Annotated in this window: 98 protein-coding genes and 1 tRNA gene (1 of these 99 only partly in view); 41 read left to right on the top strand and 58 right to left on the bottom strand. The window is 72.4% G+C overall.

What is annotated here, in order from left to right; translation table 11 throughout:
* The 5 genes in view from AB0J69_RS26385 to AB0J69_RS26365 are tightly spaced (at most 17 nt apart) and all read left to right on the top strand, a layout consistent with a single transcriptional unit that may run on beyond the window.
* Window positions 1–1,363 carry the 3' portion of a DUF5060 domain-containing protein gene (locus tag AB0J69_RS26385; protein WP_364122333.1) on the top strand. 11 nt of this gene lie to the left of the window's left edge, so the window shows 1,363 of its 1,374 coding nt (coding positions 12–1,374); its start codon lies off the left edge, out of view; its stop codon occupies window positions 1,361–1,363.
* A gap of 2 nt (window positions 1,364–1,365) precedes the next feature.
* Complete coding sequence (locus tag AB0J69_RS26380; protein ID WP_364122331.1) at window positions 1,366–2,367, top strand: DUF5605 domain-containing protein; 1,002 nt, start codon at window positions 1,366–1,368, stop codon at window positions 2,365–2,367.
* Complete coding sequence (locus AB0J69_RS26375) at window positions 2,364–4,385, top strand: hypothetical protein (protein WP_364122329.1); 2,022 nt, start codon at window positions 2,364–2,366, stop codon at window positions 4,383–4,385. Before AB0J69_RS26380 ends, AB0J69_RS26375 begins: the two co-directional genes overlap by 4 nt.
* On the top strand, window positions 4,382–5,734 hold the full coding sequence (locus tag AB0J69_RS26370; RefSeq protein WP_364122327.1) for a glycoside hydrolase family 28 protein: 1,353 nt from the start codon (window positions 4,382–4,384) through the stop codon (window positions 5,732–5,734). The genes AB0J69_RS26375 and AB0J69_RS26370 overlap by 4 nt, the downstream gene beginning before the upstream one ends.
* 17 nt (window positions 5,735–5,751) lie before the next feature.
* The gene (locus AB0J69_RS26365; protein ID WP_364122325.1) at window positions 5,752–6,108 is read left to right on the top strand and encodes a VOC family protein; all 357 of its coding nucleotides are present in this window, start codon (window positions 5,752–5,754) and stop codon (window positions 6,106–6,108) included.
* A 22-nt stretch (window positions 6,109–6,130) separates the two neighbouring features.
* Here the strand turns inward: AB0J69_RS26365 and AB0J69_RS26360 are convergent, their stop codons facing one another.
* A complete protein-coding gene (locus tag AB0J69_RS26360) occupies window positions 6,131–8,002 on the bottom strand; it encodes a beta-L-arabinofuranosidase domain-containing protein (protein WP_364122323.1) in 1,872 nt (623 codons plus the stop codon).
* 128 nt (window positions 8,003–8,130) lie between these two features.
* On the opposite strand from AB0J69_RS26360, the gene AB0J69_RS26355 reads away from it, so the two are divergent.
* Entirely contained in the window at window positions 8,131–9,840 is a 1,710-nt protein-coding gene (locus tag AB0J69_RS26355; protein ID WP_364122321.1) for a hypothetical protein, read from the top strand.
* A complete protein-coding gene (locus AB0J69_RS26350; protein ID WP_364122319.1) occupies window positions 9,825–12,509 on the top strand; it encodes a family 78 glycoside hydrolase catalytic domain in 2,685 nt (894 codons plus the stop codon). The genes AB0J69_RS26355 and AB0J69_RS26350 overlap by 16 nt, the downstream gene beginning before the upstream one ends.
* Before the next feature lie 3 nt (window positions 12,510–12,512).
* Here the strand turns inward: AB0J69_RS26350 and AB0J69_RS26345 are convergent, their stop codons facing one another.
* Window positions 12,513–14,225 carry an acyltransferase gene (locus AB0J69_RS26345; protein WP_364122317.1) on the bottom strand — a complete coding sequence of 571 codons (1,713 nt, stop codon included), beginning with the start codon at window positions 14,223–14,225 and terminating at the stop codon, window positions 12,513–12,515.
* Between the two features lie 39 nt (window positions 14,226–14,264).
* Complete coding sequence (locus tag AB0J69_RS26340; protein WP_364122315.1) at window positions 14,265–17,534, bottom strand: glycoside hydrolase family 2 TIM barrel-domain containing protein; 3,270 nt, start codon at window positions 17,532–17,534, stop codon at window positions 14,265–14,267.
* A 192-nt stretch (window positions 17,535–17,726) separates the two neighbouring features.
* Between AB0J69_RS26340 and AB0J69_RS26335 the strand changes: the two genes are divergently transcribed.
* From AB0J69_RS26335 to AB0J69_RS26315, 5 genes are all read left to right on the top strand, one after another.
* Window positions 17,727–19,223 (top strand): alpha-L-fucosidase, encoded by a 1,497-nt coding sequence (locus AB0J69_RS26335; RefSeq protein ID WP_364122313.1) that lies wholly within the window; start codon window positions 17,727–17,729, stop codon window positions 19,221–19,223.
* Window positions 19,224–19,241: 18 nt separating this feature from the next.
* Window positions 19,242–21,785 (top strand): family 78 glycoside hydrolase catalytic domain, encoded by a 2,544-nt coding sequence (locus AB0J69_RS26330; protein WP_364122311.1) that lies wholly within the window; start codon window positions 19,242–19,244, stop codon window positions 21,783–21,785.
* Window positions 21,786–21,793: 8 nt separating this feature from the next.
* Complete coding sequence (locus AB0J69_RS26325; protein ID WP_364122309.1) at window positions 21,794–22,834, top strand: hypothetical protein; 1,041 nt, start codon at window positions 21,794–21,796, stop codon at window positions 22,832–22,834.
* Between the two features lie 116 nt (window positions 22,835–22,950).
* Window positions 22,951–24,342 (top strand): glycoside hydrolase family 28 protein, encoded by a 1,392-nt coding sequence (locus AB0J69_RS26320; protein ID WP_364122307.1) that lies wholly within the window; start codon window positions 22,951–22,953, stop codon window positions 24,340–24,342.
* A gap of 40 nt (window positions 24,343–24,382) precedes the next feature.
* Window positions 24,383–24,583, top strand: a complete 201-nt coding sequence (locus AB0J69_RS26315; protein ID WP_364122305.1) for a hypothetical protein — start codon at window positions 24,383–24,385, stop codon at window positions 24,581–24,583.
* Between the two features lie 5 nt (window positions 24,584–24,588).
* On the opposite strand, the gene AB0J69_RS26310 is transcribed toward AB0J69_RS26315, so the two are convergent.
* The 3 genes from AB0J69_RS26310 to AB0J69_RS26300 all read right to left on the bottom strand — a co-directional run bounded on the left by AB0J69_RS26310 (window position 24,589) and on the right by AB0J69_RS26300 (window position 27,251).
* A complete protein-coding gene (locus AB0J69_RS26310) occupies window positions 24,589–25,269 on the bottom strand; it encodes a hypothetical protein (RefSeq protein WP_364122303.1) in 681 nt (226 codons plus the stop codon).
* Window positions 25,270–25,352: 83 nt separating this feature from the next.
* Window positions 25,353–26,639 (bottom strand): ArsB/NhaD family transporter, encoded by a 1,287-nt coding sequence (locus AB0J69_RS26305; protein WP_364122387.1) that lies wholly within the window; start codon window positions 26,637–26,639, stop codon window positions 25,353–25,355.
* 153 nt (window positions 26,640–26,792) lie between these two features.
* Window positions 26,793–27,251, bottom strand: coding sequence for a CBS domain-containing protein (locus AB0J69_RS26300; protein ID WP_364122301.1), 459 nt, complete (start codon window positions 27,249–27,251; stop codon window positions 26,793–26,795).
* Window positions 27,252–27,508: 257 nt separating this feature from the next.
* On the opposite strand from AB0J69_RS26300, the gene AB0J69_RS26295 reads away from it, so the two are divergent.
* Window positions 27,509–28,558: a histidine kinase gene (locus AB0J69_RS26295; RefSeq protein ID WP_364122299.1), complete on the top strand. Its 1,050-nt coding sequence runs from the start codon at window positions 27,509–27,511 to the stop codon at window positions 28,556–28,558.
* Entirely contained in the window at window positions 28,555–29,205 is a 651-nt protein-coding gene (locus AB0J69_RS26290; RefSeq protein WP_364122297.1) for a response regulator transcription factor, read from the top strand. Before AB0J69_RS26295 ends, AB0J69_RS26290 begins: the two co-directional genes overlap by 4 nt.
* Window positions 29,206–29,266: 61 nt before the next feature.
* Here the strand turns inward: AB0J69_RS26290 and AB0J69_RS26285 are convergent, their stop codons facing one another.
* The gene (locus AB0J69_RS26285; RefSeq protein WP_364122295.1) at window positions 29,267–30,373 is read right to left on the bottom strand and encodes an FAD-dependent oxidoreductase; all 1,107 of its coding nucleotides are present in this window, start codon (window positions 30,371–30,373) and stop codon (window positions 29,267–29,269) included.
* Window positions 30,374–30,464: 91 nt separating this feature from the next.
* On the opposite strand from AB0J69_RS26285, the gene AB0J69_RS26280 reads away from it, so the two are divergent.
* Window positions 30,465–30,812 carry a helix-turn-helix domain-containing protein gene (locus AB0J69_RS26280; RefSeq protein WP_364122293.1) on the top strand — a complete coding sequence of 116 codons (348 nt, stop codon included), beginning with the start codon at window positions 30,465–30,467 and terminating at the stop codon, window positions 30,810–30,812.
* Between the two features lie 7 nt (window positions 30,813–30,819).
* On the opposite strand, the gene nrfD is transcribed toward AB0J69_RS26280, so the two are convergent.
* The 9 genes from nrfD to AB0J69_RS26235 all read right to left on the bottom strand — a co-directional run bounded on the left by nrfD (window position 30,820) and on the right by AB0J69_RS26235 (window position 40,878).
* Window positions 30,820–31,722, bottom strand: a complete 903-nt coding sequence (gene nrfD / locus AB0J69_RS26275) for an NrfD/PsrC family molybdoenzyme membrane anchor subunit (RefSeq protein ID WP_364122291.1) — start codon at window positions 31,720–31,722, stop codon at window positions 30,820–30,822.
* Window positions 31,715–32,542 (bottom strand): 4Fe-4S dicluster domain-containing protein, encoded by an 828-nt coding sequence (locus AB0J69_RS26270; RefSeq protein WP_364122289.1) that lies wholly within the window; start codon window positions 32,540–32,542, stop codon window positions 31,715–31,717. Before AB0J69_RS26270 ends, nrfD begins: the two co-directional genes overlap by 8 nt.
* A gap of 1 nt (window position 32,543) precedes the next feature.
* Entirely contained in the window at window positions 32,544–33,389 is an 846-nt protein-coding gene (gene fdhE, locus AB0J69_RS26265; RefSeq protein ID WP_364122287.1) for a formate dehydrogenase accessory protein FdhE, read from the bottom strand.
* Window positions 33,389–35,812 carry a formate dehydrogenase-N subunit alpha gene (gene fdnG, locus AB0J69_RS26260; RefSeq protein WP_364122285.1) on the bottom strand — a complete coding sequence of 808 codons (2,424 nt, stop codon included), beginning with the start codon at window positions 35,810–35,812 and terminating at the stop codon, window positions 33,389–33,391. Before fdnG ends, fdhE begins: the two co-directional genes overlap by 1 nt.
* 12 nt (window positions 35,813–35,824) lie before the next feature.
* Entirely contained in the window at window positions 35,825–36,412 is a 588-nt protein-coding gene (locus AB0J69_RS26255) for a hypothetical protein (protein ID WP_364122283.1), read from the bottom strand.
* A 95-nt stretch (window positions 36,413–36,507) separates the two neighbouring features.
* Window positions 36,508–37,167, bottom strand: coding sequence for a hypothetical protein (locus tag AB0J69_RS26250; protein WP_364122281.1), 660 nt, complete (start codon window positions 37,165–37,167; stop codon window positions 36,508–36,510).
* A 94-nt stretch (window positions 37,168–37,261) separates the two neighbouring features.
* Window positions 37,262–39,157: a selenocysteine-specific translation elongation factor gene (selB, locus tag AB0J69_RS26245; RefSeq protein WP_364122279.1), complete on the bottom strand. Its 1,896-nt coding sequence runs from the start codon at window positions 39,155–39,157 to the stop codon at window positions 37,262–37,264.
* The gene (gene selA, locus AB0J69_RS26240; RefSeq protein ID WP_364122277.1) at window positions 39,148–40,770 is read right to left on the bottom strand and encodes an L-seryl-tRNA(Sec) selenium transferase; all 1,623 of its coding nucleotides are present in this window, start codon (window positions 40,768–40,770) and stop codon (window positions 39,148–39,150) included. The genes selB and selA overlap by 10 nt, the downstream gene beginning before the upstream one ends.
* 15 nt (window positions 40,771–40,785) lie before the next feature.
* Window positions 40,786–40,878 (bottom strand) — tRNA-Sec (locus AB0J69_RS26235).
* A 22-nt stretch (window positions 40,879–40,900) separates the two neighbouring features.
* On the opposite strand from AB0J69_RS26235, the gene selD reads away from it, so the two are divergent.
* Together selD and AB0J69_RS26225 are read left to right on the top strand one after the other, a co-directional pair.
* Entirely contained in the window at window positions 40,901–42,007 is a 1,107-nt protein-coding gene (selD, locus tag AB0J69_RS26230; protein ID WP_364122275.1) for a selenide, water dikinase SelD, read from the top strand.
* Between the two features lie 87 nt (window positions 42,008–42,094).
* Window positions 42,095–42,634, top strand: coding sequence for a hypothetical protein (locus AB0J69_RS26225; protein WP_364122273.1), 540 nt, complete (start codon window positions 42,095–42,097; stop codon window positions 42,632–42,634).
* Between the two features lie 5 nt (window positions 42,635–42,639).
* On the opposite strand, the gene AB0J69_RS26220 is transcribed toward AB0J69_RS26225, so the two are convergent.
* Entirely contained in the window at window positions 42,640–43,527 is an 888-nt protein-coding gene (locus AB0J69_RS26220; protein ID WP_364122271.1) for a MurR/RpiR family transcriptional regulator, read from the bottom strand.
* Window positions 43,528–43,683: 156 nt separating this feature from the next.
* Here AB0J69_RS26220 and AB0J69_RS26215 point away from each other — a divergent pair, with 156 nt between their 5' ends.
* From AB0J69_RS26215 to AB0J69_RS26195, 5 genes are all read left to right on the top strand, one after another.
* Complete coding sequence (locus AB0J69_RS26215) at window positions 43,684–45,060, top strand: MFS transporter (protein ID WP_364122269.1); 1,377 nt, start codon at window positions 43,684–43,686, stop codon at window positions 45,058–45,060.
* Window positions 45,057–45,488 (top strand): GAF domain-containing protein, encoded by a 432-nt coding sequence (locus tag AB0J69_RS26210; protein WP_364122267.1) that lies wholly within the window; start codon window positions 45,057–45,059, stop codon window positions 45,486–45,488. Before AB0J69_RS26215 ends, AB0J69_RS26210 begins: the two co-directional genes overlap by 4 nt.
* Entirely contained in the window at window positions 45,485–46,690 is a 1,206-nt protein-coding gene (locus AB0J69_RS26205) for an amidohydrolase family protein (RefSeq protein ID WP_364122265.1), read from the top strand. Before AB0J69_RS26210 ends, AB0J69_RS26205 begins: the two co-directional genes overlap by 4 nt.
* 51 nt (window positions 46,691–46,741) lie before the next feature.
* On the top strand, window positions 46,742–47,536 hold the full coding sequence (locus tag AB0J69_RS26200; RefSeq protein WP_364122263.1) for an alpha/beta hydrolase: 795 nt from the start codon (window positions 46,742–46,744) through the stop codon (window positions 47,534–47,536).
* Window positions 47,537–47,609: 73 nt separating this feature from the next.
* Window positions 47,610–48,188 carry a hypothetical protein gene (locus AB0J69_RS26195; protein ID WP_364122261.1) on the top strand — a complete coding sequence of 193 codons (579 nt, stop codon included), beginning with the start codon at window positions 47,610–47,612 and terminating at the stop codon, window positions 48,186–48,188.
* A gap of 40 nt (window positions 48,189–48,228) precedes the next feature.
* Here AB0J69_RS26195 and AB0J69_RS26190 read toward each other — a convergent pair whose 3' ends face one another.
* From AB0J69_RS26190 to AB0J69_RS26180, 3 genes are read right to left on the bottom strand one after another with little or no spacing between them, the layout of a single operon-like run.
* Complete coding sequence (locus AB0J69_RS26190) at window positions 48,229–48,900, bottom strand: GntR family transcriptional regulator (RefSeq protein ID WP_364122259.1); 672 nt, start codon at window positions 48,898–48,900, stop codon at window positions 48,229–48,231.
* Entirely contained in the window at window positions 48,897–50,018 is a 1,122-nt protein-coding gene (locus tag AB0J69_RS26185) for a CoA transferase (RefSeq protein ID WP_364122257.1), read from the bottom strand. The genes AB0J69_RS26190 and AB0J69_RS26185 overlap by 4 nt, the downstream gene beginning before the upstream one ends.
* Complete coding sequence (locus AB0J69_RS26180; protein ID WP_364122254.1) at window positions 50,015–51,448, bottom strand: aldehyde dehydrogenase family protein; 1,434 nt, start codon at window positions 51,446–51,448, stop codon at window positions 50,015–50,017. Before AB0J69_RS26180 ends, AB0J69_RS26185 begins: the two co-directional genes overlap by 4 nt.
* Window positions 51,449–51,517: 69 nt before the next feature.
* Here AB0J69_RS26180 and AB0J69_RS26175 point away from each other — a divergent pair, with 69 nt between their 5' ends.
* The gene (locus AB0J69_RS26175) at window positions 51,518–52,681 is read left to right on the top strand and encodes an acyl-CoA dehydrogenase family protein (RefSeq protein ID WP_364122251.1); all 1,164 of its coding nucleotides are present in this window, start codon (window positions 51,518–51,520) and stop codon (window positions 52,679–52,681) included.
* 6 nt (window positions 52,682–52,687) lie between these two features.
* On the opposite strand, the gene AB0J69_RS26170 is transcribed toward AB0J69_RS26175, so the two are convergent.
* From AB0J69_RS26170 to AB0J69_RS26130, 9 genes are read right to left on the bottom strand one after another with little or no spacing between them, the layout of a single operon-like run.
* A complete protein-coding gene (locus AB0J69_RS26170; RefSeq protein WP_364122248.1) occupies window positions 52,688–53,752 on the bottom strand; it encodes a C45 family peptidase in 1,065 nt (354 codons plus the stop codon).
* Window positions 53,752–54,345, bottom strand: coding sequence for an FMN-binding negative transcriptional regulator (locus AB0J69_RS26165; protein ID WP_364122245.1), 594 nt, complete (start codon window positions 54,343–54,345; stop codon window positions 53,752–53,754). The genes AB0J69_RS26170 and AB0J69_RS26165 overlap by 1 nt, the downstream gene beginning before the upstream one ends.
* Before the next feature lie 4 nt (window positions 54,346–54,349).
* On the bottom strand, window positions 54,350–55,336 hold the full coding sequence (locus AB0J69_RS26160) for a P1 family peptidase (protein WP_364122242.1): 987 nt from the start codon (window positions 55,334–55,336) through the stop codon (window positions 54,350–54,352).
* A complete protein-coding gene (locus AB0J69_RS26155; protein ID WP_364122240.1) occupies window positions 55,333–56,070 on the bottom strand; it encodes a dipeptide/oligopeptide/nickel ABC transporter ATP-binding protein in 738 nt (245 codons plus the stop codon). Before AB0J69_RS26155 ends, AB0J69_RS26160 begins: the two co-directional genes overlap by 4 nt.
* Complete coding sequence (locus AB0J69_RS26150) at window positions 56,067–57,023, bottom strand: ABC transporter ATP-binding protein (RefSeq protein ID WP_364122237.1); 957 nt, start codon at window positions 57,021–57,023, stop codon at window positions 56,067–56,069. Before AB0J69_RS26150 ends, AB0J69_RS26155 begins: the two co-directional genes overlap by 4 nt.
* Window positions 57,020–57,838, bottom strand: coding sequence for an ABC transporter permease (locus tag AB0J69_RS26145; RefSeq protein WP_364122234.1), 819 nt, complete (start codon window positions 57,836–57,838; stop codon window positions 57,020–57,022). Before AB0J69_RS26145 ends, AB0J69_RS26150 begins: the two co-directional genes overlap by 4 nt.
* Window positions 57,835–58,803: an ABC transporter permease gene (locus AB0J69_RS26140; protein ID WP_364122231.1), complete on the bottom strand. Its 969-nt coding sequence runs from the start codon at window positions 58,801–58,803 to the stop codon at window positions 57,835–57,837. Before AB0J69_RS26140 ends, AB0J69_RS26145 begins: the two co-directional genes overlap by 4 nt.
* A gap of 2 nt (window positions 58,804–58,805) precedes the next feature.
* Window positions 58,806–60,428: an ABC transporter substrate-binding protein gene (locus AB0J69_RS26135; RefSeq protein WP_364122228.1), complete on the bottom strand. Its 1,623-nt coding sequence runs from the start codon at window positions 60,426–60,428 to the stop codon at window positions 58,806–58,808.
* 15 nt (window positions 60,429–60,443) lie between these two features.
* Entirely contained in the window at window positions 60,444–62,342 is a 1,899-nt protein-coding gene (locus tag AB0J69_RS26130; protein WP_364122225.1) for a primary-amine oxidase, read from the bottom strand.
* 212 nt (window positions 62,343–62,554) lie between these two features.
* Here AB0J69_RS26130 and AB0J69_RS26125 point away from each other — a divergent pair, with 212 nt between their 5' ends.
* A complete protein-coding gene (locus tag AB0J69_RS26125; RefSeq protein ID WP_364122222.1) occupies window positions 62,555–63,802 on the top strand; it encodes a LacI family DNA-binding transcriptional regulator in 1,248 nt (415 codons plus the stop codon).
* A 97-nt stretch (window positions 63,803–63,899) separates the two neighbouring features.
* Here the strand turns inward: AB0J69_RS26125 and AB0J69_RS26120 are convergent, their stop codons facing one another.
* Window positions 63,900–64,565, bottom strand: coding sequence for a lytic polysaccharide monooxygenase (locus AB0J69_RS26120; RefSeq protein ID WP_364122219.1), 666 nt, complete (start codon window positions 64,563–64,565; stop codon window positions 63,900–63,902).
* Window positions 64,566–64,947: 382 nt separating this feature from the next.
* Between AB0J69_RS26120 and AB0J69_RS26115 the strand changes: the two genes are divergently transcribed.
* Window positions 64,948–65,532: a Uma2 family endonuclease gene (locus tag AB0J69_RS26115; protein ID WP_364122216.1), complete on the top strand. Its 585-nt coding sequence runs from the start codon at window positions 64,948–64,950 to the stop codon at window positions 65,530–65,532.
* A gap of 119 nt (window positions 65,533–65,651) precedes the next feature.
* Here the strand turns inward: AB0J69_RS26115 and AB0J69_RS26110 are convergent, their stop codons facing one another.
* From AB0J69_RS26110 to AB0J69_RS26100, 3 genes are read right to left on the bottom strand one after another with little or no spacing between them, the layout of a single operon-like run.
* A complete protein-coding gene (locus AB0J69_RS26110) occupies window positions 65,652–66,347 on the bottom strand; it encodes a response regulator (protein ID WP_364122213.1) in 696 nt (231 codons plus the stop codon).
* A 44-nt stretch (window positions 66,348–66,391) separates the two neighbouring features.
* The gene (locus AB0J69_RS26105; RefSeq protein WP_364122211.1) at window positions 66,392–67,510 is read right to left on the bottom strand and encodes a hypothetical protein; all 1,119 of its coding nucleotides are present in this window, start codon (window positions 67,508–67,510) and stop codon (window positions 66,392–66,394) included.
* A complete protein-coding gene (locus tag AB0J69_RS26100; protein WP_364122208.1) occupies window positions 67,507–68,661 on the bottom strand; it encodes an ATP-binding protein in 1,155 nt (384 codons plus the stop codon). Before AB0J69_RS26100 ends, AB0J69_RS26105 begins: the two co-directional genes overlap by 4 nt.
* Before the next feature lie 315 nt (window positions 68,662–68,976).
* Here AB0J69_RS26100 and AB0J69_RS26095 point away from each other — a divergent pair, with 315 nt between their 5' ends.
* The 3 genes from AB0J69_RS26095 (at window position 68,977) to AB0J69_RS26085 (ending at window position 71,661) form a co-directional block, all read left to right on the top strand.
* Window positions 68,977–69,741, top strand: coding sequence for a protein phosphatase 2C domain-containing protein (locus tag AB0J69_RS26095; RefSeq protein WP_364122205.1), 765 nt, complete (start codon window positions 68,977–68,979; stop codon window positions 69,739–69,741).
* Window positions 69,742–69,767: 26 nt separating this feature from the next.
* Window positions 69,768–70,559, top strand: a complete 792-nt coding sequence (locus AB0J69_RS26090) for an SAM-dependent methyltransferase (protein WP_364122202.1) — start codon at window positions 69,768–69,770, stop codon at window positions 70,557–70,559.
* A gap of 112 nt (window positions 70,560–70,671) precedes the next feature.
* Window positions 70,672–71,661 carry an endonuclease/exonuclease/phosphatase family protein gene (locus AB0J69_RS26085; RefSeq protein ID WP_364122199.1) on the top strand — a complete coding sequence of 330 codons (990 nt, stop codon included), beginning with the start codon at window positions 70,672–70,674 and terminating at the stop codon, window positions 71,659–71,661.
* 39 nt (window positions 71,662–71,700) lie between these two features.
* Here the strand turns inward: AB0J69_RS26085 and AB0J69_RS26080 are convergent, their stop codons facing one another.
* Entirely contained in the window at window positions 71,701–74,028 is a 2,328-nt protein-coding gene (locus tag AB0J69_RS26080; RefSeq protein WP_364122196.1) for a glycoside hydrolase family 3 N-terminal domain-containing protein, read from the bottom strand.
* A 318-nt stretch (window positions 74,029–74,346) separates the two neighbouring features.
* Here AB0J69_RS26080 and AB0J69_RS26075 point away from each other — a divergent pair, with 318 nt between their 5' ends.
* A complete protein-coding gene (locus AB0J69_RS26075) occupies window positions 74,347–75,777 on the top strand; it encodes a vanadium-dependent haloperoxidase (RefSeq protein WP_364122193.1) in 1,431 nt (476 codons plus the stop codon).
* 127 nt (window positions 75,778–75,904) lie between these two features.
* Here the strand turns inward: AB0J69_RS26075 and AB0J69_RS26070 are convergent, their stop codons facing one another.
* Window positions 75,905–76,093, bottom strand: a complete 189-nt coding sequence (locus AB0J69_RS26070) for a hypothetical protein (RefSeq protein ID WP_364122190.1) — start codon at window positions 76,091–76,093, stop codon at window positions 75,905–75,907.
* Between the two features lie 262 nt (window positions 76,094–76,355).
* On the opposite strand from AB0J69_RS26070, the gene AB0J69_RS26065 reads away from it, so the two are divergent.
* The gene (locus AB0J69_RS26065) at window positions 76,356–76,775 is read left to right on the top strand and encodes a hypothetical protein (RefSeq protein WP_364122187.1); all 420 of its coding nucleotides are present in this window, start codon (window positions 76,356–76,358) and stop codon (window positions 76,773–76,775) included.
* Window positions 76,776–77,156: 381 nt separating this feature from the next.
* Here the strand turns inward: AB0J69_RS26065 and AB0J69_RS26060 are convergent, their stop codons facing one another.
* From AB0J69_RS26060 to AB0J69_RS26015, 10 genes are all read right to left on the bottom strand, one after another.
* Window positions 77,157–77,900 carry a methyltransferase domain-containing protein gene (locus tag AB0J69_RS26060; protein ID WP_364122185.1) on the bottom strand — a complete coding sequence of 248 codons (744 nt, stop codon included), beginning with the start codon at window positions 77,898–77,900 and terminating at the stop codon, window positions 77,157–77,159.
* Between the two features lie 99 nt (window positions 77,901–77,999).
* Window positions 78,000–79,043: a LacI family DNA-binding transcriptional regulator gene (locus tag AB0J69_RS26055; protein ID WP_364122182.1), complete on the bottom strand. Its 1,044-nt coding sequence runs from the start codon at window positions 79,041–79,043 to the stop codon at window positions 78,000–78,002.
* Window positions 79,044–79,048: 5 nt separating this feature from the next.
* Complete coding sequence (locus AB0J69_RS26050) at window positions 79,049–83,047, bottom strand: carboxypeptidase regulatory-like domain-containing protein (protein WP_364122179.1); 3,999 nt, start codon at window positions 83,045–83,047, stop codon at window positions 79,049–79,051.
* A 52-nt stretch (window positions 83,048–83,099) separates the two neighbouring features.
* Window positions 83,100–83,801, bottom strand: coding sequence for a cupin domain-containing protein (locus tag AB0J69_RS26045; RefSeq protein ID WP_364122176.1), 702 nt, complete (start codon window positions 83,799–83,801; stop codon window positions 83,100–83,102).
* Window positions 83,798–84,700: a PmoA family protein gene (locus tag AB0J69_RS26040; RefSeq protein ID WP_364122173.1), complete on the bottom strand. Its 903-nt coding sequence runs from the start codon at window positions 84,698–84,700 to the stop codon at window positions 83,798–83,800. Before AB0J69_RS26040 ends, AB0J69_RS26045 begins: the two co-directional genes overlap by 4 nt.
* Entirely contained in the window at window positions 84,697–85,788 is a 1,092-nt protein-coding gene (locus AB0J69_RS26035) for a Gfo/Idh/MocA family oxidoreductase (protein WP_364122170.1), read from the bottom strand. The genes AB0J69_RS26040 and AB0J69_RS26035 overlap by 4 nt, the downstream gene beginning before the upstream one ends.
* Window positions 85,789–85,822: 34 nt before the next feature.
* The gene (locus AB0J69_RS26030; protein ID WP_364122167.1) at window positions 85,823–87,106 is read right to left on the bottom strand and encodes an extracellular solute-binding protein; all 1,284 of its coding nucleotides are present in this window, start codon (window positions 87,104–87,106) and stop codon (window positions 85,823–85,825) included.
* Window positions 87,107–87,128: 22 nt separating this feature from the next.
* A complete protein-coding gene (locus AB0J69_RS26025; RefSeq protein ID WP_364122164.1) occupies window positions 87,129–87,956 on the bottom strand; it encodes a carbohydrate ABC transporter permease in 828 nt (275 codons plus the stop codon).
* On the bottom strand, window positions 87,949–88,851 hold the full coding sequence (locus tag AB0J69_RS26020; protein ID WP_364122385.1) for a sugar ABC transporter permease: 903 nt from the start codon (window positions 88,849–88,851) through the stop codon (window positions 87,949–87,951). The genes AB0J69_RS26025 and AB0J69_RS26020 overlap by 8 nt, the downstream gene beginning before the upstream one ends.
* Window positions 88,852–89,223: 372 nt before the next feature.
* The gene (locus AB0J69_RS26015; protein WP_364122162.1) at window positions 89,224–90,267 is read right to left on the bottom strand and encodes a LacI family DNA-binding transcriptional regulator; all 1,044 of its coding nucleotides are present in this window, start codon (window positions 90,265–90,267) and stop codon (window positions 89,224–89,226) included.
* A 154-nt stretch (window positions 90,268–90,421) separates the two neighbouring features.
* Between AB0J69_RS26015 and AB0J69_RS26010 the strand changes: the two genes are divergently transcribed.
* Both AB0J69_RS26010 and AB0J69_RS26005 read left to right on the top strand, forming a co-directional pair.
* Window positions 90,422–91,693, top strand: a complete 1,272-nt coding sequence (locus AB0J69_RS26010; RefSeq protein ID WP_364122159.1) for a serine hydrolase domain-containing protein — start codon at window positions 90,422–90,424, stop codon at window positions 91,691–91,693.
* Window positions 91,694–91,810: 117 nt separating this feature from the next.
* Window positions 91,811–92,227, top strand: a complete 417-nt coding sequence (locus AB0J69_RS26005; protein WP_364122156.1) for a hypothetical protein — start codon at window positions 91,811–91,813, stop codon at window positions 92,225–92,227.
* A 45-nt stretch (window positions 92,228–92,272) separates the two neighbouring features.
* On the opposite strand, the gene AB0J69_RS26000 is transcribed toward AB0J69_RS26005, so the two are convergent.
* From AB0J69_RS26000 to AB0J69_RS25960, 9 genes are all read right to left on the bottom strand, one after another.
* Entirely contained in the window at window positions 92,273–93,268 is a 996-nt protein-coding gene (locus AB0J69_RS26000) for an aminoglycoside phosphotransferase family protein (RefSeq protein WP_364122153.1), read from the bottom strand.
* A 27-nt stretch (window positions 93,269–93,295) separates the two neighbouring features.
* Complete coding sequence (locus AB0J69_RS25995; RefSeq protein ID WP_364122150.1) at window positions 93,296–93,640, bottom strand: amidohydrolase family protein; 345 nt, start codon at window positions 93,638–93,640, stop codon at window positions 93,296–93,298.
* A gap of 118 nt (window positions 93,641–93,758) precedes the next feature.
* Window positions 93,759–96,662 carry a M36 family metallopeptidase gene (locus AB0J69_RS25990; RefSeq protein ID WP_364122147.1) on the bottom strand — a complete coding sequence of 968 codons (2,904 nt, stop codon included), beginning with the start codon at window positions 96,660–96,662 and terminating at the stop codon, window positions 93,759–93,761.
* A gap of 269 nt (window positions 96,663–96,931) precedes the next feature.
* Window positions 96,932–97,882: a DUF6569 family protein gene (locus AB0J69_RS25985; RefSeq protein ID WP_364122144.1), complete on the bottom strand. Its 951-nt coding sequence runs from the start codon at window positions 97,880–97,882 to the stop codon at window positions 96,932–96,934.
* The gene (locus AB0J69_RS25980; protein ID WP_364122141.1) at window positions 97,879–99,171 is read right to left on the bottom strand and encodes a vWA domain-containing protein; all 1,293 of its coding nucleotides are present in this window, start codon (window positions 99,169–99,171) and stop codon (window positions 97,879–97,881) included. The genes AB0J69_RS25985 and AB0J69_RS25980 overlap by 4 nt, the downstream gene beginning before the upstream one ends.
* An 88-nt stretch (window positions 99,172–99,259) precedes the next feature.
* Window positions 99,260–100,459, bottom strand: coding sequence for an endonuclease/exonuclease/phosphatase family protein (locus AB0J69_RS25975; protein WP_364122138.1), 1,200 nt, complete (start codon window positions 100,457–100,459; stop codon window positions 99,260–99,262).
* A 78-nt stretch (window positions 100,460–100,537) separates the two neighbouring features.
* The gene (locus AB0J69_RS25970; protein ID WP_364122135.1) at window positions 100,538–101,155 is read right to left on the bottom strand and encodes an NAD(P)H-dependent oxidoreductase; all 618 of its coding nucleotides are present in this window, start codon (window positions 101,153–101,155) and stop codon (window positions 100,538–100,540) included.
* Window positions 101,152–101,349, bottom strand: coding sequence for a hypothetical protein (locus AB0J69_RS25965; RefSeq protein WP_364122133.1), 198 nt, complete (start codon window positions 101,347–101,349; stop codon window positions 101,152–101,154). Before AB0J69_RS25965 ends, AB0J69_RS25970 begins: the two co-directional genes overlap by 4 nt.
* Window positions 101,342–102,154: an ABC transporter ATP-binding protein gene (locus tag AB0J69_RS25960; protein ID WP_364122130.1), complete on the bottom strand. Its 813-nt coding sequence runs from the start codon at window positions 102,152–102,154 to the stop codon at window positions 101,342–101,344. Before AB0J69_RS25960 ends, AB0J69_RS25965 begins: the two co-directional genes overlap by 8 nt.
* A gap of 113 nt (window positions 102,155–102,267) precedes the next feature.
* Here AB0J69_RS25960 and AB0J69_RS25955 point away from each other — a divergent pair, with 113 nt between their 5' ends.
* From AB0J69_RS25955 to AB0J69_RS25920, 8 genes are all read left to right on the top strand, one after another.
* The gene (locus tag AB0J69_RS25955) at window positions 102,268–102,603 is read left to right on the top strand and encodes a putative quinol monooxygenase (RefSeq protein ID WP_364122127.1); all 336 of its coding nucleotides are present in this window, start codon (window positions 102,268–102,270) and stop codon (window positions 102,601–102,603) included.
* Between the two features lie 369 nt (window positions 102,604–102,972).
* Window positions 102,973–104,220, top strand: coding sequence for an ROK family protein (locus AB0J69_RS25950; RefSeq protein WP_364122124.1), 1,248 nt, complete (start codon window positions 102,973–102,975; stop codon window positions 104,218–104,220).
* A complete protein-coding gene (locus tag AB0J69_RS25945) occupies window positions 104,217–105,026 on the top strand; it encodes an ABC transporter permease (protein ID WP_364122121.1) in 810 nt (269 codons plus the stop codon). Before AB0J69_RS25950 ends, AB0J69_RS25945 begins: the two co-directional genes overlap by 4 nt.
* Window positions 105,023–105,802 (top strand): ABC transporter ATP-binding protein, encoded by a 780-nt coding sequence (locus AB0J69_RS25940; RefSeq protein WP_364122118.1) that lies wholly within the window; start codon window positions 105,023–105,025, stop codon window positions 105,800–105,802. Before AB0J69_RS25945 ends, AB0J69_RS25940 begins: the two co-directional genes overlap by 4 nt.
* Window positions 105,803–105,830: 28 nt before the next feature.
* On the top strand, window positions 105,831–106,799 hold the full coding sequence (locus AB0J69_RS25935) for an aliphatic sulfonate ABC transporter substrate-binding protein (RefSeq protein WP_364122115.1): 969 nt from the start codon (window positions 105,831–105,833) through the stop codon (window positions 106,797–106,799).
* The gene (locus AB0J69_RS25930) at window positions 106,796–108,265 is read left to right on the top strand and encodes a sulfatase-like hydrolase/transferase (protein ID WP_364122112.1); all 1,470 of its coding nucleotides are present in this window, start codon (window positions 106,796–106,798) and stop codon (window positions 108,263–108,265) included. The genes AB0J69_RS25935 and AB0J69_RS25930 overlap by 4 nt, the downstream gene beginning before the upstream one ends.
* 296 nt (window positions 108,266–108,561) lie before the next feature.
* On the top strand, window positions 108,562–109,482 hold the full coding sequence (locus AB0J69_RS25925; protein WP_364122109.1) for a hypothetical protein: 921 nt from the start codon (window positions 108,562–108,564) through the stop codon (window positions 109,480–109,482).
* Window positions 109,483–109,484: 2 nt separating this feature from the next.
* Window positions 109,485–109,805: a hypothetical protein gene (locus tag AB0J69_RS25920; protein ID WP_364122107.1), complete on the top strand. Its 321-nt coding sequence runs from the start codon at window positions 109,485–109,487 to the stop codon at window positions 109,803–109,805.
* On the opposite strand, the gene AB0J69_RS25915 is transcribed toward AB0J69_RS25920, so the two are convergent.
* The 4 genes from AB0J69_RS25915 to AB0J69_RS25900 form a co-directional block, all read right to left on the bottom strand.
* Window positions 109,763–110,569, bottom strand: a complete 807-nt coding sequence (locus AB0J69_RS25915; protein ID WP_364122104.1) for an ABC transporter permease — start codon at window positions 110,567–110,569, stop codon at window positions 109,763–109,765. The two genes, AB0J69_RS25920 and AB0J69_RS25915, sit on opposite strands and share 43 nt — an antisense overlap.
* Window positions 110,566–111,396: an ABC transporter permease gene (locus tag AB0J69_RS25910; protein ID WP_364122101.1), complete on the bottom strand. Its 831-nt coding sequence runs from the start codon at window positions 111,394–111,396 to the stop codon at window positions 110,566–110,568. The genes AB0J69_RS25915 and AB0J69_RS25910 overlap by 4 nt, the downstream gene beginning before the upstream one ends.
* Entirely contained in the window at window positions 111,393–112,601 is a 1,209-nt protein-coding gene (locus AB0J69_RS25905; RefSeq protein WP_364122098.1) for an ABC transporter substrate-binding protein, read from the bottom strand. Before AB0J69_RS25905 ends, AB0J69_RS25910 begins: the two co-directional genes overlap by 4 nt.
* Before the next feature lie 75 nt (window positions 112,602–112,676).
* Window positions 112,677–113,714 carry an ABC transporter ATP-binding protein gene (locus AB0J69_RS25900; RefSeq protein ID WP_364122096.1) on the bottom strand — a complete coding sequence of 346 codons (1,038 nt, stop codon included), beginning with the start codon at window positions 113,712–113,714 and terminating at the stop codon, window positions 112,677–112,679.
* A gap of 109 nt (window positions 113,715–113,823) precedes the next feature.
* Here AB0J69_RS25900 and AB0J69_RS25895 point away from each other — a divergent pair.
* Window positions 113,824–114,132 (top strand): winged helix-turn-helix domain-containing protein (locus AB0J69_RS25895; RefSeq protein ID WP_364122383.1); only part of this gene is annotated, 309 nt, incomplete at its 3' end.

The following is a 114,132-nucleotide window of genomic DNA, read 5'->3' as shown; positions in this document are numbered from 1 at the left end:
GGGCGTCCACGAGATCGAGCTGGCCGGGCCGTCCGACGGCAACCCCTTCGCCGACGTTCGCCTGTCGGCCCGGTTCCAGCTCCGCAATCGCATCGTCGAGGCCGACGGCTTCTACGACGGCGACGGCGTCTACCGCGTCCGGTTCATGCCGGACGCGGTGGGTCCGTGGAGCTACACCACCGTGAGCAACGTGACCGAGCTGGACGGGCGCGCGGGCACCTTCGAGGTCTCGCCCGCCGCCGAGGGCAACCATGGCCCCGTGCGCGCGTCCGGCACCGACTTCGAGTACGCCGACGGCACACCGTACCTGCCGTTCGGGACGACCGCGTACCACTGGACGCACGACATGGACGAGGAGCGCGAGCGTCAGACGTTGCGGACGCTGGCCGGCTCGCCCTTCAACAAGCTGCGCATGTGCGTGCTGCCGACCGGCGCGATGACGCCACCCGAGGTGCCGTTCGCCGGGCAGGACCCCGACGGGCTGGACAAGACCCGGTTCAACCCGGTCTTCTTCCGCCACCTGGAGGCCCGCGTCCGCGACCTCCTGGAGCTCGGCATCGAGGCCGACATCATCCTCTTCCACCCGTACGACGGGGGGCTGCGCGGCATCGAGGACATGGGGCGCGAGGCGGACCACGCCTACCTCCGGTACGTCATCGCCCGCCTGGCCGCCTACCGCAACGTGTGGTGGTCGGCCGCCAACGAGTACGACTTCAACCGGGCCAAGACCGTCGAGGACTGGGACGACATCCTGCGCACGATCCAGCGGCTGGACCCGTACGAGCACCTGCGCTCGATCCACAACGGCACCCGCATGTACGAGGTCGCGACCCTGTACGACAACACCAAGCCCTGGGTGACGCACCAGAGCATCCAGCACTGGGACGCCACGCCGACCGGCGAGTGGCTCGCGGCCTGCGGGAAGCCCGTGGTGCTCGACGAGATCTCCTACGAGGGGAACATCGGCAAGCGCTGGGGCAACGTCACCGGCGAGGAGCTGGTGGACCGGTTCTGGGAAGGCATGTCACGCGGCGGCTACGTGGGGCACGGGGAGTCGCTGGCCGGCCACCAGGAACGGGCGTGGATCGGCAACGGCGGCGGCCTGTACGGGGAGAGCCCGGCCAGGATCGGCTTCCTGCGGCGGATCATGGAGGAGCGCCGCGACGGGACCGTCCTGCGTTACCTCGGGCGGCGGCGACCCGCCCACGTCACGGTGGAGCTGCCCGCGGGCGACGGCTACCGGGTCGAGCTGATCGACGCCTGGAACATGACGATCACCCCGGTGGACGGCGTGCACCGGGACCGGGTACGGGTCGGGCTGCCATGCCGGCCGTACCTGGCGCTGCGGATGACGAGGGTTTGACGATGATCATCGATGGGATGGCGACCACCGCGCTCGGCTGGCACCTGCACGACGAGAAGCGGCGGGCGCGGACGCTCGCCACGCTGGAGTCGTCGCCGTTCGACCGGGTGCGGATGGCGGCGCTGGCGTCCCGCTGCTCGCTCGACTCGCTGGAGGAGCGGGTGGCGGAGCTGGGCGCGATCGGCGTGACGGCCGAGCTGGTGCTGCTGCGGCCCGGCGAGGGGGTCACGGACGTGGCGGCGGCCGTCCGTTACGTGGCGGAGGTGGTGCCGAGGCTGGCGGCGTACCCGAACGTGTGGTGGTCGCTGACGGACGACCCCGCGGGCTTCCCCGCTTTCACGGAGCACGACTGGGTGCGGCTGGCCGACCTGGTGGCCGAGGAGGACCCCGGGCACCACCCGCTGTCCATCACCGTGGAGGCCGGGTCGCCGCTGCTGTGGCGGCGGTCGTTCACGCACGGCAGCGTGCGGGCGCGCAGCCCGCGCGACGCGTGGGTCCGGACGCGGGACCATCACCGGCCGGTGGTGATGGACATGTGCGGGTACGAGGGCGACGCGGACTCCCCCTGGCTGAGCCTGACTCCCGAGGAGGTCGTGGCCCAGGCGTGGGACGGGGCGGTGCGGCGGCGGCGCGTGACGCATGGGGAGTCGTACCTGGACGACGACGGGCTGACCTGGTCGGAGGACGGGGGCACGCTGGTCGGCTCGGCGGTGGCCCGGCTCGGGTTGCTGCGGCAGGTCCTCTCCGCGGTGCCCGCCGAGGCCCGCTACCGGGACCGGGACGCGCCGATGCTGGGGGTGCCCGGGGAGTTCTGCCTGGAGTTCTGCGGGGAGCACCGGTTTCCCTCGCGGGAGTACGACCTGCCTCCGGGGCGGTACGAGGCCGAGGTGATCGACACGTGGGAGATGACGGTGACCCCGTGCGGGGTGCTGGAGGGGCCGGCGGTACGGGTCCCGCTGCCGGGCACGGCCGGGCAGGCGATCCGGCTGCGACGGCTGCCATGACGGCCCCCACGACCCCCGCCGGCTCGGCTCCCGCCATCGCCGAGCCCGGTGGGAAGGTGGTGGAGGTGGTGGACGGGCCGGAGGGTCCCGAGGTGCGCCTCAGCCGCCGCGACGCCGGCGCCCCGCACCTGCGGGCTCCCCTGCGCGGCCTGCTCACCGCCTCGACCGGCCGCCCGTGGCGCGTCGCACCCGCCGAACCGGGCACCGTCCACCTGCGCGAGGGCGGGGACACGGTGGCGGTGACGGCGCGGGCCGGGGTGTTGACGGCGGATCTGGAGCTCGCCTTCGGCCCCGACGGCCTGCTCACCCTCACGACCACCTGGCGCAACGACTCCGAAGCCGAAATCACCGACGTGGCGGCCGGGCTCCTGCTGCCTCTCCCCACCGCCGACGCCCACGTCACCATGCCCGGCGTCCTCTACAACGGCAATCCCTCCTCCGACCCGCACCGGAGGGTCCCGCGCATCGAGCGGGGCGGCGGGTTCGTCTGCGAGGAGGACCGCCTGCCCATCCCCGCCGTGAACGCCGCCTGGGACGGCCGTTACGTCAGCCTCTTCGCCCACCCCGAGCCCGCCCGCTCGGAGCGGGACGGCACGGTAGCCTACGGCTCGCTGGGGGTCATCCGGTCAGCGGACCTGACGGTGACGGCCATGTCCGGGGTGATCATGTTCGACGGGCGGCCGGACGTCTGCTACGTCAGCAAGGCCGAGGTGGCGGACCGGCCGATCGGCTACCGGGACCTCGCCCCGGGCGAGACGATCAGCACCCGGCACACCCTGGACTGGGGTGAGGTGGAGCCGCGCGGCCTCGGCTTCAGGAAGCTCATCCACACCAGCCTCTACCAGGACGAACCCGCCAGGCCGCTCCAGGCGCGCGACATCGTCCGGCTCAAGGCCGGCGCCATGGACGCGCGCTGGACCGGCGACGGCTACCTCGCCTACGACGGCGCCCGGCACGGCCGTCCCCGCTCGTACCTGTACGGGTGGACCGGCCAGTGCATGAAGCTGGCCCGCTGCGACGCGCTCCTGGGCCGGGTGGAGCGGGCGCGGCGCGCGGCCGGCTTCTACGTCGAGGGCAGCGCGACACCCGTACGCGGCCTGCGGCACGGCCGTTACCTCGTCGACGACGCCCGGTGGGAGATGTTCCGCCGGGACGGCCGGGAGTTCGTCTCCAGCCGCGCCCACGGGGAGACCATCGCCGACCTGGCCGGGCTGGCCGTCCAGTTCAGGGACGCGGGCCTGGAGGTGCCGCCGGAGTGGGAGGAGGCGGTGGCGGACGCCGCCGCGCTCTTCTGGCACACGAGGCTGCCCGAGGGCGTCGTCCCGCTCGGCTGGACCCCGACGGGCGTTCCGGTCTCCTCGATGGTCAGCGCGGCGGGGATCGCGTGCGTGCAGGCGATGCTGGGGGCGTACCGGCTGAGTGGCGAGCGCGTGTGGCTGCTGCGCGCCGAGGAGGTGCTGAGCCGCTACCACCGGCTGTACGCCGCCACGTTCGAGCGGCCGTTCGCGCACGCCACCCTGGACGCCTCCGGGGAGGACAAGGAGGCCGGGATGTACTTCTTCCTGGCCGCGTACGAGATGTACCGGCTGACGGGCCGGGAGCTGTACGCGCGGTGGGCGGAGGTGGCGGCCGACTGGCTGCTGACGTTCGTCTACGTGTGGTCGCCCGAGTTCGACCGGGGCAGCACGTTCGAGCGGCGCGGCTTCAAGGCGTGCGGCTGGCCCGCGGTGAGCGTGCAGAACCACCACCTCGACGTGTTCTTCCCGACCTCGGAGCTGAGGGAGTTCGGCCTGACCACCGGCCGTCCTTGGTACGCGGAGCGGGCGGAGGCGATCCTGCACGCGACGGGCCAGGGCATCTGCCGGGAGCCCGGTGACTGGGGTTTCGAGGTGCCCGGCGAGCAGGGTGAGGGGTTCTTCCAGACCAACTGGCAGCGCAAGGGCGAGGCGAACACGTGGAACCCGTCCTGGGTGATCGCGCTGCCCCTTTACCACGCGCTGCGGATCGGAGGGTCATGAACGAGGCAGAGGCCTGGCGGTACGCGGACCGGCTCCGGGACCGGGTGCGCCCGCCGCGCTTCCCCGACCGCTGGTTCGACGTCACCGACTTCGGCGGCGGCATGGACAAGTGGCCGGACAAGTGGACGGGGGCGTTCCGCGCCGCGATCGAGGCGTGCCACGAGGCGGGCGGCGGCCACGTACGCGTGCCCCCGGGGACGTACCCCACCGGGGCCATCCACCTGCTCAGCAACGTCGACCTGCACGTGGAGGCCGGCGCGACGATCCTGTTCAGCACCGACCCCGCCGACTACCTCCCGGCCGTCTTCACCCGCTTCTCGGCCATCGAGTGCTACAACTACTCCCCCTTCGTCTACGCCTACGGCCAGGAGAACATCGCGATCACCGGGAGCGGCGTGCTCGACGGCAACGCCGGGCCCGGACACTGGTGGCCGTGGGTGGGCACGCCGGAGTTCGGCTGGCTCCCCGGCACGCCGCACGAGGCCGAGGACTGGGCCGAGCTGCAGCGGCTGGCCGCCGAGGGGGTGCCGGTCGCGGAGCGGGTGTTCGGCGCGGGCCACTACCTGCGGCCGAACATGATCCAGCCGTACCTGTGCCGGAACGTGCTCGTCGAGGGCGTCCGGATCGTGCGCTCGCCGATGTGGGAGATCCACCCGGTGCGCTGCGAGAACGTGCTGGTCAGGAACGTGTCGATCTACTCGCGCGGGCCCAACAACGACGGCTGCGACCCGGAGTCGTGCCGCTCGGTGGTGATCTCGGGCTGCGTGTTCGACGTGGGCGACGACTGCATCGCCATCAAGGCGGGGCGGGGCCCGGACGGGCGGCGGGTCGGGGTGCCGTGCGAGGACGTGCTGATCGAGGACTGCGAGATGCGGTACCGGTACGGGTCCGTCGCCATCGGCACGGACACGACCGGCGGGATCCGGAACGTGTTCGTGCGCCGCTGCCGCTGGGGCGGGCCGGGCCTCTATTTCGGGCTCTACATCAAGACGAACTCGGTGCGCGGCGGCTTCGTGGAGAACGTCTTCGTCGAGGACGTGGAGATCAGCGAGCTGACCAAGGAGGCCGTCTCGATCGACCTGTACCACGGGGACGGGCACACCGGCGACGATCCCCCGCCGGTGCGCAACATCCACGTGGCCGGGGTGCGCAGCGACCGGACGCGGAGCGCGTACCTGCTGCGGGGGTATCCCGAGCAGCCGCTACGGGACGTCACGATCAGGGACAGCTCGTTCGCGCGGGTGCTGCGGGCGGACGTGGCCAGCGACGTGGCGGGGTTGTCGGTCGCGCGGGTCACGGTCGGAGGTGACGGATCCGGCCACAATCCGGCAGCAAATCATCCGGAATAGCGAATATGTTGCCTGACATGGCTATCGGTCGATTCCCCGGCATCGTCATTGATTGTCCGGATCCAGGGGCTCTTGCCGCCTTCTACGCCGCGGTGCTGGGCTGGCAGGTCAAGGCGGCCCCGGACTGGGCGGAGCTGCGGTCGGATGACGGCGACTGCATCTGCTTCCAGCAGGTGGAGGGTTATGTCGCGCCCACGTGGCCGACTCAGGACGTGCCCCAGCAGATGCACTACGACATCGTCGTCGACGATCTCGACGTCGCCGAGGCGGCGGTGCTCGAACTCGGGGCGGTCAAGCACGAGCACCAGCCCGGTACGACCTTCCGGGTGTTCCTCGACCCGGCGGGGCATCCCTTCTGCCTGTGCCTGACCTGACCCCGCCGGGCGGTGACCGGGGTCAGTGCATCGGGGCCCAGACCGTCATCGGACCCGCGCCGCGGTTGGCCCAGGCGTAGTACGGGACGAACGTGAGCTCGACCGGGCCCGTGTGCTCCGGCTCCCGGGGTCCGGTCGCGGTGCGGTAGGGGAAGCCGTCGTCGTCCGGCCGGTGCTCGTGGGCCCGGCCCCGGGCCAGGACCGGGACCACCTCGGCGGGCAGGCCGGGAACCGGGGGACCGTCGCGCAGGTCGGGGGAGGCCACGCACAGGTCGTCCACGATGACCCCCGGGTGGTCGGTCTGCTCCAGGCAGTAGACCAGGGGGCCGCGCTCGACCGCCACCTGGCCCCGGGCCACGTCGAGGCGCGGCACGGCGGTGGTGAGGCGGGGGCGGACGGCGAGGTCCAGGGTGATCCGGTCGCCCGGCTGCCAGGCGCGCCGGACGCGGTGGTACCCGGCCGCCGGGTCGTCGTTCACCAGCGCCTGGTCGGCCCAGGACGGGATGCGCAGGGACAGGGTCCACGGCCGGGCGGGGGTCTCGCGGACGGCGATCTCGACGCGGCCGTCCCACGGGTAGTCGGTCTCCACCTCCAGCAGCACCTCGCCCGCCCGGATCGTGCCCCCCGCGTACAGATGGACCTGGACGCCGTCCCCGTCCTGGGTGGCGCGGTAGTGGTCGAGGGAGGCGAGCAGGCGCATCACGTTGGGCGGGCAGCAGGCGGTGCCGTACCAGTCCTGGCGGCCCCGGGCGGGGGAGCGGCGGTCGTCGGGGTTGGCGCCGGCGCGGACCCGTAGCGCGTTGACGTAGAAGAAGCGGTCGCCCCCGAGCGAGACGCCGGGCAGGACGGCGTTGTGGAGGGTGCGCTCCATCAGGTCCGCGAACGCGGGCTCGCCGGTGGCCAGCAGCATGCGCCAGGACCACTGGACGCTGCCGACGGCGGCGCAGGTCTCGCAGTACGCGGTCTCCGGGGCCAGCTCGTGCGGACCGCCGAACTGCTCGCCGTACCAGACGGAGCCGAGACCCCCGGTCAGGTACGTCCTGGTGGCCACCATGTCCCGCCACTGGCTCTCCAGGGCGGTCAGCAGTCCCCGGTCGGCGGTCTCCACGGCGACGTCGGCCGCCCCGGCGGCCAGGTACACGGCGCGTACGGCGTGGCCCTCGACCGCGGTGGCCTCCCGCAGCGGCACCCGGTCCTGGCGGATGCCCGGCCCGTGGTGGCCCTTGAGCGGCAGGCGGGACCGGCCCCGGGTGGCGATCATGCGGGCGGCCAGGTCCAGGTAAGGGCGGGCGCCGGTCTCCCGGTACAGCTCGGCCAGGCCCGTCTCGATCTCCGGGTGCCCGTCGAGCGCGTCCGGCGGCAGGTCCTTGACCAGGTGGTCGGCGAAGCGGGTGGCCACGCGCAGCAGCGTGTCGTCACCGGCCGCCCGGCGGCCCGCGACGGCGGCCTGCATGAGGTGGCCGGCGCAGTAGAGCTCGTGGCTGGAGGCCAGGTCGGAGTAGCGTGCCCGGCCGGTGAGCTGAGTGTGGGTGTGCAGGTAGCCGTCGGGGCGCTGGGCGGCCGCGACCAGCTCCGCCGCCCGCGCGTACGCCCCGGCCAGGCTCTCGTCGTCGGCCCTGCCGCGCTCCCAGGCCACGGCCTCCAGCCACTTGTAGACGTCGGAGTCGGCGAAGACCTTGCCGCGGTGCTCCCCTCCGGCACCGCGGGCGGCCAGCTCCAGGTTGGCGAAGGCGCCCGACTCGCGGATCCGCTCGCCGCCCAATGGGATCGTCACCTCGCGGTTGACCCGCTGCCACGCGCCCCAGAAGCCACCCTCGACGCGCCCTCCGGAGGACACAGGTCTCAGGGCCACGGCCGCCTCCGGGCGCGGCCGCACCACCGAATCATCGCTCATGCCGCCATCCTCCCTCAGTCCGACATATCCAACAAGATACGAATATTCATGCAAACCTTGACGTCACCTCCACGGCGAAGGAGGGTGAAGAGGAATCTATGCAGCATTGAATATCTATACGAGGTGACATGCCTGAGATCCCCGACACGGTGTTGCTGGAGGAACGGGCCGAGCTGGCGATGAACGCCGTGGCCGGCCTGCCCGACGAGGACATGGACGGCATCCCGTACTTCATGGCCGACCTGCTGGCCCGCCCGGCGTCGCTGCGGCACGGCGACTGGGACTGGGGCTCCAGCCACGGCCGGCTGCTCGACGCCTGCCTGCTCGCCAGGCACATGACCGGCAAGGACACCTGGCGGGAGGTCGAGGCGGGGTTCAGGCGGCGGCTGGCCGGCTTCTTCGGCGAGGACGGGCTGAGCTACCGGCGGGCACGCCCGGAAGCAGGCTGGCCGGCCAACGCCAACCTCATCGACCAGCGGGCCGTGCTCCTGGCGCTGACCACGTGGTACGTGTCCGACGGCGCCCCCGAGGCACGCCGGCTGGCCGACCGGCACGTGGCCGCGCTCAAGCGGATCGCGATCAAGGAGCGGGACGTGTGGTTCTACCCCGCCTCCGAGTACACGCCCGGCGGCTGGCCCTCCCCCAACGCGATCGCGCTGCACCTGGCCCCCGACCCGGCCTCGTTCAGCGGGCGGCTCATCATGCCGCTGCTGCGCTACCACCAGGCCACCGGGAACGAGGACGCGCTGGAGCTGTGCGGCTGGTTCGCCCGGCTGATCGTGCACAAGAGCGGGGTGTACGACGAGGACGGCGGCTTCAACGCGGCCCGCGCCTACCGCAGCGGCCACTTCCACACCCGGCTGGGCACCCTCGAAGGGCTCGCCCGCTACGCCCGCCACACCGGCGACCACGAGCTGACCGCCTTCGTCCGCCGCAGCTACGACTGGGCGCTCGGCCAGGCCACCGCGTTCGGCTGGACCCCCGGCGACCTGGCCGACCAGCGGTACGAGCACGAGAGCTGCTCCCTGGTGGACCTGATCGGCACCGGCACCACGCTGGCGCGGTCGGGGCACTCCCGCTACTGGGGCGTGGTGGAGCGGTTCCTGCGCAACCACCTGGTGGAGTCGCAACTGCTGGACCTGAGCTGGGTCGAGTCCGCGCCCGACGCCTCGGGCGACGAGCCGGGCTGGGTGACCCACGTACGGGTGGGCGAGCGCGTACGCGGTGCCTTCGCCGGCTACGGCGCCCCCAACGACTTCGTCTGCGACGTCGAGCTCGGCCGCGGGCACACCGCCGACGTGCAGGCGTGCTGCGTCGGCTCCGGCGTGCGCGGCCTGTTCTGGGGCTGGAACTCGATCGTCACCGCGGACGACCGGGTGACCCGGGTCAACCTGCTCCTCACCCGGGCCACCCGCCAGGTCACCGTGCTCAGCCACCTCCCCCATGAGGGCCGGGTGGACCTCGACGTGCACGAGGACCTGCGGGAGCTGCGGATCCGGGTGCCCGACTGGGCCGGGTACGCCAAGGTGGGCGTCTCCCGTCCCACCGGTGACGTCGACGGCGCACAGGCCGGGGCGTGGGCCCCCGACGGCTACCTGTCGATCCCCGCCCCACGGAGGGGCGAGCGCGTCACCGTCACCTTCCCCGTGCCGGAGACGACGAGCACCGAGGTCGCGGCGGGCCGCGAGTACCAGGTGCGCTGGCGCGGCGACGACGTCATCGGCATCAGCCCCGAGGGGACCGCCCGGCCGATGTACACCGGGCGCAAGGTCCATCCCACGGCGCCCGGACGCGAATACGCGCTCACCCGCCCCGTGACGGAATGGACGTGGTCCTGATGAGCTGGTCGCTCCCCGAGGTGCCCTCATCCGCACGGCTGCGGCCGTACGACCTGCGCTGCGAGCACCGCCGCACCCCGCTCGGCATCGGCACCCGCACGCCCCGGCTGGCCTGGCGGCTGGCCTCCGACCGCCGCGGCGACGCCCCGGCGGGCCACCGGATCAGGGTGCACGGCCCCGGCGGCCTCCTGGCCTGGGACAGCGGGTGGATCTACGGACAGGGCGTCAGCGCCGACTACGGCGGGGCGCCGCTGGTCTCGTTCGCCCGCTACACCTGGCAGGTCGAGGTGCGCGACGGCGAGTCCGCGCGGTCGTGGTTCGACACCGGCGTGCTGCATCCCGACGAGTGGGCGGCGGCCTGGATCGCCCACGACCCCGAGACCGAGCCGCCCTTCGAGCCGCCCACCGACGACCGCGAGCCCCGCACCGCCCGCACGGCGCACCTGCCGGCGCCCCGCTACTTCCGGAGGGAGGTCGGCCTGCGGCCGGCGACCGCCGTCCGGATCGCCTGCACCGCCCGCGGCCTGTACGAGCTGCGCGTCAACGGCCACCGCGTGGGCGACGGCGAGCTGACCCCCGGGTGGACCGACTACCGGCAGCGCGTCCCCTACCAGGTCTACGACGTCACCGACCTGGCCGGGGACGGGCCGCTGTGCGTGGGGGCGGTGCTGGCGGACGGCTGGTGGTCGGGCAGCCTCGGCTGGGACGGCCGGCAGCAGGCCCAGCGCTACGGCCGGCACCCGCAGCTGCTGGTCCAGCTCGTGGCCGAGCACGCGGACGGCACCCGCACCGTGGTCGGCACGGACGGGCGGTGGCGGGAGACGACGGGCCCGCTGCGCTACGCCGACCTGCTCATGGGCGAGTGGTACGACGCCCGCCTGGAGCACGACGGCTGGGACCTGCCCGGCTTCGACGACTCCTCCTGGGCCCCGGCGCGGGTGGCGGACACCGGGCACGCCGTCCTCGTGCCGTCCGCCGCCGAACCCGTACGGGTGACAGAGGACCTCGTACCCGCCGCAATCCGCGCTCATGACGGCCGCACCATCGTGGACCTCGGCCAGAACATCGCCGGCCGGGTCCGGCTGACGCTGCGCGGCGCCGATCCCGGTACCCGCGTCACGCTCCGGCACGGGGAGGCGCTCACCGACGACGGCGGCCTCTACACCGCCAACCTGCGCTCCGCCGAGGCCACCGACCACTACGTGGCGGCCGGGCGGGCGGAGGAGACGTTCGAGCCGCGCTTCACCGTGCACGGCTTCCGCTACGTCGAGATCAGCGGGCACGCCGACATCGAGGTGGTGGGCCGGGCGATGCACTCGGACACGCCGGTGGCGGGCGAGTTCTCCTGCTCCGACGCCATGGTGCGGCAGCTCATGAGCAACCTCCGGTGGAGCCAGCGCGGCAACTTCGTGTCCGTGCCGACCGACTGCCCGCAGCGGGACGAGCGGCTCGGCTGGACCGCGGACGCCCAGGTGTTCCTGCCCACCGCCTGCTACAACGCGGACGTGGCGGCGTTCTTCACCGGCTGGCTGGCCGACCTGCGCTGCGCGCAGACCGGCGAGGGCGCGGTGCCGGACGTGGTGCCGCACGTCATGACCGAGCGGCACGGCACGCCCGGGTGGGGCGACGCGGCGACGGTCGTGCCGTGGCACCTGTACGAGGTGTACGGGGACGAGCGGATCCTGCGCGACAGCCTGCCGAGCATGCGCCGGTGGGTGGACCACGTCGAACGGCACAACCCCGGCCTCGTCTGGCGGAACCGGGTCGGCAGCCACTACGGCGACTGGCTGCAGGCCGGGGTGCGGACCTCCCGCGACGTCATGGCCACCGCGTACTTCGCGCTGAGCGCCGACCTGACGGCGCGGGCGGCCCGGGTGCTGGGCGACTCCTCGTCCCATGCCCGGTACGCCGATCTCCGGGCCCGCATCGGGGAGGCGTTCGCCCGCGAGTTCGTGTCCCCCGACGGGCGGATCACCGGCGACACGCAGACCGGCTACCTGCTGGCGCTCGCGCACGGCCTGGTCCCCGCCGGCCTCGTGTCCGCCGCTGTCGCGCACCTGGTGGCGGACCTGGAACGGCGGGGGCGGCGGCTGACGACCGGGTTCGCCGGGGTGGGGCTGCTCGGGCCGGTCCTGTCGGCGTACGGGCACGCCGACCTGGCGTACGCGCTGCTGCACGACGACCGCTACCCATCCTGGGGCTACTCGATCAAGCGCGGGGCCACCACCATCTGGGAGCGGTGGGACGGGTGGACGGAGGAGGCGGGCTTCGGGCCCGTGGCGATGAACTCCTTCAACCACTACGCGCTGGGCTCGGTCGGGGCGTGGCTGTACGGCGGGGTCGCGGGGCTCGGGCAGGAGGAGGGGTCGGTGGGGTTCCGCCGCCCGCTCATCCGGCCGCTGGCCGGGGGGACGCTGCGGTGGGCGTCGGCCGCGTACGAGACGCCGCTGGGGCGGCTGGCGAGCCGGTGGGAGGTGGACGGGGGCACGTTGCGGCTGGACGTGCTGATCCCGCCGGGCGCCCTGGCCACCGTCCATGTGCCGACGACGGACCCCGCGTCGGTCCGCGAGTCCGGGGACGCGGTGGCCGGGATCGCCCGGACCGGGTCGGCCGTGGTGTGCCGGGCCGGGTCCGGGCGGCATTCGTTCACCGCGGCGTGGGATCGATGACGCTCAGGCCGGGTGGTGGATCGCCGGCTCCGGGCGGTGGACGCCCCGGGGACGGTAGCCGAGGGTGTCGGAGATGCCCAGGTAGTCGGCCAGCAACCAGATGATGGCCAGCCACATCTCCGTACCCTGCAGGCCCGGCGTGCGCGCCGCCCCGCTCCCCCGGGTCAGGGCGAAGCTGAGGCCCGCGCCGTCGTGCCAGCCGCCCAGCGCGCGAGCCAGGTTCTCCCTGGCCCACGCCTCGCCCTCCGCCCTGCGGTGCCGGGTCTGGCGGCCCGTCAGCCACAGGGGATGGATGACGTCGAGGACGTTGCAAGCGTTGCCGGTGTCCGGGCCGAAGTAGCGGGGGTCGCGGGCCTGGGCGAGCACGGTGTCCACGGCCCGCTCCGGGTACGGCAGCGGCAGCCCGAACTGGGCGAACGTGCCCCTCGTCAGCCGGTAGAAGCCGTTGACCACCTGGAGCCAGCCGGCGTCCCCGTCCGGCTCGCCCCACATGCCGTGGGCCTGGCGGCACCGGGTCAGCAGCCAGCCGTACAGCGTCTCCAGGTTCTCGCCGCCCAGGTCGAAGCCGGCGAGGTTGCGGTAGAGGCCCGTGCCGAACGCGTCCACCCACGACCCCGCCGTCCACGCCTGGCGTGCCCAGTCCAGGCCGTCCAGGGTGCTGATCAGGTCCTTCGGCGCCAGGTCGGACACCGCGCGGATCGGGTGGCGGAAGCGGGTGCCGAGCAGGTCGAGCGCGTACCCGACGGACAGGACATGGTACGCGGCGACGCCCTCCAACTCGGGCCGCCCGCCGCCCGCCTGGTCCCGCGCGCCGCCCGCCTGGTCCCGCCCGCTGCCCGCCTGGTCCCGACCGGCGTCCGCCGCCTCCGGTGAGCCCGGGGCGCCGATCTCCGGGACCAGGCCGGTGGCCGGGTCCTGACGGTCGCGCAGGAAGGCGATGACCTCCTCGCGGGCCGGGGCCGGCGGCGGGCCGCCGAGCAGCAGGTCGGCGATCTCCACGGCGTCGCACCACGCGCGTACGGTCGGCTCGGCGCCGGGGCGGTCCACGTACCGCTCGCCGGTCCAGCAGCGGGCGAGCACGTCCTCGGCCTGCTCCCTGGCGCGGTCGGCGAACGCGGTGAGCCGCCTCTCCAGGTCCTCCCCCGCGGCGGGCCGCGCGCCGCGGCGGTCACGGATCGGGCGGGCCGGGTTGCCCGCCACCATGGCCCACGCGGGCACGTCCTTGGTGACGACCGAGCCCGCGCCGATGACGGCGTGGTCGCCGATCGTCACGCCGTCGAGCACGACGACGTTCGAGCCGATCCACACGTCGTCGCCGACGCGGATGCCCTTCGAGGTGATCGGCTGGCGGAAGACCGGCCGGTCCGGCGCGGTCCCGTGGTTGAAGCCGAGCAACGACGTGTGCGCGCCGATCCGCACCGCCGTACCGAGCACCACGTCGCCCCGCACCACCGCGTACGGGTTGATCGTGCAGTCGTCGCCCATCGTGATGTCGTCGGTGACGTACGCGTGCGCCGCGATGTAGCAGAAGTCGCCCATCCGCAGGCGTTCGGTGTGCACGGCGGCCAGCGGGGAGACGAACGCCTTCCCCGCGGTGTCGAGTCCGGCCCTGGCCCGCAGCCCGGCCAGGTGGCTCTCCTGGGCGCGCCGCTCCTCCTCGCTCGCGTGGTCCCAGAACAGCCACGGGCAGAAGTCGAACTTGGACGGTTCTGTCATGCCGTCAGCATCCTCTCGGCTCGATCCATCGAGAACGGCTCAATCCACCACGGACAGCGTCATCGACCAGGTGTAGGGCCGGACCGCCAGCCGGTACCGCCCGGGCAGCGCCGGCCCGCAGGAGGCGCTGCCGATGCCCTGCTGGCCGTGGTCCAGGTTCAGCCAGACGCGGCCGGAGTCGGTCAGGTCGTGCGGGCGGCGGGCGGCCTGCAGCGCCTCGCTCGTCCAGCGGCGGGCGGTGAAGTCCAGGTGCGGCTCGCCGTCCACGCGCAGGATCGGCAGGCCGGGACCCGACAGCTCCAGCCAGCGGGTCTCGACGTGGTTGCCGTTCTCCTGGGGGACGACGTACGGGGTCTGGAGGGCGTCGATCGAACGGGCGTAGCGGCCGACCCGGGCGGCGGCCCGGCTGTCGGCGTACGACTCGCCCGGGCCCCGGCCGAACCACATCACGTCGGTGTAGCCGCCGGGCAGGGCGAACCGGGCTCCCACGCGGGGCGGGCTCACGGTGAGGTGCCCGTAGGCGGTGTCGTGCCAGTCGCCCACGGGGTCGGCCTCGATCCGGAGGTGGAGCGCGCCGTCCTGCCAGCGGTAGGTGCAGGTGGTGCGGAAGCCGAGGGTACGGGTGGCGGGGCCGCTGCGGCCGCGGACGACGATCGTGCCGTCGTCGGGTCGCTCGATGCCGCCGCCGCGGTGCAGGAACCGGTCGAGGCCGACCGCCTCCCAGTCGGCTGCCAGGGCGTTCCTGGGGCCCTGGCCGCGGTCGTTCTCGGTGGGGGCACGCCACACGTCGAACGTGGGGCCGTCCAGCTCCAGGCCGCCGAGGCGGCGCAACCGCCCGGTCGTGGCATCGAACGCCGCCCCGCCGAGCCGCACCTCCCCCGGCCCGCTTCCCTGGGCGCCGGCGCCCCGGTCGCCGGGTGGGGAGCCGTCCGGCGAGATCGGGCTCTGGGCGGGCTGCGGGTCCTTGGCCGGGTCGAGGCGGGCGACGGCGTCGAGGCGGGCGCTGACGGCGTCGACGTGGCTGCTGACGGCGCCGGGGCGGTCGGTGACGGCGCCGAGAGGCCGGTCCGGCGGGGTGAGGCGGCGGCCGGCCAGGTTGCGGCGGCGGCCGGGGGGCCGGCGGCGGGGGGACGTGCCGAGGCGAGCCTGGCCGAAGGCGATCACGTGGCCCGCCGGCGCCCAGCGGGTGTCGGCGGCGAGCACCGCCTCGACCGTGAGCCAAACCTCCCCACCCCCCGCCACCCCGGACACCGTCTGGCCGGACGCCGCCTGACCGGAGGCCACCTGACCAGGAGACGCCTGACCGGGAGAAGCCTGACGGGGAGAAGCCTGACCGGGGGACGTCTGACCGGGGGACGTCTGACCGGGGGCGGGGGACGTCCCGGGCCGGGACTCGTCCGGGACCGCTGCGGCCGGGAGTGGCACGCGGACCGACGATCGGGCCGGGCAGTGGGGCACGGTGAGCGGGCCGGTGGCCGACCGTACCCCGTCCACCTCCACCCGCCACCGGAACTCCAGGTGCCCGAGCGAGACCGCGTCGTACTTGTTGGCGACCACCACCGACGCCCCCTCCACGGTGATCCCGACCGGTTCGATGGCCTTGCGCAGCTCCCCCAGCCCTGGTGACGGGGTGCGGTCCGGGAACAGGAGCCCGTCCAGGCAGTACCGCTCCCCGTTCGGCTGGGCGTCGATGTCCCCTCCGTGCCGGAAGTACGGGCGCCCGAGCGAGTCGTGCCCCGTCAGCCCGTGGTCGATCCACTCCCACACGAACGCCCCGCAGAACCGCTCGTACGACTCCAGGATCGTCTGGTAGTCGACCAGCGAGCCGGGCCCATTGCCCATCGCGTGGGCGTACTCGCACAGCAGGAACGGCAGCCCCCGCCGCCGCACATCCTCCTCCGACCCCACGACCACCCCTGCCGGGGTCTCCTCCTTCCGCTGCCCGATGCGCTCCAGGTCGTCCAGGGACGGGTACATGAGGCTGTAGAAGTCGGAGTGGCGGTAGGCGGGGTCGCGTTCGTAGTGGAGCGGCCGGGTGGGGTCGCGCCGCCGGATCCAGTCGTCGATGTCGCCGAACGCGGGGCCGCTGCCGCTCTCGTTCCCCAGGGACCAGACGACCACGCTGGGGTGGTTCTTGTCGCGCTCCACCATGCGCCGGGCGCGGTCGAGCAGGGCCTCGCGCCACATCGGCTCGGCGGGCGGGTTGCCCTCCCAGCCCGCGTAGACGAAGCCGTGGGTCTCGATGTCGCACTCGTCGACCACCCACAGGCCGTACTCGTCGCACAGCCGCAGGAACTCGGGGTGCGGCGGGTAGTGGGCGGTGCGGACGGCGTTGACGTTGTGCCGCTTCATCAGCTCGATGTCGCGGATCATGGTGTCCCGGTCGAGGGCGCGGCCGCGGTCGGGGTGGTGCTCGTGCCGGTTGACGCCGCGGAACAGCACCGGCGCCCCGTTGATCAGCAGCCGGCCGCCGGAGATCTCGACGGTTCTGAAGCCGACGGCCAGATCGATGGTCTCCCCGGCGGCGGACAGGGTGCCGCGGTAGAGGCGGGGGTGCTCGGCGCTCCACGGCTGCACGTCCGGGACGGTGACCTGCTCTCCCGTGGGGACGGCGAGCCCGAGCTCGGGGATCTCCACCAGGCCGGGGGCGTCGGCGGTGATCAGCAGCGTCCCGGCGCCGGACGCGTACGAGGCGCGCACGGTGAAGTCGTCGATGCCGCCCTCCGGCCGGGACAGCAGCTCCACGTCACGGAAGATGCCCGGCAGCCACCACATGTCCTGGTCCTCCAGGTAGCTGCCGGACGACCAGCGCTGCACGCGCACGGCCAGCAGGTTCCCGCGCGGCCGGAGCAGCCCCGTGACGTCGAACTCGAACGGCAGCCTGCTCCCCTTCGAGTGCCCGAGCAGCTCGCCGTTCAGCCAGACGGTGCCGCAGGAGTCCACCCCCTGGAAGCGCAGCACGCCACGGCCGGGTGGCCAGCCGGGCGGCAGGTCGAAGCGGAGGCGGTAGTCGCCGGTGGGGTTGTGGTCCGGCAGGTACGGCGGGTCGATGGGGAACGGGTAGGCGGTGTTGGTGTAGAGCGGCCGGTCGTGCCCCTCCAGCACCCAGTGCGACGGCACCGGGATCGTCTCCCAGCCGGTGTCGTCCAGCGCCGGGTCCGGCAGCGTGAGGCCGGTGCCGGCGGCCGTGTCGGAGAGCCGGAAGCGCCACCGGCCGTTGAGCGCCAGCCGGGGCGCGTCTGAGACGAAGTCGGCCCGTGCCGCCCGCCGCCCGGAACCCGGCCCGGGATCCTCATGGAATTCGGCCATCCGCATGCCCCCTCCGGTGAAGACAAAACGTTTTAACTTTAACCGGAAAGATCCACCCGCACCATCCCCCATTTCCGCCGAACACTCGACCAGAAGACGAATCAGAGACCCAACAAAAGGGTCAGAAGGCATTGACATGTGGCCTTGAATAAATATATCTTCAGCTAAAATCGTTTTAGTGCGGGTGGTGAAATGACCCGATTCCAGCCCGACTGGGAGTCGCTGCGCGCGCACCAGATCCCCTCATGGTTCGGCGAGGCGAAGTTCGGCATCTGGTCGCACTGGGGCCCGCAGTCCGTGGCCCGCTCCGGCGACTGGTACGCCCGCCACCTCTACGGAACGCAGCCCTGGTCCGAGCCCTGGGAACGAAAGAGGGCCACCCGCCAGCACGCCCACCACCGCGCCCACTTCCCGGCCGGCGCGGGGGCGAAGGACCTGTTCGACCGCTGGCGCGCCGAGCGCTTCGACCCCGACGAGCTCATCGACCTCTACGTCACCAGCGGCGCCCGCTACTTCGTCGCCCTGGCCACCCACTGCGACAACTTCGACCTGTGGGACTCTCGGCAGCACGGCTGGAACGCCGCCCGCGTCGGCCCCCGGCGCGACATCGTGGCCGCGTGGGAGCGGGCGGCCCGCGCGGCGGGGCTGCCGTTCGGCCTCAGCTTCCACCACAACTGGACGTGGCGCTGGCTCGACGTGGCGCACGGGCGCGACCCCGGCACCGGCCGGCCGTACGACGGCGCGCTGAGCAGGCGCGACGGCACCGGGACCTGGTGGGAGGGCCTCGACCCGGCCGAGCTCTACCCGGAGCGGCACGACCCGGGCGCCCGGCCCCCGGCCCGCGTGGCCGCGCGCTTCTACGCCCGCGTCCGCGAGGCGCTCGACCGCTACCGCCCCGACCTGGTCTACCTCGACGACGGCCGCCTCCCGTTCGACGAGGGCAGCGTGGTGGAGTCCGAGCCGGTCAGCACGGCGGGGCTGGAGCTGCTGGCCCACTACTACAACACCTGCCCGACCGGCGGCCTGGTCACGGTCAAGCAGGTGCCGGACGCCGACCGCACCGCCGTCGTCCTGGACTGCGAGCGCCGCCAGCTCGACGCCGCGCAGGCGTGGCCCTGGCAGTTCGACACCAGCGACGGCGAGTGGTTCGACTGCTCCGACGACGACCCGATGTTCCACCCGCGCAAGACCGCCCAGCAGGTCATCCACACCCTCGTCGACGTGGTCAGCAAGAACGGCTGCCTGCTGCTGAACATCCCCCAGCACGCCGACGGCACGGTGGACGCTCGCGCCCGCGACCTGCTGGCCGAGGTCGGCGGCTGGCTGCGGGTGTGCGGCGAGGGCGTGTACGGCACCACGCCCTGGCTGCGGGCCGCCGAGGGCGGCACCGGGCTGGGCGGGACGAAGGGCTACGAGGGCTACAACGAGGCCGACCGCGCCTACCGGCCCGGCGACATCCGCTTCACCCGGCGCGGTGACACCCTCTACGCCACGCTGCTGGCCTGGCCGGCGCGGACAGCCGTGATCACCAGCCTGGGCACCGCCGAGGGCCTGCTCGACCGCCGCCCGGAGCGGGTCGAGCTGCTCGGCCACGGCCCCGTCAGCTGGCGGCTGGGCCCCGAGGCGCTCTACGCGGACCTGCCCCCCGACCCGCCCACCACCGCCGCGTACATGCTCAAGATCACCTGACGAGGAGCCCCGTTGCCCATGGTGACGAACCTGCGAACATGTGACCTGACCGACCCCCTCGGCCTCGAGACCACCCGGCCCGCCCTGAGCTGGCAGCTCACCGGCACCGCCGCGCAGACCGGATACCACGTGCGCGTGGAGGGGCTGTGGGACAGCGGCGAGGTGGACTCGGCGGACCAGCGCGTCGTCTACGACGGCGCCCCCCTGACCAGCCGCACCGCCGCGCGCTGGCGGGTGCGGGTGCGCGACGGGGCCGGCCGCTGGTCCGGCTGGAGCCGGGAGGCGCGCTTCGAGCTGGGGCTGCTCGGCGCGGACGACTGGAGCGCCGCCTGGATCACCCACCCCGACTGGTACGACGGGGACGACGACCCCCGGGTGGGCGAGGGACACCCGCTGCCGCTGCTGGCGGGCGAGTTCACCGTGGCCGGTCCGGTCGCCGGCGCCCGCCTGTACGTCGCCGGGCTGGGCGTCTACGTGGCCTCCGTGAACGGCGCGCCGGTGACCGACGCCGTGCTGGAGCCCCCGTACACGGACTTCGCCCGGCGCGTCGCGTACGCCACGCACGACGTGACGGCGCTGCTGCGCGCGGGCGCGAACGCGCTCGGCATCGCGCTCGGCCCGGGGATCGCGCACGTCTTCCCGCACCAGGACCGCTACATGAAGTTCTACGGCTCGAAGGCCGCGCCCAAGGCGATCGCGCAGCTGGAGGTGCGCTACGCCGACGGGACGTCCGAGCGGTTCGGCACGGGAGCGGGCTGGCTGGCCACCGAGGGCCCGACCACCCGCTCGCACTGGTACGGCGGCGAGGACCACGACGCCCGCCGGGAGATCGCCGGCTGGGACACCCCCGGCACCGACCGCTCCGGCTGGCGCCCGGCGACCGTCCGGCCGGACGGCACGGACCTGCTGCGGGCCCGCGCCTGCCCGCCCATCAGGGTCACCGAGGAGCTGCCCGCCGCGAAGCTGGCCGCCGCCGACGGGACGGCCGTCTTCGACGTGGGCACGGTCGTGGCCGGCTGGGCGGAGCTGCGGCTCGACCTGCCCGCCGGGCACTACCTGCGGCTGCTGCCGGGTGACCAGCTCGACGCGTACGGCCGGGTGGTCCAGTCGAAGCCCACGACCGGCGCGCCGATCTTCAACACGTACGTCACCAAGGACGGCCCGCAGACCTGGCACCCGAGCTTCCGCTATGACGGGTTCCGCTACGTCGAGGCCCAGGGCCTGCCGGCGCACGCCGGCCCCGAGGCGCTGGCGGCGCTGGTGCTGCGCGCGGACAACGAGTGCGTCGGCCGGTTCGAGACCTCCGACGGGCTGCTCAACGACATCCACACGATCATCGACCGCGCGGTGCGCGGCAACATGTACAGCGTCCTGACCGACTGCCCGCACCGGGAGAAGCTGGGCTGGCTGGAGCAGGCACATCTGCTCTTCGACGTCGTGGCCTACAACTACGACGTCGCCGCCTACTGCCGCGAGCTGCTCGTCACGATCGCCGAGGCGCAGACCGCCGACGGCCTGGTCCCGGACATCGCGCCCGAGTACGTCGTGTTCGAGGGCGCCTTCCGGGACGACGCCAACTGGGGCGGCGCGATGGTGCGGGTCCCGTGGCAGCTCTACCGCTGGTACGGCGACCCCTCGGCGATGGAGCGGCACTACGGCGCGATGTGCCGCTACGTCGACTACCTGACGGGGCGGGCCGAGGACGGCCTGCTCGGACACGGGCTCGGCGACTGGTTCGGCCTGGACGACTCGACTCCCGTGCCGCTGGTGGCCACCTGGGGCTACTGGCGGGCGGCGCGCACGATGGCGAAGGTCGCCGGCGTGCTGGGCCGCGACGACGACGCCAAGCGCTACCGGGCGCTGACCGACGCGATCTCGGCCGCGTTCACCGGGGCCTTCCTCAAGGACGGGCGCTTCGGGGGCGGTGGGCAGGCGTCGGAGGTGCTGGCGCTGGACATGGGCGTCGTCCCGGAGGAGCTGGTGCCGGGCGCACTGGACCGGCTGAGCGAGGCCGTGCGCGGCGGGGCCATCACGGTCGGGGAGATCGCGCTGCCCGCGCTCTACCAGGTGCTGACCCGGGCCGGCCGGCACGAGGCGCTGTGGGGGTTCGCCACCTCCACGAGCCACCCGAGCTACGGCTACCAGGTGCGGCACGGCGCCACGGCGCTCACCGAGGCGTGGGACGGGCCGACGCGCGGGCTCTCGCAGAACCACTACATGCTGGGCGCCATCGACGCCTGGTTCTACCGGGGCCTGGGCGGCATCGGCCAGGCCCCCGGGTCGAACGGCTTCCGCCGCCTGCTGATCGCGCCCGCCGCGCCCGGCGACCTGGAGTCGGTGCGCGCGAGCACCGGCACCCCTTACGGCCAGGTGAGCGTGTCGTGGGAGCGGGGGGACGGCGAGTTCGGGCTGGAGGTGACGGTGCCGCCCGGCTCGTCGGCCGAGGTACGCCTGCCGGACCTGGGCCTGGAGCGGCACGCGGCGCCCGAGGGGGCCGTCGCGGTCGGGGCGCGGGCCTGGGAGGTGCCGGCCGGGCGGTGGACGTTCGGGGCGCGCCGATGAGCGGGCCGATGAGGGGGCCCGTGAGCGGGCCGGTGAGCGGGCCGGTGAGCGGGCCGGTGAGCGGATACGACCCGGCGGGGATCAGGACGCCGTACAAGGCGGGGCGGCTGCTGGTCGAGCCGTCCGGCGAGCCCGGCCGCTTCGACGGCCTCTTCGTGGACTGCCCGTTCGTCTGCTCCGACGGCGGCGAGTACCTGATGACGTACGTCGGCTTCGACGGGACGGGTTACCAGACCGCGCTGAGCCGCTCCCGCGACCTGGAGTCCTGGTCGCCGGGCGAGGTGGTCCTCCCCCGCGCCCCCGGTCACCCGTACCGGCGCTACAACGCCGCGCTGACCTCGATCGTCCGCGACAACCGGCTCGGCTCCGCCGGCCAGGTCACCTGGCTGGACGGGCGCGCGGTCGGCACGTACCACGCTTACCCGGAGCCCGGCATGGAGGCGGGTGCGGCGATCATCGGGTTCTGCGCCAGCGACGACCTGCTGACCTGGACGGACACCGGCGCGGTGCTGCGCCCGCAGGACGGCGGCGCGTGGGAGCGCGGCGGGCTGTACAAGTCGTGGCTGCTGCGCCACGACGGCCTCTACTACTGCTTCTACAACGCCAAGAACCGCACCTACGACGGCTGGCGCGAGCAGATCGGCTACGCCGTCTCCCCCGACCTCGAACGCTGGGAGCGGCCGAGCCCGGAGCCCGTGGTGCCGAACGGCGGCGCGGGCGCGTTCGACGAGCGCTTCGCCTCCGACCCGTGCGTGCTGCGCGATGGCGACTGGTGGGTGATGTTCTACTTCGGGCTCTCCTTCGACGGGCACGCCCGCGAGGGCTACGCGGTCTCGCGCGACCTGCGGACCTGGCACAAGGGCGACGAGATCCTCGTCGACGTGGGCCCGCCGGGCGCGGCCGACGACACCTACGCGCACAAGCCCGCCGTCGTCTCCCGCGACGGCCGCCTCCACCACTTCTACACGGCCGTGCGGCGCTGCGAGCCGTACCGGGTCGGCCGGCACACCATGGCCGAGCGGCGCGGCATCTCCATGACCCACTCGTGAGCGCCGAACTTCCAGATCGAGCCCCCTCACACCGACCCCTCACACCGACCCTCGCATCAACCCCCTCGCATCAACCCCCTCGCATCAACCCCCTCGCATCAACAGGGAGGACATCCATGGAGCATGTGGGGCAGTCCCGCAGGAGGTTCCTGGCCGCGGCCGTCGGCGGCCTGCTGGTGGCGCCGGTGGCGTCCCCGGCCGCCGCGGCCGATCAGGCCGCCGCCTGGGCCCGGGTGCCGCTGATCAGGCGGCGGATCCGGCCGCCGCGCTTCCCCGACCGCATCTTCCCGATCACCGGGCACGGGGCCGTCGGCGACGGCACCGTCAAGTGCACCGAGGCGTTCCGGCGGGCGGTCGCGGCCTGCGCGGAGGCGGGCGGGGGACGGGTGCTGGTGCCCGCGGGCACGTACCTGACCGGCGCGATCCACCTGGCCGACAACGTCGAGCTGCACCTGGAGGCGGGCGCGACGATCCGCTTCAGCCGCGACCCGGCCGACTACCTGCCGGTCGTCCACACCCGGTACGAGGGCATCGAGCTGATGAACTACTCCCCGTTCATCTACGCCCACGGCCGGACCAACGTGGCCATCACCGGCGCCGGCACCATCGACGGCCAGGCCGACGCCACGCACTGGTGGGACTGGTCGGGCGACCCGCCCCCGTCGGAGCGCCCCGACAAGGACCTGCTGGCCCGCATGGCCGAGGAGGGCGTGCCGGTGGCCGAGCGGGTGTTCGGCGCGGGCCACCACCTGCGGCCGAACCTCATCCAGCTCTACCGGTGCCGCAACGTGCTCATCGAGGGCGTGACGGTCAAGGACTCCCCCATGTGGAACATCCACCCGGTCCTGTGCGCCAACGTGACCATCCGCGAGGTCACCGTGGACAGCCCGCACGGCCCCAACAACGACGGCTGCGACCCCGAGTCCTGCGTGGACGTGCTGATCGAGCGGTGCGAGTTCAACACCGGCGACGACTGCGTGGCGATCAAGGCCGGCAAGAACGCCGACGGCCGCCGGGTGAACGAGCCGTCCCTGAACGTGCTGGTGGACTCGTGCGTGATGCGCGACGGCAACGGCGGGGTGACGATCGGCAGCGAGACGACCGGCGGCGTGCGCTGGGTGTTCGCGTGGGGCTGCACGATGAGCAGCGCCCGGCTGGAACGGGCGGTGCGGATCAAGACCAACCCGGACCGCGGCGGCTACGTCAGGGACGTCTACGTCAGGGACATCACGGTGGGGCAGGCGGCCGACTCGGTGGTGGAGGTGGCGCTCAACTACGAGAACAAGCACACCGGCCCCTACTTCCCGGACGTCGGCGCCATCGACCTCCGCGGGCTGCGGGCCGGGCGGGCACCCAGGGCGTTCCACCTGATCGGCAACCCGGGCAACCCGATCAGGGGCGTGCGGGTGACGAACAGCGTGTTCGAGGAGATGGCGGAAGCCGACGTGGTGACCGACGTGAGCGGCTTCGAGCTGCGCAACGTGTGGGTCAACGGCCGCCGCGTGTAGGGGCCGCAACCGATCCGCCCCGCTCGTGGTCCAACCCTTCATGGGGAGCGCACTCATCGACGGGGACCCGCAGCGGATCGGCGGCTTCTGGCTGGCCGGGCGGCTGACCCGGCTGCCGACAGCGCTCGAGCCGCTGATCGCGGCCGTGTGCGCGCGGGCGGGCCGGGGGCTGACCGAGGCGGAGTGGCGGCGCTACCTGCCCGGCCGGACCTACGAGCCGGCCTGCCGGGCCGCGCCCTAGGCCGCTCAACGCGTGGTGGCGCCCTCTCCGGCTCTGGCAGGCGTGGTGGCGCCGTCTCCGACAGGCGTGGCGGCGCTGCCCAGCCCTCCGGACGGTCCCCGGCCCAGCAGCAGGGTGCCCAGCCACATCACCGCCATCCCCACGGCGACCAGGGCCGAGCCCCTGCCCTCCTGGAACGTGGCCACCGCCAGCAGCACCACGCCGCCGGCGGTGACGACGGCGCTGACGGGCGTGACCCGGCGCAGCACGGCCAGGATGACCGCCAGGACGAGCAGCGCGGCGAAGAAGACCTGCGCCCCGGGCCCGTAGATGATCAGCTCGACCCCCGGATAGCCCTTCACCTGCTCCATCAGCGCCCGCATCGCCTCCCCGTCCGCCACGGCGAACCCGGCGTACAGGTCGATGGCCAGCTGGACCACGTTGGCCGCCACGCCGAGCAGCGCGACCCCCGTGACCGCCTCGACCGCCACCCGGCTCCCGCCCCTGAGCGGCCCCGCCAGGCCGCGCATGGCCAGCGTCATGAGGCCGAACATCAGGAAGGCGGCCAGCCACACCGCGTGCGCGGCCGTCCACCACGGTCCCGGCACGAGATCGCCGTCGATGGGACGCATGAGGAACCAGCCGCCGAGCAGGGCGGCGGGCCCGGCGGTGAAGGAGATCTGGGCGAGACGGTTAGCGGGGTTCATGTTGGCCACAATGCCCCGCATCGGCCGGTCCGATCATCGGTGAACGTCCCTGATTTTCCCCTGGCTCCGGATCAGGGACGGGGTCAGGTGAAGTAGCGCAGCCAGACGTACAACCAGGCCAGCACCGTGCTCAGGACGGTGACGACGATGCCGTACCTGGTGAACTGCCAGAAGCTGATCTTGTGTCCGTTGCGCGCGGCGATGCCGATGGCCACCACGTTGGCGCTGGCCGCGACCGCGGTGCCGTTCCCGCCGAAGTCGGCGCCCAGGGCGAAGGCCCACCACAGCGCCTGGCCGGTCTGCGGGTCGGGGGCCGCGGCGACCACGCCCTCGACGATGGGGGCGGTCGTGGCGACGTACGGGATGTTGTCGAAGAACGCGCCCAGCGCGCTGGAGCCGAACAGCAGCGCCGTCGCGGCGACGAAGTAGTCGTCGCCCAGCGTGTCCACCGCCCACGTGCCGATCGCCGCGATCACGCCGGTGTGCACCAGGCCCGCGACCATGACGAACAGCCCCATGAAGAAGACCAGCGTGGGCCACTCGACCTCGCTCAGCACCTCGGAGACGCTCGCGCGGGAGACCAGCAGCATCACCCCGGCGCCCACCAGCGCCACGATCGACGGCTCGACGTGCACCACCGCGTGCAGCCCGAACCCGGCCACGACCGCGCCCAGCACCACCAGGCAGCGAGCCAGCAGGCGCGGGTCGGTGATGGCGCGCCGCTCCTGCAAGGCCATCACCTCGGCGACGTGCTCCGCGTTGTACTGGAAGGAGTCTCGGAACAGCACCCGCGTGAACAGCACGAACACCGCGAAGATGACCACCACGATCGGCGCCATGTGCACCAGGAAGTCGTTGAAGGTCAGCCCGGCGCGGCTGCCGATGATGATGTTCGGCGGGTCCCCGATGAGCGTGGCCGCGCCGCCGATGTTGGAGGCGAGGACCTCCGCGATCAGGTACGGCTGCGCGGCGATCCGCAGCCGGTTGCACACCACGATGGTGACCGGCGCGACCAGCATGATCGTGGTGACGTTGTCGAGGAACGGCGAGGCGACGGCGGTGATCACCATGAGCATGACCATCAGCCGGTACGGGCGGCCCTTCGACCTCTTGGCGGCCCAGATGGCGAGGTAGTCGAAGACGCCCGTCTGCTTGATCACACCGACGATGATCATCATGCCGAGCAGCAGGAAGATGACGTTCCAGTCGATGCCCTCGTGCTCGGAGAAGAACACCTCCGCCCCCGGGATCAGGCCCAGCACGGCCATCAGCCCCGCGGCGACGAGCACCACCTTGACCTTGTCGGCCTTCTCGGTGGCGATGAGGAAGAAGGCCACCAGGAAGATCGCCAGTGCGGCGAGGGCGCTCATCCGTCCTGCCCCGGCGGCCCGGCCTGCCTGCGGCGCTGGTCTGGGCATGACGACATGGCGGGGTGTTCGGGGAACACGGCGATGACCTCCGTACGGTGAGCATGCTGAGGCCGGGCGAGGCCGGTGGCGCGCGCCCGGTCGGGTCGGGGTGTCTCAGTCCTCCGGGCCGGAGAGGGCCAGGCTCGTCAGCAGCCGCTCCAGGGTGATCGCCCCGACGAGGACACCGTCGCGGCCGACGACCGCGACGATGGGGCTGCGCAGCCGGGCCATGAGTGCGGCCACCTCGAGCAGGGTCGCGTCCGGTGGCACGGTCGCCGGCCTGGCCGGCCGGCTCGGCAGGCAGTCGCCCACCGTCAGCTCACCCAGCTCACCCCAGAACAGGTCCGCGTGGGCCTCGTCGATCGCCCGGCAGAGCGCCGGATCCTCCTGGTACGCCCCCGGCACCGCCAGCCGCAGGACCTGCGTCCCCGGCAGCACGCTCGACGGCCGGCCCCGGTCGTCCACCACGATCAGGCCGGGCATCCGGCCCAGCGCCATGATCCGTACGGCCTTGGTGACGGGGTCGTGCACGGTCACGGTCGGCAGGTTCACGGCGATATTGCTGGCATGCATGACATCATCCCGTTCGACGAGGCGTCCGGGCATCCCCGGCGAGGTCATGGCGCCGCTCCGGTGATCTCCGCGGTCGTTCGGGTGACGTCCATGTCGCTGACTCCAATCCGGCTCCGCTCAAGTCTCTGGGCGGGCGCGGTCCGGACACCATCGGGTCCGGCACCCATCTGGGCAGGGATAGAACATGTAGGGACGGAAACCCCAATGGGGGTCAGACCGCATGGACAACGGCACCCGGCGACGAAGAGGCTGATGGGATGAACGACCGCGCGGAGGGAGCGGGGGGCACGCCACGCTCCCCCGCCCAGAGCTCCCCGGCCCCCACGGGCGCGCCGCGCCCTCCCGCGCGGGCGCTGTTCCGGCGGCTGGTGCTGATCAACGGGCTGGTGTTCGCGGCCGGCACGATCGTGCTCGCGCTCTCCCCCGCCACGGTGTCCTCGCCGGTCCTGCTGACCGAGGTGCCGGTGCTGGTGGTGGGCCTGGTGGTGATGCTGGCCGCCAACGCGCTGCTGCTGCGCCGCAGCCTGGCCCCGCTGGACGCGCTGACCACGCTGATGCAGCGGGTGGACCTGCTGCGCACCGGCGACCGGCTGGCCGACAGCGGCAACAGCGACCTCACCCACCTGATCGACACGTTCAACGCGATGCTGGACCGGCTGGAGGCCGAGCGCAGCGCGAGCAGCGCCCACGCGCTGGCCGCGCAGGAGGGCGAGCGCAGCCGCATCGCCCGCGAGCTGCACGACGAGATCGGCCAGAGCCTGACCGTGGTGCTCCTCGGCCTGAAGCGGGTGGTCGACCGCGCCCCCGCCGACCTGCGGGAGGAGCTGCACGGCGTGCAGGAGACCGTACGCGCCAGCCTGGACGAGGTACGCCAGGTCGCCCGCCGTCTGCGTCCCGGCGTGCTGGAGGACCTCGGCCTGCACAGCGCGCTCAGCGCCCTGGCCACCGACGTCTCGCGGATGAGCGGCATCCCGGTGACCCGCGCCGTCGCGCCGGACCTCCCGGAGCTGGGCACCGACGTCGAGCTGGTCCTCTACCGGATCGCGCAGGAGAGCCTGACCAACATCGCCAGACACGCCCGCGCTAAGCGCGCCGAGCTGTCGCTCGCGATCGAGGACGGCCATCTGGTCCTGCGCGTCTCCGACGACGGGCGGGGAGGAGCGATCCAGGACGGCGCCGGGATCCGGGGCATGCGCGAGCGCGCCCTGCTCATCGGCGCCCGCCTGACCGTCGACTCCCCGCCAGGCGCGGGCACCCGCGTCAGCCTGGCCATCCCGGACATCGCGAATGGGAGCACAACGCCGTGAACAAGACCCGGATCCTGCTGGCCGACGACCACGCGCTCGTCCGCAGGGGGCTGCGGCTGATCCTGGACGCCGAGCCCGACCTCGAGGTGGTCGCCGAGGCCGCCGACGGCGCGCAGGCCGTGGCGGCGGCCTCGGAGGACACGGTGGACCTGGCCATCCTCGACATCGCGATGCCGCGCATGACCGGGCTGCAGGCGGCCAGGGAGATCTCCCGCCGGGCGCCCGGCATCCGCATCCTGATCCTGTCGATGTACGACAACGAGCAGTACTTCTTCGAGTCGCTCAAGGTCGGCGCGTCCGGCTACGTGCTCAAGTCGGTCGCCGACCAGGACCTGCTGGAGGCGTGCCGGGCCACGATGCGCGGGGAGCCGTTCCTGTACCCGGGGGCGGTGACCGCGCTCATCCGCGACTACCTGCAGCGGGACCGGGAGGGCGAGCGCATGCCGGAGAGCATCCTGACGCCCCGGGAGGAGGAGATCGTCAAGCTGATCGCGGAGGGCAACTCGGCCAAGGAGATCGCCGAGACGCTGGTCATCAGCGTGAAGACGGTCGATCGGCACCGGGCGAACATCCTGCAGAAGCTCGGCATGCGCGACCGCCTCGAACTCACCCGCTACGCCATCCGCGCCGGCCTCGTCGAACCCTGACCCCCACCTGGCCCGGGGCGGGGTCGGGGTCACACCGGGTCGGGGTCACACCGGGTCGGGGTCACACCGGGTCGGGGGCGTCGAAGTGCACGGACTGGTGCTCCACCAGCATGGCCCGGCCCTTGATCTCTGAGGCCGCCTCGGCTCCGAAGACGCCCTGGCCGGGGAGCTGGCCCGCGCCGCCGTCCGGCCCGAGCGGCACGATGATCATCGCGGGCTGCCGCTCGTACGCGACCGTCTCGCCCTCCCCCGTGATCGCCGCACGAAGGTTCGCCGCCAGCAGCTCCCCCTGCCGGCCCGCGTACGCGGCCATGTTGCGGTCGGCGTCGGTGATGTCGCCGATGGCGTACACCCGCTCCTGCCCCCGGACCCGCAGCTGCTCGTCCACCCGCACGTATCCCCGCTCGTCCCTGGCCTCCGCGAGGGCTCCCCGCAGGTAGTCCGTGCGGGGCACGACGCCGAAGCAGCGGTACCAGACGTCGGCCGTCAGCTTGTCGCCCGCCTCGGTCGCGATCGCGATCGGCGCGGCGCTGGCGGGCGGGGCGCTGGGGAGCTCGCGTAGCGGGCTGCCGAGCTTGAGCTCGACGCCGAGCTCGGCGAGCTGCCGGTGCAGCTCAGCGCGCAACTCCTGGTCGAACGGGCCGGGCAGGATGTCGGGCGCGACGTCGGCGAGGATGACGTGCTTGCCGGGGAACGACGCCTTGATCTCCCCGGCGAGCTCCAGCCCGACCGGGCCGGCGCCGACCAGCAGCACCCGCTCGGCGCCGGCCAGCACCTCGTGCGCGGCCCGCAGCTCGGCCTTGGCCGCCGCCACGTCCGGCTTGCCGGCCTTGGCCGGGAACGGGTACGACGAGCCCGTGGCCAGCACCAGGTAGTCGGGCTCGAGGGTGTCCCCCGAGGCGAGCGTCACGCGGCGGCCGTCCACGGCCACGGCGGCATCCCGGACGAAGCGGCCGTGCACCAGCAGGCGGCGGTACGGCAGGAAGATCTGGTCCAGCCACTCCGGCTCGACCAGCGCCCGCCAGGACGCCACGTTGTGCATGAACGCGTCGGACGGATCGACCAGCGTCACGTCGGCCACGTCGTCGAGCAGCTTGGCGACCTTGTAGCCGCCGTACCCGCCCCCCAGCACCACGACGCTCGGACGCACGTCAGCGTTCTGGCTCATCAGTTCTCCCCTACTAGGTATCGAGATGCGACTAGGCTATGACTACTCGCTTCTAAAATCAAAGCAGCAGTTTTTCTGCTAGTTTGGGGGCATGGCGACGGCACCTACGCGACACGACGTGGAAAGCTGCGAACGCAGCGACGTCGCGCTGACGCGCGCGTTCACGCTCCTCGGCAAGCGCTGGAGCGGCGTGGTGCTCGGCAGCCTCCGGGCGGGGCCGGCCGGCTTCCGCGAGCTGTCACGGGCGATCGACGGGCTCAGCGACTCGGTGCTCTCCGACCGGCTGTCCGAGCTGACCAAGGAGGGCCTGATCGCGCGCACCGTGGACGAGGGCCCGCCCGTGGCGGTCACCTACGAGCTGACCGAGAGCGGCAAGGCCCTCATGCCGGCGCTCCAGCAGATCTCCGCGTGGGCCGAGGAGCACCTCCCGCCGCGCTAGGCCAGGATCAGAGCTGGACGCTGAAGATGATCGCGGCTCGCAGGGCGAGCACCCCGGCCAGCACCAGCAGCGGCAGCACGACCGAATACCGCAGGGCCGCCGCGCCGCCCGCCGACAGGCGCTCGGTGGCCAGCCCGTACAAACCCGGCAGCAGCCCGGCGAGGACCACCACCCACAGCAGCGACCACGGCGGGCCGAAGACGATGTCCTGCGTCCCGGCCGCGATCAGCGTCACCGCGAACGCCGCGATCAGCGCCAGCTCCAGCAACGAGTACAACCGCTCCGAGATCGACAGCATGGGGGCGCTCGGCCGGGCCTCGGGCCGGTAGCGGGCCAGGAGCAGCATCAACGCCGCCGCCCCCGCCAGCCCGGAGGCCAGGAAGAGCCCGCCCAGTGCCCACGTGTCGCTCCACACCGGCTGGTTCGACACCGACAGCAGCACGCCCGTGTACCCCGCGATGAACAGCCCGAACAGGGACCCGACCACGTTGAAGGCCCGGCCGTCCAGCCACGCGACGAGCGGGAGCCGGAGCCTGCCGTCCCGTACGAGCGCCGCCGCGAACGACACCGTGGTGATCGCCCCGAACACGACCAGCGCCCACGACCCGATCGACATCGGCGACCAGTACTTGAAGTTGAGGCCGAAGCCGCCGGGGGTGGTGTTGACCAGCATGTGCCAGAACCGCAGCGGCTGGCCGAGGTCGAGGGCGAGCAGCACCGGCGCGATGAGCATCGGCGGGAACGCGATGTAGTAGCCGATCCTGGCCATCGGCTCGTCGCCGGGGGCGTTGCGCAGCCTGAGCAGGGTGGCCAGCACGTACGAGCCGCCGGAGAGCCCGGCGAGGAAGAAGTAGAACAGGATGTACCACAGCCAGTCCGGCGGGCCGGCGAAGTGCTGGACGTCATCCATCGGTGGCTTCCTCCGCCTTCTCCACCTTCTCCTTGCGGTGGCGCAGCGCGATCAGGCCGCCGAGCACGCCCAGCACGGCCGTGACGGCGGCGGTCAGGTAGCCGCCCACGTTGTTGCGGCTGGGCAGGACGGCGTTGCGCTCGTCCGGCAGGCCGTACTTCCGGGGCTCGTCCATGAGCAGGAAGAACGCGTTCAGACCGCCGTACACCTTCTCGTCGTGCCCGTAGAGCCGGGCCTCGGTGACGCCCTGCCCGCGCAGGATCTCCAGCCGCTTGGCCGCCGTCCGGCGCAGCTCGGAGACCGGGCCGAACTTGATCGACTCGGTGGGGCAGGCCTTGGCGCAGGCCGGGGTCATGTCGTTCTGCAGGCGGTCGTAGCACAGCGTGCACTTCTGCGCGATGCCGGTCGTCTCGCTGGCGCCGATCACGTCGTACGGGCAGGCCGCGATGCAGTTGCGGCAGCCGTTGCAGACGTCGGGCTGGATGAAGACGGAGTCGAACTCGGTGCGGATGATCGCGTTGGTCGGGCAGACCTCCATGCAGCTGGCCTCTTTGCAGTGCTTGCAGACGTCCGACATCATCAGCCAGGCCTTGCCGTTGCCCGGCGTGACGCCCTCGTCGGGCACGTTGTCGTGGAACTGGACGTGCCGCCAGGTCTCGGCGTCCAGCCTGCCGGTGTTGTCGAAGCCGTCCAGGAATGTCGGGGCGTTGCCCTCCAGCTGGTTCCACTGCTTGCAGGCCACCTCGCAGGCCTTGCAGCCGATGCACACGCTGGTGTCGGTGAAGAACCCGTACGCCTGTCCCGGTGTGATGTGCGGCATGTCAGAACCCCATGAGGTTGGGCGTGATCTTGGTGTAGCCCAGGCCGGCGAGGTGCAGGTCGATGGGCACCGCGGCCAGCTCGTCCACCCGCGGCACCGCCCGGGCGTCGCGGCCCAGGTCGACGTCGATCAGGTAGCTTCGGCAGGTCTGGCAGGACTCGGCCCGCAGGTGCGGGAAGACCGACCGGTCGTCGGGGGCGGCGCGGCCCACGTGCGGCGCTTCCGTGGCCGCGTGGGCCTCGGCGTGGACGGTGCGCTTGCCGGTCTCGCCGCAGTTCGGGCAGGTGGTGGCGGAGAAGTTCCACTCGTGCGGGCACTTGGCGCAGGCGAGCATGCGACGGCCGCTGACCAGCGGGTCCTCGCTCGCCACCCGGTAGCTGAGCTGCGCCGCCCCGCCGCACGCGGCGCACCGCCCGCCCGAGCCGGGGCCGGGCCGGTCCGCGCGGGCCGATCCGGGGCCGGGCCCGTCGTCGCGAGCCGGACCGGGGGCTTTCCGGCGGGCGGTCCAGGCCTTGGGCGGGACGACGTGCATGGTGGCGCGGGCCAGGTAGCGCTCGACCGGGGTGAGGTCCTCGTCCGCGGCCCAGGCGTCGAGGAGCCCGGTGCCGGTCGCCGCCGCCCCGGCCGCGGTGATCGCGTCGGCCAGCGGGCGGGGGCCGGCGGCGGTCGCCGCCAGGACGCGCGGCAGCACGTTCGCCTCGGCCCACTCCAGCGCCCCGTCGGCCGGAACGTCGTCGCCGACCGACTCCCACACCTCCACCAGCGCCAGGTAGAGCCCCAGCACCTCGGCCGCGTGCGGGTACCGGTCGCGCAGCTCCCCGGCCCGTACGCGCTCCCTCCCGTACATCAGAGCTTCTCGATGTCGACCAGGAACGCCTTGTACTCCGGCGTCCGCGCGCTGGCGTCACCCACGAACGGGGTCAGGGCGTTGGCCAGCCAGTGCTGCCCGGTGTTGATCCCGACGAACCCCCAGTGGATCGGGATGCCGATCTGGTACACCTGCCTGCCGTCGATCTCCAGCGGGCCGAGCCGCTTGGTCACCACGGCCCGTACCTCGAGCTTGCCGCGCCTGGACGACACGCGCACCCGGTCGCCCGTCTCGATGCCCTTCTCCCTGGCCAGCCCGGCGGGCACCTCGACGAACGCCTCCGGCTGCAGCTGGACGAGGTGCTCGACGTTCTGGGTGACGTAGTGCTCGTGCTCGGTGAGCCGGTAGGAGGTGGCGACGTACGGGTAGTCGGCGACGGTGCCGAAGCGGTTCGGGCGGCCGGCGCGCTCGTCGTACCGGTAGGCCACCGGGGTCGCCGACACCTGCGGGTGCAGCGGGTTCTGGATCGGCGACTCGATGGGCTCGTAGTGCTCGGGGAACGGCCCGTCGGCCACCGCGTTGCTGAACAGGCGGCCCACGCCCTCACCCGTCATGATGAACGGCAGCGGCGCGTCCGGTCCCGGGCCGGTCGTCGGCGGGTAGTCGGGCACGTCGCCCTCCCACTTGCCGTTGACCCAGGCGATGCCGGGGCGTTCGGGGTCCCAGGGGCGGCCGTTCTCGTCGGCGGAGGCGCGGTTGTAGAGGATGCGGCGGTTGGCGGGCCAGCTCCACGCCCAGCTCGGGTAGAGGCCCATGCCGCTGGGGTCGTTCCTGCCGGGGTCCTGGACGCCGTCGCGCCGCTTGGCCAGGTTGCCCTCCTCCGGGTAGTGGCCGGTGTAGATCCAGTCCCCGGCGCTGGTGGTGCCGTCGTCCTTGAGGTCGACGAAGGTCATCAGCCGGCGGCCGTTCTTCAGGTCCCGGCCGTTGATCTCCTGCGCGATCTCGTCCAGCTCGGGCTTCCTCGGGTTCAGGTACGGCAGCGTCATCCTCAGCACCGGGTCGGGGAACTTGCCGCCCTGGGACTGGTAGAGGTCGCGTACCCGCTGGAAGAGCTCGGCGAGGATCCAGTGGTCGTGCCGGGCCTCGCCCTCCGGCGGCAGCACCTGCTCCTTCCACTGCACCCAGCGGCCGCTGTTGGTGAACGAGCCGTCCTTCTCGATCCAGTGGGTGGCGGGCAGCATGAACACCTCGGTCTGGATCTTCGAGGGATCCATGCCGGGCGCCTGCCAGAACTCCGAGCTGGTGGTCGCGAAGGGGTCCATGACGCACAGCCACTTGAGGTTCGACAGCGCCTGGAGCACCTGGTTGGAGTCGGGACCGATGCTGGTCGCGGTCATCCCGGACAGCATCACCCCCTGCATCTTGCCCCTCAGCGCCTGGTCGAAGATCGAGATCCAGGAGGCGTTGGCGGCCGGTTTGGGCAGGTAGTCGAAGGCGAACTCGTTGTCCTTCGTGGCGGCGTCGCCGTACCAGGCCTTGAGCAGGCTGACCAGGTAGCGGCGGTAGTTCTCGCCGAAGAAGTTCACCGCTCTGGGGTGGTGCTTGATGCTGGCGCTCTCGTCCAGGTACGCCTTGATGTCCTTCTGGCCCGGGGCGGGGATGCGCAGGTAACCGGGCAGGATGTCCCACGAGATGGCGTGGTCGGTGTTGCCCTGGATGTTGGCGTGGCCGCGTTCGGCGTTCATGCCGCCGCCGGGGCGGCCCATGTTGCCGAGCAGCAGTTGCAGGATGGCGCCCGAGCGGATGAGCTGCACGCCGGTGGTGTGGTGGGTGAGGCCGACGGCGTACACGATGGTCATGACCTTGTCCGGCCGTCCCATCTCGCCGACCAGCCTGGCCACCTGGAGGAACTGCTCGCGCGGGATGCCGGTGATGCGGGCCACCGTGTCGGGGTCGTAGCGCTGGTAGTGGGCGCGGAGCAGGTTGAGGACCGAGCGCGGGTGGTCGAGGTCGATCTTGGCGTGGCCGTTCCCGTCGGTCTCGTACGCCCAGAGCTTGGTGTTGTAGACGCCCTGCTCCTGGTCGTAGCCGTTGAACATGCCGTCCTTGAAGGCGTAGCCTTCCTTGACCACGAAGCCGGCGTTGGTGGCCCACCGTACGTATTCGTCGTGGTGGAGGCGATTGGCCAGGACGTAGTTGATGAGGCCGCCGAAGTAGGCGACGTCCGTGCCCGTACGGATCCTGATGTACGTGTCCGCCACCGCCGAGGTCCGCGTGAACCGCGGATCCGCGTGGATGATCTTCGCGCCCCGGTCGAGCTTGGCGCGCATGAGCCATCTGAAGCCCACCGGATGGGCCTCCGCCGGGTTGGCCCCGTTGACCAGGATGAGATCGGCATGCCTGATGTCACGCCAATGGTTGGTCATGGCCCCTCGGCCGAACGTGGCGGCCAAACTGACCACCGTGGGACCGTGTCAAACACGGGCCTGTTGTTCGAGGTGAACCAGGCCCAACCCCCTCATCAGCTTCGTGGCGAGATATCCCTCTTCCGAGCTGAACGCCGCCCCTCCCGCGAATGCGATGCCCTCGCAGCGGTTGACGACGTTGCCGTCGGCGTCCTGGGTGACGAACGTGGCGTCGCGCGACGCCTTGATGTTCCTGGCCAGGCGGTCGAGCGCGAACTCCCAGGAGACCTGCTTCCACTCGGCCGCTCCTGGGGCGCGGTAGAGCGGGTGCGGCACCCGCCTGCGCGATACGGCCAGTTGCAGCGACGTCGCACCCTTGGGGCACAGCGTGCCCTCGTTGACCGGGCTGTCCGGATCGCCCTCGATCTGCAGCAGCTCGGTTCTGCCGTTCGCGGCCTTCTTGGTGTAGGCGACGAGCGAGCATCCGACCGCGCAGTACGGGCACAACGAGTGGGACAGCGTGGCGCCTTCGATGCGCAGGCGCTGCTGGACCCGGATCGACTCGGTCAGGTCGAACCCCAGGGCCGAGCCACCGAGCACGCCCACCGGGCCGATGCTCAGGAACCGCCGCCGGCTGACCTCCATACCGGCCTCCATACCGGACTCCCCTCAGCTGCAGCCGTGGGTACCGTTATTTCACCGTATGGTCCGTCGTTGTGCGCGTCTAGCCCCGATGGTGCCGATAGTCGAGATCATCCCTGGGCAAGCTGGAGATCATGCCGCCCACCTGGGTCCTCGGGATTCCGTAACAGGTCCAGCAACCTGGGGTCGGCGGGCACGAGCACACCGCGATCGCCCCGCTCGGCCGCCTCCCGCAACACCTCCCGCCACGCACCCCGCCCGCCCGGCACCCCCACAGCCGCCCACCGCCCGCCGGTGCCGCCTTCCCGATACCCCCCGTCCGCCAGCCGCACAACCGTCCGCACCGATCCCACGCGCCCCGCCCTCGTCTCCTCCCCGGCCGCATCACCGGCGTCGGGGTCGCCGGTGCGCTCTTCCGAGTCGCCGATGCGCTCTTCCGAGTCGCCGATCAGCATGAGCCGCCCCCGGCTCAGCCGCTCCACGGTGGCCAGCGCGTGGGACCGGGCCCCGCCGGACTCCTCCCCCGCCTCCCCTGGCCCCGGCACCACGGCCACGACCAGCAGCGATCGGTACGTGACCGCGGCCAGCGCGGCCGTCAGCGTGAGCGGGTCGAGCGCGGGCGCCGAGCCATGCTCCACCCACAGGGCATCGGCCCCGGCGGCCTCGAACGCCACGGCGTCGGTGAGCCACTCCCCCGGATCCCCCTGCGGCCTGGGCAGGACGATCCCCACCCCGACACCATCGCCGGACCGTCCCGGCTCGCCCGTCATACCGCTCGCCTCCCGCACCTCGCTGCCCGATGACGCCGATCCCGCCGCTGACGTGCCGCCCCTCCGTCATGACGCCGCTCCGTCATAACGTCTGTCATGACGCCCCCTCCCCTGGCCCCGAACGCAAGCCCTCCTCCCCCTGTCCGGATCCGGTGACGACGCGGTGGCGGTCGTCGAGGCGGCGGGTGAGGCGGAGCCGGTCCAGGTGCTCCAGCAGCGGGATCACGACGCGCCGGTTGGTGCCGAGCGCCGCCCGCGCGTCCCCGGCCGTGAACGGCTGCGGCAGTCCCGCCAGGATCCGTACCGCCGCCCTGTCCGCCCCGGGCAGCAGCACGACCCCGTCGGCGAGCCGCAGCACCAGCCCGGCCCGTGCGGCCAGCGCCACCACCTGCCGGCTGAGCCCGAGCTCGGGCAGCCGCGCCGCCTCCGGCGCCAGGTACGGCGCTCCGGCCAGCTCGGCACGCAACCGCTCGACCGCGCCGGCGACCTCCTCCGGCACCCCGCGGCCGTCGATCCGCCCATCGGCCACCCGCAACGGCGGACATGCCCTGACCAGCGCCTCGACCAGCTCCCGCACCGGCAACCCGAGTGCGGTACGCGCCGCGTCCACCGGAATGCCCGGCTGCTCGGCCACCATCGCGCCGAGCCGCTCGCCCAGCTCCTTCCACCGCCCACCGTCGACCATCCAGTCCCCGGCACCAGGCACATCGAGCGGGCGAGGGTCGAGGCCCATGGCGACCAGCTCCGACCGCCGTACCATCCCCCGCCACCCCAGCACCGTCTCCGCAACAGGCACCCGGCCCGCCACCCCGCCGCCCACGGCCCGCCCTTCCGACCGGCTGCCGGAGACCTCACCCGCCGGCCCGCCACCGGCCATGCGGTTCGCCGGCCCTGCCATGGCCCCGGCCGGTCCGGCGAACGGTGCCAGCTGCACCGCCCGCCTCGCGGCCGCGCCCCGGCGACGGAGCACCGGTGGCCGTACGTCCAGCACCAGCACGCCGGCGATCGGCCGCCCGGAGCAGCGCAGCAGCGCGCGGTCACCGACGCGCAGCGGAAGCGCCCGGGCCAACCCGAGCCTGGCCACCCCCGCAACCGGATCGGCCCCGCCCGGGCCGGAGGCGAAGGGGCGTATTCGGGCCGGGACCGAGGCCGACCCGATGTGGAGAACGGCCTCCCGCGGCAGATCGGCGTCCACCCCATCCAGCCGTACGTCCACCACACCCGTCTCCACCCAAGCCCCAGGCGTGAGCAACGTCTTCCCCCGGGCCACCCGCTCCAGCTCGACCCCCCGCAAGTTGACCGCCACCCGAGCCGTGGCCGTGACCTCCTCCACCGGCTCCCCCGCGACCTGCAACGCCTTCACCCGAACCCGCTCCCCGTCCAGGACGAGTGCATCCCCGGCACGCAGGGTCCCGGCGGCGAGCGTGCCGGTGACCACGGTCCCCGCGCCCCTGATGGTGAAGGCCCGGTCGATCCACAATCTCACCGGGGCGCGCGGGTCGGGCGATGGCAGCGAGGACACCAGCCGGTCCAGCCCGCGCCGGAGCTCGTCGAGGCCCTCGCCCGTCCTGCCGCTCACCGTGACCGCCGGCCAGGAGACCCGCTCCCTCGCCTCCTCCAGCGCCAGTGCCGGCTCCATCAGGTCGCACCGGGTCACCACCAGCAGCCCCCGCTCCACCCCGAGCGCCTCGATCGCGTCCCAGTGTTCCTGCGACTGCGCCTGCCACCCCTGGTCCGCCGCCAGCACGAACATCACCGCCGGCACCGGCCCGAGCCCCGCCAGCATGTTGGTGACGAACCGCTCGTGCCCGGGCACGTCCACGAAGGCGAGCCTGTGGCCGGAGGGCAGCGTGGTCCAGGCGAAGCCGAGGTCGATGGTCATGCCGCGGCGGCGTTCCTCGGCCCACCGGTCGGGCTCGATGCCCGTCAGCGCGCGGACCAGCGTGGACTTCCCGTGGTCGACGTGCCCGGCCGTGGCGATCACGTACATGCCAGCACCGCCCGCGCCAGCTCCTCGTCCAGGTGGGGCGGCACGGACCGCAGGTCGAGCAGCAGCCGCCCACCCACGACCCGCCCGACCACCGCCGGATCGCCCAGCCGGAGCGGAAGGGCAAGCCGCTCGGGCAACGCCAGCGCCACGCTGGGCAGCTCGCAACCCGGCGCACCGCCCCCACCCACCACGCACACACTGCTCACCACCTCGACCTCCAGCCCCCCACCGTCCGAAGTGCGAGAGGACCGCGCGGGCGGGGCGTCGTCGGAGGGCGAGGCACCGTCGGCGAGCCCGGCACCCTCGGCAGGCCCCACACCGTCGGCGAGCCCGGCACCACCGCTGAGGGGGGCACCGTCGGCGGACCCGGCGCCGTCGGCGGGCCGGGCGCCCCCGGCAGGCGCGGCGCCCTCGGCGGGACGAGTGGGCGGGGAGGAGTCGGCGTGCCCAACGGAGTCCGCGGGTTCGACGGAGTCGGTGGGGTCGATGGGTGGGGCGTCGTTCGGGAGATCGGCAGGGGAGGCGCAGTGGGTGGGGCGAGTGGGGGTGAGGCGGGTGAGGAGGGCTTGGGCGCGGTGCTGGAGGTCGGCGGGGGCGGTGTGGAGGGCGAGGCGTATCGGCGGGTCGGTGCGGAGGGTGGCCTCCAGGGCGGCCAGGGTCAGCTTGTCGACGCGCAGCGCGCGAGCCAGCGGATGCCGGCGCAGCCGCCGTACCAGGTCGGCTCGGCCCAGGATGAGGCCAGCCTGCGGCCCCCCGAGCAGCTTGTCGCCGCTCGCGGTCACCAGGGCCGCGCCGTCGCGCAGCGCCGTACGGGCGTCGGGTTCCTCGGGGAGCAGCGGCTCGGGTTCGAGGAGGCCGGAGCCGATGTCCACCACGACGGGCACCGGCAGCGCGCTCAGGTCGGCGATCGAGGCGGAGGCGGTGAAGCCCTCGACGCGGAAGTTGGACGGATGGACCTTCAGCACGAACCCGGTCGCGTCCCCGACGGCGTCGGCGTAGTCGCGGGCGGTGGTGCGGTTCGTGGTGCCGACCTCGCGCAGCCGCGCCCCGGTGGACTCCAGCAGCTCCGGGAGCCGGAAGCCGGCACCGATCTCCACCATCTCGCCGCGGCTGATGACGATCTCGCGCCCGGCCGCCAGCGCGGTCGCCGCCAGCACCAGCGCGGCGGCGTTGTTGTTGACGACGTGTACGTCCTCCGCGTCCGGCACGGCCGCCCCCAGCGCCGCCATCGCGGTCCGCCCGCGCCCGGCCCGCCCGCCCGTCACCAGGTCGAACTCCACGTCCGTGCTCCCCGCGGCCGCCTCCACCGCCGCCACCGCGGCGGGTGAGAGCGGGGCGCGCCCCAGGTTGGTGTGCACCAGGACGCCGGTCGCGTTGATCACCCGCCGGGGTCCCGCCGCGAGGGCGGACACGGTGGCCGTCACGACGTCCTCCGGCGCGATCCGCCCCTCCCTGGCCTGCTGCTGCGCCGAGAGGACCGCGGCCTTCACGACGGTACGGCCCGCGCCCCCGGCCGCCCGCACCACCCGGGGATCCGCCAGAACGGTGTCGGTGCGGGGGATGTGGCGGCGCGGGTCACCGGCCCGGCCGGTCCGGCCCGGCTGCGGGGTCATGGCGAGCCTCGGGGCGCGGAGGCGCACGGGGATCGAACCCGCCGGCGACGCCGCGCGCCGCCCACCGGTTTTGAAGACCGGGGTGCCCACCAGAACACACGCGCCTCCAAAGGAAGACGATACTCACGATATGACGGATCTCAGGCTCACGCAGTACGCCCGTGGTGGCGGTTGCAGCTGCAAGATCCCGCCCGGGGAGTTGGAGGCGGTGCTGGCCGGGTTCCCCGCGCCGGGCGGCGCCGGGTTCACCAACGCGGGCGTGGCCGGGTTCACCAACGCGGGCGTGGCCGGGTTCACCAACGCGGGCGTGGCCGGGTTCTCCGACGCGGGCGTGGCCGGGTTCCCCGGCCCGACCGGGGCCGGGGAGATGCTGATCGGGCTCGAGCACGGTGACGACGCGGCCGTCGTCCGGATCGACGGCGACCGCGCGCTCGTCTCGACGGTCGACTTCTTCGCCCCGGTCGTCGACGACCCGTACGACTTCGGGCGGATCGCCGCCGCCAACGCGCTCTCCGACGTCTACGCCGTCGGCGGCGAGCCCCTGGTGGCCCTGAACCTGCTCGGCTGGCCCCGCGACCTGCTCCCCATGGAGGCGGCCCGCGAGGTGCTGCGCGGCGGGGTGGACGTGGCCGGGCAGGCGGGGTGCGCCGTCGCCGGCGGTCACAGCATCGACGACGCCGAGCCCAAGTACGGCCTGGCCGTCACGGGCCTGGCCGACCCGGCGAGCCTGCTGCGTCTCGACGCCGGCCGTCCCGGGCTGCCGCTGTGCCTGAGCAAGCCGCTGGGCGTCGGCGTGCTGAACTCCCGGCACAAGGCCACCGGCGAGGTCTTCCCCGAGGCGGTCGCGTCCATGACGGCGCTCAACCGCGACGCCTCCCGCCACGCCCGCGCGGCGGGGGCTCGCTGCGCCACCGACGTGACCGGGTTCGGGCTGCTGGGGCACCTGTTCAAGCTGGCCAGGGCGAGCGGGGTCACGGCCGTCGTGGCGGCGGGCGCGGTGCCGTACCTGGAGGGGGCCCGGCAGGCCGTGCGGGACGGGTATGTGAGCGGCGGCACCCGGCGCAACCTGGCCTGGGTGGCGCCGCACCTTTCCGCCGGCGGGATGCCGGAGGAGGAGCTGCTGCTGCTGGCGGACGCGCAGACCTCGGGCGGGCTGCTGGTGGCGGGGGAGATTCCCGGGGCGGTGGTGATCGGTGAGCTGGTGGCCCGTGGCGAGCAGGCCCTGATCGTGCGGTGAGGGCGGCGTCACGTGTTGATCGTCCCGTGGCGCGCGGTGTTACGTTGGGTGAGGCGTGCCCGACACCTGCGAAGGACGTGGTTTCCCGTGCTCTACCTCTTCGGATTCGAGCGGATCGGCGTCGCCGTGAGCGACATCTACTTCGTCGACCCCAACCCCACCCCGGGCCAGGAGGGGGCGGAGCGCGGGGTGCGGCTGGAGCTGCGCCGGCTGGAGCCGGGCGAGCTCAAGGGCTCGATCTACTCGGCCCGCCCCATCACCGTCGACCGGCCGATCTGGCGGGTGGACCTGCTGGAGTCGGTCTCGGGGACACCCGGGAGCTTCGACCGGACCCATCACCACCCCGGAGTGAAGGGGTGGGAGCCGGGGCGGCGGGTGTTCGACTCGCGGTTGTCGGAGGAGCCGCTGAAGTGGCTGGCGGAGCGGCTGGGCGATCTCGAAGGGGTGCTCGACCAGGCCGGGGTGGGACGTGACGAGGTGAGCCCGGCTGATGTGAGCGGTCTGCGGGAGCGGGCGCCGGAGATCGTGGAGGCCGTCGGCCGCCTGCTCGACACCGTACGCACCGCCGCCCCGGAGACCCCGGCCGGCGCGGAGTCCGCCACGAGCGTCCGGGCCAGCTGGTTGTAACCGGCTCAGCCGGGCTCGCCCGAGGTGGGGCGGCGGTGCAGCAGGCCGAACTTGGTCCACATGGCCTCGGCCGCCTCGATCGAGGCCCCCGTACGCGCCGGGTCCACCGCGGCGAGCTGCGTGACCAGCGCCTGCGCCACCGCCATGCCGGCCGTCAGCGAGGGGAAGAACGCCTCCCCCTCCGCCGGCACCATCACGACCTGCTCCGCCGCGCTGGCCAGGGCGGGGCTGGCCGCGTCCGTCAGGGCGAACACCCGCACCCCGCGTGACCGGGCCTCGTTGGCGGCCAGGACCGTGCTCTCGTACAGCCGCCAGAAGCTGATCGCGATCAGCACGTCCCCGGCCTGGATCGCGGCGATCGTGTTCGCCAGCTCCGCGTCCCCGGCCGTCACCGCCGTCACCGGGTAGCCCGCCAGCCGGGCGTTGTGCGCGAGCGCCAGCCCGACGGCCGCGTAGCTGCCGTCGGCGACGATCACCGTGCGGCGCGCGCCCGCGATGGCCTCCGCGATCGTGAGCAGCACCGCCTCGTCCAGGCGCCGGTTGAGCAGCGCCAGGCTGTCGAGGTCGCGGCGCAGGGAGCGGGAGCTGGGCGAGCCGGTGCCGCGGTGCTCGGCGGCGACCTGGCCGGCGCTCAGCGAGGACAGGTAGCGGGCGCGCAACTCCTGTTGCAGCGCCGGCCAGCCGGCGAAGCCGAGCGCCTGCGCCGTACGGGTGACCGTCGCCACGTTGACCCCGGCGAGCTGGGCCAGCTCCCCCGCCGACCCGAACGAGGCCCGGCGCGGCTGCGAGAGCAGGAGCTCGAGGACGGCGGCCGCCTTGCCGCGCAGCCCGCGCACGGGCAGCCGCTCGCGCAGCCAGTCCTCGAAGCTGTCCGTGGCGACGTGCTCTGTCACAGGCTCCCTCTCCCACCCGGCCGCCCACCGGCCGGGAACATGCTACGCGCTTGTAACAAGGCAAACCTGCAAAGACCATTGCAATTTTGACGATCCGCACTATATGTTGCTTCGCAATTGACCTGCAGGGCCATGACCTGGGGAAAGGTGTGTCCAATGACCTTGTTGGCCCGTCTGGACCGGCTCCCGCTGAGCCGTCCGCACTATGTCCTGCTCCTGATCGGCGGTCTGGGCTACACCTTCGACGGCATGGACTCGGCCGTCGTCGCGTTCCTGCTGCCGAGCGCGCAGGAGGTCTGGGGCCTGTCCAACGGCCAGCTCGGCTTCATCGGGTCCGCGACGCCGTTCGGGTTCCTGTTCGGCGCGACCGTGGCGGGCCTGCTCGGCGACCGCATCGGCCGCAAGAAGGTGATGATGTACGCACTCGCCTTCTACGCCGTCTTCTCAGTGGTGGCCGCGTTCGCCCCGAACTATGAGGTGTTCCTCGGGGCCCGCGTGCTGGCCGGAGCGGGGGCCGGGGCGGAGAGTGCGATCATCGCGCCGTTCCTGTCGGAGTTCGTGCCCGCCAAGCGGCGCGGGTGGTTCATCGGCGCGCTGGCCGGGTTCTTCTCGTTCGGGTTCGTGATGGCCGCGCTGATCGGGCGGTTCGTGGTGCCGACGCTGGACGACGGCTGGCGGATCGCTCAGCTGATCACCGCGCTGCCGATCGTGATGCTGCTGTGGTGGCGCCGCTCGCTGCCCGAGTCGCCGCGCTTCCTGCTGCAGCAGGGCCGTACGGCGGAGGCCGAGGCGGTGGTCGCCGACCTGGAGCGCCGGGTCGAGCGGGCCACGGGCAGGCCGCTGCCGCCGGTGCCCGAGACCGCCACCGCCCCGGCCACCGAGACGCCGAAGGTGAACCTGCTCAGCGCGCTGCGGTTCCTGTGGAGCCCGGTGATGGCCCGGCGCACCGCGGTGATCTGGCTGGTGTGGTTCGTGATCACGTTCTCGTACTACGGGTTCTTCTCCTGGATCCCCACGCTGCTGGTGCAGCGCGGCATCACCGTCACCAAGAGCTTCGAGTTCTCGATCATCATCTATCTGGCGCAGATCCCCGGCTACTTCTCGGCGGCCTGGCTGTCGGAGCGGCTGGACCGCAAGAACACGATCGCGATCTACCTCGCCGGTTCGGCGGTCAGCGCGTTCTGGCTGTCGCAGATGGACACGCCCGTCACGATCACGCTCGCCGGCGCGGTGCTGTCGTTCTTCCTGAACGGCACGTACGCCGGCGTCTACTCCTACACCCCCGAGGTCTTCCCCACCTGGATCCGCGCCACCGGCACCGGCCTGTCGAGCGCGTTCGGGCGGGTCGGCAGCATCCTGGCCCCCACGATCATCGGATTGTCGGCCGCGAAACTGGGCTTCGGCGGCGTGTTCGGGCTCACCACGGCCGTGCTGGTGGCCGGGGTGGTGTGCGTGGTCGTGTTCGGCCTGGCCACGGCCGGGCGATCGCTGGAAGAGCTGACGGAACCCACCACTGAGGAGGCGACCAGGTGAAGGACCTGAACGAGCTGGAGGAGACGGTACGCCGGGAGGTGGGCGTGCGGCTGTTCACCGTGCTGGCCTGGGTGCCGGAACGGCGGGCGCTGCGCCGCGTGCACAGCAGCCATCCCGGGCAGTACCCGGTGGGCGGCGAGAAGACCGTCGAGGTCGCCCAGGACTGGCTGGCCACCTGCATCGAGGGGCGGCGGCCGTACTTCGGGCCGGACAAGGCCGCCGTACGGGAGATCTTCGCCGACCATGAGCTGATCGAGAGCCTCGGGTGCGGTTCGATCATCAACGTGCCCGTGATCGGGGAGGAGGGCGAGGTGCTCGGCGTGCTGAACATCCTCGACGCCGAGGGTAGCTACGACGAGAGGTCCGTGGCCGCCGCGCAGTCCATCGCCGGGAAGGTCACTCCCGCCCTGCTCGGAGGTGCCGCATGAGCCTGCTGCTGCGTAACGCCCTGCTGCTCGACGTCGCGACCGGCGAGTACGCCGAAGGCGACCTGCGCTGCGCCGACGGCCGCATCGCCGAGACCGGCCGCGGGCTCGGCGCGCCCGACGGGACGCGGGTGATCGACCTGGCGGGCGCCCGGGTCGTACCCGGCCTGATCGATGCCCACGTGCACGTCACCGCCTCGACCGCGAACCTCGGCACGCTCGGCTCCATGTCCCCCTCGTACGTCGCCGCCCACAGCGCCCGCATCATGGGCGGCATGCTGGACCGCGGCTTCACCACGGTCCGCGACGCCTCCGGCGCCGACTTCGGGCTGGCCGACGCGCAGGCGGAGAGCCTCATCCGGGGTCCGCGCCTGCTGTTCTGCGGCAAGGGGCTCAGCCAGACCGGCGGCCACGCCGACTTCCGCGGCCGGGGCGAGCACCTGCACGACGACCACCCGTGCTGCGCGGGCGTCGGGCGGGTGGCCGACGGCGTGGACGCGGTTCGCACCGCCGCCCGCGACGAGCTGCGCAAGGGCGCGCACCACATCAAGGTCATGGCCTCCGGCGGCGTGGCCTCGCCGACCGACCGCATCGACTCGACCCAATACTCGATGGACGAGCTGCGCGCGATCGTCGACGAGGCCGCGGCCGCCAACCGGTACGTCGCCGCCCACGCCTACACCGCGCGGGCCGTCAACCGGGCCCTGGAGGCCGGGGTGCGCTCCATCGAGCACGGCAACCTGATCGACGACACCAGCGTCGAGCTGTTCCTGCGGCACGACGCGTTCCTGGTGCCGACGCTGGTGACGTACTGGGCGCTCAAGGAGGAGGGCCGGGAGTTCGGCCTGCCCGAGCGGAGCTGGCGCAAGGTGGACGAGGTGCTGGAGGCGGGCCTGGCCGCGCTGGAGCGGGCGGCGCGCGGCGGCGTGCGGCTGGCGTACGGGACCGACCTGCTGGGTGGCATGCACCGGCACCAGAGCCAGGAGTTCCGGCTCCGGGCCGAGGTGCAGCGGCCGATCGACGTGCTTCGGGCGGCCACGACGGGCGCGGCGGAGCTGGTGGGGCTGGCCGGCGAGATCGGCACGCTGGCCGTGGGCGCGCACGCCGACCTGCTGGTGCTGGACGGGGATCCGCTGGAGGACATCGGCGTGCTGGCCGATCAGAAGCACCTGCGCCACGTCGTCCAGGCGGGCACGATCGTCTGACACCCCGAGGCGCGATCGCCGGACGTCCGGCTGGTGCGTACCTTGGTGTGCGTGACGACGCTGACGCGCACCGCCCTGGTGGTCGCCGCGGTGCTGATCCTGCTGCTCGGGCTGCTGTGGGTGTTCCAGCGGCGGCTCATCTACCTCCCCGACGGCAGGCCGGTGCCGCCGGCCGCCGCGGTGATCCCGGGCGCCCGCGACGTGTCGTTCACGACGCGCGACGGGATCCGGCTCGCCGCCTGGTACGTGCCCGGCGACCACGACGTGACCGTGCTGGTCACGGGCGGCAACGCGGGCAACCGCCTGCACCGCGCGCCGCTGGCCCGCGCGCTGGCGGCGCACGGGCTGGCGGTGCTGCTGATGGACTACCGCGGCTACGGCGGCAACCCGGGCAGCCCCACGGAGGAGGGTCTCCTCCTCGACGCCCTGGCCGCCCGCGCCTCGATCCGGAGCCCGCGGGTCGTCTACTTCGGCGAGAGCCTCGGCGCGGCGGTCGCGACCAGGCTCGCGCTGGAGCAGCCTCCCGATGGGCTGGTGCTGCGCTCGCCCTTCACCGACCTGGCCGCCGCGGGCCAGGTCAACTACCCCTTCCTGCCCGTACGCGCCCTGCTGCGCGACCGTTTCCCCGTCGCGGACCGCATCGGCGAGGTGGGGGCGCCGGTCGTGGTCGTCTACGGCAGCCGCGACACGATCGTGCCCCCGCGCCTGAGCAGGACGGTCGCCGAGGCCGCGCGGGCCACGACCGTGGAGGTGGCCGGGGCCGGGCACAACGACCTGGCCCTGCTGGACGGCCGCGAGCTGGTCGGCGCGGTCGTGGAGCTGGCCGAACGCGTCCGCAGGCCCTGATGGCATGACGTCCCCGGACCGATCTGGAAGGATTCGATGAAGTCGGCCTCCTCCGGAAGGCAAGGTACCGACGATGAGACCCGTGGACCGCGCTGAATATCTCGGCTACACCCCCGCCACCGAGAGCCACCGGCTGATCATCCACGGCCTGCCGAAGGAGCTGCCGGAGACGCTCGGCGGCCGGCACCGGTTCACCCCGCTCTCCCTGTACGTCGGGGAGCGCCTGGCGGCCACGGCCTTCGCGCGGCTCGACGGCGTCGGGCGGTTCTGGTTCGACGTCTGGCTGCTCTCGCCGAAGCCCGGCGGGCGCTGGAGCCTGCGTACCGGGAGCACCACCGCGGCCGGCCCGGAGGACGAGGACGTGCTGCGCCCGCGCCCCGGGGCCGCCGCGCTCAACGGGCACGCGCGGCCCGGGGAGAGCTCCCTGTTCAACGCCAGCCCCGTGCCGTGGCTGCGCCGCCCCTCCAGGTGGGTGGCCTTCGGCCTCGTGCGGCTGTCGGCCGAGGTGGGCGTCGTGCGGCTGGAGGAACGGGAGATCGCCGTCCCCGACCACGGCCTGCAGGCGCTGGCCTGGCGCGCCGGCCGCGCGGGCAAGGAGCTGGGCCTGCTCGGCCACCGGGGCGAGCACCTGTCGGCCCTCGACCTGCGCTAGCGACCCTGCCCGCCGAGCACCTGCCGGCCCTGCACCCGCGTCAGCGACCCTGCACGTCGAGCAGCGGCTCCAGCTCGGCCACCGCGTGGTCCCGGTGCACGTCGAGCGTGGCCACGGCCTCGTCGGCGGACCGGCGGCGCAGTGCGTCGAGGGTGGCGCGGTGTTCCTTGACCACCCGCTCCCGGTTGCCCGAGTCGCCGTAGTACATCGACCGGTAGGCGTCGGTCGTGTCCCAGAGTGTCCTGATCAGCCGGGCCAGGCGCGGCATCCCGGCGCAGTCGAACAACGTCATGTGGAACACCCGGTTGGCGGTGGCCATCGCGGACACGTCGCCCGCCGCGGCGGCCCGCTCCACCTCGTCCTGGGCCGCCTCCAGCCGCGCGAGGTCATCGTCGCCGAGCCTGGGGACGGCCCGGCGCACGGCCTCCTCCTCCAGCAGCTGCCTGATGCGGTAGACCTCGCGCAGGTCGTCGAGCGAGAGCGTGGCGACGCAGTAGCCCTTGTGCGCCTTGTACGTGACCAGCCCCTCGCCTTCGAGGATCTTGAGTGCCTCGCGCAGGGGAACCCGGCTGACCTGCAGCTCCTCGGCCAGCGCGTCCTGCCGGATGGGGGCGCCGGGCCGCAGCCGGCCGGTGGTGATGGCACGGCGCAGCTCGGCCAGCACGAACTGCTGAGCCGTGGGGGGCCTGCGTCGCGCCTCTTCCGGACTCACGGCCCCAATATCTCACGAACCCACGCCTCGTCCTGCCCGAGCGCCGGCGGCGGGCGGTGGTAGGCGGGCGGGGTGGCGCTCAGGCGCAGCGGGTTGGCGACCTGGCCGGCGCCGCCGAGCTCGACGGCGGGCTCCAGGCCGAGCTCCTCGGCCAGGGCGAAGGCGGCGGCCAGGTCGTTGATCGGGCCGCACGGCACCCCGGCCGCGTTGAGCCGCTCGAACCACTCGTCCGCCGTGCGGGCCGCGAGGGCGGCGTTCAGGTCGGGGACGAGGGTGTCGCGGGCGGCCACGCGGGCGGCGTTCGTGGCGTACCGGACGTCCTCGGCGAGGTCCGGCCGGTCCAGGGCCACGCACAGCGCGCGGTACTGGCGGTCGTTCCCCGCCGCGATCACGATCGGGCGGTCGGCGGCCTGGAACACCTCGTACGGCACGATGCTGGGATGCCGGTTGCCCATGGCGCGGGGCACGACACCCGCGGCGGCGTAGGCGGAGGAGTGGTTGGAGAGCGCCGAGAGCAGCGAGGACAGCAGGGAGACCTCGATGCGCTGCCCCTCGCCGGTGCCGTCCCGGTGCCGCAGGGCCGCCAGGATCCCCAGCGCCGCGTGCAGGCCGGTGATCACGTCCACCACCGCCACGCCGGCCTTCGTGCCCGGCCCGTCCGGCTCGCCGGTGACGCTCATCAGCCCGCCGACCGCCTGCGCGATCAGGTCGTATCCGGGCAGCCCGGCCCCGGCGCCCGACCCGAACCCGGTGATCGAGCAGTAGACCAGCCCCGGGTTGAGCTCCCGCAGCGCCGCGTAGCCGAGCCCGAGCCGGTCCATCGTGCCGGGCCGGAAGTTCTCCACGACCACGTCGGCCCGGGCCGCCAGCGCCCGCGCCACCTCCACGTCCGCCCGCAGGTCGAGGGCGATCGAGCGCTTGTTGCGGTTGACCCCCAGGAAGTACGTGGCCTCGCCCCCCGCGTACGGCGGCCCCCAGGCGCGGGTGTCGTCCCCCGCCCCCGGCCGCTCCACCTTGACCACCTCGGCCCCCAGGTCGGCCAGCAACATGGTCGCGTACGGCCCGGCCAGCACCCTGCTGAAGTCCGCGATCAGCAGCCCGGACAGCGCACCGCTCACGCCGGGGCCCCCAGGTAGACGGTGACGGTGCGGGTGTAGAACTCCCTTGCCGCCCGCCCCTGCTCCTTGGGCCCGAACCCGCTCTGCTTGGCGCCGCCGAACGGCACGTACGGGAACGTCCCGGCCGACTCCGAGTTGACGTGCAGCACCCCCACCTCCAGCCGATCGACCGCCTGGAGCGCCACCCCGAGGTCCCGGGTGAAGACGGCCGCCGACAGGCCGTGGTCGCTGAGGTTCGCCAGCCCGAGCGCCTCCTCCGCGCTCGCCGCCCGCACGGCCCCCACCACGGGCCCGAACAGCTCGGTACGCCAGAAGTCCACCCCGGTCCCCGGCAGGTCCAGCACGGTGGGCGGCACGAACCAGCCCTCGCGGTCGACGGGCGAGGCACCGGCCAGCGGCTTGGCCCCCTCCTCCACGGCCCGCGCCACTCCGGCCGACACCCGCTCCCGGGCGGTCGAGCTCACCAGCGGGCCCATCTCGACGCCCGCGTCGAGGGGGTCGCCGACCACGAGGCGCGCGGCCCGCTCGGCGACCCGCTCCAGGAGCTCGTCGGCCACCCGGTCGGCCACGATGAGCCGGGAGGTGGCCGTGCACTTCTGCCCGGTCGAGCGGAACGCGCCGAGGCAGACCTGCTCGGCGGCGTGGTCGAGGTCGGCGTCGGCGAGCACGACGGAGGCGTTCTTGCCGCCCATCTCGGTCTGCACCGGCTTGCCCAGCTCGCCGCAGCGCGCGATGACGGCCCGGCCGACCGCCGTGGACCCGGTGAACGAGACCGCGTCCACGCCCGGGTGGCCGACGATCGCCGAGCCGGCGTCCGCCTCACCGTGGACGAGGTTGAGCACCCCGTCCGGCAGACCGGCCTCCGTCAGCGCCCACGCCAGCCGGTAGGCCAGCAGCGGCACCAGCGAGGAGGGCTTCCACACCACGGTGTTGCCGTACGTCAGCGCCGGGGCGATCTTCCAGGCGGGGATGGCGATCGGGAAGTTGAACGGCGTGATCAGCCCCGCGACGCCGACCGGCTTGCGGACGACGAGCACGTTCTCGCCGGGGCGCGGCGAGGCGAAGATCTCGCCGCTCTCCCGGTCGGCCTCACCGGCGTAGTAGCGCAGGATGCGGGCCGCGCCCCGGACCTCGGCCACCGCCTCGGGCAGCGTCTTCCCCTCCTCGCGGGCCAGCTCGGCACCCCAGTCCTCGGCGCTGCGGTCCACGAGGTCGGCGGCGGCGACCAGGACGGCGGCGCGGGCGTGGTGCGGGGTCGCGGCCCAGCCGGGCGCGGCCGCACGGGCCGCCGCGACGGCCCGCTCCACCTCGGGCACGGAGGCGAACCGGCCGCGCGCCACCACCTCGGAGGGGCGCGCGGGGTTCGTGTCGGCGAACTCCGCGCCCTCTCCCTCGATCCATCGACCGCCGATGAGATTCAGAACGTCCATGGTCAACGCACTCTAACTATGCAATATTGGATTTTCAATATTGGATCCAAAATACAGAGAGGCCGCTCCATGATCGCACCCACCGCGCTGTTCGCCCTGGACACGCTGCTGACCGAGGAGGAACGCGAGATCAGGAACACGGTCCGGCGCGTGTGCGACCGCGAGATCCGCCCGCACGTCGCGAGCTGGTTCGAGACCGGGGAGCTGCCCGCCCGGGAGCTGGCCCGCACGCTCGGCTCGGTCGGCGTGCTCGGCATGCACCTCGACGGCTACGGCTGCGCCGGCCTGGGCGCGGTCTCGTACGGGCTGGCCTGCCTGGAGCTGGAGGCCGCCGACTCCGGCCTGCGCAGCCTGGTGTCGGTGCAGGGCTCCCTGGCGATGTACGCGATCTGGAAGTACGGCAGCGAGGAGCAGAAGCAGGAGTGGTTGCCCGCGATGGCGGCCGGCGAGCGCATCGGCTGCTTCGGCCTGACCGAGCCCGACTTCGGCTCCGACCCGGGCGGCATGCGCACCACGGCCAAGCGCGAGGGCGGCGACTGGGTGCTCGCCGGCACCAAGATGTGGATCACCAACGGCTCGGCGTCGGACGTGGCGGTGGTGTGGGCGCGTACCGACGAGGGCGTCAGGGGCTTCCTGGTCCCGGCGGGCACCCCGGGCTTCACCGTCAACGACATCAAGCACAAGATCTCGCTGCGCGCGAGCGTGACGAGCGAGCTGGTGCTCGACGGCGTACGCCTGCCCGCCGAGGCGATGCTGCCCGGCGCCAGGGGCCTGTCCGGGCCGCTCGGCTGCCTGAACGAGGCCCGGTTCGGGATCGTGTTCGGGGCGATGGGGGCGGCGCTGGACTGCCTGGAGACGGCCATCGCCTACACGGCCGAGCGCGAGGTGTTCGCCAAGCCGCTGGCGGCGTACCAGCTGACCCAGGAGAAGCTCGCGGACATGGCGCTGGAGCTGGGCAAGGGCCTGCTGCTGGCGCTGCACCTGGGCCGGCTGAAGGAGGCCGGCACGCTCACCCCCGAGCAGGTGAGCCTGGGCAAGCTGAACAACGTGCGCGAGGCCCTGGAGATCGCCAGGAAGTGCCGCACGCTGCTCGGAGCGAGCGGCATCACCCTCGAATATCCCGTGATCAGGCACGCGGTGAACCTCGAGTCCGTGCTGACCTACGAGGGCACCTCGGAGATCCACTCGCTGGTCATCGGCAAGGCGCTGACCGGGATCCCGGCCTTCAAGTAGCGGCACTCAGAACGTCTGCCAGGTCGCCTCGGTGACCTGGCAGGGCCCGCCCTGGTGCACCCGCAGCCGCCCGGCGGGCAGGTCGAGCCCGATCGTGGCCAGGGTCTCCCACCGCTGGTTGAGCGGCTGGGTGAGGTCGGGGTGGGCGCAGACGGGCGCGTCGCCGGGGGCGTGGCTGAGCATGGCCAGCGCCCGGCCGTTCTGGTCCGCCACGCTCAGCCCCTCGACGTTGTCGCGCAGGTGCCGCAGGCGGTCGTAGGTGCCGGGCCGCTCGGTGGCGTGCCGTTCCCCCGCCGCCAGGTCCTCGTCCAGGAAGTGGTTGCAGTGCAGCAGGACCCCGTCGGGGCCGGGCGGGATGACGGCCACCCCGGCCGGTGAGATCTCGATGGACGCCGCGGCGGACTCGGTCACGGCCGTGATGACGGTGGAGGCCGAGACCGTGGCCGAGCGGGCGATGTCCGCGGCCTCCTCGACGGTGGTGGCGTCGTCCAGGATCCGGCGGGCGATCAGGTGCACCGGCACGCCCACGTCGGTGGTGTCGGAGTCGTGGCGCAGGATGTTGAAGTGTACGCCCAGGCCGGCCGAGTTGACGCCGATCTTGGCCAGCGTCCCGGCCTCGGTGAACGTGCGCACGACGTGCCCGGGACGCGGTTCGAGCTCCCACAGCACCGGCGCGTCGCGCAGGTGGTCGTGCCAGTCCCAGGTCTGCACCGTGCGCGCGGGGCCGTCCGCCGGAAGGACGACGGAGGTCGAGCACTCGCCGTGGCCGACCGCGTCGATGGCGGCCAGGATCTCCGTGCGCGCGTTCACCACGGCGACCTGCCAGGGCTCCAGCCCGGCGCCGGCCGCGATGCCGGTGATCTCGTCCGCCAGCTGCGGCGCCCAGGCGGCGCTGCGCTCCAGCGCCACCTCGCCCCACGCGCGCACCTGCGCGGCCGTGGCGCCGGCGACCGCGAACAGGTCGGTGTATCCGGAGAGGTTGCCGAGCACCTGCTTGCGCAGGTGGGTGCCCAGCTCCTTGCCACGGGCCCGGGGGTTGCTCTGGCTGGACGTGAAAGTGGGAAAAGTCATTACCTGTCCATCATGTCGGCGAGCCGCGGATTCTCGGCGGCGAAGGAGTCGCGGACACGGGTGTACCGCTCGGGGTCGATGTCCTGGCTCAGCTTGAACATGCTCTGCTCGGTACGCACGTGCACCCGGAAAGCCCTTACCCCAGGCAGCAGCGCGCGGAACCTGTCCCTGGAGGCCGGGGTCGCCCGCCAGGACGGCGAGCGCAGCGACTCCAGCGCCTCGACCGTGCGCTCCACGACCTCCATGGCGTCGTCGAGCAACTCCACCCGGCCGGTCGCGTGCACGGCCGCGTAGTCCCAGGTCGGGACGGCCGGATCGGTCGCGTACACGGTGGGCGAGACGTAGCCGTGCGGTCCCTGGAAGATCACGAGCACCTCGGGCGCGGACTCCCAGGAGCGCCAGTGCGGGTTGGCGCGGGCCATGTGGCCGAGCAGCGTGCCGCCCTCGACGGCGTCGCCCTCCAGGATGACCGGCACGTGCGTGGCCACGGGCACGCCGTCCACGGCGCTCACGACCAGCGCGAACGGGTTCTCCCTGACCAGGCGGGCCACCTGTGCCGGGTCCTTGGCGGCGTAGCGGGGGAAGGTGTGCACGCCGCTACTCCGCGGCGCTCAGGACGGCGTCCCACGCGACCTCGGAGGCCAGCGTGCCGAGGCCCGTCGGCTTGACGCCGGTCAGCTCGACCTCGTCGGTCGTCATGGCGAACATGGTGTCGCCGTCGGTCAGCGTGTGGAACGGCTGGATGCCGCGGTGCATGGAGCTGTGCACCTGGCGGCCGATCTGGAGCAGCTCCACGTCGGTCAGCCGCACATTGGTGATCATCACGGTCAGCGTGGTGTTGCCCATGACGGACGGGGCCCCGCTGCCGATCAGGTCGGCGTAGTCGGCGCTCGGGTGGCGGCGCGCGCCGAGGTCGGCGTGGTAGTTGCCGCGCACCACCCGGCCCTCCCGGTCGATCACCGAGCCCACGGAGTTGACCACCGTCGCCACCAGCACCTTGGCCTCGCCGAACGTGCCGAACGCGGCGCCCTGCCCGGCGAACTCGGCCCGGCCGAACTCCACCTTGCCCGCGCTCGCCGTGCGGCCCGCGCCGCACCGGCCCACCGGGAACTCGCCCTCGACGGCGTTGCGCAGCGCGGCCCGGCCCAGCTCGGCGTCGGGGTAGACGGCGGTGTCCCGCGTGGAGAAGTCGTAGATCACCGCCCCCGACACGAGCTGCAGCTCATCCCACCTGGTCCGGTTGTCCCGGCGGGCCAGCAACTCGTCGCTCACGCCCGCCGCGGCGGCCAGCCCGTACACCGAGCCGCCGGCCAGGCAGACGGCGTGGTTGAAGTCGTAGCCGCCGCTCATGCCGACCGCGCCGCCGCGCGCGTCCACGGCCGTGCGGGCGCCGGCCGGGAGGTGGATCACGGTGCAGCCGGTGGGGCCCTCGCCGTACTCGGCCGTGCCGACGTGCACGCCTGGCAGGTCGAACGCGACCGAGCCGCGGCCGGGGCTGGGCTGCGGGGTCAGCGGCAGGTCCGCGTTGCGCGGGACGCCGGGCGCGAACGCCGACGGCGCCGCGAGCCGTGGCTCGTAGGTCACAGTGCCTCCAGGAGCTGCTTCGAGTATTCGTGGGCGGGGTCGGTGTAGAAGGTGGCCGTCTCGGCGGTCTCGACGATCTCGCCCCGGCGCATGACCGCGATCCGGTCGGCGACGTAGCGGACCGCGCCGAGGTCGTGGGAGATGAACAGGGCGCTGAAGCCGTACTCCGCCTGCAGGTCCTTGATCAGGTTGAGGATCTGCACCTGTACGGAGACGTCCAGCGCGCTGACGGCCTCGTCGAACACGATGAACCTGGGCCTGGTCACCAGCGCGCGGGCGATGGACACGCGCTGGCGCTGGCCGCCGGACAGCTCGTGCGGGTAGCGGTCGGCGAAGGCGGCCTCCAGCCCGACGTGTTCGAGCATCTCGGTGACCGCCGTGCCGGCCGGGCGGCCGAGCACCGACAGCGGCTCGGCGACGCTCAGGCCGACGCGCATGCGCGGGTTGAGCGACCAGTGCGGGTGCTGGAGCACGGCCTGCATGCGGCCCGCCAGCTCCCGCCGCCGCTTGGGGAAGGGGCGGCCGTCGAACCTGACCGCGCCGCCCGTGGGTCGCTGCAGGCCGAGCGCGACCCGGCTGGTGGTCGTCTTGCCCGAGCCGGACTCGCCGACCAGGCCGAGCGTCTCGCCCTCGGCGACCGACAGGGAGACGTGCCGCACGGCGTCGAGGTGGATGCGCCGCAGCGGCGGGCCGGCGGCGAAGGTGACGGTCACGTCGTCGAGTTCGAGGATCACGCGGTCACCTCCTCGTGCCGGGAGAGCCCGTCCTGCAGCTCGGCGGCTCGGTGGCACAGGACGTCCTGCTCACGGATCCGGACCGGGGCCGGGCGCTCGTGGTCGCAGCGCTCCTGCGCGAACGGGCAGCGCGGCGCGAAGGCGCAGCCGGATGACGGCCCGGTGAGCACGGGCGGGCGGCCGGGCACCGGCTCCAGGCGGGCGCCGTGAGCCGCGGCGGCGGGCGCCGAGCCGGCCAGCGCCGCCGTGTAGGGGTGCGCGGGGTCGCCCAGCACGTGGCGGGCGGGGCCGCTCTCGACCACGCGGCCGCCGTACATGACCGCCACCCGGTCGCAGCGGCGGGCCACGGCGGGCAGGTCGTGGCTGAGCCACAGGATGCTCGTGCCCGCCTCGGCGGCCAGCGAGAAGACCACGTTGAGCACCTCCTCGCGCACCTGGCTGTCCAGGGCGGCGGTCGGCTCGTCGGCGACGAGCAGCTCGGGCGCGGTGGCCATGGCCATCGCGATCGCCACCCGCTGCGCCATGCCGCCGGAGAGCTGGTGCGGGTACGCGCGCTCCACCCGCGGGTTGTCGAGCCTGACCCGTTCCAGGTGGAAACGCACGTCGCCGCCGCGCCCGAGCACCAGGCGGAGCTGGGCGCCGACGCGCATGGTCGGGTCGAGCGAGGCGATCGGGTCCTGGAAGACGAACCCGAGGTGCTTCCTGCGCAGGTGGCGCAGCCGGGCGTCGGGCAGGTCGAACACCGGCTCCCCCGCCACCAGGACCTCCCCCTCGGTACGCCGGGCGGTCCGGGGCAGCAGGCGGCCGACGGCCGAGCCGAGCGTCGACTTGCCCGACCCGCTCTCGCCGACCAGCCCGACCGTCTCCCCCTGCGCCAGCTCCAGGTCGGCGCCGTCGAGAGCCCGGGTCCGGGCATAGTCGATCACCAGGTTCCGTACTGAGAGCAGGCTCACGTCAAAGACCTCGTCTCCCTCGGTTCGAGCCGGTCGCGCAGCCCGTCGCCCACCACGTTGATCGCCAGGATCGCCACCACGAGCACGACCCCGGGCCCGAGGATCAGCCAGGGCGCGGCGATCATGTACGTGCCGCCCTGCTGGATGAGCACCCCGAGCGAGGCCTGCGGCGGTTGCACGCCGAAGCCCAGGAAGCTCAGCCCGCCCTCGATCGCGATGCCGACCGACAGCGCGTACGTGCCCTGCACGGCGATCGTGCCGGCCACGTTCGGCAGCACGTGGCGGCCGAGCACGCGCGGCAGCCGGGCCCCGCTGATGACGGCGGAGGTCACGTAGTCGCGCTGCGACACGGCCACGGCGGCGGCCCGCACCAGCCGGGTCATCAGCGGGATCGTCACCAGCACGATGCTGGCCAGCGCGGCGAGCTGCCCCGGGCCGAGCACGGCGGCGACCAGGATGGCCAGCACGATGGCCGGGAAGGAGTAGAGCACTTCCACCAGGCGCATCACCAGCTCGTTCAGGTAACCGCCACGGTATCCGGCGATGATGCCGAACGTCGCGCTCAACGCCGCCGTGAGCAGCACCGCGATGGACGACAGCAGCAGCGTCGTGCCCACGCCCTCCAGGACGCGCGGCAGCACCGAGCGCCCCAGGTTGTCGGTGCCGAGCCACCAGCCGGGCCCCGGCGGTTGCAGGCGCGGGCCCACGATCGCGTCCGGGTCTCCCCCGGCACCGACCAGCGAGCCCAGTGCGAACACCACCAGGATCAGCAGGCAGCCCAGGCCGCCGATGGACAGCCGGTCCAGTTTCCTCACGAGCGCCTCCCCGCCATGACTCCGAGCCGGGGGTCGAGCACCCCGACCAGCAGGTCGATCAGCACGTTCATCACGATGAACACCCCCGCCGCCAGCAGCACCCCGGCCTGCACGACCGCGTAGTCGCGGCGGCCGACGGCCTGCACGATGTAGGAGCCGACGCCCGGCAGGTTGAACACGTGCTCCACGATCAGCGCGCCGCCCAGCAGGTACGCGGTCGTCGTGCCGATCAGCGTGACCACCGGGGTGGCGGCGTTGCGCAGGATGTGGTGCCGGACGATGAACCACGGGGACTCGCCGCGCCCGACGGCCGCCGTGACGTACGGCTCGACCAGCACGCCCATGACGGCGTCGCGGGTGGTCCTGGCGGTGACCGAGATGGAGAACACCGACAGGACGGCCGCGGGCAGGATCATCGTGGCCAGGTTCGCGGCCGGGTCCTGGGTGAGCGGCACCCAGGCGCCGACCTCCAGGCCGAGCGCGTACCGGGAGAAGACGAACACCACCAGGCTGCCCAGCACGAACTCCGGCACGCTGACGCCGAGCCCGCTGAGCAGCCGGCCGGCCGCCCCGCCGCCGCCCGGGCGGGCGCGCACGGCGGTCAGCACGCCCAGCGGCACCCCGGCCAGCACACTCGCGGCCACCGCCAGCACGGTCAGCTCGGCCGTCACCGGCAGGCGGGCCAGCAGCTCCGTGCTCACCGGCTGGCGGCTGATCATGGAGATGCCGAAGTCGCCGCCGGTGACGGCCGCCAGCCAGTGCCCGTACTGCATGAACACCGGCTGGTCGAGGCCGTAGCGGGCGGCCAGCTCCGCCTTCTGCTCGGCGGTGGCGAACGGCCCGAGCACGGTCTCCGCGAAGCCGCCGGGCATCAGCCGCACGGCGGCGAAGATGAGCACGGAGACGCCCAGGAGCGTGGCGACCGAGCTGAGCGCCCGGCCGGACCACCACATCAGCAGCCGCATGGTTACCCGGACTTCTTCACGCGGGCGTCGGCGACCAGGCGCAGCACGTTGCCGTAGCCCTCGGTGGCGTACAGGCTGGGGCTGAGCGCGTCGGTCCGGAAGGCGACCGTGGCCGGGCGGGTGACCAGCGGGATCATCTGCGCGTCGGCGTCGGCCCTGGCGCACACGGCGGCCAGGGCCTGCTCCCTGGCGGCGCCGGCGGGCTCCTTGCCGGCCGCGTCGATGAGCGTGTTCAGCTCCTTGTCGGGCCGCATGAAGCCGGCGTTGAAGCCGGCCGTCTCCGGGTTCCACCACTTGGTGACCATCCCGGGGTCGGCGTATCCGGCGAACCACGACAGGGCCGCGTCGAACTCGGCCGGCGCCTTGCCGTACACCTTGCCCGACCAGCTAGCCTCGTCCATCTGCTCGATCTTGACGGTGATGCCGGCCTGCTGCAGGTTCTGCTGGATCACCTGGGCCACGGCCGGGGCCGGCTCGGTGGAGAAGATGGTCAGCGTGAACGCCAGGTTCTGCGCGCCCGCCTCGGCCAGCAGCGCCTTGGCGTCGTCCAGGCTCTTCGCCGCCGACGGCAGCGCGGCCGGGTCGCAGGAGCCGGGCAGCCCCGCCGGGGTGATCGCGGTCGGCTTGCCCTTGCCGCCCAGCGCCACGTCCGCGATCTGCTGGTTGTCCAGCGCGATGGCGATGGCCTGGCGCACCTTCGGGTCGGCCAGCTTCGAGCCCGGCTTCAGGCTGTTGAGCATCAGGTAGTAGAAGTCGGTGGTGGCCTGGGTGACCACCTGGACGCTCTTCGCGCCGGCCAGCATCGTGCCGGAGTCCACGTTGCCCAGCGTGGCCAGGGCGGCGCCGCCGTTCTGCAGGGCGGCGATGCGCGCGGCCTCCTCGGGGGCGATCGTGATGTTCAGCGTGTCGGCGGCCGGCTTGCCCTTGTTCCAGTACTTGTCGTTGCGCTTGAACGTCCACGACACGTCCTGGCGGTGGTTCTCGACCACGTACGGGCCGGTGCCGAGCAGCGCGGTGGCCGGATCGACCGACTTGTCGTCGATCTCCTTCATCGGCAGGATCGCGGCGGGCACGTTGGCCAGGGCCGCCAGGAACGGCGTGTACGGCTCCTTCAGCGTGACCTTGACCTTGTCGTCGCCGTCCTTCGTGATCTCCTCGACCGGCCCGAGCTGGCCCACCCACACCGACTTCGAGGCCAGCAGCCGCTTGAGGCTGCCCACGACGTCGTCGGCCGTCATCTCCCTGCCGTTGGCGAACGTCACGCCCTTGCGCAGGTGGAAGACGTACCGGGTGGGGCTCGGGGTGTCCCACTTCTCGGCCAGCAGCGGCTGGAGGCTGAAGTCGGGGCCCACCGTGACCAGCGTCTCGTAGGACAGCGAGAGGAGCTGCCAGGTGGTGGCCACGTCGGCGAGCTGCGGGTCGTACCCGGTGGCGGCGCCGCTGTCGATGTGCACCTGCAGGTTGAGCGCGCCTCCTGACGGGAGGGCCTGGTCGGCGACGGCCAGGTAGCCAGGAGCGGCGGTCTCCTGGGCGGCGCCCGTGGGGGTGGTGGCCGTTCCGGTGGCGGCGCAGGCGGATGCCAGCAGGGCGGCCGCGACACCGCAGGCCAGGCGTATGGGACGCATGGGCCTCTTCTCCTTTTAGTGGCAGGAACGTTCGGCGGCGCTCGGCGGTACGTCGAGCGTGGGGTTCCGGTCGAAGAACCCGACCGGCTTCAGGACGAACCCGCAGGTGTCGACCGGCATGATCGGCCAGTCCTCGGTGCGGGGGAAATGCGTCAGGCCGAACGTGTGCCACAGCACGATGTCCTGCCCGTCGATGTCGCGGTCGGCCCTGGTGTAGGCGGGCAGGCCCGCGCCGCCGGGATGCTGGTTGACCAGGTCCCCGGCGGGATAGCGCTCCGCGGGGTCGTATCGGGTGACCCACAGATGTCTGGTGGCGAACTCGGCCCTGCGGTGGATGCTGGAGCCGGGCGCGGCCAGCAGGGTCGGCTTGCCCTCGGCGTGCAGCGCGTAGCCGACCGGGCCGCCGAGGCGGTTGCGCACCCTGGGATTGACGACGTGCCAGGTGCGCTCCGCCTTCAGGTCCGCGTCGCGCTTGGCCTCGCCCTCGGTGCGCAGCCGGGTGGCGACACGGCCGATCGCGTTGCCGTACGGGCCGGCGACCGGTCGCGCCTCCACCTCGTCGACCGCGTTGGCCACGCCGTCCACCGTCATGTCCAGCCGGGCGCTGAACAGGTGCTGGTGGTAGGGCGCGGCCAGGCCCGGCGCCACCTCCGACGCGTACGGGGCGGCCCGCTCGTCGTAGGCGCCGGTGAAGACGATGCCGGTGGCCTTCACCTCGAGCTCGATGGTGCCGTCGAGGTAGAGGTACCAGTAGAAGCCGTAGTCGTAGTTGCCCACGGTCACGAAGAACGAGATCACGAGACGCCGCTGCCTGCGGGTCTCCCGGGAGCCGTTGGCCGGGTCGGTGTGCTTCCACAGCACGCCGTAGTCCTCCTCGTGCATGCAGATCGCGTTCGTGATCACCTTGGGCACGCCGGCGCCGTCCGTGACGACGGCGTCGAAGTAGGTGATCTCGCCGAGGCAGTCGCAGCCGAGTTCGAGGGAGTTGGCGAGCTTGCCGAGCTGGTACTCGCCGGTGTCGAAGTAGTTCTGCCAGAAGCGGATCGGGCTCGGGTCGCCGTACGGGACCACCATCTCGGCCACCGACGCCCGGTAGACGATCGGCCTGGTGCGCCCGCCGTCCTCGAACCCGACCTGGTGCAGCGTCAGGCCCTCGCGCATGTCGTAGCCCAGGCGCAGGCTCCACTTCTCCCAGGTGACGAGCGGGCCATCTACGGTGAAGCTGGGGCCCTGCGGCTGGGTGATGTGGATCGGCTTCTGGGTGGTGCGGTAGGGGCCCTGGCCGTAGTCGCCGGACTCCTGCGGGATCGGCTGGGGGCCGGTGTCCACGATCTCCAGGACCTCGCCCTTGACCAGGTCCACGTACGCGACCAGGCCGTCCACCGGGTGCGCCCACGGCAGGCTCTCCGGGGTGGGCATCACGTGGGCCAGCACCCTGGCCATCCGCCGGCCCTCCTCCTCGGGCAGCCCGAAGTGGCCCGCGCTGAGCGCCGCCAGGTAGACGCCTGCCGGGTCCTCGATCCCGCGCCTGGCCAGGGCCTTCGCCCAGCCCGCGTCCTCCCGCAGCACGCGCCTGACCAGGGCGTGCTCCTCGTCCAGCATCGGCACCTGGCCGTCCAGGACCGGGTCGATCGGGGTGCGGGACTCCACCCGGCCCTCGCCGATCCGCACGATCACGTCCTGGGCCGCCTCGGTGGCCAGATCGAGCAGGAGCGCGCGGGCTCTGCGGGCGACGGGCGCGTCCGGCTCGTACGCGAGCACCTCGTCCTTCGGCGGCTCCTCCAGGCCGAGATAGGCCACCCGGACCGTGCCGGTCAGCAGGCCCTCGGCCATCAGGATCCGCCTGACCTCGTCGATCTCCTGCGCCGCGAGCGGGTCGAGAGGATGGGGATGCTTCCCGGTGGACAGGTGCAACGTTCCGCCCCTTTCTGCTGCCGGAACGTTCCGGCAAGTTGCGCGACAACTTAATTGCGCGGGCCGTGGGACACAAGACCTGGCGCCCAGGCGAAACACATCGTTAACGGGCGCACCACCCCGGTGGGGTGCGGAAACCGCGCCGGGGACGGGGAAGCGGCGCCGCTCGGGCGCCCGGCGGAAGCGGACGGATGGACCAGTACCATCAGGGCGTGCAAGCAGACGAGCCGGTCACGATCCTCACCGTCGCCAGGGAGGCGGGGGTGTCCAAGACGACGGCCTCCGACGCGCTGCGCGGCTCCGGGCGGGTGTCCGAGACCACGCGCGAGACCGTCGCGCGGGTGGCCGAGCGGCTCGGCTACGTGCCCAACGGCTCGGCCCGTCACCTGCGCAAGGCCAGCACCGGCACGATCGGGCTGCACGTGCCCGAGGTGCTGACCCGGTCCTCCTACTACATGTCGTTCGTGTTCGGCGTGGTCGAGCAGGCGGCGCGGCACGACTACGACGTCACGCTGATCACCTCGGGGCAGCGCCGCTCACGGCCGCCGCGCGTCGACGGGCTGGTGCTCGGCGACCCGCTCGGGGGCGACCCGGTGGTGGAGAGCCTGATGGCGACGGGGCTGCCGACCGTCTCCTGCGAGCGCTTCCCGGGGGCGCGACAGGCCGACGGGGTGGTGTGGTCGGAGCACGCCCAGATGCTCGCCCGGCTGCTCGACCACCTGCGGGCGGCGGGGTCGCGGCGGCCCGGGCTCATCGTGGCCGGCGACGAGAGCGACTGGGCGGCCAGCGTGCACCGGGGGTATCTCGGCTGGTGCGCCGCGCACGGGGTGCCGCCGCTGGTGCGGCGGGTGTCGTTCGACGCGACGGGCGACGAGATCCGCGCCGCCGCCCGCGCCCTCCTCACCCCGTTCCCCGGCCCCTTCCCACCCTCCCCCGACCGCCTTCCGCCCTCCACCGACCCCTTCCCGCCCTCCACCGGCCTCGCCACCCCGGCGCCGCTCGCGACCGGCTCAACCGGCTCGGACAACGGGCCGGGCGGGTCGGCCCGGTCCGGCGAACCGAGCGGCGGATGGGGCGACGGACCGAGCGGCGGACCGGGAGACGGACCGGGAGACCGGGGCGGCGAGCCCGGCGGGTTGGGTGGCCGACCCGGCGGATCAGGTGGTCGGGGCGGTGGGCCGGTGGATGCGCTGGTGTGCGCGCCGGCCGGGGCGGCGACCGAGGTGGCGCCGCTGCTGCGGGAGGCCGGGGCGGGTGTGCTGCTCGCCTCGTGCGTCGACAGCGCCGCCACGCGGCTGGCCGATCCGCCGATCACCGCGATCGACCTGCGGCCGCGCGAGGCCGGGGCGAGCTGTGCCGAGCTGCTGTTCGAGTTGCTCTCGGGGGCCGCGCCGGCGGGGACGGAGCGCGTCCACCCGATCGAGCTGGAGATCCGCGCCTCGACCAGCCCCCACCGCTAGAGACGTCCACCGGAGGCGTCCGGCAGGCGGGCGGTGGAGGTGGCCGCGCCGCCGGACGCGCGTGGGGGCGGTCCGGCGGCGCGGAGGGCGGGAGCGGTCAGCTGAAGGTGACGTCGCTGCAGAAGTAGTACGTCTGGTCCATGTGCGAGGCCTTCCAGATCGTGTAGACCACGTGGCGGCCGGTGCGTGAGCCCTTGTTGATGCCGCTGATCATGTACGTCCCGGCGGGCGCGTACCGGGGAGTCTCGCGGACCAGCTCCAGGTGGTTCCAGCCGAGCGGCGTGGTCGTGGCGTCGTAGCCCTGGCGGGTGATGTACACCCGGATGTAGTCCGCGCCGTGGTAGGCCTGGTCGGTCAGGCGGATGTCGAACGTGGCGGCGAGGCTCGTCGTCTTCCAGGCGCCCGGCGTGTCCATGGAGCGGTAGCGGGCGCCCTGCGTCTGGCCGGCGCTGCAGAGTTGGCCGTTGGGGATGGCGGCCTGGTGGTTGCCGCCGACACCGTCACGGTAGAGGCCGTTCCAGTTCCACATGGCGTTCGTGTTGTCCTGCCACGCCTGCCAGCACATGGGGTCCTGCTGCTGCATGGTGGGGTTCTGGAAGTCGCTGCCCCAGCGCAGCCAGCAGCCGTAGTTGCGGGAGGCCGGGTCGGTGACCGAGCCGTGCGCCGACGCGGTGCCGGTCAGGGGGATGACGACGAGCATCATGATGGACGTCAGCAGTACCAGGGCGCGCTTCGCCCAGCGACTAGGTGCGACTTGGGGCATAGTGCGGTCTCCGTGTTCCGGTCGGGGTTCCGGTGGTGGGGAGCGCTCCTGGTGGGCGACGGTATCTGACGGCATTAATCCGTACAAATGACGGGTTGTGTCAACGCCTGGCTCGACTGTCGTGCGCCCTGGTCAATGTGCTTGATGAGCAGCGGAAAGGGCTTTCCAGAGCGCTGCGGAAACAGGTGAAAGTTTCAGAACAGATCACCCTTTCCAAATTGTTCAAAAGGTATAGAAGCAGACGAAATACCGATACATAAGGCCTTTTTCCGCCACGGCGCTTGAGCTGCAAGCGTGACCGTCCCATGACTTTGGGTGACGGATTTTGGGCAAGTAGCATGTGGGCGAGGGCGAGGCTCCCGATACTGAGTGGGTGACCGCAATGGCGACGATCGAACCGGCCGGACCACGTGTCTTTCCCCTGGGGAACGCGCCGTACACGGTCGACGACCTGCTCAAGTTCCCTGACGACGGGAACCGCTACGAGCTCTTCAACGGGAGCCTACTGGTGAGCCCTGCCCTCACCCCCCTGCACCAGCGCGTCATCTTCCGGATGCAGCAGATCCTCGATGAGGCGCTCCCACCCGACCTGGAGCCTTTGTCTACGGTGAATCTGCGGGTCACCGACAGGGATTTCTACATCCCTGACCTCGTCGTCGTCCGCGAGGATTCGGTGGAGACGGTCGGTCTCATGTTCTCACCTCGCGACTTGCTGCTCGCCGTGGAAATCGGCAGTCCGAGCACCAGCATGCACGACGAGGGTCTCAAGTCCCTCGCGTACGCCAGGGCAGGCATTCCCTCCTACTGGCGCATCGAGCCAGGCGAAGGACCTGCTCTCTACGTCTATGAGCTCAACGACTATGCCTATGACCCGCCGGCCGTCTACAAGGCCGGTTCGGTCGCGCAGCTGAAAAAGCCCTGCCCGATCAGCTTCGACCCCGGCGTCCTCGTTCTCGGACGGAATTGACGGACCCGCCGGATCACGTAGCTCAACGGCGACAGCTTCGACCCCGCCGCGTTCGTCGAGTGACCTGGACCCCGGCTCTGCCGGCCCCCTCCAGCCGGGAGTGCCGGGGTCCAGGAGCTTCATCCCTCCTCTGGCGGGCTCTTGGCGGCCAGGGAGGTGTAGACGGTCACCTCGTCAGGGCGCACCAGGCCGTCCTGGATCGCGCAGATGAGCAGCTTCTCCTTGGTGGGCGCGGGTCTTCCGGCCGCCGCGTATTTGACCCGCGCCCGGTCTATGTACTGCCGCACGGTCCGTTCCTTGATCCCCATGCGCGCCGCCACCGACGCCTTGGACATGGACTGGAACCAGTACAGCAGCGCCGCCCGCTCCTTGTCGGAGAGCTGCGGCCGGTGGGGGCCCTCGTCGGTCGCGATCGCCTGCGCCATCGGCGGCGTGACGAAGGGGCGGTCGGCGGCCACCTCCAGGATGGTCTCCAGGCACGACTCGCGGGTCGCCCGGCCCTTGCCGATGAAGGCGGAGGCGCCGGCGTCCAGCACCGCGCGTACCGTCTCCGGTTCCTCGTGCTCGGAGAAGACGATCACCCGCTGCCCGCCCGCGCACAGCTCGGCGACCCGGTCCACAACCATGGTGCCGTTGAGGTTGAGGTCGAGCAGGAGCACGTCGGCGGCCGTGCCGCGGACGGACTCGATGGTGGGCCCCTGCGCGACGAGCGTGACAGGGCTCGGCGGGCCGAACCACGACCGTACGCCGTCCACCACCACCTGGTGGTCCTCCACCAGGGCGACCGTCACGGGCCCCGTCGTGCGCCCCGTCATGGGCCCCGTCATGGGCCCCGTCATGGGCCCCGTCATGGGCCCCGTCATGGGCCCTGCCAGATGCTGTTGACCCACACCTCACCTCCCAGCCGCTGGTAGCTGACGACCACCCCGCTGGCCTCCCGTACGGGAGTCGGGCTGACGGGCAGATCGTCGTTGTCGGCCACGACTGCCACGCTGACCATCGTCGACATCGCCGACACCGTTACCCTGGCCCGCGACCTGGCCCCGTCCAGTGCCCGGACGGGCGCTCTGAGCAGGTCCTCCCGCACGCCGTCCGGCAGGAGGGGCAGGTGCTCGCCGAACGGCGGGGCCGTCACGAGGACCTGGCGCCGCTCGGCCGCGTCGATGCGCTCGCGCAGCACCGACACCAGCTCGTCGGGGACGTCCTCGCGCTCGGTGATGAGCCGGCGCAGCCGCATGGCCCCCGCCGTGCAGTCCTCGCGTACGCGCGGGTCGCCGGGGTCGGCGCCGTTGGCGAGCTGCGTGAGCAGCGACTCGGCCACGTCGCGGATGGCCTCGTAGCGGCGCAGCCGGTCGGTGTGGATGCGCTGGGCCGACTCGCGCCAGGCGTCGTCGGCGGCCAGCCGGCGGGCCAGCAGCACGGTCTCCTCGGCGCGGGCGCGCAGCATGTGGCAGCCGGCCATGTAGCCGAGCTGCATGGTGACGCCGCCGGCGATGACGATCAGGTATTTGGCGATGGAGACGCGGTCGAGCGAGCCGGAGATCGCCATCGCGGCCAGCATGATGCCGGCGTTGGCGGACAGGAACGCGATCATCTCGGTACGCCAGCGCGGCCGGTTCCAGGTCAGCATGACGCCGAGCCAGCCGATCGAGCCCCAGCCCCAGTCGCTGATCCCCAGCAACTCGCCCGGCCGGGAGGCCACGATCACCGCGACGTCCACGGCCAGCGCGGCGAGCGCGAGCGCGAGGATCCGGTCGGGGCCCCTGGAGGTGCGCGACAGCGACAGCGCGCCGATCACGAAGATCGCGGAGTACAGGACCCAGGCCGCCATCGCCACCAGCGGCCACCGGAAGGAGCTCCAGCCGGTGAGGGTGACGGTGAGGTCGTAGCCGAGGTGCCAGACGCCGGCGATCACCACGGCGCCGAGCGCGGTGTAGCGGGCGTAGCGCAGCGCGATCTGCTCGATCTCCTCGGTCATGGCCGCCACCACAGGCTCACCCGGGTGCCCCGGTCACCGGAGGAGATGCGCGCGCCGCCGTTCGGCAGGGAGCGCATCGTGTCGAGGATCGAGCCGCGCACGCCGAACCGGTCGGCCGGTAACCGGTCCTGGTCGAAGCCCCGGCCGGTGTCGGCGACCTCGACCAGGATCTCCCCGTCGCGCCGGCCTGAGCTCAGCTCGGCCTCGCGCACGCCGGCGTGCCGGGCGATGTTCGCCAGGGCCTCGGTGACCGCGCGCGCGAAGCGCTCGGCGACGTCCCCAGGCACGGTCTCCGGCGTCAGGCGCCGGTGCACGTCCAGGCCGGTGGCCCGCCCGGCCACCTCGTCCAGCAGCGTGTCCAGGGCGATGGGGGCGGAGAGAGCGCGCGGGGTGTCCCGCAGCTGCTCCAGCGCCGACAGGTCGGTGGCCACCTGGGCGCGCAGGGTGGGCGACGGCTCGTCGTAGGTGCCCTGGCCGACCATGGTGAGCGTGTGCAGCGAGGTCTCGTGGATGCTGCTGACCTGCTTCAGCTCGTCCTCGCGGCGCAGCCGCTCCACCATGAGCGAGATGTCGGCGCGCGCGCTCTCGCGCAGGAAGGCGTCGGCCGAGGCGGCCGAGCGGCGCAGCAGCGTCATCAGCAGCACGATCGCGAGCAGCTGGACGAGATGGATGCCGACGGTGCCGAGCACGTCGTGGGTGGGCGAGGCCAGCCGCACGCCCACCGCGAACGCCCCCGCCACGACCAGCCCGACGGGTACGGCCACCTTGGGACGCCAGGTGACCCCGGCCATGACGACGGTCATCGTGACGAGTCCCGCCACCCAGCTCGACCCCGTGACGAGCGCCTCGACCGCCACGAGATGGACCTGCGCCAGGCACAGCGCGACGGTGATGGCCACATCACCGGCCACCAGCCAGTGGGGCAGCAGCTCCTTGCGCAGGAACACCCGCACGTGCAGGGCCGTCCACACGAGATGGATCGCCAGCATGGGCGCCAGCCAGCGGGCGGAGACGGGCGGGACCGCGCCGAAGAGGGCCGCCACGACGGCCACAGAGCCCACCGCGCTGCGCGCGCCGGCCCCCGTTCGTGCGACGGCCTTCTCCAGTTGCCTGGTGGCCGAGTCGTATCTCGTGGAGCCGGAGTGAACCATGAGCCGTCCGCACGCGATATGGGCACAAGACGGGTCTCACGATAACGCAGGGCAGGGTGGGTAAAAAGGAACGGAGCCCCGTTTCTCCGGCAATCGCGGTGGATGGCGTCATGGGTCGCATGGCTGTAGTCCTCGGGCCGGCTCTGCTGCGGTGGTTCACCGCCCTCCCCGAACCCTGTCCCGCGCCGTCCCCGTTGGCATGACGGCTGATCGGCCGTCAGGGCGCCACGACGGCCGATCAGCCGTCTGCCGCGTCCCTTGTGATGAGCGTCTACTGGGACGCGAGTGCCGCGATGATCGCGACGGGAGGGACTCATGACGGTGTTCGTGATCACGTTCCTGCTGGGCTGTCTGTCCGTGATGACGGTCCGGGGACGTAAGGGGAACTGGCCGGCCGGCATGCCGGTGGCCCGGCCGAGGCTGGTGGCGGTGGGGGGCACGTACGAGGGCACGGACGGGTGGCCGTGCGACGCGTACGTCGTGCAGGAACGGATGATCGCGGCGGCCCGGGGGGCGGGCGGCACGCAGCTGGCCCACATGGCCGCCGCGCTGGCGCTGGGCGCGGTGGTCGCCGAGCGGCCGCAGCACGCGGGCACGCGGGAGGAGGACCTGGTCGAGTGCGCGCAGGCGGCGCACCGCGCCGTGCGTACGACGGCGCTGCGCAACGCCGCCATGCCCGACCTGGCCAGCACCCTCGACCTGGTCGTGCTCGACCGGGCCGAGATCCCGCGGCTGCGCTTCGCGCACGTCGGCAACGGCGAGATCTGGCACTGCCCCAAGGGCGGGGAGCCGCACCGGCTCACGACGCCGCACGCGTTCGACGGCGGGCCGCTGCTGCGGGGGCTCGGCCTGCCGACGGCGCTCAACCCGGAGGTCGGCTCCGTGGCGCTGCACCCCGGTGACCGGGTGGCGATCGTGACCGGGGGCGCGATCGGAGCGCTGGGGGTGGCGCGCATGAAGGAGCTGTTCACCGGCGGGTCGTCGCCGGTCGCGTGCCTGGACCGGATGTACGACGAGATGGCGGCCGAGGAGCCGAAGGAGGACGCCACCGTGATCATCGCGGAATTCGTGACCGCGTGATACACGACCTGACCTAAGATCGTTCTGTGAGCTCATCACAGGGCATCAACCCGAACATCCCTCACTCCGCCCGCGTCTACGACTACTGGCTGGGCGGGAAGGACAATTTCGAGGCCGATCGCCGGGTGGCCGAGCAGACGATGGCGGCGGTGCCCGGCATCCGGGAGAGCGCCAGGAACAATCGCGCCTTCCTGGGCCGGGCCGTCCGCCACCTCTCGCAGCTGGGCGTCCGCCAGTTCCTCGACCTGGGCACCGGCATCCCCAGCCAGGGCAACACGCACGAGGTGGCGCAGGCGGAGGCCCCCGAGTCCCGTGTCGTCTACGTCGACAACGACCCCATCGTGATGGCGCACGCCAGAGCGCTGCTGACCAGCACCCCCGAGGGCAGGACGGCCTACATCGAGGCCGACGTGCGCGAGCCGCGCGCCATCCTGGAGCATCCCGACGTGCTGGAGACCCTCGACTTCACCCAGCCGATCGCGCTGGTCATGGTCGCGATCCTGATGCACATCCCCGACGCCGACGACCCGGAGCGGCTGGTCAAGGCATACGCGCAGGCGCTCCCGTCCGGCAGCTACCTGGTGCTGAGCCATCTGACGCTCGACCTGGTGTCCAAGGAGACGGCCGACGACTACCTGACGGCCACCCGGCCGCAGGCGATGCACCGCACGCCCAGGACGGGCGAGCAGATCGCCCGCTACTTCGACGGTTTCGAGCTGGTCGAGCCCGGTCTCGTGGCGGTCTCCGAGTGGCGCGACACGCCCCTGTTCCCCGACTCCGCGGCCTGGATGTACGCCGGGGTGGGCCGCAAGCCGTAGGCGTCGGCCCGGCGCGGCGCGCGACCCCGGGCGCCCCATCGGGATTGCGCCGTCTCGTTCCAAAGCCGTTTAAGGTTCAAGTTGTGGATCGGTTCGGGGACGGGACGGCGGAGTGAGCACAACGGTCAGGACCGAGCAGGCCGCGGCGGGTGACCAGCCGAAACCGAAGCGGCGCCGCCGGCGCTGGTTCGGCTGGGCGGTCGTCGTGCTGCTGGCGCTGTGGGCCGTCATCAGGGTCGGCGGCTGGGAGCAGGGCTCGTTCGTCACGCAGCTCATGACCGTGACGCCGTACGGCGCCGGGCTGGCGGGGTTGACCGCGCTCCTGTCGCTGTTGCGGCGCAACCGCCCGGTGGCGCTCGTCGCGGCGATCGTGTGCGTGGTGATGGTCGCGGTCGTGGTGCCGCGCACGATCAGCGCGGAGCAGCCGGCGGCACAGGGCGCGCCGCTGCGGGTGCTGGCGATCAACCTGTTCGGCCGGGGCGACGCCCGGACCGTGGTGGACCTGGTCCGGAAGTACGACATCGACGTGTTCAGCGCCCTGGAGCTGACCCACGCCGAGGCCGAGCGGCTGGACGCGGCCGGGCTCGGGCGGCTCCTGCCGCACCGGGTGCTGGAGCCGGAGTTCGGGGCGACCGGCAGCGGCATCTACGCCAAGCACCCGGCGACGAAGCTGGACGGCCTGTTCACCCCGATCGGCCACAACATGCCGGCCGCCACCCTGACGCTGCCGGGGGGCGGCCAGGTCGAGTTCGTGGCCGTGCATCCGAACCCGCCGCTGGGCCGCATGGAGCAGGAGTGGAACGCCGCCCTGCGCGCCTTCCCCCCGGCCTCCTCGTCGGCGGTCCGGGTGCTGGCCGGCGACTTCAACGCCAGCCTGGACCACCGCGCGTTCCGCGACCTGCTGGCGCGGGGATACGTGGACGCGGCCGAGCAGGTGGGCAAGGGCCTGACGCCCACCTGGCCGAACTTCCGGCCGATCCCGCCGATCATCTCCATCGACCACGTGGTGGCGGATCGGCGCGTGGCGGTGCGCCGGGTGGAGATCCTGGACGTGCCCGGAACCGACCACCGCGGCGTCTTCGCCGAACTCCGCCTCCCCTGACCGGCCGGCCGGGCGCCGGGTTGTCGCGCAAGCGCGCGGTCACTGCTCCAGGAGCCGGGCCGGGGTGCTGAGCCGCCGCGCGGGGCTGAGGGTGACGGTCTCGCCGGCGACCCGGATGACCGCGCGCAGCGGCGGCTCGTCCGCCGAGGGGCCCGCGGAGAGCGTGACCGTCCCGGGCTCGACGATGCGGCGCAGCTCGACGCCGGTGTAGGAGAACGCGTCCGCGGGCACGTCGAACGCCACCACCCGGGTCTGCCCCGGCTCCAGTGCCACCCGCGCGAACCCGATCAGCTGGATGGCCGGCCTGGCCACCTGCGCGACCGGGTCGGAGGCGTAGAGCTGCACGACCTCCTCCGCCGGCCGGTCGCCGGCGTTGCGCACCGTCACCCGGGCCTCGACCGAGCCGTCCGTGGCGCATTCCGCGCGGTCCGTCTCCAGGGCGACGTACTCGACCGCCGAGTACGACAGCCCGTGCCCGAACGCGAACGCCGGCGTCGGGTCCAGCACCGTGATGCCGTCCGCCCGCCTGCCCAGAGGCGCCTGCAGGTAGGTGGAGGGGTTGATGGCGGGCGAGGCGGGGATCTGCACCGGCAGCCGTCCCGACGGGTTGACCCGGCCGCTCAGCACGCCGGCCAGCGCCGTCCCGCCCTCCACGCCGGGCAGGAACGCCTGGACGGCCGCCGCCACCCGGTCCTTGTACGTCCCCAGCGCGTACGGCCGCCCGGACACCACCACGAGCACCACCGGCGTGCCGGTGGCCAGGACCGCCTCGACCAGGTCCGGCTGGAGGCCGGGCAGCCGCAGGTCCGCCGCGTCGCAGCCCTCGCCCGAGGTGCCGCCGCCGAACAGCCCGGCCCGGTCGCCCACGAACAGCAGCGCCAGGTCGGACCCGGCGGCCAGCTCCGCCGCCGCGGCGATCCCCGACCCGTCGTCGCCCGTCACGTCGGCGCCGAGCGCGTAGCCGAGCTCCGCCCCCGGGAACTCGGCCGCCAGCCGTTCCCTGACGGACGGGATGGGCAGACCCATGCCGTGCTCGGGGTAGCGGTCGAGCACGTGGTTGGGGAAGGCGTAGCAGCCGAGCAGGGTACGCGGGTCGTCCGCGCACGGCCCGATGACCGCGATCTTCGCGGTCGTGGCGGGTTCGACGGGCAGGATCCCGCCGGGGTTGGACAGCAGGACGATGGAACGTTCCGCCACGGTGGCGGCGAGGTCGCGGTTGCGCGGGCTGTCCAGGTCGAGGTCGTCGACGTCGGGGAAGTCGTGATCGCCGTCGAGGAGGCCGAGCTCGATCTTCTGCCGCAGCACCCGGCGTACCGACTCGTCCACCAGCGCCTCGTCCACCCGGCCCGCGCGGACGTGCGCCACCAGGTGCGCGCCGTAGCCGACGGTCTCGGGCAGCTCCACGTCGATGCCCGCGCGCATCGCGACCGCCCCCGCCGCCGCGTCGTCCTCGGCCACCCCGTGCATGGACGCCAGGAAGGGGACCGCCCAGTAGTCGGCCACCACCGTCCCCTCGAACCCCCACTCCTCGCGCAGCAGCCGCCGCAGCAGGTCCGGGCTCGCGCCGACGGGCACGCCGTCGAGGTCGGCGTAGGAGTTCATCACCGACCGCGCCCCGCCCTCGCGCAGGGCCGCCTCGAACGGCGGCAGGATCACGTCGGCCAGCTCTCTCGGCCCGATGCTGACCGGCGCGTGGTTGCGGGCGGCGCGCGAGGCCGCGTAGCCGGCGAAGTGCTTGAGCGTGGCGATGATCCCGGCGCCCTCCAGCCCGCGTACGTACGCCGCTCCGAGCCGCCCCACCAGGTACGGGTCCTCGCCGAGGGTCTCCTCCACCCGCCCCCACCGGTAGTCCCGGACCACGTCGAGCACGGGCGACAGTCCCTGGTGCACCCCGGCGGCGCGCAGGTCGGCGCCGATCGCCCCGGCCAGCCGCTCGATCAGGCCGGGGTCGAAGGTCGCCGCCCAGGCCAGCGGCGTCGGGTACGCGGTCGCCCCGTACGTGGCGAACCCGGTCAGGCACTCCTCGTGCGCGATCGCCGGGATCCCGAACCGGTTGGCGGCCATCACCTGCTCCTGCAGGGATCGCAGGCGGGCCGCGCCCTCGGCGGGGCCCATCGGGGCGGTGCCGTAGACGCGGGTGAGGTGCCCGAGCCCGTAGCGCAGCCGCTCCTCCAGCCCGCCGGCCGACATGAACAGGTCCTGCAGGGGTGCGACGCTGCCGGGCTCGTCCGTCTGGACCCAGACGGATCCGAGCTGCGCGACCTTCTCCTCAAGGGTCAGCTCGGCCAGCAGGCTCTCCACGCGCTCGCCGGTCGTGCGAGCGGCGTCCCGCCAGGGCGCGAGGCCCGGCGCGTTGACAGATGTCATGGCTGCGACTTTCGAGAGATTCATCCCGATCATTAAGCCGGGACTTTAGGTGCCCTCCGCAAACTCGTCAAGAATATTTCGAACTGATACCGAAATTTTCGGCGACCGTTTATCGGCGGACCAGAAAACAGCCTTCGCACCTGACCTTGACCAGCGAAGCCACCTCGGACTCGGCGATGAAACTTTCAGGAAACTTGTCCCGAAAAGTAGTTGCCAGGCGGGCTGGGGCAGGTCGATGTCACCTGTTGGCTATATCGAATAGGTGTTCGACTCTGGCATCGTCGCCCGGGGGCCCGTCGACGCTAGGAGAAGACACTCATGCCCGTTCGTTCCTTACGCACGATCGCGCTCGCTCTGGCGACCGCCGTCGCGCTCGTCCTGCCCGCCTTACCCTCCTCCGCCCAGGCCGCCACCGGCCCGAGCGTGGTGGTCAGGTGGAATCAAGCGCTGCTGGCGGCCGTACGCGGCGGCACGCTCGGCCCGCCGATGGTGGCAAGGGCGCTCGCGATCACCCACACCTGCGCCTATGACGCCTGGGCCGCCTACGACGCGGTCGCGGTCGGCACCCGGCTGGGCGGCTCGCTGCGGCGGCCCGCGGCCGAGCGCACGGACGCCAACAAGACCGAGGCGATCAGCTTCGCCGCCCACCTGGCCGCGGTCGACCTCTACCCGGCGCAGCGAGCCGGCTTCGACGCGTTGATGGCCGAACTGGGCTACGACCCGGCCAACCCGTCGAGCCAGGCGGCCCGCACCGGCGTGGCCGCCTGCCAGGCGGTGCTCGACCACCACCGCACCGACGGCGCCAACCAGTCCGGCGGCTACGCGGACACCACCGGCTACGCGCCGGTCAACGCCCCGGTCGTGGTCGCCGATCCGCTGACCACGCTGAACGCGCCGGGCCGCTGGGCGCCGCTGACGTTCGTCAACCGGGCCGGGGCGCTCGTCACGCCGCCGTTCCTCGCGCCGCACTGGGGGCAGGTGACCTCCTTCAGCGGCTCCGCCCGGTCCCTCGCCGACGGCGTGCCCGCGCCGTACGCGTACGGGTCCTCCGGGATCCGCACGCAGGCCGCCGAGATCGTGGCCGGCACGGCCGCGCTGACCGACCGGCAGAAGGCGATCTCCGAATACTGGTCCGACGGGCCGAGCAGCGAGACGCCGCCCGGGCACTGGTGCCTGTTCGCGCAGCAGGTCTCGGCCCGTGACCGGCACGGGATCGACCAGGACGCCAAGCTGTTCTTCGCCCTGGCCAACTCGGTCATGGACGCCGGGATCGCCTCGTGGGAGGTCAAGCGGGACCACGACTCGGCGCGGCCGATCACGGCGATCCGCTTCCTGTACCGCGGGCAGCAGATCCCGACGTGGGGCGGCCGGGTGGTCGACGGGGCCTCGTGGGTGCCGTACCAGGTGCCGACGTTCCCGACGCCGCCGTTCGCCGAGTACGTGTCGGGGCACAGCACGTTCAGCGCGGCGGCGGCCGAGGTGCTCAAACGCTTCACCGGCGCCGACACGTTCGCCGGACAGGCGCTGATCGCCAAGGGCTCGTCGCTCGTCGAGCCGGGGGTGACGCCGGCGCAGGACGTGACGCTGCGCTGGCGTTCGTTCAGCGAGGCGGCCGACGAGGCCGGGATCTCGCGCCGGTACGGCGGCATCCACTTCCGCTCCGGCGACCTGCAGGGCCGCACCCTGGGCCGGGCCGTCGGCTCGGCGGCGTGGGAACGCGCGAAGGACTACTGGTCCGGACGCGGCTGACCGTCCCGACCGGCCTGACCGTCCTGACCGGACGTCGCCCGCTCCCCTCGTGGCGGAGCGGGCGGCGTTCACGTCCGGAAGCGCCCGCTCCCCTGTACGGGAGCGGGGCGCCTTGGTGCTGCGGAGGTCAGGCCGCGCTCTCCTCGGCCTGCCGGTTGAGTGTCTCGAGGTCGAACGCGCCCGACTTGACGGCCGCGGTGAACGCCTCCCAGTCGTGGCGAGGTACTTCCAGCACCGCGTCCGGGTTGTCCGCGTGGATGACCTCCACGTGGTCGTTGATCCGCTTCGCCGCGACGCGGCTGGCGTCTTGCGTCATCTGCAGCACTCCTCTCGGTGCCTTGCGGGTTCCGGCCCCGGCCACCCGTTCGCAGGAGGACCGGGGCGGTTGCGGGCAGCCTTGCATCCGGCGGGCCGCGTCGGCCACCGGTTCGGCGAGGGAGGCGGTGGAAAAAGTCCCCCCGCGGGAGTCGATCTCTTGCCCTCGGTACAACAAAGACCTCCGCCGTTCGTCGGACCCGCCGCGCCACAAGATCGTGTAGCTTTCGCTCACCCGTTCTGTTCAGGCCCGAGGAGATCCGGTGAGCGACGCGACGGCGACCACCTACGAGTGGCTCTACCAGGAGTGGACCGACGGCACGGACGACACCTGGCTCTGCGTGTGCTTCGTCGGGGGCGTCTCCCCCGCCGAAGCGTTACGGCGGCTCGGCGTCGCCCCGGGGCCCGTCGCCGGCGACTACGGCTTCGGCATCGCCGCCTACCGCGCCCGGGGCGGTGCCGTCCTGGTCGAGGCCGGCTGGGGGAACGTCCCCGACCGCCTCCAGGTCCAGCAGCGCGAGCTGGGGATGGAGACCTCCTACGAGGACCCGGGGTGGACCGGCGCGCCCGCGGCGGCCGCGCTCGCCCTCGCCGAGCGGGCCACCGGCGTGCACCTGTCCCGGGCTCGCTACGCGGCCGACGCGCTGTTCGGCCCGACCGAGCACCTCGCCCCGTACGCGTGAGCTGTCTCCGCCCCGAGGCGGAAGATGCCGTCGCCGCGAGCCCTGCGACGCACCGAGTGATGTAAGGGACATTCAAGTCAGGAGTTAGTGGAGTGGCGTAGCTTCCTCGATCGACGGCAGGACAACTCATGACGTAAGAGGACAAGACATGCACTTGATCCCGGAGCGGATGAACACCCTCGAATGCCGGAGCGTACGCATCACGTAGGGCGGCGGCCCCGTGGCTGCTGGACCTGAAGTGGAAGAAAGCATCCAGGAATTTTGAAATGTCGCCGGTGCCCATGCATCGCCGACTTTCATGGGAGTGGTGAGCCGGATGGCCGCCGCAGACGTCTACGAGGGCGGCGGCTGGGGCGGGGCGTTCGTCATGCTCTCCGGGGCTCAGCGGGCCAGCAGCGCGAAGCGGTGGGCGGTGGCCCGCAGCGGCCGGCCGCGCTGCATGTCCGCGTGCAGGGCGCGCAGCCGTTCCTCGTAGGCGTGCGGGTCGAAGCCGGGCACCTGCCACGGGACGACGCGCAGGAACAGCACCAGCGCCCCGATGTCATGGAATGTCGTGGTGAACCCCGCCTCCTGCCGCCAGATCACCTCAAGCCCGGCGGCTTCCAGGGCGGCGACCGCCGTGGCGAGGCCCCAGGCGGCGTCCTCGTGCGGCGGGCCGCCGAGCGCGGCGTTGAGCTCCTCGAGGTCGCGGCCGGCCACCTGCTGGGTCAGGAACGTGCCGCCGGGGGCTAGGAGGCGGCGGAGCTCGTGCGCGTCGTACGCCTCGTGGCGGTTGATGACGAGGTCGAAGGAGGCGTCCGGGAACGACCGGGTGTCCGCGGCGACCTCGACGCCCAGCGGCTCCAGGCGGGCGCGGGCGACCGGGAGGTTGGGCGGGTGGCCCTCGGTCGCGGCGGTGCGGGGCGGCAGCAGTGGGGCGAAGGAGGCGAGCAGCTCGCCGCCTCCCGTGCCATGGTCGAGGAGGGAGCCGGCCCGGGAGAGGTGGTCGCGGGCCAGCTGCTCGTAGTCCCACGGCAGGGCGCCGTCGTCGGTGACGCGGTCGCGGAAGGGCGAGAAGTCCCAGCCCTCGAACGAGGCGGTCCGCGCCTCGTTCATCAGCTCCTCGAAGTCCATGGTCGCGATCATGTCGCACCGCCGTGGCGGCTCGCATCGCGATAAAAGGGGCCTTACGCCCGCCTGAAGGGCTTACGTCCGCCTGAAGGGCTTACGTCCGCATGAGAGGTCTTAGGTCCGCGGGCGCGGCGGGGTGCTGCCGCGGAGGACGACGGTGACCGGGAGGAGCGGGTCCGCGTGCCCGTCGTCCGCCAGCGCCAGCCGCACGGCGCTCAGCCCGGCCTCCCGCAGCGGCACCGCCACCGAGGTCAGCGCCGGTACGACGTCCACCGCCGAGGGGATGTCGTCGAACCCCGCCACCCCGATGTCCGCCCCCGGCTCCACCCCGGCCTCCCGGAAGGCGGTCATCGCGCCGATCGCCATCACGTCGTTGACCGCGAACACCGCCTCCACGTCCTCGAAGCCCCGCTCCACCAGCCGCCGCGCCGCCTCGTGACCGCCCGCGCGGGTGAAGCCGGTCTCGATCGCGAGCGGCTCGGGCACGCCCGCCCCGTCGAGCCCGGCCAGGAAGCCCTCGTGCCGGTCACGGGAGGTGCGGAGCGAGGGCGGGGCGTGGAAGACGGCGAAGCGGCGGTAGCCCGCGCCGAGCAGGGCGCGGGCCAGGGCGGCGGCCCCGCCGTGGTTGTCGATCGTGACGGTGCCGAACGGCAGGTCCCGCTGGCTGATCAGGACGACCCGGCCACCGGCGGTGCGGTACTCCTCCAGCTCCTCGACCAGCGCGTCCCTGGTCGGGGCCCGGTCGATGCGGCTGCCCGTCACGATGACGACGCGCGGCCGCCGGCCCCGCAGCGTCCTGACGATCTCCAGCTCGCGTTCCGGCGAGCCGCCGGCCACCGCCATGGTGACGATGAGCCCGGCCTCCTCCGCCGCCTGGGTGACCCCGGCGGCGATGGAGGAGAAGTAGGGGTCGGCCACGTCGCGCACCACCAGCGCGACGGTCCTGGTCGAGCCCTTGGCGATGGCCTGCGCCGACAGGTGCGGCTCGTAGTTGAGCTTGGCCGCCGCGGCGCGGACCCGGGAGACGTTCTCCGACCGGACGTTGCGCGCGCTGCCGTTGAGCGCGCGCGAGGCGGTGGCGATCGAGACGCCCGCCTCCCGGGCGACGTCGTGCAGGGTCGGCGGGGAGGCGGGGGCCGGGGCGGGCCCATGATCCATGGCGGTCATTCTGTCACCACGGTCAAGGGTTCGCCCCTGGTCGTGCCGGCCTCGTTGACGAGCTCGGCGACGTACACGTGCGTGCCCGCCGGCCGTCCCGTGAGCACGGTGGCGGCGCTCTGGGCGGCGGGGGTGGCGGCGGCGAGGTGCTGGGTGTCGACGAGCACGCCGTCCTCGTAGAGGCGGTAGGCGGTGGCGTTGGTGCCCCACCACATGTTCATGCGGACGGTGTGGTCGCCGTCGCCGTCCCAGTTGTCGCTGCTGAGCACGGGCCTGCCCGGGTTCGCGTCGGTCACCTCGACCTTGACGGGCGTGGTGGCGGTGCGGCCGGCCTGGTTCTGCAGCTCGCCGGTGTAGAGGTAGGTGCCGTTCTTCCGTGCGGTGACGGGCACCGTGGCCTTCTGGGCGGACGGGGCGTCCGGAGTCAGGTCGCGCCTGGCGATCTCCTTGCCGTTCTCGTAGAGGACGAAGACGCTGGCGTTGACGCCGTACCAGAGGTTCATGGTGACGTCGTACGTGCCGTCGTGCAGGCCGTGCGCCCAGCCGCTCGTGGTGGAGAGGGCCGCGCGGGCGGGCGGGGCGGTGGCGCCGTCCTGCGGGAGCTCGGGCTCCGGACGGGTGACCTCGATCCGGTACGTGGTGTCCGCCGTGCCGTCCTCCGCGACCACCTTGATCGCGATCTCGGTGTCGCCGACCGGGATGGGGATCGCGGGCGATGCCGTGCCGCTGGGGACCGGCCTGCCCTGGACCGTGATGGCGGACTTCGGGTTGAGCGCGATGGGGGTGAAGGCGAGCCGGTCGCCCGGGACGGTCAGCCCGTACGTCAGGGTGTCGGGGGCGAAGGCCGGTTCCAGGGTGCCGGCGGAGGGGGTGAGGGCGGACAGGGTGGTGTCCTGGGCGAGGGGGCGGCGCCGGATCTGGAGCGGGTGGGTGGCCTCGGTGCCGTCCTCGGCGGTGACCACGATCCGCACCTCGGCGCCCGTGTCGCCGAGGGTGATCTCGCGGGTGGCCCGCGCCCCATCGGCACGCTCGCCGTCGATGGCCACCGACCTGGCGAACGGGCTGCGCGCCACGGCCGTCACCTCGACCTGCGTCACCCGCGCGGGCACCTCCAGCACACCGTCGGCGGAGGGGGCGCCCTGGCTGGTGTCCATGCTGAGCAGGCCGGTCTCGTCGCGGGCGAGCCCGACGCCCTGCGAGACCCGGAGGTCGTCCAGGTCGATGCTGCCGTAGTTGGTGCTGGTGGCGGCGTACTCGATCTTCGCGACGGCGTCCACGCCGGTTCTGAAGGCGGCGTCGTCCAGCACCTCGCGGCCGTCGACGATCAGGTCGAAGCGCTTGTTCACGGTGTCCATGACGGCGGCGACGTGGTACCAGCGGCCGGGCTCGTACGTGCCGACGGTCTTCGTGGCCGAGCCGGCGTAGGCCACGATCGTGTTCTTGGTGAAGGCGAGGCTGACCGCGTTCTGGCCGCTCGCGTCCTTGACGTAGGGGATGGACCACCAGTGGTTGCCCGAGCCGTAGGGCTGCTCGCTCATGACGTTCGTCTCGACGGTCACGACGCCCTTGAGCGCGAACTCCCGGGTGAGGCTGGTGACGCCGCTGTTCGCGGTGCGGGTCAGCCTGAGGTTCCGGTCGCCGCCGGACTCGACGATCTCCACCGTCCCGCCGCCGGCGCTGACCGCGAGGCCGTCGCCGCCCGCGAACGGGCCCGTGGGCAGGTCGTCGAAGTCGTGCACCACCACGTAGTCGGGGGTCGGGCGGACGAGGAGGAGCGATCCGGCGTTCGTCGCGGTGGCGGCCTCGACCTTCAGCCCGGTCCTGGAGTCCGGGACGAAGCCGTCGGCGGCTGCTCGGAGCGTGTACCCGTCGCCGACCGGGACGCTCTCGACGGTGAAGGCGCCGTCGGGGCCGCTCGTGGCGGTGGCGAGGGTCTGGTCGCCGTCCTCGACGGTGACGGCCGCGCCGGGCAGCGGCTGAGCGGCCTGGTCCAGCACGCGGCCGGTGACCGACCCCACGGTGCTGGTCGAGGCCATGGTGAGGTGGACGGTGGCGACGTTGCCGGGGCGCACGTCGACCGTGCCGGTGGCCGTCGCGTAGCCGTTCCTGGTGGCGGTCACCTCGACGCCGTCGGCGAAGGGCAGGCTCCTGATCGCGAAGCGGCCGTTCGCGTCGGTGGTGGCGGTGCCCGTGGCGACGGTGCCCGAGGCGACCCTGCCCGTGGTGGCCGTGCCGCCGGCCGCCGTCACGGTCGCTCCGGAGACGGGGGCGCCCGACGGGGTGCGCACGGTGCCGGTGACGGATTCGGTGGTGGCGCCTTCCGGGGTGACGTACTCGAAGGCGCCGAGGTCGGGGGCGCCGTTGTAGAGCGGGGTGCCGGCGTAGTCGCGGCCGCCGTTGCCGGTGATCTCCGTGCCCCCGTCGACGGCGTACGAGCCGGAGGTCACGCGCAGGCCGTGGGCCGTCTCCAGGGCCGGGCCGCTCTCCGGGGTGCCGTAGGGGCCGTCGAGCGGCGCGTCGGCGAACAGCGGGTCGCCGAGCACGGCGTTCGCGTCGCCGGGCGGCACCGGGAGGGTGGCGCCGCCGTAGAGGTTGTGGTCGTAGGCGATGGTCGGGCTGGTGGTCAGGACCGCGCCCGCCCTGGTGGAGTAGAGCAGGTTGTTGGTGATGTCGTAGCGGGCGTCGAGGTAGCTGCCGTACCCGTAGATGAGGTATCCGGATTTGTCGTTGTAAATGGTGTTGTTGTAGATCTTCGCGGTCGCCGCTTTGTCCGAGTGCAGGTAGATCTGGTAGCGGCTGTTGCTCGCGATGACGTTGTTCCTGACCACGGCGTCGCCGAAGCCGAACTGGCACAGCAGCACGCCGTCGCCGTTGCCGTGCAGGTAGTTGTACTGGACGACCTGCCGGGTGGTGCCCTTGTCGGGGTCGATGCCGTTGGAGTCGGCGCCGCCGGCCTTCTGCTGCGTCTCGTACACCTCGTTGAACTGGAACGTCACGTCGTCGGCGTAGTACGTCTCGATGCCCGAGGTGCCGGTGCGGTAGACGACGTTGCGCTCAATGAGGGCGCCGCGCACGTTGGTGACGTACATGCCGTTGCACCCGTACGCGGTGCCGGCCTGGGTGATGTGGTTGTTCCTGACGACGATGTTCGTGTGCGGGGTGAACTTCGGGTCGTCCCGGTTCTCGCGGGTGCCCCAGCCGGTGGGCTCGGCGATCGTCTCGCCCGCCTCGTTCTTGCCGTCGCCGGTGTACTGCTTGACCACGATCCCGGCGAACGAGGTGTTGGCGACGGTGGAGTTCTGGATCACCACGTCGTTCAGCACGGTCGCCCGCTCCGGCGGGGCACCGATGTCGGGCACCGTCGTGTCGAACACGATGCCGCCAGTCTTCTTCGAGCCGTCCCAGCCGGTCTGGAAGCGCACGCCCGGCGCGTTGTTCTCGACGCTGCCGCCGATCCAGTTGACCTGCCCGGTGACGTCGTGCACGGCCACGCCGTCGATGACGAAGCCGTCGAGCGTCTGGCTGTTGTCGCCGGAGACGTGGATGCCGCGCAGGTCGCGCAGGTTCTCGCCGGGGGTGCCGGTGGCCGGGACCTCGTTGGTGACCTCCAGGTTGCGGATGGTCCAGAACTCCTGGTTGAACAGCCGCACGGCGTCGTTCACCTGGCCGGCGGCGTCGATGCGGGGCTTGGCGCCCTCGCCGTAGCGGTCGACGGTGATCGGGGCGCCGCTCTCGCCGGAGCCCTTGGGCCACAGTTGCTGCCCGCTCCACCGCTGCCCCGCCCGGAGCAGGATGCGGTCGCCGGGCCGGAACGTGGTCTCGCTCACCCTGGTCAGGCTCTTCCAGGGGTGTGCCTCGTCCTGACCGGTGGCGGAGTCGTCACCGGCGGTGGCGTCGACGTAGTACGTGGTCCCGGCCTGGGCGGCAGCGGGCTGGACCGGGAGGGCGAAGGCGGCCACCATGGCGGCGGCCGTCAGCAGGGTCGGGAATCGGGCAGGGAACATCGCTGCTCCTCTTGGGTGGGGGGTGGGCGCCGAGACGCCGGCGTTCGGAAGGTCAGCGCGGGGTGTGGACGACGGGGTCGGCGACGTCGTGGGCGCGCAGGTGGCCGCACATGCCCCAGCGCTCCTGGAGCGGGCTCTCCATCAGGGCGGACTCCAGAAGGTGCGTACCGTCGCCGCGCTCCAGGGCGTCGAGGACCTCGGCGGTGCGGCGGGTCTGCGCGGCGACCGTCGCCTCCCAGGTCTCCCGCCAGCCCGCCGCCTTCGGCCGGACCAGGGCGACCGCGCTGTCGTAGAAGCGCCGCAGCGCCTCCGGACCGCCCTCGGCCAGCCGCAGGAACCCGGCCACGGCCAGCTCCCGCCGCCGCGCTACCGCCTCCTCGACGCCGACGGCGGGCAGCGCCGCGGCCTCGCGGTACCGGGCGGGATCGGCGACGACCTCCGGCGGGAACGTCATGACGGCGTCGCCCGCCTCGGGCAGCCCGGCGTTCGACATCACGACCACCACCTCCAGGTCGCCGCGATTGACGGCCCGGTGGATGGTGCCGGGCGTGAACCACACGGTCGAGCCCGGACCCAGCTCCGTCTCGCGCAGGCCGTTCACGTCGAGCGTCTGCAGCGCGCCGTGTCCTCCGACCACGACGTACGCCTCCGTGGAGGCGGTGTGCAGGTGCGGCGTGCCGCCCTCCAGGCCGTCGGCGCAGGCCCCGGTGTAAACGGTCAGCCGGCTGACCGACGTGCCGCCGGGGAACGTCATCTCAGCACGTCCCTGCCCTGCTTGGCGAGCAGCGCCGTGCCGTCCTCGCCCCGGTCGCCGTCGGCGATCACGACCGCGTACCGGAAGCGGATGGTCTCGCCGTCCGGCAGCGGCACCTCCTCGCTGAAGAACGGCGCCGGGTTCAGGCAGGCGAAGTGCTCGGTGCGGGCGAACCACCGCGGCGGGTGCTGCGGGTTGGCCGCGTCGTCGACCATGACGATCGTCGAGTGGTCGCCGCTCTCGTCGTGCCGGCCGCGGAAGCCGAACCACTCGGCCCGCAGGCCGCGCAGCTCGTCGCCGCCCGCCCCCTGCGGGGACTGGATGACACCGTCGGTGAACGAGCGGGGGCCGCGCCAGAACAGGCCGCCGTAGCCGGCGTTCTCGCGGCCCTTGGTGGTCGGCGAGCCGAAGTCGATCGTGGCACCCGACACGTTCGTCATCTCGGTCTCGAACAGCAGCGCCCAGGTCGCGTCGTCGATCAGCGTGGCGGCCAGCCCGCGCCGCTCCTCGATCACCGGGTCGCCGGACTGCGCGGTCCAGCCGAGCGTGTGCCCGATCTCGACCCGGTCCGCGGCGGCCGCCAGCGTGGTCATCTCGCGGTGCGTGGCGCTGCCGTTGTTGTCGAGCTGGACGTACTCGCCGGCGACGTACGTCGGCCCGCCCCAGAAGTTGTGCTCGCCCACGCACGGCAGCGACCAGGCGATGCCCTTGTGCCAGACGTGGTCGTGCGGCCGGTAGAGCGACACCAGGGCGCCGCCGCGGGTGCGGATCGGATGCAGGTACGGCTTCGGCGACTCCAGCACCGGCGTGTCCGGGCTGTAGACGTAGGTGAACAGCTCGACCTCGCCCGCCGTGACGGCGACCGACCGGCCGAGCTCGTGGGTGGCCCGCAGGGTCACTGGTTCCTCCAAGGGGCGCCCGTGCCGTCCATGCGGCGGGCGAACGGGTTGTCGGCGGTGATCTGACCGGCGCGCACGCGCTCGCCGGTGAAGGCGGAGGCGTACAGGGCGGCGATGAACTCCATCGTCCGCCGGGTGTCCGAGGCGGTGACCGGCGGCGCCTGGCCCTGGTCGAGCGCGTCGAGCACGGCGGCGAGCCAGCCGCCGTGGCCGCTGGACCCCTCGCTGCGGTCCGCGGCCCAGAGGGGTCGCACGTCCTCCTGTCCCGGGGCGGGGGTGACGGTCCAGTGGTCGTCGGTGTAGCCGTACAGGTGCGCCACCTCGACCGTGGCGCGCTCGTAGTCGAAGCGCAGCTCAGAGGTCTGCCTGGGGGACACGACCGAGTTCACGACCGTGGCCACCGCGCCGCTCTCGAACGTCACCAGCGCCATCGACACGTCCTCGGTGTCCACCGGGCGGGCCCGCCGGGCGGCCACGGCGGTCACCTCGCTCCACGGGCCGAGCACCGACAGCAGCAGGTCGAACTGGTGGATGCCGTGGCCCATCGTGGGCCCGCCGCCCTCCGACTCCCACGTGCCCCGCCACGGGACCGCGTAGTAGTCCTCGTCGCGGTACCACTGGGTGACGCACGTGGCCAGCAGCGGGCGGCCCAGCGTGCCGGCCTCGGTCAGCCGCCGCAGCCGCACGGCGCCGGCGCCGAAGCGGTGCTGCAGGACGGTCGCGACGTGCCCGGCCGAGCGGCTCTCCGCCTCGATCAGGGTGTCGAACTCGGCCAGCGAGAGCGTGGGCGGCTTCTCCACCAGTGCCGTCACGCCGGCCTCCAGGCAGGCCAGGGCCAGCGGGGCGTGCAGCTGGGGTGGGGTGCACAGGTGCACGAAGTCCGGTTCCTCGGCCCGGAGCAGGTCCTCGGTGCCGGCGTAGCTGTTCGGGACGCCGTACTTGGCGGCGAACTCGCCCGCCCGCCCGGCGTCCACGTCGGCCACGGCCACGAGCTCCGCCCGGCCGCCGGACTCCGCCACGGCCTGGGCGTGCGCGTGGGCGATCCCCCCGGTGCCGACGATGGCGGCCCGGTACGTGCGTTGAGACATGTGTTCCTTCGTTGGCTGGTCGGGCTGGTGAGGATCAGGCGCCGTCGATCTCGGCCTGCAGTTCCTTGATGAACGAGGCGGCCGCCTGCTCCGGCGTCTGCCGGTCGAACAGCACCTCTTCGGTGTGCCGCTTGATGATCGCCTCGATGGCGCTGGCGCCGTTCGGGGTCACCCTGGGGGCGGTGCCGACCTTGACCGCGTCGAGGTACTCGGCCGCCGCCTTGTCCGTCTCGCCGAGCTTCGGGGTGATGGCCGCGCGGGTCTTCCTGTTGGCCGGGACGCCGCGGTCGGTCAGCATGACGTCGGCCGCCTCCTGGCTGTTGGCCAGGAAGTCCACGAACAGCGCGGCCTCCGCCGGGTGCTTGCTGCGCGAGGAGATCGACCAGTACATCGAGGGCTTGAAGTAGGCGGCCGGGGTGGACGCCTGCGACTCGCCGGGCAGCTTGAGCAGCTTCAGCTTCGACCCGCTGGCCGCCGCCAGCGACGGGAGCTGCGTGTTCCACCAGGTGCCGAAGGCCGAGGCGTTCGTGGCGGTGCCGGACTGATCCAGCGAGCCGCCGGCCCGCTCGATGGTCACCGACGGCGCGGGGGCGACGCCGGACTTGGCCAGGTCCCTGATGTAGGCCCAGTAGCCGGCCAGCACGTCGGCCGGGACGGCGACCTTGCCGGCCTCGTCGAACAGCGCCGCGCCGTGCTGGCGGGCCCAGATGTTCATGCTGCCCGCGTCGAAGCCGAAGGACTGCACGCCGGTGATCTTGCCGCCGCCCGCCTTCGACACCTGGTCGCCGACCTTCTTCAGGTCGTCCCAGGTCCAGGTGTTGTCGTCAGGCAGCTTGATCTTGAGCTGGTCGAGCAGCCCGGTGTTGGCGACGATCGAGTACGTGGCCAGCCCGACGGGCAGCGCGTACTGCTTGCCCTTCACGATGCCGGTGTCCAGGGCGGACTTGTCGAAGTCGGCGGTCTTGAGGTGTTTCGCGGCCGTGCCGAGGTCGAGCAGGGCGCCGCGCTCGGCGTACGAGGAGAGGTAGAGCTCGTCCATCTGGATGACGTCGGGCGCGTCGTTGGCGGCCACGGTCGTCGCCAGGCTCTCCCAGTAGCCGTTCCAGTCCTTGAACTCACCCTTGACCGTGATGTTCGGGTGTTTCTTCTGGAACAGGTCGATGACCTGCTGGGTGCGCTTGTGCCGCTCGTCGGCGCCCCACCAGGTGAAGCGGATCGTGACGGGGTCCTTCGACAGCTCCTGGCCGGCGCTTCCGCCGCCGCTGCCGCACGCGCTGAGCATGAGTGCCGCCGCGGCGGCCAGGGCGATTCTTCTCATGATGATTCCTGTTCGCGGGGGGTTACTTGCCGCCGGTCGTGGCGATGCCTCGGATGAGGTAGCGCTGGCCGACGAGGAAGGCGAGGAAGACCGGCAGCAGGGACACCACGCTCATGGCGAACATGGATCCCCATGAGGTGGACACCGTGGCGTCCACGAACGAGCGCAGCGCCACCGGAACGGTGTACATCTCGGGGTCGGTCAGGTAGATGAGCTGGCTGAAGAAGTCGTTCCAGGTCCAGATGAAGGTGAAGATCACCGTCGTGGCCAGGGCCGGCAGCATCAGGGGCAGGATGATCCGGACGAAGATCCGGGCGTGGCCGCAGCCGTCGATCCTGGCCGCCTCGTCCAGCTCGCGCGGCAGCCCGCGGATGAACTGCACCATGAGGAAGACGAAGAACGCGTCCGTGGCCAGGAACTTCGGCACGACCAGCGGCAGGAACGTGTTCACCCAGTCGAGCTGGGAGAACAGGATGTACTGCGGCACGATGATCACGTGGATCGGCAACATGATGGTGCCGAGCATGATCGCGAACCACAGCCGCTTGCCGGTGAACTCCAGCCTGGCGAACGCGTACGCGGCCATCGAGCAGGACACCAGGTTGCCGATGATGCAGGCCAGCACGAGGATCGCCGAGTTGGCCAGGTAGTGGCCGAACGGGGAGGCCAGCGCGGTCCAGCCCTCGCCGTAGTTCTGGGTCTGCAGGCTGTCGAGGATCAGGCCGGGGCGGCGGAAGATCTCGTTGTTGGGGCGCAGGGAGCTGACCACCATCCACAGCACGGGATAGAGCATGACCAGCGCCAGCAGGATGAGTGCGGCGTGCTTGGCCGCCTTGCGGAGGTCAGTCATCGTAAACGACCCAGAATTTCGCGGCCCAGAAGTTGACGACGGTGAAGCCACCGATGATCACGAGGAGCAGCCAGGCGAGGGCGGAGGCGTACCCCATGTCGAAGTTGCCGAAGCCGCGCTGGTACAGGTACAGCGTGTAGAACAGGGTGGAGTCCGAGGGTCCGCCGCTGCCGCCCGAGACCACGAACGCCTGGGTGAACGATTGGAAGGCGTGGATGACCTGCAGGACCAGGTTGAAGAAGACGATCGGTGACAGCAGCGGGATCGTGATGCTCCTGAACTGCGTCCACTTGCCGGCCCCGTCGGTGGCGGCGGCCTCGTAGTACATGGCGGGGATCTGCCGCAGACCGGCCAGGAAGATCACCATGGGCGCGCCGAACGTCCACACGTTGAGCACGATCAGCGTCCCCAGCGCGCTGTCCGGGTCGGAGATCCAGCCCTTCCCCTCGATGCCGAACACGCCGAGCACCTGGTTGAACAGCCCGTCGGCGCCGAAGATCTGCTTCCAGAGCACCGCGATGGCCACGCTGGAGCCCAGCAGCGACGGCAGGTAGAACGCCGAGCGGTAGAACGCCAGGCCGCGCAGCCCCCGGTCCAGCAGCAGCGCCAGGCCGAGGGCACAGATGAGCTGCAGCGGCACGGAGACGACGACGTAGACCAGCGTCACGCCGAGCGCGTGGTGCAGGCGCTCGTCGCCGAGCATCCGCGTCCAGTTGTCCAGGCCGTTGAAGACCGGCGGCTGGATCAGGTTGTAGTCGGTGAAGCCGAGGATCAGGGAGGCCGCGATCGGGCCCGCCGTGATGAGGAGCAGGCCCACGAACCAGGGCGCCAGGAACGCGAAGGCGGCCTTGTTCTCCTTCTTGCCGCCGAGGGTTCCGCCGCTGCCTCTGCGCATGCGCTGCAACTCGCCGAGAGCGCTCACGCGGGCCTCCTCGACGCGATCATTCGTGACCTCCTGTTACCAAGAGGCGGGGGGTGGCCGCCTTTGGGAAAACGTATTCCGCAGTTTGCATGCCCGTTACGTGAGCGTCAAGAGTGTTACGGGGGATCTACCCGGAGTGTGATGAGATCGCCGATCACACCGAGTGAGGGTCGCCGCGGCGGCTGTGCTGTCGGCTTCACCTGGGCGAATGGCCCTGGAGAGCCGCCTGTGGGTGCGTGGCGGCCCTTCGCGGGTGCGGACCTGCGTGATCATCGTCCCGTCGCGCGGCGACGGCGGCGCCTGCGGCGGCGTGCCCGGCGGCCGGCGGCCGGTCCGGAACGGGGATTACTCAGCGTTACTTTCGACGGGGCGGGCGCTGTCACGGACGATCAGGTGACCCTCCAGGGCCAGCCGCTGCGGGGCGGCCGAATCGCCCAGGGCGAAGCGGATCGCCTCCGCCCCCGCCCGCGCCAGCGGGAGCGCCACGGTCGTCAGCCGCGGCGTCACGTCAGAGGCGAGCGAAATGTCGTCGATCCCCGTCACGGAAACGTCGGCCGGCACCTCCACACCGGCCTCGCGAAATCCCGAAAGAGCGCCGATCGCGACGGCGTCGTTGACCGCCAGAACCGCCTGCCTGCCGTCCATTCCGGCCCCGGCCAGTTCGCGCGCCGCGTCGAATCCGCCCTGCCGGTTGACCTCGCAGGGAATGATCCGGATATCCCGCTCGTCAACGCCTCCGGCGCGCAGTCCCGCGATGAATCCGGACGTCCGGTCGGCCATGTTGCGCGACTCCCGTGAACCCGCGAATATCGCCACCCGCCGGTGCCCGATTTCCGCGACAAAAGCGCCCATCGAACGCCCGGCGCCGTAATCGTCGAAGACGATCGACGAGAAAGTCATGTCCGTCTCGCCGACCATCACGACCCGCCCTCCCTCCTCCTCGTACGCCCGGAGCTCTTTCAGCAGCCGCCCCTCGGCCGCGCTCGCCAGAAAGCGGCTCGACGTGACGACCAGCGCGCGCGGGCGCAGCGACCGGAGCACGCGAACGGTCTCGGCCTGCCGCTCGGCCGCGCCCATGGTGGACGACACGGTGACGAAGGCCCCGGCCGTACGGGCCTCGCGCTCCATCGCGGCCACCACCACGCCCATGGACGGCGTCGTGAGGTCGTCGGCGACGAGCGAGATGGAGTCGCTGGCCCGGCGCATCGCCCTGGCGGAAGCGTCCACCGTGTAGCGCAGGGCCGCCGCGGCGGCCAGCACGCGGGCCTCGTACTCGGGGGCGACCTTCCTGGTGCTGCCGCCCAGGACCCTGGAGGCGGTGGAGACCGAGACCCCGGCCGCCGCGGCCACGTCGTGCAGCGTGACCGTGGGCCTCGCCGCGTGGGGCATCCGCAGTGTCCTTTCCGAGAGCCGAACCGACCGGCAATGAAGAGTACTGTGCTCCCGCTCGCCCCGGCTGCGGCAGCCCGACATGATCCATGTCATATGGAGCCGATGACACGGTGGACTAACCCGGCCGTCCCGGCTCCACCATGCTGGCGGCATGTCAATTCGCCAGTTCGGTCACAAGACCTCAAACCGCCGCGCCGTCCTCGCCCTGGCGGCGGGCATGCTGATCGCCGCGATCCCGGCCCAGTCGGCCGCCGCCGGCACCGGCCTCGACGGGCAGGTGTTGCGGCAGTCGCTGGACGCGGTGCACGAAGCCGGCATGTACGGGATCTACTCCCAGGTACGCGACGGAGCCCAGAGCTGGCGGGGCGCCTCCGGCGTCGCGGACGTGGACACCGGCCGCCCGGCACGGCCCGACATGGTGCACCGGGTGGGCAGCATCACCAAGACGTTCACCTCGGTGGCCGTGCTCCAGCAGGTCGCCCGCGGCACGATCGAGCTGGACGCCCCCGTCGCCCGCTACCTGCCCGACCTGGTGCCCGGCGAGCGCGGCCGGCAGATCACCGTACGGATGCTGCTCAACCACACCAGCCACATCGCCGACTACGTGGGCCCGGCGTTCCCGTCGCTGCTGGAGGGCTCGGGCAGGAGCCTGGACGACAACCGCTTGCGCACCTTCACCCCGCAGGAACTGGTCCGGCTGGGCCTCGGCGCCACGCCGACCGGGCAGCCGGGGGCCACGCCGGGGTCCTACTCCAACACCAACTACGTGCTCGCCGGCCTGCTCTTGGAGAAGGTGACGGGCATGGACGCCGAGCGGTACATCACCCGCAACGTCATCCGCAAGGCGGGCCTGCGCCACACGTCCTTCCCGCGCACGCCGCACATCCCCGGCCCGCACTCCAAGGCGTACGAGTCGCTGTACGGCCTCATCGACCCGCCCAAGGACTACAGCGTCTACGACATGTCCTGGGCCGCCACGGCGGGCGCGGTGACGTCCACGATGGACGACCTCAACCGCTTCTACCGGGCGCTGCTGCGCGGCGAGCTGATCGGCCGGGAGCAGGTCGCCGAGATGCAGAAGACGGTGCCGGTGCTGGCCGGCGGGGCGCCGCTGAACTACGGGCTCGGCATCTACTCCTACGACCTGCCGTGCGGGCGGTTCTGGGGGCACAGCGGCGGCGTGTTCGGCATGGGCACGGAGTCGATCTCCAGCCCGGACGGCAGCCGCCAGCTCTCCATGGGGATCAACCTGATGAAGTACCAGCGCCTGGACGAGAACGGCTATCCCCAGGTGAGCCCGATCGACGTGGCGACCGTGAACCACATCCTGACGGGCCTGTGCGGGCAGAGCGCGGCCCAGGCCAGGGCGGCGCAGCCGTCGTTCGTCCCGTTCGCCGTGGACGGGCTGTCGGTCAAGCGCTGAGGTGTGTCGCTGATCACCCCCTATGTGTGGATTCCTGCACAGATGATCGCGCCAGGTCTCCGTACTGTCTCTCCTGCCGGAGCACCCCGGCAGCACCGACAGGGGAGGAATTCCGAAATGCGTAAGACCTTTGCGATCGCGGCGATGGCCGGCTCGATGGCCCTCACGGGCCTCGCCCTCAGCCCCGCAGCCGCCCAGGCGGCCACCCAGTCCACCGCGACTCAGGCCACGATCCACACGGGGACGAGCTGGGGCAAGTTCTTCTCCAGCGACCGCAAGGCGTACACGTTCGGCAAGACGTGGAAGTCCGGCGGCAAGGTGTTCACGAAGTGGTACGGCGTGGACAAGGTCGGCGGCAAGAAGGGCTGGGTCTGGTTCGAGTACTACCAGAACGGCGGCTGGCACAAGTTCAACAAGTCCTGGGACGGCAAGGTCGTCGGCTCGTGGAGCGGCCGGGGGATCAAGAAGGTGTACACCTTCACCTGCTGGGCCGGCAAGTTCGACAACTGCGGCAAGAAGTACCGCATCTACTAGAAGGCCCTGTTGAACAGCTGAGGCCCGGCGAGCGCTCGCCGGGCCTCAGCGCCGTACCAGCTCCAGCACCTCCGCCAGCGCCCGCGGCGTCGGCATGATGCGCAGCGCCTCGTCGATCTCGCGTTCCGCCCACTCGCGGTGCCGCCGCTCGGCCCGCGGGTCGAGGGCGACGCGCGTCTGAGCCAGCAGGAAGTTCAGCCGGGACGCGACGAGCATGGAGAAGTCCGCCGGCTCCGTGATCCGGCCGGGCCCGCCCGCGCGGACGTACGCCTCGTACATGACCCGCATGGCGCCGAGCTCGGGCACGGGGTCGCAGAACCAGTCGAACAGGGCCCGGGCCAGCTCCCGCCCCGGCGCGGCCGGTCCGAGCTGATCCCAGTCGACGACCACCAGCTCGCCGCCGGGACCGGCCAGGACGTTCTCCGGGTGCAGGTCGCGGTGGCAGACGATCAGCTCGGCGGGATCGGCGGGGCCGACCGCCGCGCACAGCTCGGGCACGGTGGCCAGGCGCTCGCCCAGGCGCGCCGCCCACGCCGCCCCCGACGCCGCCGCCCGCTCCCACTCGTGCGGAGCGGGGGCGCGGTGGTACCAGGCGGCGGGCGGTTCCCCGGTCGGCGCCCCGGTCGGCGCCCCGGTCGGCTCTGTCGCCGTGGCCGGCGCGCACCGGTGCAGCCGCGCGAGCAGCGCCCCGAGCTCTCCGGGAGTGGCCGGCGCCGCGAGATCCACCGGGCGCAGGTCGATCCAGTCGTACAGGCGCAGCCACGCCCCGCCGGGCGCCTCGACCACGTGGCGGCCGTCGCGGGCCGGATGGCCGGCCGGCAGCCGCACCCCGGCCCCGGCCGCCCGCCGGGCGAACGTGAGCTCAGCCTCGACCAGCGCCTCCGGCGGCGGCCCGCCGAAGATCTCCTTCAGCGCGTAGGAGACGCCTCCCGTGTCCACCCGCCAGACCTGCCCCAGCGCGCCCCGCCGCCCCGGGGACACCACGGCGTCGTCATCCCACCCGAACGCCTCTCGCGCGTACGCCACCAGTTCCTCGGTCACACACCAAGAGTGCACCCGGGAGCCCGCTCAGCGCTCCCCCTGCCGCACGCCGCCCCGCCACACGCCGGCGATCGCGCGGGTGGCTGTGATGTCGGTGGTCGGGTCACCGTCCACGAGCAGCAGGTCCGCCCGCAGCCCGGCCGCGATCCGCCCCCGGTCCGCGAGCCCGAAGCACCGCGCCGTGACGCTCGTCGCGGCCGTCAGCGCCTCCTCCGGTGTCAGCCCCGCCTCGGTCAGGAGCAGCAGCTCGTGGTGCAGGCCCGCCCCGTGCACCGGCCCGAACGGCGTCGCGTCCGTCCCGGCCGGCAGGGGCACGCCCGCCCGCAGCAGCGCCGCCGCAGAGTGCGAGGCGTTCCGGATCAGGGTACGCATGTCCCTCCGGAGATAGTTTTATGTCGAATTAGCCTCCCGTGGGATAGTACGGCGTCTAATCACTTTGGGCGAGAAGAGGCCCGCGCCCCTGACGCGGAGCGCGGGCCCCGGAGATCGATCAGTGCGAGTACGCCTGGAACTCGGCCGCCCTGACCTGATCCCGTTGCGGGCTGGCCGTGGCGCAGTCCGTCGCCGAGTTCGGGTCGGCGTCCTGCTCACCGGCGTACAGCGGGTTGCCGGTGCACTGCGTGGTGAGCGCGCGGAACATCAGGTGGGTGGCGCTCGTGGTCCGCACGTCGAACGACTTGAAGATCATGTCCGCGCCCCGCGGCCGCGGCAGCCCGGACCGGAACGCGTCCGCCGGGCTGGTGTAGATCTTCCGGAAGCTCGCCGGGTCGGCGCAGTTCGCGCTGCAGGCCAGCACCTCGAAGGAGCGCAGGCTGGAGAAGCGGTTCTGCCCGCCCGGGTCGGCCGGGTCGCCGATGTTGGGCCGCAGCATGGTGCTCACCTGCACCCTGCGGATCTTGACCGGCGCGTCGCCCGCCAGGTCCACGACCACCGACTTGCCGGCCGGCGCGCCGGTGAGCGAGGCCCAGTTCGTGGCCTCGGTCTCGTCGATCAGCCTGGCCTGGTTCACGCCGTCGCCCGTGGCCGTCGCCCCGCTCGCCGCCGAGGCGTGGTTGCGGGTCAGGGCCAGCGGGAGCGGCAGCGTGATGCCGGGGACGACCGCGTACTTCAGCCGCTTGTGGCCGAAGCCGGCGCCCGCCACGACGAAGTCGTACAGGCCGGGCGTCATCTGGACCGTGTCGCCGAGCGGGGTGGCCGGGTCGGTGTCCGCGACGGGGACGACGCGGCCCTCGTAGTCGCCCACGTACAGCCGCAGCGCCGCGCCCTTCGCCTCGCCCAGCGGCTTGAGCTGCAGCGAGCCGTTCTTGCCCGCCGGGTTGACGAAGCTCGGCGTGGCGTCGGCGTCGTTCTGGCCGTTGCTGGCCGCGCCCTCGCCCAGGCCGTGCTCGGCGAACGCGCGCCACATGATGTCCTGGTTCGCGCCGCCGAAGCGGATCCGGTCCGCCGCCAGCAGCGCGTCGCGGTGATCGACGTAGCTGACCGCGCCCGAGGCCATCAGCAGCAGGGCGTCGAACGAGAGCTGGGCCCAGCGCCGGTTGCCCGGGCACTTGTCGACCGGCGTCTGGCCGTCCGCGCACGCCCGCTGCTGCCTGGCCGTGCCCTGGCCGTACCGCTTGACGAAGGCGGCCCGAACGTCGAACTGGGTGGCCGACCAGATCTCGCCGTCGGCGTGCGACTGCGTGCCGACGATGTCGTAGCCCAGGTCGCTGTAGTTGAGCGGCGACTTCGACATGTCGTAGTTCCGGATGCCCGCCGCCTTGTCGCCCGTGACGTACCCGCCGGTGACGTACGGGGTCTGGCCCGAGGGGCGGAAGCCGTACTCGAAGAGGTGCTCCATGGCGAACAGGTCGGAGGTGCTCTCGTTCATCGCGCCGGCCTGGGAGCCGCTCCATCCGGCGTTCGGCCCGCCGATCATGCGGCCGGAGATGGCGTGCGTGTACTCGTGGCCGATGACCGACATGTCATAGTCGCCGTCCACGCAGGGCGCGTAGAACGACCCGGCGATCGGCTGCCACAGGTACATGTTCGTGATCGGCGCGACCCCGTCCGGCCCGGTGATCTGGTTGGCGTTGTCGCGTACGGTCAGGACCCGGGCGCCCGCCTGGGCGTTGCCCTGCTCGGGGTCGTTGCCGAGGCCGCCGCGCTCGCCGTTGTCCGCCTGCATGTTCCAGGCGGTCTCGGTGAACCCGAGCCGGTAGGACCAGTCGTGCATGCGGTTGTGCATCGCGTTCAGGTTCGCCATGGCCGCCTCGAGGTCGGCCTCGCCCGGCTGGTCGAACACCGCGGGGTTGCACTTGGCCTCGTACCAGGTGTTCTTCCAGGGGTAGGCGTAGTTCCTGCTCGGCGTGAGCACGTTGGAGCGGGTGCCGACCGTGAACGCGTCGCCGCTGGCGCGGTTCTCGAAGGTCCTGGCCGCGTTGCCGAGGCTGGTGTTCGTGGGCGTGTCCGTCGTGTGGTCCACGTCCCACGCCTTGCCCGTCCCCGGGTCGCCGCCGCTGACGTAGTCGCAGCCCGGGCCGGGCGCGAAGCACCAGGTCTGGCGGGTGTCCTTGGAGGAGTAGTCGTCACGGGGGTTGGCCGGGAAGACGGACCAGTGCGGATTGTCCGGCTCGGCGTGGTGGTCGACCAGGTTCTCCCGCGTGATGATCGCGCCGCTGACCGCGTCCACGTGGGTCGTGAAGCCCGCCTCGGCGCCCTGCGCGCCACCGATCAGGACCACCTGGTACGCGCTGTGCACCCCGTCGGGCGCCGGCACCGCCACCGGGGTGGCCTGCTTGGTGATCGCGGTGGCCAGGTCGATGCCGCCGTCCCTGGCCGCGATCTCCAGGGCCTGCTGCGCGGTGATCGCGGCGGCCGGCGGCGCGCCCGTCTCACGCGACAGCGAGGACGTGACGTGCCTGACCTGGCCGCCCGCCACGCCGATCGCGACGAGACCGTCCACGCCGGCCGGCAGGTCGCCGAACCGCTGGCGCAGCAGCACCGCGTGCCCCGCGCCGATGGGGTTGACCGCGACCGTCTCCAGCGTGTCCACGGCCTCGGCCGCCAGCCCGAAGACGCTCTCGTTGCTCTTGAGGTAGTCCTTCGCGGCCTGGACCGGGTCGGAGCTCAGGCCCTCGGCCAGCGGTTCGGCGCTGACGACGGACGCCGGGGTGCCGAGTGCGTTCCAGCGGACCTCGGCGGCGGGACCGGCGCTGCGCCGGTCGGCCCCGGCCGGGGGCGGCACCCTGCCCTGGCGGTTGTCCACATCGGGTTTGCCGTGGTTCTCCGCCTGGAAGTCGTGGATCACCGGGGCCTGCCCGCCGGGTTCGCCCCGGGCCGCCCCTGCGAGGGGTAGAAGCGTCGCGGTGGCCGCGACGCAGATGAACGTGCTGCGTAACCAGGACTTGGTCGACACGTTTCCCTCCTGCGTGTCAGGGATGCGCAGATTGCGCGCATCTTCGCAAGAGGTAGCACCCGCTTCTCGGGCTGACAAGATCTTGTTAAGTCGGAAATATGAGCGTATAAGCGGTGAAAAGTGCGGGACAGGTGGCCGGCGCCTCGACGAACCTGCAGAGTCGTTATAGACGACCATCCCTTACATGGAATGAGGGTTTCGTCCGCCGCGCCCGGCGCAGTTCCCGCACTGATCATTCAACCGGCGCCCCCGCGGCCGCCGCAACCGGTTTACCCGCCGGCGAACACCGAGGCGTACACGGTCCGCCCGTGCTCGGTGACCACCTGGCCGGCCAGCCCGTCGCCGGTGAGCGTGGACAGCCGCAGGTCGAGGTAGCGCTCCTCCTCGACCAGGCGCACGTCACCGGCCGGGGCCGGCATCCAGGACGCCACCTCGGCCAGCCGCGCGGCCCGGTCGCGCGCCAGCTCGGCCCGCAGCTCCGCCAGGCTCCCGGCGTCGTACGGCTCTGCCGCCGCCCGCCCCGGCTCCGCCTGCCAGGCGGCCACGCCGTACGCGAAGCAGACCAGCGCCATCCACAGCTCGGCGAAGTAGGCCGCGTCGGGCGCCAGCTCCAGCCCCGCGAACCGGTCGCGGACGAAGAACAGCGCCCCGAGCTGCCCCGGCATCAGCTCCAGGCGGCTCCGGAACTGGGTCAGCGTGGCCCGCTTGCGCGACAGGATCTGCTCCAGGTGCCCGCGGGACGGCAGCCCGTACGCGCTGTTGAGCGCGCTGATGTCCGGCCACAACTTGGCGTAGTCGGACCGCCCGCGCAGCCGCAGCGCCTTGGCCCGCAGCTCCAGCGGCAGCACGAAGAACCACTGGTCGCGGCCCTCCAGGTAGCCGCCCTGGCCGGCCTGGACGCAGCAGGCGTCGTCGAAGCGCCTGGTCTGCCCGGCGCCGAGCAGCGCCGCGGAGCACAGGGCGTGGTTCTGCGCCGCGTCCTGGATGTAGCCCAGGTGCAGCGGCACGATGGCCACGCCCTCGCGGGCGCCGTTGTGCAGCTCCACCTGGCCGTAGCCGACGACCCGCTTGAGCTTCAGCCCGGAGCGGGGCGGCACGATGCCCGGGCGTTCCGGGCCGTACACCGGCACCATGGTCAGCGCCCCGGCTCGCTGCGGGGTGCCCACCCGGTGGCCGCCCAGGTCGAGCGGCACCGGCATGAGGGTGTCCAGGCTGGTCATGTCCGTCCTCCTTCCAGCCGGTCGAGCATCGCCGTACGGATCCAGTCGCGCCCGGGCGCGCAGTGGCCGAACATCCACGGCAGCAGCCCCGCGAAGTCGTCCTGGTGCCAGAACGCCTGGCGCGGCAGCTCCGGCGCGGGGTCGCGCAGGGTCAGGTCGTCGCCACGGGTGAAGGTCGCCAGGCACAGCACCACGGGCGTGGCGACGCCGGCCCGCGGCAGCGTGGCCGCCACCCTGGCCAGGTCGCCCGGCAGGTGGTTCTCGTAGCCGTCGGTCACGATCACCACCAGGTCGGGCGCCGTGTCCAGCGCGTCGAGCAGCCCGCCGGCCAGGTCGGTGGCCCCCGCTGGAACCCCCTCCGTCCCGCCGGTCTCGATCACGGTGAGCCGGTCGCAGACCTCGGCCAGCACCAGCCGCAGCGCCACGGCCTGGGACATCACGGCCCACTCGCGCTCGCCGTACCCGCGCATCGAGCCGGACGTGTCCAGCACCATGGCCACGCTCGCGTCGAGGCGGGGCAACCGGCGGGTCGCCCGCGCCACGTACCCGGCCAGCGCCGGGCGCAGCTCGGCGGCCGGTCCGCCCTGGTAGAGGTGGACCAGCGTCGCGGCGATGTCACCCCGGTTGGTGGGCGTGACGATCGGCGGGTGCTCCCTGACCGGGTCGAGCGGCGCGGGCGGCTCCTGCGGGGCCGCCGCGCCGTACGTGCCGGGCGCGTAGAGCGCGCGCACCCGCTCGACCGCCCTGGCCGGGTCCGAGGTGAAGCGCAGCAGGCTCCTGCGCAGCCGGCCGGACCCGGTGTCGCCCTCGGCGATCAGGCGGGCGCACCCGCGCGCGGTCGCCTTGCCGAGCGCGTGCTCGAAGCAGTCGACCAGGGCGGGACGGCGCGCCTCGATGAGCGCGTCCACGTCCGGGTGCTCCAGGACGAAGGCGACGATGGCCCGGGTGGTGTGCTTGTGGTTGGCGCGCAGCCGGCGCAGCGCCAGAAGAACCGTGAGCGCGTACGCGGGCGGCAGGCCGAACATGAGCGCCCTGGTCACCTTGGCCAGGGTGGCCCGGGTCCGGTCGTCCAGGCCGGCCTGCGAGGCGGCCAGCGTCCGCAGCAGCACGCGGGCGCGCTGCCAGGGGAGCACACCGGGCACCAGCGCGAGCAGCGCGTATCCCTCGGGGTCGCTCCGCTGGGCATTCCGGTGGAGCTCCGCGTCGTCCCAGACCGGCTCGCCGCCCCTGGACAGAACCAGTGGGACATCATGCGTCCGGAAATGCAGGAGAAGAGGTGGGGTGTCCACGGTATGCGAGTTTAAGAATTACCTCCGGAAAATCACACCGATTTTCTCTCGTGACGATTCCCGGAAATTCGCCGGGCGGAAAACGCGGTCAGCCGGCGGGCATCCTGACGTCGAGCCAGACGAGGCGGTGGTCGGAGCTCGGGAAAGGGAAGACGCCGGTCAGCCGGGACAGCGGGTCGGCCTGCGGCGGCCAGAAGACGCCACCGCCCACGGCCCTCAGCCGCCTGGCCGGCAGCACGTAGTCGGCGCGGAGATTTCCGGGCGCGGTGTCGGCGAAGTCCGCCGTGTCGTACTTCGGGTCGCCGGTGTGCGTGGCGTTCGCGCCGCCCTGCAGCGCCGCCGCCTCGGCCGCGCCCGCACTCGACGGCGCGGACCGGCCGTCGATCCTCGGGTGGTCGAGGAGCTGGTGGATCGCGCCCTGGTAGCTGTCGCCGTCGTTCGGGTCGGCGTTCTGGTCGCCGGCGATCACGAACGCCGCCCCCCGCTCCAGCCCGCCGCGCCTGCCCCGGTCGTCGTAGAGGTAGCCGCCCCGGCCCGGATGCGTGTAGTCGGCCCAGAGCCTGATCTCGTCGTGGTTGCGGCGGCCGTTGCGGTCCTCCGCGCCGTCGAACGTGGGCGGCGTCGGATGACTGGCCAGGAGGTGCACGGTACGGTGCCCGACGCGTACGGGCAGGTCCCAGTGGCTCTTAGAGGACAGGCGGAGCACCCGCAGCTCCTCGCCCGAGTACCAGCCGGGCGGCAGCGCGGCCCCCGGCATGTCCTTCCAGAGGAACTTCTGGAACGTGCGCACCCCCCGGGTGTCGATCGGGTGCTTCGAGTAGACGACCATGCCGTACTGCCCGGGGAAGGCGCCGAAGCCGTACGCGTCGTCGCCGTAGCCGGGGGCGCCCGGGGTGGTCACCGCGGAACCGTCGTTGTTCAGGTCGAAGCCCGAGGCCAGGCCGGTGTTGCTCGGGGCGGTGAACCGGTACGGATAGCTGATCGGCCGCGCGCCGCCCTGCCCCACCGACAGGTAGTTGTCCTGGAAGAGGCGGGCGGCGGCACCGGCGGCATCGTGGTCGAACTCGTTGATCAGCAGCACGTCGGGCCGCGCCCGCTGGACGATCTCGGCGATGACCTTCGCCTGCGCGTTGTCCGGGGTGGACAGGTCGCTCACGAGCTGCCCCTCCGCGCCCCGGTTGAGCGAGGCGTTGAAGGTGGCGAACCTGACCCGCGTCTGGGCCTGCGCCGGGACGGGGACGAAGACCGCCGCCGCGACGACGACTGCCAGGACACAACGGAAGATCATGGTGTCTCCCCTCGCACGGGCCCGTGGCCGGATCATGGCATCTCGCGACCGGACGCGCCAGTCACCGCTCCCCCGCGATCAGCGGCGCGCGCGGTCCTCGATCACGGAGGCCGCCTGGGGCGCGACCCGGTCCGCCCAGGCCGCCAGGACCTCCGCCAGCCGGGGCAGCTCGGACTCCAGCACCGCCAGGCCGGGGGTGGGCACGGTCGCGCCCAGCTCCACCAGCAGCGGGCGCAGGTGCACCTCGACCGCCAGCGCGTGCCTGGCGTCCCCCATGACCAGCAGCGGCAGCGCCGCCTTGCCCGCCAGCGCCTGGGACGGCAGGCGGTCGAGGAACGACTTGAGCAGGCCGGTGTAGGTGCCCTTGTAGGTCGGGCTGGCCACCACCAGCACGCTGGCCTCCGCCACCAGCTCCAGTGCCACCTCCACGCCTGGGGACGAACCGGGGGACAGCAGGTGCGGCCCGAGCGCGGACAGGTCCACCACCTCGAACGGCACCGCTTCACCGAGCCCGACGGACCCGTTGCCGGCCGCCTTGATCCCGGCGCTGATCCCGGCACCCCCTGCCACCCCGCCCCCAGCCACCCCGGGGCCGGGTGCGTCGAGGCGTTGCTTGACCGCGCGGGCCGCCTCCGCTGCCACGGTCAGGGTCCTGGAGCCCTCCCGCGGGTTGCCGACCAGTACGACGACGCTCATCGGCCCACCGCCACGATGGCGCGCGCCCAGCCGGTGACGAGGCCCGGCCACCTCCTGCGGCCGAGGTCCGCACGCGGTTCCGCGTCGAGCCCGAAACCCTCCTCCGCCTCGTCGTCCGGCAGGTCGTACCAGTGGACGTCGCCCTCGCGTTCGCCCGACGCCGGGTCCCAGCGTGATGTCGTCGTCTCAGCCATGGGAGGCCGTCACCTTCCGTTCCCGCGCCCGCGCCGCGGCGAGTTCGTCGCGCAGCAGGCTCCCTACGTGCCGCCGGTGCTCCGCGAACGCCGGATGCGCCCGCGAACCGCCCTCCATGGGATCAATCCCCACTTTCACTACTTCCTTGACACGGCCCGGGCCCGCCGTCATCACCGCGACCCGCCGCCCGAGACAGACGGCCTCGCCGACGTCGTGCGTGACGAAGACGACGGTCTTGCCGGTGTGCCGCCAGACGCGTACGAACCGCTCCTGCAGCCACTCGCGCGTCCGCGCGTCCAGCCCGGCGAACGGCTCGTCCATCAGCAGCACGCCCGGGTCGAACGCGAGGCTGCGCGCGATGGCCACCAGCTGCCGCTCACCCCCGGACAGCTCGTACGGATACCGCTCCTCGACGCCGGACAGCCCCACGACCCCGAGCAGCTCGCGCGCCCGCCGCGCCCGCTCCCGGATCGGCACCGCCCTGGCCTCCAGCCCGAACTCCACGTTGGCCTGGGCCGTGCGCCAGGGGAACAGGGCGTGCTGCTGGACGACGACGCCCCGGTCGAGCGCGGGCCCGGTGACGGGCGCGCCGTCTATGAGGACCTGGCCGGCGGTCGGCCGGGTGAGCCCGGCGATGAGGGCGAAGACGGTGGACTTGCCGCAGCCGCTGGGACCGACGAGCGTGAGCAGCTCGCCGCCGCGCACGTCGAGGTCGAGGCCGGACAGCGCCGTGAACGGCTCGCCGGCGTCGCCCTGGAACGTCTTGGTCACGTTCCTGAGGCTGAGGTGAAGGCCCTGGCTCATGCGTACGAAGCTACGAGTCAGGTACGCACAAAGTCAACATTTCCTACATGAGATGTAGAGAATCCCTCGTCGATAGGCTCGTCCCCTGACATCGCTGACGATCGAGAGAGCTCATGATCTTCATCACCGCCAAGTTCCGCACCCTGCCCGAAGACGCCGACCGCTGGCCGGAGATCACCGCCGAGTTCACCGCGGCCACCCGCGCCGAGCCCGGCTGCCTGTGGTTCGACTGGTCCCGCAGCCTCGACGACCCCACCGAGTACGTCCTGGTGGAGGCGTTCAGGGACGGCGAGGCGGGGGCGGCGCACGTACAGTCGGCCCACTTCAAGCAGGCCCAGCGGACGCTGCCGCCCCACCTCGCCGAGACGCCCCGCATCGTGAACACCACCCTCGACCAGGACGGCTGGTCCGAGCTGGGCGAGATGGCCGTCCCGCCCAAGGCGGAGTGACCCAGCGGGCGCCGCGCACGTTGCCGTAGCCGAACAGGGTGAGCGGCCCGGCGCCCGCCGCCACCCGGCCGCTCGGCGGTGACGGCCGGGGCCGGCGCGCTCGGCCGGCAGCCCGGCAGGGAGCGAGAACTCGCGCCGCGGACCGATGTCGCCGCCGTCGGGTGCCGCCGACGGCGCCCCGGCGGCGGTTGCGCCAAGCCCGGTCGTACGACTCGTCCCCGGACGCCACGCACGCCTCGTTACGCGAACGTTACGAGCCCCGTGCATCCTCGATATGGGCGTTCTTCCAGCTCACAGGCCACATGTCAGGGCTGATACGTTTTTTCCGGGTTATTGACGAAAAAGCGGCGGCGTCGGCAGACTCTGCACATGTCACATCCCCGTGGCCCCCTGTCACAACTCCGGCGCGGGCACGAAGAGCTAGTGCTCGGGTTGCTGCGCAAGCACGGCCCGCTCAGCCGGGGCGAGCTGGGCAAGCACTGCGGACTGTCCCGCACGACCCTGTACGACATCCTCGCGGACCTGGTCTCCAGCGGCGCGGTCGTGACCGCGACCGCGCAGGAGGCGCCGCGCGGGCGCGGCAGGCCGGCCGAGACCCTGACCCTCAACCCCGACGCCGGCCAGGCGATCGGCATCGACTTCGCCCGCCGCGGGCTGCACGTCGCCGCCGTCAACCTGGCCCACGAGATCGTCGGCTCGGCCAGCGAGCCGCACGCGGCCGACCTGCCGTGGGAGCAGCGCGTCGCGCTGGCCGAGCGGCTCGTCGGGTCGCTGACGGGCACGGGCTCGGGGGCGCTGCGGCTGGGCGCGCTGAGCGCGATCGGCGTCGGCGTGGTCGGCCCCGTCAACGGCCCCGCCGGGGATCCCGCTGAGGAGGCGGGGGTGGACCGGGGGGACGGAGACGTTCGGGAGGCGGTCCCGCATCCCGTGCAGACGCTGCTGCGCGAGCGGTTCGGCGTGCCCGTGCTGATCGACAACAACACCCGGCTCGCCGCGCTCGGAGAGGCGATCTGGGGAGCCGCCGCCGGCGGGCGGGACGTGCTGTACCTGCGCCTGTCCCACGGTGTCGGTGGCGGGCTGGTGGTCGGCGGATCGCTGCACCGCGGCGCGTACGGGCTGTCCGGCGAGTTCGGCCACATCACGGTCGAGCCGGACGGCGCCCGCTGCGACTGCGGCGGGACCGGCTGCCTGGAGACCGTCGCCTCGATAAGGGCCGTGCTGGACGCCTACCGCGCCGCCGGTGGGCGGGCCGGCGACGTGCGCGAGCTGGTGAAGGCCGTCGAGGCCGGCGACGCGAGTGCGCTGACGCTCCTGGACGGCGTCGGCACCAGGATCGGCGAGATGCTCGCGGCCCTGTGCAACGCGATCGGCCCCAGCGTCATAGTGATCGGCGGCGAGCTGGCGGAGACCGGCGACGCGCTGGCCGAGCCGATCGAGCGGGCGCTGCGCGACCACGTCATGCCGGTCTCCCGGCACCGGGTGAGCCTGCGCCGGGCCACGCTCGGCGAGGTGGCCGGCGCCCTCGGCGGGATAGCCCTGGTGCTGCACGAATCCCCGCTGCTTTCTCGCTATCCGGCAGGACCGGATCTCGCAATAGAGGACTTGATGAACCCATGACTCAGCTCACCGCGCTGGGCAAGTCGTCGGCGGCTCCGGCCGTGCGGCGCGGCCCGAAGCGCTCGCGGCGCGCCGTAGCGCTCAACCTGATCGCGGTCGTCATCGGCCTCCTCATCTGGACGTTGCTGGCCACCATCGGCGTGCAGGGCCTGCCCAACCCGCTCCAGGTGGCGGGCAAGGCCGGCGAGCTGGTCGCCGACGGCACGCTGCTGATGGACTCCCTGGCCAGCCTGCGCCGGGTGCTGCTCGGCTTCCTGCTCGGCACGCTGCTGGCGGTCCCGATCGGCTTCCTGATGGGCTGGTACGCCACCGCGCGCGGCCTGCTGGAGCCGTACGTGCAGTTCTTCCGCACCATCCCGCCGCTGGCGATCATCCCGCTGGCCATCGTGCTCATGGGCATCGGCGAGGTGCCGAAGGTCTTCGTGATCTTCCTGGCGTCGTTCCTGTCCAGCGTCGTGGCGACGTTCCAGGGCGTGGTGGACGTGGACAAGACGCTGATCAACGCCGCCCGCGTGCTCGGCGCGTCGGACCGGACCATCTTCCTCAAGGTCGTGGTGCCGGCCTCGACCCCGTTCATCCTGGTCGGGATGCGGGTGGGGCTCGGCTCGGCCTGGGGCACGCTGGTGGCCGCCGAGCTGATCGCCGCCCAGGAGGGCCTGGGCTTCCGGATGCAGCAGGCCCAGCTCTACTACGACCTGTCCACGATCTTCGTGGGCCTGATCGCCATCGGCGTGCTCGGCCTGCTGATGGACCGGCTGCTGCTGCTGGCCGAGCGACGCCTCACCAACTGGCAGGAGCGCCGATGAACACCAAGATCTCGTTCAGGGACGTGGTCAAGACCTACCCGATGAAGGACGAAACCTTCACCGCGCTGGACCACGTGTCGCTGGACATCGCCGACCGCGAGTTCGTCACGGTCGTGGGCCCCTCGGGCTGCGGCAAGAGCACGCTGATGAGCATGGCCGCCGGGCTGGTCGAGCCGGACTCGGGCGAGGTGCTCGTGGACGGCAGGCCCGTCACCGGGCCGGGTCCGGACCGGGGGGTGATCTTCCAGCAGTACGCGCTGTTCCCGTGGCTGACCGTGCGCAAGAACGTCGAGTTCGGGCTGAAGCTCATGGAGCTGCCGGCCGATGAGCGCAGGCGGCGGGCCGAGCGGGCGATCGAGCTGGTCGGGCTGTCCGACTTCGCCGACGCGCTGCCCAAGATGCTGTCCGGCGGCATGAAGCAGCGCTGCGCGATCGCCCGCGCGTACGCGGTGAACCCGGGGGTCCTGCTCATGGACGAGCCGTTCGGCGCCCTCGACGCCCTGACCAGGGTGCAACTCCAGGACCAGCTCCTCGACACGTGGAGCCAGGAGCAGCGCACGGTCATGTTCATCACCCACGACGTGGACGAGGCCGTCTACCTGGCCAGCCGGGTGATCGTGATGGCCGCCAGGCCCGGCCGCATCCAGCAGATCATCGACGTCGACCTGCCCTACCCGAGGACCGAGGAAATGCGGTTGTCGCCCGAGTTCGGGCGGATCCGCAACGAGGTCTGGCACGCCGTATACCACCAGGCACCCGCCGCATCGGCGGCCTGACAAACCCCCCAGAAAGGACTGATCCGCCATGCGTTCTGTTCGTCGCGCCCTGACGGCCGCCTCGGCGGTGAGCCTGATAGCACTCTCCGTGACAGCCTGCTCCGACGACGGCTCCACGGTCAGGTTCGGCTACATCAGCGACTACAACGGCGCGAGCCTGCTCGCCATCGCCCAGAAGCAGGGCATGTGGGAGAAGCAGGGGCTCACGCCCGAGATCAAGGTGTTCACCAACGGGCCGCTGCAGATCCAGGCGCTCGGCGCGGGTGACCTCGACTTCGGCTACATCGGCCCGGGCGCGATGTGGCTGCCCGCCTCCGGCAAGGCCAAGGTCGTCGCGATCAACACCCTCGCGTACGCCGACCGCGTCATCGGCCGCCCCGGTGTCAAGACCATGCAGGACCTCAAGGGCAAGAAGATCGGCGTGCCGGAGGGCACGTCCGGCGACATGGTGCTCAACCTGGCGCTGCAGAAGGCCGGCATGACGGCCAAGGACATCCAGAAGGTGCCCATGGACCCGGCCACCGTCGTCTCGGCGTTCGCCGCCGGGCAGATCGACGGGGCCGGCATCTGGTACCCGCTGATCGGCAACATCAAGCAGCAGGTGCCCGACATGGTGGAGATCGCCAGCACCAAGGAGTTCCCCGACAACTCGTTCCCGACCGCGTTCGTGGGCGGCACCGGGGTGGACGGCGAGCTCACCAACAAGGTGATCAAGGTGCTGCAGGAGGCCAACGACTGGCGGGCCGCGCACCCCGAGGAGTCGATCACCGAGGCGGCCGCCCTGCTCAAGCTGGACGCGGCCAAGGTCAAGGCCGACGCCGCCAACGTCCAGACCATGACGACCGCCGACCTGGTCGCCAAGACCAAGGACGGCACCGTGGCCAAGTGGCTGAACAGCCTGGGCGACTTCTTCGTCGGCACCGGCCAGCTCAAGTCGAAGCCGGACCCGGCGACGTACTACACCGGCGACCTCTACGAAAAGGCTTTCACCAAGTGAACCTGCTGTTCCTGATGACCGACCAGCACCGCGTCGACACCCTGGGCTGTTACGGCAACCCGCACGTGGCCACGCCCAACCTGGACAGGCTGGCCGCCACCGGCACGCGGTTCGATCGGTTCTACACGCCGACGGCCATCTGCACGCCCGCGCGGGCCAGCCTGCTCACCGGGCAGGCCCCGTTCCGGCACCGGCTGCTGGCGAACTACGAGCGCAACGTCGGTTATCTGGAGGACCTGCGGGAGGACGCCTTCACCTTCCCGGAGGCGCTGAAGGACCGCGGCTACCAGCTCGGGCTGATCGGCAAGTGGCACGGCGGGACCAGCCGCAACGCCGCCTCGTACGGCTTCGACGGCCCCGACCTGCCCGGCTGGCACAACCCGGTCGACCACCCCGACTACCTGGCGTACCTGGAGGAGCGGGGGCTGCCGCCGTACCGGATCTCGGAGCTGGTCCGGGGCACCACGCCCAACGGCAACCAGGGCAACCTGCTGGCGGCGCGGCTGCACCAGCCGGTCGAGGCCACGTTCGAGCACTACCTGGCGACCCGGGCGATCGAGCACATGGAGCGGTACGCGGCGGACGGGCGCCCGTTCTTCCTGGCCACGCACTTCTTCGGGCCGCACCTGCCGTACCTGCTGCCCGACGAGTACTTCGACATGTACGACCCGAGCCTGGTCGAGCTGCCGCCGTCGATCGCGGAGACGTTCGAGGGCAAGCCCCCGGTGCAGCGCAACTACAGCGCGCACTGGACGTTCGACACGATCCCCATCGAGGTGACCCGCAAGCTGATCGCGGTCTACTGGGGCTACGTCACGCTGATCGACCAGCAGATCGGCCGGATCCTCGACCGCATGGACGAGCTGGGCCTGTCGGACCGGACGGCGGTCTTCTTCACCGCCGACCACGGCGAGTTCACCGGCGCCCACCGGCTGCACGACAAGGGCCCGGCGATGTACGAGGACATCTACCGCATCCCCGGCATCGTCCGCGTCCCCGGCCAGCCGCCGCAGGTCAGGAACGAGTTCGTCAACCTCACCGACTGCACGGCGACGATCCTCGACCTGGCGGGCTGCGACACCAAGCCGGCCGTGGACAGCCGCAGCCTGGTGCCCCTCGTGCGCGGCGAGCACCCCGAGTGGCCGGCCGAGCTGCTCGCGGAGTTCCACGGCCACCACTTCCCCTACCCGCAGCGCATGATCCGCGACGACCGCTACAAGCTGGTCGTCAACCCGGAGTCGATCAACGAGCTGTACGACCTGCGGGACGACCCGCACGAGCTGAGCAACCGGTACACCCACCCGGAGCTGGCCCCGGTCCGCCGCCGCCTGATGCGCAGGCTGTACGACCTGCTGCGCGACCGCGGCGACAACTTCTACCACTGGATGACCCCGATGTACGACATCGGCACCTTGGACTACGACCCCACGCTGAGTTCCTTCGAGAAAGAGACCACTGGTCGATGAAGAAACTCATCGGCCTCGCCGCCCTGGCGGCGGGGGTCGTCGACACCTTCCCGACCCGACCACGATCCGCGCCAGGGACGGCCTCTGGTACGCCTACGGCACCCAGAACCCCGTGTTCAACGGCAGGGGCGAGCGCATCCTGCCGATCCTGCGCTCGAAGGACGCGGTCGCCAAGTTCGACTACGTCCGGACTTATCGCGACTGATCCTCCGATTCCCGTTCTGCGAAACGTGTCCCGTCCGGTACTCCCAGTGTGCTTGACTCCCGCCTGGTAACCACACCCTCTGGGAGGGTTCATGGGGGAGTTCGTAGGGATCGACCCCCGCGGCGCACAAGAACTGATCCGCCGGTTGGAGGCGGGGAAGGGAGTCCTCGGCGGGACGCGGCCCGGGCTCGACGCGGCGATCGCCGAGGCGGGCCAGGACTGGACCGGCCGCCAGGGCACCACGGCCATGCACCGCACCTGGGCGTTCTACCACGAGTCCCAGCAGGACTTGAGGTGGCGCATCGACACGCTGGAGCAGCTCGTGCCGGTGCGCGAGCGAGGCATGCTCACCGGAACGTTCCCCTTCGGCAGCGAGGCGGAGGCCCGGCGGGCCGCCGAGGAGACGGCCGGCGCCATCCGCGCGGCCGAAGCAGGTGCGGATGGCGACGGTGCGGACGACGACGGTGCGGCCGGCGGTGAGGTTCCGGACATCGAGGGCAAGGCCGGCGATCCCGCGTACGCGGCGGCGCTGCTGGCGGCCCTCGGGCCGGACGCCTTCACCCGGGCGCTGGACGGCGGGCTGGCCGAGGCGTTCGCGAGCGCCGAACGCACCGGGCGGCTCGGGGACGAGTGGTACGCGCTCCTGGACAGCGCCCCGCCCGACGTGCTGACCCGGCTGGTCACGCTGGCCGGGCAGTCGGGCACGTTCCTCAACCGGGTGGCGGTGGGGCTGCTGAACCGCCCGCCGGATCCGGGCTGGAGCCCGCACGGCCTGATCGCGGCGTACGGGCGCGACCCGCTGGCCTTCCAGCAGCTGCTGGCCGAGCACCCGCGCGAGACCCGCGTCCTGCTGGCCGCCGCCGCGGCCGACCCCGCGATCGAGGAGGCGCTAGTGGGCGTGCTGCACGAGGCGATGAAGCCCGGTGCCGGCGCCGACGGGCTGCGGGAGCGGGCCTGGGTCAACGTCGTGCGCGGCATCGACGAGGTCGGCGCCGAGATCGAGGGCCGCTGAGCATGCACAACAGGCACCAGTTGCTCCGCGAGGCGGCCGAGAAGGAGTCGCTGGCCGCCGCCTTCACGCGGTACGCCAGGGGCCTGTCGGACGCGTTCGAGGGCATCCCGACGCGCCCGGGCGACTGCGCGTCCTACTGGACGGGCCCGGCCGCGCAGCGGTTCCTGACGCAGGTGCTGCGGCTGCGCCGCGAGATGGACGACCTCGAAGACTCCTGCCTGTCCACCGCCGAGAACCTGCGCCGCCGGGCCAGGCGGCTGCGCGAGGAGGCGGCGGCCGGTCAGTGCGGGCCGACGTCGGACGACAACCGCTGGGCCAGGTAGATCGGCACCACCGAGGCCACGATGAGCGCGGCCGCCACCACGTTCACCACCGGCGCCTGGTTCGGCCGGAAGAGGTTCTCGAAGATCCAGATCGGCAGCGTGCGCACCCGGGCGCCCGCCGTGAACGTGGTCACGATGATCTCGTCGAACGACAGCGCGAACGCCAGCAGCCCGCCCGCCAGCAGCGCCGACCGGATCATCGGGAACGTCACCAGCCGGAAGGTCGTGAACGGCCCCGCGCCGAGGTCCGCCGACGCCTCCTCCATGCTCGTCCCCGTACGCCGCAACCGCGCCAGCACATTGTTGTAGACGGTCACCACGCAGAACGTGGCGTGCCCGACCACCACCGTGAACAGCCCGAGCCCCACCCCGAACGGCTCCAGCACGGTGCGGAAGGCGTTGTTGAGCGCGATCCCCGTCACGATGCCGGGCAGCGCGATGGGCAGGATGATCACCAGCGACACGGTCTCGCGGCCGAAGAAGCGGTAGCGCTGCACGGCGAAGGCCGCCATCGTCCCCAGCACCAGCGCGATCGCCGTGGCCCCCAGCCCGGCCCGCACCGAGGTCCACAGCGCGTCGCGCACCCCCGACGAGGCCCAGGCCGCCTCCCACCAGCGGAGCGTCAGCCCGGACGGCGGCCAGCCGAACGTGCGGTCGGCGTTGACCGAGTTGAGCAGCACGACCAGCAGCGGCACGTAGATCACGACCAGCCCGGCGGCGAGCGCGAGCCGGAGCAGCAGCCGGGACAGGCGGGACAGCTTCACAGGTTCTCCAAGGCCCCGGTACGGCGCACCGCCGCCAGGTAGATCAGCATGATCACGACCGGCACGGTCGCCACGGCCGCCGCGAACGGCAGGTTGTTGGCCGCACCGATGTTGTCGTAGACCACGTTCCCGATGAGCTGGCTCCTCCCGCCGACGATCTTGACGGCGATGTAGTCGCCCAGCGACAGCGAGAACGTGAAGATCGACCCCGCGATCACGGCGGGGAACGTCAGCGGCCAGATGACCGTGCGGAAGACCCGCCCGGCCCGGGCCCCGAGGTCCCCCGCCGCCTCCAGCAGCGAGCCGGGCAGCCGCTCCAGCCCCGCGTAGATGGGCAGGATCATGTACGGCAGCCACAGGTACGCCAGCGTCAGCACCGTGGCCGTCACCCCGAAGCCCCAGCCCAGCAGCCCGCCCGACGACAACATGACCCGCCACGCGTACGCCTTGACCAGGTAGCTCGCCCACAGCGGCGTCAGCACCGCGATCACCAGCCAGCGCCGCGCCCGCGGCGAGGCCAGCTTGGCCATCGCGAACGCCATCGGGAAGGCCACCACCAGGTCGATCGCCGTCACCGCGAGCGCCACCCCGATCGAGCGCAGCGCGATCGTCCGGTACACCTCCACCGTGACCAGGTCACGGAAGTTCGCCCAGGTGAACGTCCTGACCAGCTCGCCAGTGAAGGTGTCCGTGCTGTAGAACGCGGTGACGAGCAGCGCCGCCAGCGCCCCCAGGTAGGCCAGCCCCAGCCACGCCAGCGGCGCCGACAGCAGCAGCGACAGCCGTACGCCCGCCCTGCGGTGCAGAAAGGCCGCGACTCGGGTCAACCCTTGATCTCCGTCCAGGCCCGCGTCCACTCGGAGTAGTCCTTGCACTTCACGTCCGTGCGGCCGTCGAGGCACTGGGCGATCGGGGTGGTCCAGTAGTGGACCTTCGAGAAGTACGTCTCGTCGGTGGCGTGAAAGGTCTCGCAATGCTCGGCGTCGGCGGTCTCCTCGCACGACTTGGCATTGGAGGGGGCCTCACCGAAATACTCGGCGACCTGCGCGTTCGCCGTGGGCGAGATGATCCAGTCGAGCCAGCGGTAGGCGCAGTTCGGGTGCGCGGCCTTGGCGGCCACCATCCACGTGTCCGACCACCCGGTGGCGCCCTCCTTCGGCAGGACGGCCTCCACCGGGGCCTTCTCGCTCTTGGCCACGTTGACGATGACCTGCCAGGTCGTGCCCACGACGGAGTCGCCGCTCTTGAACGCCTGGATCTCCTTGGTGTAGTCCGACCAGTACTCGCCGACGATCTGCTTCTGCTGCTTGAGCAGGTCGACGGCGGCCTGGAACTGCTTGTCGTCCAGCGCGTACGGGTTCTTGATCCCGAGGTCGGGCTTGGTCGCCATCAGGTAGACGGCGGCGTCGGCGATGTAGATGGGCGAGTCGTAGGCCGTGACCTTGCCCTTGTACGGGGAGTTCGGGTCGAACACCACGCTCCACGAGTCGGGGGCGGGCTTGACCGTGTCGGTGCGCCACATCAGCAGGTTGGCGCCCCTGCCGTGCGGGACCCCGTACGGGACGCCGTCCACGGAGTTCCACGGCTTGCTCTTGAGGCCGTCGAACACGTCGGTGTAGTTCGGGATCAGGCTCGTGTTGACCGGCGCGACGGTGCCGGCCGCGATCAGGCGCAGGGAGGCGTCGCCGGAGGCCGAGACGGCGTCGTACTGGCCGGTCCTCATGAGGGTGACCATCTCGTCCGAGGTGCCCGCGACCTTGGTGTTCACCTGGCAGCCGGTCTCCTGCTCGAACGGGGTGACCCAGTCCACCTTGGGGTCGTTGGTGCCGTCCTCGACGTAGCCGGCCCAGGCCACGAGGTTGACCTCGCCCTCGCCGGTGCCGAGGTTCTGCAGGGCGTCGATCTTCGGCGGGACGAAGCCGGTATGGCCCGGCGCCGGGGCCGCGCCGCCGGTGGGCGTGGTGGAGCCGCCACCGCAGGCCGTGACCAGGACGAGTGCCGCCGCGGTGATGACTGTTCCGGTCGGTCGCATGCCTTCTCCTATTGACGATGCTCCTGCTTCGAGGGCTCCTGCTTCGAGGGCTCCTGCTTGACGGGGACTCCTGCTTCACGAGGTGATGGCGAACTCGTGCCGCCGCTGCCACACGAGCCGCACCCGGGCCCCTCTCAGCCCCATCACCTCCATGGACGAGACCTGGAGGTTCTGCTGCAGCGCGATCAGCCGCCCGCCGGCGTCGAGGTCGACGACGAACCTGGTGGCCGCGCCCGCGTACACGACCTCGGCGACCGTCCCGGTGGCGGAGTGCTCCCCGGGGCCGGCCCCGCCGGCCTCGCCGGGCACGACGCGCAGCTTCTCCGGGCGCACGCTGAACGTGCCCGGACGGCCGAGGATCTTCTCGGCGGCGGCGCCGGAGATGAGGTTGGAGGTGCCCACGAACCCGGCCACGAACTCGGTGGCGGGCCGCTCGTAGATCTCGGCCGGCGTGCCGACCTGCTCGATCCGGCCCCGGTCGAACACCGCGACCCGGTCGCTCATCGTCAGCGCCTCCTCCTGGTCGTGCGTGACGAACAGGAACGTGATGCCGACCTCGCGCTGCAGCTCCTTCAGCTCGACCTGCATCTCCTCGCGCAGCTTGAGGTCGAGCGCACCGAGGGGCTCGTCCAGCAGGAGCACGCGGGGCCGGTTGACCAGTGCCCGGGCGAGCGCGACCCGCTGGCGCTGGCCGCCGGAGAGCTCGCCGGGGCGCCGGCCCTCGAAGCCCTCCAGGCGTACCGAGCGCAGCGCGGCGGCGGCCCGCTCGCGCCGCTCGGCCCTGGGGGTCCGCTTCACGCGCAGGCCGTACTCGACGTTGGCCCGCACGTTCATGTGCGGGAACAGCGCGTAGTCCTGGAAGACGGTGTTGACGTCGCGCTCGAAGGGGGCCAGGCGGGTGACGTCCCGGCCGCCCAGTTCGACCGTGCCGGCGGTCGGCGTCTCGAAACCGGCGATCATGCGCAGGACCGTGGTCTTGCCGGACCCGGACGGGCCGAGCATCGCGAAGAACTCGCCGTCGCGGACCTCGAGATCGATGCCGTCCACGGCCGTGACCGGCCCGAACTCCTTGCGCAGCCCGGTTAACCCCACGGCCGCGTCGCTGCCTGGCATAACCGAAAACATATGATTTCAAATGTTTCGCGACAAGAGTGATTCCTGTATCAATGTCGTTGACGTGGGAGGGGTGGGGGCGATGGCGGCGAGCGGGTCCCACCTGGCCGTGTTCGCACCCGTGGGAGGCGCCGGCCGGGTGGACGCCGTCGTACGCCGGCTCGCCGACGCCATCGCCCTGGGCCTGCTGGCCGACGGGGAGCAGCTCCCCTCGGAGGCGGAGCTGGCGGCGCGGCTCGGCGTCTCCACGGTGACGCTGCGGGAGGCGCTCATGGCGCTGCGCCAGCGGGGGCTGGTCGAGACGCGCCGCGGGCGGGGCGGCGGCAGCTTCGTCCGCACGCCGCGGGAGCCGCTGGAGCTCGGGGCTCGGCTGCGCGCGTTCGCCGTGGACGAGCTGCGGGACCTGGGCGACCACTAC

The sequence above is a fragment of the Nonomuraea sp. NPDC049709 genome (assembly GCF_040674815.1).
GTDB lineage: Bacteria > Actinomycetota > Actinomycetes > Streptosporangiales > Streptosporangiaceae > Nonomuraea.
Note: the sequence above shows the minus strand (reverse complement) of the source record. Positions and strands in the feature narration are given on the sequence as shown.

What these genes read in the sequence shown, in the direction of transcription:
- AB0J69_RS26005 (WP_364122156.1), top strand. Translation starts at nt 91,811, where the DNA reads ATGCGTAAGACCTTTGCGATCGCGGCGATGGCCGGCTCGATGGCCCTC.
- AB0J69_RS26100 (WP_364122208.1), bottom strand. Translation starts at nt 68,661, where the DNA reads ATGGTTCACTCCGGCTCCACGAGATACGACTCGGCCACCAGGCAACTG.
- AB0J69_RS26340 (WP_364122315.1), bottom strand. Translation starts at nt 17,534, where the DNA reads ATGGCCGAATTCCATGAGGATCCCGGGCCGGGTTCCGGGCGGCGGGCG.
- AB0J69_RS26175 (WP_364122251.1), top strand. Translation starts at nt 51,518, where the DNA reads ATGATCGCACCCACCGCGCTGTTCGCCCTGGACACGCTGCTGACCGAG.
- AB0J69_RS26380 (WP_364122331.1), top strand. Translation starts at nt 1,366, where the DNA reads ATGATCATCGATGGGATGGCGACCACCGCGCTCGGCTGGCACCTGCAC.
- AB0J69_RS26365 (WP_364122325.1), top strand. Translation starts at nt 5,752, where the DNA reads ATGGCTATCGGTCGATTCCCCGGCATCGTCATTGATTGTCCGGATCCA.
- AB0J69_RS26250 (WP_364122281.1), bottom strand. Translation starts at nt 37,167, where the DNA reads ATGACGGGCGAGCCGGGACGGTCCGGCGATGGTGTCGGGGTGGGGATC.
- AB0J69_RS26135 (WP_364122228.1), bottom strand. Translation starts at nt 60,428, where the DNA reads ATGCGTCCCATACGCCTGGCCTGCGGTGTCGCGGCCGCCCTGCTGGCA.
- AB0J69_RS26035 (WP_364122170.1), bottom strand. Translation starts at nt 85,788, where the DNA reads ATGTCTCAACGCACGTACCGGGCCGCCATCGTCGGCACCGGGGGGATC.
- AB0J69_RS26315 (WP_364122305.1), top strand. Translation starts at nt 24,383, where the DNA reads ATGGGGAGCGCACTCATCGACGGGGACCCGCAGCGGATCGGCGGCTTC.
- AB0J69_RS25955 (WP_364122127.1), top strand. Translation starts at nt 102,268, where the DNA reads ATGATCTTCATCACCGCCAAGTTCCGCACCCTGCCCGAAGACGCCGAC.
- fdhE (WP_364122287.1), bottom strand. Translation starts at nt 33,389, where the DNA reads ATGTACGGGAGGGAGCGCGTACGGGCCGGGGAGCTGCGCGACCGGTAC.
- AB0J69_RS26195 (WP_364122261.1), top strand. Translation starts at nt 47,610, where the DNA reads ATGAGACCCGTGGACCGCGCTGAATATCTCGGCTACACCCCCGCCACC.
- AB0J69_RS25935 (WP_364122115.1), top strand. Translation starts at nt 105,831, where the DNA reads ATGCGTTCTGTTCGTCGCGCCCTGACGGCCGCCTCGGCGGTGAGCCTG.
- AB0J69_RS26355 (WP_364122321.1), top strand. Translation starts at nt 8,131, where the DNA reads ATGCCTGAGATCCCCGACACGGTGTTGCTGGAGGAACGGGCCGAGCTG.
- AB0J69_RS25950 (WP_364122124.1), top strand. Translation starts at nt 102,973, where the DNA reads ATGTCACATCCCCGTGGCCCCCTGTCACAACTCCGGCGCGGGCACGAA.
- AB0J69_RS26180 (WP_364122254.1), bottom strand. Translation starts at nt 51,448, where the DNA reads ATGGACGTTCTGAATCTCATCGGCGGTCGATGGATCGAGGGAGAGGGC.
- AB0J69_RS26170 (WP_364122248.1), bottom strand. Translation starts at nt 53,752, where the DNA reads ATGACTTTTCCCACTTTCACGTCCAGCCAGAGCAACCCCCGGGCCCGT.
- AB0J69_RS26330 (WP_364122311.1), top strand. Translation starts at nt 19,242, where the DNA reads ATGGTGACGAACCTGCGAACATGTGACCTGACCGACCCCCTCGGCCTC.
- AB0J69_RS26370 (WP_364122327.1), top strand. Translation starts at nt 4,382, where the DNA reads ATGAACGAGGCAGAGGCCTGGCGGTACGCGGACCGGCTCCGGGACCGG.
- AB0J69_RS26075 (WP_364122193.1), top strand. Translation starts at nt 74,347, where the DNA reads ATGCCCGTTCGTTCCTTACGCACGATCGCGCTCGCTCTGGCGACCGCC.
- AB0J69_RS26295 (WP_364122299.1), top strand. Translation starts at nt 27,509, where the DNA reads ATGAACGACCGCGCGGAGGGAGCGGGGGGCACGCCACGCTCCCCCGCC.
- AB0J69_RS26095 (WP_364122205.1), top strand. Translation starts at nt 68,977, where the DNA reads ATGACGGTGTTCGTGATCACGTTCCTGCTGGGCTGTCTGTCCGTGATG.
- AB0J69_RS26070 (WP_364122190.1), bottom strand. Translation starts at nt 76,093, where the DNA reads ATGACGCAAGACGCCAGCCGCGTCGCGGCGAAGCGGATCAACGACCAC.
- AB0J69_RS26350 (WP_364122319.1), top strand. Translation starts at nt 9,825, where the DNA reads ATGGACGTGGTCCTGATGAGCTGGTCGCTCCCCGAGGTGCCCTCATCC.
- AB0J69_RS26255 (WP_364122283.1), bottom strand. Translation starts at nt 36,412, where the DNA reads ATGGAGGCCGGTATGGAGGTCAGCCGGCGGCGGTTCCTGAGCATCGGC.
- AB0J69_RS26015 (WP_364122162.1), bottom strand. Translation starts at nt 90,267, where the DNA reads ATGCCCCACGCGGCGAGGCCCACGGTCACGCTGCACGACGTGGCCGCG.
- AB0J69_RS26375 (WP_364122329.1), top strand. Translation starts at nt 2,364, where the DNA reads ATGACGGCCCCCACGACCCCCGCCGGCTCGGCTCCCGCCATCGCCGAG.
- AB0J69_RS25965 (WP_364122133.1), bottom strand. Translation starts at nt 101,349, where the DNA reads ATGGCTGAGACGACGACATCACGCTGGGACCCGGCGTCGGGCGAACGC.
- AB0J69_RS25975 (WP_364122138.1), bottom strand. Translation starts at nt 100,459, where the DNA reads ATGATCTTCCGTTGTGTCCTGGCAGTCGTCGTCGCGGCGGCGGTCTTC.
- AB0J69_RS26050 (WP_364122179.1), bottom strand. Translation starts at nt 83,047, where the DNA reads ATGTTCCCTGCCCGATTCCCGACCCTGCTGACGGCCGCCGCCATGGTG.
- AB0J69_RS26310 (WP_364122303.1), bottom strand. Translation starts at nt 25,269, where the DNA reads ATGAACCCCGCTAACCGTCTCGCCCAGATCTCCTTCACCGCCGGGCCC.
- AB0J69_RS26045 (WP_364122176.1), bottom strand. Translation starts at nt 83,801, where the DNA reads ATGACGTTCCCCGGCGGCACGTCGGTCAGCCGGCTGACCGTTTACACC.
- AB0J69_RS26080 (WP_364122196.1), bottom strand. Translation starts at nt 74,028, where the DNA reads ATGACATCTGTCAACGCGCCGGGCCTCGCGCCCTGGCGGGACGCCGCT.
- AB0J69_RS25925 (WP_364122109.1), top strand. Translation starts at nt 108,562, where the DNA reads ATGGGGGAGTTCGTAGGGATCGACCCCCGCGGCGCACAAGAACTGATC.
- AB0J69_RS26280 (WP_364122293.1), top strand. Translation starts at nt 30,465, where the DNA reads ATGGCGACGGCACCTACGCGACACGACGTGGAAAGCTGCGAACGCAGC.
- AB0J69_RS26270 (WP_364122289.1), bottom strand. Translation starts at nt 32,542, where the DNA reads ATGCCGCACATCACACCGGGACAGGCGTACGGGTTCTTCACCGACACC.
- AB0J69_RS26215 (WP_364122269.1), top strand. Translation starts at nt 43,684, where the DNA reads ATGACCTTGTTGGCCCGTCTGGACCGGCTCCCGCTGAGCCGTCCGCAC.
- AB0J69_RS26110 (WP_364122213.1), bottom strand. Translation starts at nt 66,347, where the DNA reads ATGACGGGGCGCACGACGGGGCCCGTGACGGTCGCCCTGGTGGAGGAC.
- AB0J69_RS26115 (WP_364122216.1), top strand. Translation starts at nt 64,948, where the DNA reads ATGGCGACGATCGAACCGGCCGGACCACGTGTCTTTCCCCTGGGGAAC.
- selB (WP_364122279.1), bottom strand. Translation starts at nt 39,157, where the DNA reads ATGTACGTGATCGCCACGGCCGGGCACGTCGACCACGGGAAGTCCACG.
- AB0J69_RS26010 (WP_364122159.1), top strand. Translation starts at nt 90,422, where the DNA reads ATGTCAATTCGCCAGTTCGGTCACAAGACCTCAAACCGCCGCGCCGTC.
- AB0J69_RS26025 (WP_364122164.1), bottom strand. Translation starts at nt 87,956, where the DNA reads ATGACTGACCTCCGCAAGGCGGCCAAGCACGCCGCACTCATCCTGCTG.
- nrfD (WP_364122291.1), bottom strand. Translation starts at nt 31,722, where the DNA reads ATGGATGACGTCCAGCACTTCGCCGGCCCGCCGGACTGGCTGTGGTAC.
- AB0J69_RS26020 (WP_364122385.1), bottom strand. Translation starts at nt 88,851, where the DNA reads ATGCGCAGAGGCAGCGGCGGAACCCTCGGCGGCAAGAAGGAGAACAAG.
- AB0J69_RS26300 (WP_364122301.1), bottom strand. Translation starts at nt 27,251, where the DNA reads ATGCATGCCAGCAATATCGCCGTGAACCTGCCGACCGTGACCGTGCAC.
- AB0J69_RS25900 (WP_364122096.1), bottom strand. Translation starts at nt 113,714, where the DNA reads ATGCCAGGCAGCGACGCGGCCGTGGGGTTAACCGGGCTGCGCAAGGAG.
- AB0J69_RS26320 (WP_364122307.1), top strand. Translation starts at nt 22,951, where the DNA reads ATGGAGCATGTGGGGCAGTCCCGCAGGAGGTTCCTGGCCGCGGCCGTC.
- AB0J69_RS26305 (WP_364122387.1), bottom strand. Translation starts at nt 26,639, where the DNA reads ATGAGCGCCCTCGCCGCACTGGCGATCTTCCTGGTGGCCTTCTTCCTC.
- AB0J69_RS26055 (WP_364122182.1), bottom strand. Translation starts at nt 79,043, where the DNA reads ATGGATCATGGGCCCGCCCCGGCCCCCGCCTCCCCGCCGACCCTGCAC.
- AB0J69_RS26285 (WP_364122295.1), bottom strand. Translation starts at nt 30,373, where the DNA reads ATGAGCCAGAACGCTGACGTGCGTCCGAGCGTCGTGGTGCTGGGGGGC.
- AB0J69_RS26360 (WP_364122323.1), bottom strand. Translation starts at nt 8,002, where the DNA reads ATGAGCGATGATTCGGTGGTGCGGCCGCGCCCGGAGGCGGCCGTGGCC.
- AB0J69_RS26205 (WP_364122265.1), top strand. Translation starts at nt 45,485, where the DNA reads ATGAGCCTGCTGCTGCGTAACGCCCTGCTGCTCGACGTCGCGACCGGC.
- AB0J69_RS25920 (WP_364122107.1), top strand. Translation starts at nt 109,485, where the DNA reads ATGCACAACAGGCACCAGTTGCTCCGCGAGGCGGCCGAGAAGGAGTCG.
- AB0J69_RS25985 (WP_364122144.1), bottom strand. Translation starts at nt 97,882, where the DNA reads ATGACCAGCCTGGACACCCTCATGCCGGTGCCGCTCGACCTGGGCGGC.
- AB0J69_RS26140 (WP_364122231.1), bottom strand. Translation starts at nt 58,803, where the DNA reads ATGCGGCTGCTGATGTGGTGGTCCGGCCGGGCGCTCAGCTCGGTCGCC.
- selA (WP_364122277.1), bottom strand. Translation starts at nt 40,770, where the DNA reads ATGACCCCGCAGCCGGGCCGGACCGGCCGGGCCGGTGACCCGCGCCGC.
- AB0J69_RS25995 (WP_364122150.1), bottom strand. Translation starts at nt 93,640, where the DNA reads ATGCGTACCCTGATCCGGAACGCCTCGCACTCTGCGGCGGCGCTGCTG.
- AB0J69_RS25960 (WP_364122130.1), bottom strand. Translation starts at nt 102,154, where the DNA reads ATGAGCCAGGGCCTTCACCTCAGCCTCAGGAACGTGACCAAGACGTTC.
- AB0J69_RS26060 (WP_364122185.1), bottom strand. Translation starts at nt 77,900, where the DNA reads ATGATCGCGACCATGGACTTCGAGGAGCTGATGAACGAGGCGCGGACC.
- AB0J69_RS26105 (WP_364122211.1), bottom strand. Translation starts at nt 67,510, where the DNA reads ATGACCGAGGAGATCGAGCAGATCGCGCTGCGCTACGCCCGCTACACC.
- AB0J69_RS26120 (WP_364122219.1), bottom strand. Translation starts at nt 64,565, where the DNA reads ATGCCCCAAGTCGCACCTAGTCGCTGGGCGAAGCGCGCCCTGGTACTG.
- AB0J69_RS26345 (WP_364122317.1), bottom strand. Translation starts at nt 14,225, where the DNA reads ATGACAGAACCGTCCAAGTTCGACTTCTGCCCGTGGCTGTTCTGGGAC.
- selD (WP_364122275.1), top strand. Translation starts at nt 40,901, where the DNA reads ATGACGGATCTCAGGCTCACGCAGTACGCCCGTGGTGGCGGTTGCAGC.
- AB0J69_RS26325 (WP_364122309.1), top strand. Translation starts at nt 21,794, where the DNA reads ATGAGGGGGCCCGTGAGCGGGCCGGTGAGCGGGCCGGTGAGCGGGCCG.
- AB0J69_RS26030 (WP_364122167.1), bottom strand. Translation starts at nt 87,106, where the DNA reads ATGAGAAGAATCGCCCTGGCCGCCGCGGCGGCACTCATGCTCAGCGCG.
- AB0J69_RS25940 (WP_364122118.1), top strand. Translation starts at nt 105,023, where the DNA reads ATGAACACCAAGATCTCGTTCAGGGACGTGGTCAAGACCTACCCGATG.
- AB0J69_RS25970 (WP_364122135.1), bottom strand. Translation starts at nt 101,155, where the DNA reads ATGAGCGTCGTCGTACTGGTCGGCAACCCGCGGGAGGGCTCCAGGACC.
- AB0J69_RS25905 (WP_364122098.1), bottom strand. Translation starts at nt 112,601, where the DNA reads ATGCGACCGACCGGAACAGTCATCACCGCGGCGGCACTCGTCCTGGTC.
- AB0J69_RS26335 (WP_364122313.1), top strand. Translation starts at nt 17,727, where the DNA reads ATGACCCGATTCCAGCCCGACTGGGAGTCGCTGCGCGCGCACCAGATC.
- AB0J69_RS25945 (WP_364122121.1), top strand. Translation starts at nt 104,217, where the DNA reads ATGACTCAGCTCACCGCGCTGGGCAAGTCGTCGGCGGCTCCGGCCGTG.